The sequence below is a fragment of the Paenibacillus sp. GM1FR genome (assembly GCF_002803315.1).
Taxonomy (GTDB): Bacteria; Bacillota; Bacilli; order Paenibacillales; family Paenibacillaceae; genus Paenibacillus; species Paenibacillus amylolyticus.
Genome location: NZ_MKZL01000044.1, coordinates 57,672 through 173,014, shown reverse-complemented (window position 1 = coordinate 173,014; position 115,343 = coordinate 57,672). Strand labels below are relative to the sequence as shown.

Genomic DNA, 115,343 nt, shown 5'->3' with positions numbered 1-115,343 from the left:
CCATCATATCGTTTTTTGAATGCGCTTACAATGAACAAATTATACTTCTTCCCCCTCATATTTAACTATTTATGATCCTCGGCCCTGTTTGCACAACAAAAAACACCTCCACGTATGTCCGACTGCTCATCTAAACAGAACATTTCTCGGAAGGTGTTTTGTGATCGGGCTGTTCAATTAAATTCAACTCATATACAAAGAAGATATGAAGCCTTACAGCTTGTCCACCTGTAACAAGGTCACCTGTTTCACTGTGCATGCCGGGTTAATTTGTTCCTCGGACAGAATGTTCAGCTTGATGAGGCTTTTCAGCTTATGGCTGTCTACCTTGGATAACAATCGCCAGATGTCCGGGTCTGGAAGAGAAGCATACAGCTTCTGATCATCGTATTCCTTCCGGTTCTGAAGCACTGTTTTCACGGTGTAACCACCAACCTGCGTCTCATAGACCCCTTGTTCTGCACAATACGCGACAATCTCATCTCGTAGTACAGACAACTGCTGCTCAATATCTTTTTGCTGCTGTTTCAGTTCGAAGTAAGTTTGCACTTTCTGCTCCATATCAATCACGCTCCTCTACAATCATAGGTATGCGAGGATCGCTAGTTTAGGACTGGCTGTTTATTTTATTTAAAAAAAGTGGTCTTTCTATTACTTAGTCGTATACTGTCGTCATTTTATATCCTCGTATTACGATTACAGCAGATTCTCATGCAAATATGAATTATGGACAGCCATGTTGTGCACCCGTTGCATTACATTTGGCCCCATGGGTACATCCCCAACGCGCTTTAACAGAATCCAGCGAAGACAAGCTACAGCTTCAAAAACCTGCTCCTCTTCCAGCGTGTACGTATAACTTGCAGAACGTGCAAATTGAGCGTGATACATCTCACCATAACTTTCCCCATTATAGATCGTGATCAGAAACACAGACCATGCCATATCGTACCTTGGATCACCATATTGCCCATTAGTCCAATCGATGATGGTGTAATGGTCGTCCATCTCAAGAATGTTTCCCAGATTATAATCGCCATGAATCAAGCGATCCTGTCTGATCTGGACCTGCTGGATCAAGTTTGCCAGAAGATCATTTATATCGTCATGTAACTCAATTTGAGGAAAAAAGTATTGAACAAAATCGTACCTGAATATGTATTCTTCATCTTCTCCAGTACCCACTTCATTCACCGGATAACGATGGACCTCCATTAATCGCTCAGCCAAATGTGTCAGTTTGGTTTGTGTTAATTGGGTAATCCGCTCTCCATCATAGCTCGTTAACAGCACTTGATTCTCTTGCTCGTCTAATCCCCAACCGTAGGGTTTGGAAACACGAATTCCACTTTGATAAAGCTTGGACAATAGTCGATATTGTTTGGCGATATCCGGTTTAGAATCCTTGTCCCAGACTTTCAAGACGTACCGCTGATCTCCCATTTCGATTTTCATCACAGTTGCTTCTAGTCCAGGTGACAAGGGAATGATCTGATACTCCTGTTTAATCACCTGCTGAATACGTTCATCCAGTTCTACCCAATTCACCTGGCTATGTTGAATCATCACTTCTCCTCCGTTCATTCATGTCATGCCGCTCTCTCCCTGTTAGTCAGGTATAATCAGGCCTTTGCCAATGACATTGGCGGATACTGGCTGTTTGCCCAATTCTCTGGCCCATACCGACAGCTGTCCCATATGGTGAATCTCATGGGCGATCACATGTCGCATAACTTCTCCCCATGAATCTGTACTGGCCTTGCCAGCTGAGCGATGATCAATATAAGCTCTTTTTTCCATACTCGAATCCCATGCTGTAACCAATGCCTCCACATCAGGACGTAACTTGCGATCGAGTCGCCTTACCGCCTCAAGATTCTGGTAGTTTGCAAAATCTTCTGCATCATCCGGTTTGCCCTGTAGCAACTGAAGCCAGCTCCACTCTACATCAATGATATGAAATAATGTTTGTAATATGTTGCCTACTCCGCCCGTGCGAGGCCGAAGCAATTCTTCAAGCGGTACATCTTCACACCACACATACCATTGCTCACGCACCATCCAGTTATAACGAAAGAATGTTTCCATTGGTATATTCCCCTTTATCGATGTTTTTCATAGAGATTTGATCAATTCTGTATGGGCAAAGGTATCCTCCGAATGTTTACACTTACCACTCCGATGACAGAACAACCTTCCGATCGCTGTTATCCCCAGATTTTTTTGATTCATTTTATAATGGGAAACTCCGGGGATAAGCCTATGCTTCCGATGCAGCTTTCTTTCAGAAAGCTATTAGGCGAACACTTCGCTTCTTCAGGTTTTTTCTGTCCTCTCCGTTTCGTGTAAATATTCTGTTGAATTTATTTAGTTAATTTCTTTTTTATATACAAGATTACATGAATACCTGCATAAATAAACAGGACATTGAACAAATATAGAAGTACATTTAAATGGATACCAGATATAAACCAGATTGTTCCCTCAGAATTAGCATAATGATAATCCGTAAAAAATCGGAGCGGGAAACCATACTCTGTTCGGAGCGGTCCATCTTCAGTATGTAAAGTTCCAGGAATACATAGGATGGCTAATACAGCAAGCCAGGCTGATAGATTCATTATTCTTTTGTTAATCGTCAATACATCTCCCCCTTATTCAACACTAACGGTATCTTCACCAAAATACGTCCCTTCCAACTTTTGATCCAAAAAATTATCTTAAGTCCTTTTGATCAAGTATATATTTCGAATCTCTATTAAATCTGCTTTTTGTGGATACAATAATCTGTTTCCGATTGTATTGAATCGTAACTTTAGCGTTATGCTTTAATTTCAAAGCAATTCCCGCACTAATGCTTCCTGTGACATCATCTACTGGTATTTTGGCTGATTCCGGGGCTGCATTCAGCCAGCCGACTATACGGCTAATGTCTTCTTTACTTAACGTAACATTGTCAATGCTAACGTGTGCTCCACCGTCACCTGTCCTGGTGTACACGACTATGCTCATCTCTGTGCTTATCACTTGATTTCTTGAAATCGGCTTATTTGGATCAGGGTTACTCGTGATTAGAAAATACAAAAACATGATTGCCGCACCTATGAAAAACCAGAATCGCCTACGTTTTCCTAGCATTACAACGCATTCTCCATATCCACCACGTTGGCAAACAGTCTCAGTACCGTATTGTGATGTGCAATAATCTGCTCCGCTTGAAGCGTCTTTGAATTCCATGTGCTGTGCGCATCTTGAACCAGATTGACCGTGTATCCCAGACTGTACGCTCTGCGGCATGTCGTGTCTACACATACCTCGGTCTGCATTCCCGTAAGGACTAACTCCTTCACGCCATTATCTTGCAATTTCAGATGCAGATCGGTTTTGTGAAACGAATCCGGTGTCTCTTTTTCGATAACAAGGTCACCAGCTATAGGTGCAATGGACGGATGGATGTCCCACCCCGGTGTTCCTCGTTCCAGTGGACTGCCTGCCCCTTCGCTGTGCTGGATATATATGATGGAATGCCCTGCTTCACGGGCTCTGGCAATTAACACCTGGATCTTCTGAAGCAATCGTTCCCCCTGATAGACGGGATCTGCTTCATCAAACATCGCTACCTGTATGTCAATGATTAGAAGTGCACAATGTGTTGTCATTTTGCTTTCCTCCTGACAAATCAATTTAATTCAACTCTTTTTTCTTTGCTTTTTTAACAAAACTTCCAATCCCATATCAATCAGTACAAATAGAATAGCAGCAAGAATGCCAAATAAGGTCAGAACTAACGTCTCTTTGAAATCCAAGATTGCTTCTCCTGCGCCCATGACCAGATAATAGATGTACATGCCTAGAACTCCAGCACATGCATAGCCTAATATCCTCGTACTTAGGTACAACACATGATTAGGGAATTGTATGCGGCTGAGCAGATAGTCTAGCAATATCGATAAAGGTAGCCCGATCAACAGGATCACGGGAGTCACGTATATCAGATAAATAAGAATGTAAAAATCAAAACTGTAGGATTCATTCATCGATATGAGACTCGCAGCCAAAGTAAAACAAATGATGGTTAGAACGGTAGTTATCAGCTTTCTTCCCATGTTCATCTCATCACTCCAATACAGTTATCTCTATTCATTGGATGTGCTCATGCGTCAGATTTTGCCGGCTGCCATCCGATTTCTTGAGACCAACGATGTGCTCTCTGTAATATGCTCCACACCATTGGTCCTTTTCCTTCAACATATTTGGGACGCTGATCTTTATACAATGACATGAGTCTGTGCTTTTCTTCTGCATATTTCAAACAATCTTCTGGATGCTCCCTTAAATAGTCTCTGAACAGCAAGGTCATCTGCTCGGAGAAACTGCCTACCTGTCTAACGTGTATATGTATCCTTCTGCTTCCGGGTTCTTCACGAAAGTAACGTTTAGTTTTATCTGAATTTTCTGCTCTGAATACAAATCCGACTGTTTCGATCTCATGTTTGTAGTCCAACAGATTCTCATACTGGGAAACAGATATTTGTATATCTATGATGGGTTTGGCATCTATTCCCACAATTGAAGTGGACCCAACATGGTCAATCCGCACGGCCTTTTCTCCTAACGCTTCTCTTAATTTCGAACCCGTTTCGAGAAACAAATCACGCCATGCCGGGTCATATTTTGCGATTCTCCATTGATCCTCCATACAACTCCTCCTTGGTTATCCAATCAAACTATATAATTAAATAACACGTTCTTTTAACCTTTTGTTACATGTAGATTATTTAGTGATGCCATATAGATATCATGCAAAATCATCATTATTTATCCCTAGTTCTATTTGTTTTTGGGATTCGATCATATATTCGTACACATCATCAATTTCTGTTATACCTTTAATATTCTTTTTTAACAGTTCAATAATTAATTTATAATCACTCTCTCGCATCTTTATATCTTCCATATAGTTATCGTTATAGTCATTCATAAAATCTAATTTGTTCTTATAAAATCGAAATCTCTCCAAAACATATACTTCCTTAAGGTTAATAAATAATGCTACAAAATCCTTAAGGTTTCTGGCCACTAACGTTACTTGATTACCAAACGCAGTAGGTTGGATAAAGATAACCGGAGCTTCTTCCAAATCACTAATGGATTTGTTGAACGTAAAAAAAGCAAAATGGTCACCGTCTGCCCCTGTTCTTCCAAATATGATGGCATCATCTGGCGTACAATAGTATCTATCATCATCATTGTTAAAACTAATATAAAAACCCATATAATCGTCGATGGTTCCAACATGTTGTTCACGTAATTTCTTATCTATTCGAACGATGTCTACTAAGGATTCTGGCATTTTATAATGTACTTGCAAGTTTAAATCACTCTCTTCTATTGGCATTTATTAATATATCTATATTTTGACACAAATTTAAAAAAAGAGAAGGCCCCTTTGGGCCTCCCCTTAACTTCTCAGTGATAATCACACTTGAAATTTGTAAACTCAGCTAAAGTATCTTGCCCGCTCGCGTATAACCCAATAAGTACGCCTGTAAAACCTCCTGCCACCTCCGAGGATAGGTATCTCGTCTGTGCCGTGCCTAGCAGAATCTCTTCACCATCTGTTTGAAACAGGAAACTGTAGCGTTCTTGGTTTGAGCGGATCACCAGCGTTGCATGCTGTTTATTTCCCAGATCCACTTCATGTTCTCTCGATTTGATATCACCGATATTTAGACGCTCGACCACCTTATAACCGTCCTGCTGCCCACGAATAGCCACTTCATAATGATGATTCTCATCCATGTAGATCGTGATCCCGGCTTCTCCACTCGTCAGACTAACATCGACTGAAATTGTTGCATTAAAGTCTTTTTGACGTAACCCAATGAACGTTGGGGATGCCGGAACGTCAAGCGTTACATCGGTTCCTGTTAGCGTAAGCTTATCTGATTCAAGCTGATAATGCTCTGCATTTGGATGACGAAGATAACACCAGTCGAGGTTCCAGTCTGTATTTTCAAACGTGTAATTCTTCTTATCCTGCTGGATCACCGTATCCGGGATACGATTGGTCTCAAAACTCGTCAGTGTTGTTCCTTCATGCCCGGCTGTAAACCATCCGTCTTCATCAAACGTAATCGGAGTCAGAAATACTTCTCGGCCCAAATGATGGTACGTAGCCCATCTGCCGATCTGTCGAAATCCCAAGTGAAAGAGCCACCAGTTCCCCAGATCATCCTGAACTATATCACCATGCCCCACACCCTGGACCTCATACCCGCCCAGATTGCGATTGGTTAGAACTGGATTGTGCGCATAGGCTTCGAACGGTCCTGAAGAAGAAGTTCCCCGAGCATACGTAACCATGTGACCATACTCGGTGCCGCCTTCAGCTGCAAGCAGGTAATAATAACCGTTCATTTTATAAAGATGCGGACTTTCGAGATATCGTCCACCTGTTCCGTTCCATATTGAACGACTCGGGGTCAGTTTGCGGCCAGTTTCAATCTCAAGCTCACACTGGACAATTCCGCCAACGCCTTCATCATCCACGCCATTACTCATAAACAATGTTTTTCCATCTTCAAAATACAAATCGGGATCAATTCCGCCTTGATCCACATAGATAGGCTCAGACCATTCTCCGTAGATATTATCCGTCCAGACATAGAAATTCTGATGCGTCGTATCATTCGTTGTGACCATATAAAAACGCCCGTCATTATGCCTGATGGTTGGGGCAAATACACCCCCGGAGCTGTTCACCGTCTCGAGCTGAATCTGGCTTTTACGAGTCAGGCAGTGACCAATCTGCTTCCAATTCAGCAGATCCTTGCTTTCAAAGAGCGGTACGCACGGAAAATATTGAAATGAACTGCACACCATATAGTATGTATCGTGCACCTTAATCACACTAGGGTCTGGATAAAAACCTTTTACAACAGGGTTATTGTATTTCATTACTCCACTCCATCTCTTATCATAAAATTCACAAATATAAGAATTCAACTTCGTAACAACTACAAAAATTAAACACCATCGTGTGTAAACTTGCAATGAATCTGAATTGCATCTTGGAGTTAATTTTATTAAATTAATATATATGTGATTTTAGAAGATTGAGGGTAGGGAGTTGTAGAGATGATCAAAGCAAATGGGGAGCCCCAGTTCCTTCCTTTATATGAGGCGCTGGCAAGTGAAGTCAGATGGAGAATCATGGATATGATTGCAGATCGCGAAATGAATGTGAAGGATATTGCCGCAGTATTAGAGCTTAGCCCCTCCATTGTCACGATGCATATTCGCAAACTGGAGGATGCGGGTCTAATTGGCAGCAGACGAGTTCGGATCAACGGAGGGACGCACAAATTATGTTACCTCAAGCAAAATCAGATTGAGATCGAGCTGCCATCCCCAAGCCAAACTTCACGAACCAGAGAACAGACGATAGCCGTTGGACACTACACTGCTTTTGATATTCACCCTACCTGTGGGCTAGGAACACTTGAGAAAGAAATCGGCCTATGGGATGATCCCCGTTACTTCCTTGATCCCGAGCGGGTACACGCCGCTATCCTGTGGTTTGGGAAGGGCTATGTTGAATATAAAACACCTAACTTTGTCCTTCCTGACCAGACAACCGATGCTATTGAAATTTCAATGGAACTGGCGTCTGAAGCTCCGGGATTGCGAGATCATTGGCCTTCCGATATTCGTTTCACCTTCAACGGCGTTTCTCTCGGAACGTGGACAAGCCCTGCCGACTTTGGCAGAGCAGCACGCGGGAAATATACGCCGGAATGGTGGCATCGTAATGTAAATCAGTATGGATTGTTGAAGACTATTCGTATTGATGCCTACGGTACCTATATGGATGGTGAGCGGATGTCAGACGTTACTCTCAAAGATGTCAAACTAGGCGAACCGTTCTGGACGCTACGTTTCACGGTTGACGAGGATAGCCCCAACGTAGGTGGATTATCAATCTATGGTGCTGGTTTTGGTAACCATGATCAGGATATTGTTATTCGTGTATTGGGTTAAAGTGGCTAGCTGCGCTGCCCAAGAATCCTCCCTTTCCTGACCTACAGGAGAGGGAGTCATCCAAATGCTGCTCCTCAGCTAATTTTGAAACACAAGCCTAATCAATCTTTACCCTCGTTCTTTCAACAGGTCCTTAATTTCCCTTAACTCTGATAATATTTCTTTGGTGTGCTGGCTATTTTTGGAGTTATCTATTCCAACTTTCACAACATAAATACCGAGGAACAGATACACCACCAACATAATGATCATTCCCATGTATATCTCTCCTTTCGAAAGTAGCAGCACATTGCTACGAACGTTTACTATCCTCTCTCTCCAACTGATTGCCATGGAATGCCTTCAAAATAAATGGCAACCTTCATTGTGATTCCTCCTCAGGAATATACATCGTCTGAATCTCCTGCACACCCGGAATAAATCCCAGATTCAGATACACGGACTCCGCATCATTTCCTTGCATCACATACAATCGTAGAACGGGATACTTACCCTTAAGTTCATTTAATGCTCTCTGTAACATCAGTGTAGCAAGCCCTCTTCCTCTATATGCCGGCCGAACCCCTATGCTATATACAGCAGCCTGATTATCTTGCAAGCACAAGCGACAATTTGCAATAAGCTGTCCCGTTTCCTTGTCATATACAAGCGTGGACGCTTCGGTCAGAATTTCATTGGTATAATTAGGGTCATCACTTGGTATAAAATCTGCAAGCGTGGTATGTTTTCTTCGTGTAGCTTCAAGACTTCCTGCAAAACTCTCCATGTCACATTGAGCAATTTCATCTTCATTCACATATTTTTTGGTGCCGGTTTCACTTTCAATAGTCTCTGGACTCTTCACGGTTACCCTGCTGTCCCATTCGATTTCAAAATGATCTGTCGGCCGCTGCATCCAGCGACATCTGAACTCCACTGGCCAGAATCCAGCTCGTGCGTATAGATCAACTTGGTCTGGAAGAATCTCAAAGGTCAGAATACGTTTGGTGCGATCCGACCACTGTAATAATTTATGCTTCAGAAGCTTCAATACATCAAAGCACTGCTGGAATGGCGGGACAAAAAACAAATGATACATCCGGTTAGGCTCCATTCTCACGCCACCTATTTTGCTTTCCCCCTTGTAAATCCAGTACGCACTGATCTTGGAAGAACTAAACTCTTCTTCTCTGAAAAATCCGACATAACGCATATCATAATAAACCGTGCAATATAATCCCCATTCAGCAAAATCAGCTTTGCGAATCGAATATTCATCCGACAGATTATATTGAAGAATATCTGTAGACCACTCAGTTAAACCCATACGTAATTCCTCCTCAGTTTTAATTAAATGGCAAGCAATCAAATCATTTTTCTATACGCCACCCCGTGAACATCAAAATACCAATTTCCCGTTAATTCTTCTTCTCCGTGGATTACATCCGCATTGGTCAGCAAATGGTACGCACCTTCGAGAATTTCCGCCCGATCAGGCTGATCGGTTTCCAATATCAGTTGGTTGATCAATTGCCGCGCGATTCTTTGGTACATATCCATCACAGCCAATAATTCTTCCGTGATTTCCTGGGTTATCGCCTTCATACCTTCATATCCTTATCCGGGTATCCAATTTCTGCAATTTCACCTTCGATATCACTTAATTTCAGTTCATCATTTAATTGCTGTAGTAAGACCTCATCGATCAGCTTCATATCAAATACCTGTTCAACCAGTTTGATATCCAACGCTATCTCGTAGTAATCCTGTGCCCAAGCATGATAATATTTCGCGCCGCCTATCAAAATCTCTAACAGTTCGTATTCATGATCCCCAAGCTCCGTGCCCGCAGACCACCCTTCCTGATCCGCCACACTCCAGATACAGAACGTCGTCTGATCCATTACAAATGCCGGCTCTACCACAAAAGTATTAAATGCTTCTGGAACGCTTTTTACCACCTCACTCCTATCAACCTTATGCTGAAGTGTATACTCTTTATCAAAGCCTTTAATAATTAGCCCATTCGGACTGAATATTGCAAAATAATGATCTCCTTGCCCATTTCTCATGGATGCCATTTGCTCATTCGTGTCCCACTGGGAATTATACGAGTAATACCTGTACTCCCATTCCGGCATCAAAATGGCATCCAGCATAGCTGCTGCCTTTAGAATCTGTTTGCATTCACTAATGTGAGGAAGTTTATCAAAAAAATTAAGATTACCCATCGTGTGATATTGCCTCCTTCACCCTTTCAAATGGAATAATTAGTTGCCCGACCTTGCGGTTAGCAAGGATATAATAACGTATCCAAAAAGTTGAACCGCAAATACAATGACAACAAACTCAACCATTATGCTGTTCGCTGCATTAAAATCATTCACAAGATCCACGAAGATCTTCCCAGGTCGGGATAATATATCCCACGAATTCCACCGATTAAATCTACCAATGTAAACCCCTATACTGCTCAATAGCAAAATAACACCGACAACCATCATGCTAATGTACTTATTTATTAATTTGTTTAACATGCCATGGATTTGAATGATTGAACAAGTTGAGAGCAGCAATCCGATGATCGCTACGGCAAACGTCAGGGTGAGTCCATACCAAAATCAATATTAACCCAAAATCTAACCTCCCCTTGAGCATCAAAATATCTGAATGAATGCAGAATCTCCGTAAAAAGGTAGGCCGCATTGGGCAGAAAAAAGAGCCATACTCCACACATCAGCCCCATACATATCATGCTCGTTGTGGTTAATTTCTTATTGAATATGTATCTAATGCAGGATGAGATGATGAATGGTACCCATGCCAGGAACATATCCCAACTTAAAAATCGATACATATTCGTATCTGTTTGGGCACGTAAATACATCACAACACCTAGACAACATAAAGTAGCCACGAGCAAGGTAACGATGAGTCGGAGATCTTGAACCGGATGTTTGTTATCTTTCATTTCTTTGCTTCTACTTCCTTTTCCTTGATGAATGTTATAAGTTATAAATACTTTTTAAATGCCTTGCTGGATTCTCCGTTGTACCCCAATTTCGTATAAAAGTGATGTGCTTCGTTTCTGGATGATCCGCTCGTAAGAAACACCTTCACACAATTTTTCTGCACACATACATGCTCTATATGTTTCATCAATTCAGATCCATATCCCTTGCTCTGCACATGTTCCGTAATGATAACCCGCTCAACTACGCCGAACGGTCTATTTTCCACCAAAGCATCCAGACAAATATGTAAATGAGCCGTGCCAATCACCTGATCACCCAGTTCATACACCAACAAGAAACTGTTTGGGTTATTCCGAACTTCTTCAATGCGCTCTGCCAGTACTTTTGTGTTTAAGTTGTTCGGCAATAATTCTTTATACAGTCTTTCGATAACCGCTGCATCCCTGGCTTCTGCCTCTCTTATCATCAAGCTTACCCTCCCTATTACCTCACTTGAAAACTTAAAATGATATCACCGTTGTCTTCAAACTCTCCCGTGTCCTGAAATCCGCAACGTTTGTACAGCGCATTTGCCGCAATGTTATGTGGAACATGGGATACCCTGATTTGCTGGCAGTCACTTCTCTCTTGCAACATACGAACCACTTCTTGAATAGCAAGTTTGCCGTAACCCTTCCCCTGGTACTTCTCATCAATCATGAAGCGCAGAATCCAGTAATACCCGTCATTGTAGATCTCGTTATCAAATAAAATAAAACCAACCATCTGATCCTCTGCCAAAATGCCGTATGGTTTGGACGTAATCTCCTTCGTCGCATGAATCAATGAATCCGCATTGCTAGCTACCAAATCTAGCTGATCTTCCCGTGGTTTAAGGTGGATGCACTCAAGTTCATTTTCTTTGGTTATAGGTCGTAACGTCACTTGCTCCATACCCACAATCCTCTCTCCTTGCAGCTTATTTACTAGATTTTCTTGATCAATATAATCTCCAAAGGTTGTGTATCCAGCAACAGAGCCCCTGCATCAACATACCCCAGCTTTCGATAGAAATGTTGGGCATGTTCGTCTGATTGCGTTGAAGTCATCACCGTATCAAAGCCTTGTTGCTTCATTAAATTTTCCCAGTGATGTACCACTTTTTTGCCATATCCGCCGTTTCGATAGGGTTCATCAATCCAGATCATATTCATGAAGGGAAGGTTATCCCAAAAGTACCCGTACCTCATCCATCCAACTCTTGATCCCTCGTCCTCGTCCCATAGGATGAATATTTCTTTCTCACTAATCTTCGTTTTCACAAGTGGCTGATGGATATGCCGATCTCTTTCAATGATGTAGTCGTAGTCAGCTTCCCTTGCATACTCAATCTTCATTTGTAATACTCCCTTCATTAACTACGTCCATCATAACCCAAAATGTGGTATATGCGAACAGTTCTTTCCTCTTTTTCTCCCATGCCAAAAAACCACGGTTTCCCGTGGCTGCACCCGCTCTATTTTCCTCAATCCGCTGTTGATCCGCTGACCAATTGCCCCTTGTACCATACGGCCTGCCGCGCAGATCGCCGCGCAACAGCTTCCGCCGAACAACTCGCATGCACCAATACAAAACTCGCGGAGTCGCCTACCTTCGGCCAGACTTGTTCCCCTTGTGAATCCAGCGGTGTAATCCCGCCTGTTACCCATGCCAAAGATTGAGACAAGGACAGTTCGTCACTATATCCGTACAGTTCTGCAAATCGTCCCGCTTTCTCAAGCATATCCCCATTGCCAAAAGGAGACCAGTGATCCGTCAGGCTGTCTGTGGCCAGCTTTACGTTCACACCTATACGGTGGAGCATGGGAAGAGGCATCATCGTTCTGCCAATGGGCACCGTGGAAGCAATGCTCATCCCAAGCGAGGCCATTCGCTGCGCCATATCTTCTGCTTCCTGCTGCTCTGCGCGGGCGAACCAGAACGCATGACTTACCGTAACTTTACCCTGAAGCCCTGCTGCTTCGGTCAGATTTGCGAGTTCCAACAGCGTTTGTTGGCCAGCCTGCCCGCCATCATGCAGATGTATATCAATGCCCGCCTGGTGCTGAACAGCCAGTTCAACCATGGCGTTCAGTGATTTCTCGATCTGTTCGTCCACCGTATGAGGATCAAGTCCGCCCACATGCGTTGCACCTTCCTTCATCGCTTGGCCCATAAGCTCCACTGAATGGGAGCGAAGCAGTCCATGCTGCGGGAAAGCCACGATTTCCGAAGCGATTTTGCCCGAAAATGATTCCAGAGCCTGCCGCGTCGCTTCCAGTCTTTTCAAGCCACTGACGGGTTCAATATTGCAATGACTACGTACATGAGTGGAGCCGTACCCCTGAATCAAGGTCAGAATACTCTCCGCTTGACGCTGGGCATCTGGTAACAACTTGGGCAACAGAACCTTCTCTTCTTCAATACGTTCGAAAATACTGGAAATACGCTTAACGGCTGTCCATGGCCCATCGTAGTAGGTTTTATCCAGATGAATATGTGCCTCCTCGAACGAAGGCAACAGCAGAAGTCCCTTGCTATCTACTTGTGGTAGATCGCTAGACAGCGGGTTGTTTCCTTCCACAATCTCCGCGATCACTCCATCTTTAATCCGCAGATGAGCGGGGCTTGTCCGTGTCCCCGTCACCTGTTCCCCCTCCCGAACATACCCCCGCTCCACAATCACGTTTGTTAACCAATAAGCCTGTTTCATCATGTCATCCCTCTTTTCTTACCCGGCATTACGTCCCCCGGATACCGATTGATCTATGATCCATGGTACCATACGGTTTCACAGGGCAAAAATACGTAAAACGTTGGTGTTCCATATGCGGAACGTTTGCATTACGCTACATTAATACATGCAAAAAACAGGCACAATAAAGTGCCTGCCCTGTCCAATCACCTTAATTTTCTTGATTCCACTCTTCCATTAAAAATGAAACCGCGCATGCCCTCCATCGGTCACGCCTTCAATCTGTTCGATATCCAGCAGTCTGCGCTTCATCTCCAGGCCTCCACGGAACCCAGTCAGCTTGCGATTAGCCCCAATAATGCGGTGGCATGGTAGCAGAACCGGAATTGGATTGGCCCCATTTGCAGCACCAACTGCTCGCACAGCCGATGGTCTTCCAATCGCAGCGGCAATGTCACCATAGGTCCGAATTTCACCATAAGGCACACGCCCTAGCTCTCTCCATACCTCTTGTTGAAAGTTCGTTCCGATCAAGTCGAGTGGGATTGCATCTGTATAAGCCATGGGTTCCCCTGCAAAATAAGACTGCAGCCAGTCCATCATACCTGTTTGTTTGAGAGCATGCTCGTTCTCTTCCAGTTCCACGCCAGGTGCAACTTTCTGTATCCAGCCGTTCCAATCTTCCAGTGTTTCGTTGGGCATAACCACTCGGCACAATCCCTGTTCCGTAGCGAGCAGTACCCATGGACGACCGTCCAACTGCATCGTGGTGTACATCAACTTTTTTCTCATTCGTTTATCGCCCTCTCCCCGGTGGAATGCTTCATGTTAGGACTAGGAGGTAACCTGCTTCTTCACCTTACGTTTCATACTGCGGATCATCTGCTTGCTCTCTGGATCCACGCGATAAGATTCCGTGATTTTCTGAAGTGCCTTATTATACGTAAAATCGTCCAGGGTATTATGGTTCAAATAACGCATAGTCACCTCAGGTTGTTTCACATAAGCCATTGAGATGGCCCAAGCCACTGCCATTTTCACATAATACGCCTCGTGCCTAATCTGATCCAATGCGGATAAAACCTGATCGATATATCTCTCATTCAGATAAAAATTCAACAGCATTACCACACCAAACCGGATTTCATATTCCTGATCTGATCTCAGATACGGCTGCAAGAATTCCCACATGGGTTCCGGATGGACCTTCGTATATTTCAGTCCCGCACAGAAGCTGTCACACACTGACCAGTTGTCAATCTTCGGTACAAATGTTTCAATAGCCTTTAACAGCTCGTCCAGATCAGCCTGTACATGTCCAATGACCATTGCTTGCAACATCACTTCTTCAAAATATTCATCCTCTGCCGTTTCCAGATACGTGCGCCAGTCCCCGGCGGCAAGGTGCTTGGCAATTTTTCGTAAGGCTGGCAACCTTACACCAAGTACATTCGAGATGTTGGGAATAAGTGCAGCCGAGAATTTCTGATACTCCGGCTCAACCATGCTGAGCAATTGTGTTCTGATATCTACTTCCACTAGCGCATGTCCTCCTCGTCTGTTGCTGTACAACAAGTATATCCTTGCAGCGGCTGTTTGTAAGCCCATATCGAATAGGTGAGCAAGATTACAATATTATTTTTGGCGCTCCCTTTTTCCCTTCGTTGTTTGACTTTCAACCCATTCCGTTTAAAAATATGAAGTTGACCATTCAGAAAGGAGTGTCGATATGAACAGACCTCATACCAAGAAAGATTTCTCCGTGGAGGAGATCACCGAACAACTCGTGCAACATGTACAATCCCGGAACCTTCCCGATTTCTATAAATTGGTGAAAGAACTGCATCCCTACGACCTCTCACTTGTATATAAAAAGTTCCCTGAAGAAGAAACCAATCGGTTTCTTCTCCTGTTCAAACCCGATGCTCTGGCGGATCTCGCCGAGACCTTGAAGCTGCACGAACAGATTCAACTGTTTGAACGACTTGGGCCGGAACGAACACTTGAAGTCATGCAGCAGATGGACAAAAGTGATCTGATTCGGTTCATGCACGATTTGCCTGCCAAACGCAGAGAAGAATTGCTCTCCAATATGAATCTGGATCACTCTGCCATTATCCGATCCGTGCTTAATTACCCGCCGGAAACGGCAGGACGCATCATGACAGATCAATATCGGACCCTGCTCGCTCATGAGACAGCCAAGGAAGCCTTACGACAATCGCAAGGTACCATGCATATCTCAGCCTCCAGTTATCTCTATGTAACCGATAATGAAGGTAAACTGGTCGGTGTCGTGAGTTATCGATCCCTTGCCTTGGCTGACGATAAGACCCAGGTTGAAGAACTGATGACCCGGCGGGTGATCCATGCAACGGTAGATATGGACCAGGAAGAAGCAGCACAGCTTCTACAGCGTTATGAGTTCATTGCGCTTCCAGTGGTGGATGAAAATCACAGGTTATGCGGTATCATTCAGATGGATGATGTCATCGATATTATTATGGATGAAGCCAGTGAAGATTTGGCCAAAATGGGGGGTGGCAGCAAGGATATCGACTTTGATACCAAACCACTCGTGGCCGTCAGACGCAGGCTTCCCTGGCTCATCTTGCTTCTATTTATTGGATTAATCTCGGGAAGTATTGTGGATTTCTTCGAGGATACACTCAATCAGGTTGTGGCACTGGCATTTTTCATGCCGATGATCGCAGGTATGACCGGTAACACAGGAACGCAGTCTCTGGCTGTTGTGGTACGCGGACTGATCGGACGCAAGCTCGACAAAGCCACCGTACTCGCACTGATTGGTCGGGAGATCAAGGTAGGCACCATGATTGGCTTGGTATGTGGATTGCTGATCACTGTCATCGCTTATTTCTGGCAAGGGGACTGGCTGCTGGGCGCCATTATTGGGGTATCTCTGTTCCTCACTCTGGTCATTGGTACACTGACCGGTACATGCATCCCGCTTCTACTTAGTCGTTTCAAAGTCGACCCGGCTGTTGCCTCTGGCCCATTAATCACCACATTGAATGATATCTTGTCCCTATTTATCTATTTTGGCATCGCCACACGTTTCCTCGATGCCTTGATGTAACTAAGTTGTGCATACAGCAAAACAGACCTGATCCTAAGATCAAGGTCTGTTTTTTCATTTTATCAAGTGTTACGCTGATCTTTTATTTTTATTATAGATATCAAACGCTACAGCGAGCAGCAGTACCAATCCCTTAATCCCCTGTTGCCAGTCAATACCGAGACCAATCAGGGACATCCCGTTATTCAGCACACCCATAACCAAACCACCGATGATGGCACCAAATACCGTACCTATGCCCCCTGAAGCGGAAGCACCACCGATGAAGCAGGCCGCAATGGCATCCAGCTCGAAGTTGGTACCCGCTCTTGGCGTAGCCGCATTCAGACGTGCGGCGAAGATCAACCCGGATACCGCGGCAAGTGTACCCATGTTCACGAAAACCCAGAAGGTTACCTTTTTTGTTTTGACTCCAGACAGACCTGCGGCCTTCTCATTACCTCCAAGCGCATACACATGCCGTCCCATGACAGTACGATTCATAACGAAGGAGTACACAACGATCAGGACAAACAGCAGGACCAGGATATTCGGAATACCTGCATAACTTGCGAGTACAAACGTAAACAGATTTGTCACAACAGCCACCACAATCAACTTGAGCAAAAACAGTCCCTGTGACACGACCTCGAATCCATATTTTCGCTGGGAACGGCGTTCCCGCAGTTCATTGACAATATACCAGACGGTGAGCACAAGACCCACAATGATAGATACCAGACCAAAACCTGAGAATTGAATGTCCGCCAGAAAGCCAGAGCTTATTTTCTGGAAACCACCTGGAAAAGGAGAGATCGATTGCCCCTCCAGCACGATCATCGTCAAGCCGCGGAACAGCAACATCCCTGCAAGCGTCACGATAAATGCCGGAATTCGCACATAGGCGATCCAGAAGCCTTGCCATGCACCGATCAAAGCCCCAACCAACAAGGAAGCGATGACTGCAAGCCAAGCCGGAAGCTGCCAATCAACCATCATAATCGCGGCAACGGCACCAACAAAGGCAGCAATGGAACCAACAGACAGGTCAATATGCCCGGTAATGATGACCAGCACCATTCCAATCGCCAGCACCAGAATGTAACTGTTCTGCAAAATCAAATTTGTAATATTAATCGGCTTGAGCAACAGCCCGCCTGTAAGTACCTCGAACAAAAGCATAATCACTACCAGGGCAATAATCATGCCGTATTGACGGATATTATTTTTGAACAGTTTTGTTATCATTTCCATGCTTGCCGCCTCCAGACTTGGTCATATATCTCATCAACGTTTCCTGCGATGCTTGCTCCCGGCTGACTTCACCGGTGATTCGTCCGGCATTCATCACATAGATCCGGTCACACAGGCCAAGAACCTCCGGAAGCTCGGATGAGATTACCAGTACGCCCTTGCCTTCAGCAGCAAGCCGATGAATGATCGTATAGATTTCGAATTTCGCTCCCACATCAATACCTCGGGTAGGTTCATCCAGGATAAGAATATCTGGTCCGGCAAAAATCCATTTGCTGAGCACCACTTTTTGCTGGTTGCCTCCACTCAGATTACCGGTCTTCTGCAAAATACTTGGAGCTTTGATGTTCATGCTTTTCTTCATCTTTTCCGCCACCAGTACTTCTTCACGCTCGTTCACTACTGCGTTTCGCGTCAGCTTGCTCAGACCCGTTAAGGAAATATTGCGCTTGATGTCATCCATCAGAATGAGTCCGTATTCCTTGCGGTCTTCTGTCACATAAGCAAACCCATTCTGAATAGCCTCTGTGACGGTATTGTTGTGGATCGGTTTACCATTCTTAATGAGTTGACCCGAAATATTCCGGCCATAGGATTTGCCAAATATACTCATGGCAAGTTCGGTACGCCCAGCGCCCATCAGCCCGGCAATACCTACAATCTCACCACGTCTGATATTCATATGGATCTGATCCAGTACCTTCCGCTCGGCATGATGTTCGTGATATACCGTCCAGTCCTTTACCTCAAGGATAACTTCACCAATGGTCGCATGACGCTCCGGATAACGGCTAGTGAGATCACGTCCTACCATTCCGCTAATAATCCGGTCCTCCGTCACTTTTTCCTTCTTCATATCCAACGTCTCAATTGTCTTGCCATCCCGTAAAATAGTCACCGAATCGGATACCTTGGATACCTCATTCAGCTTGTGTGAGATCAGGATACAGGCGATGCCCTGTTTCTTGAATTCCAGCATCAACTGCAGCAGATTTTCACTGTCGTCCTCGTTCAGTGCAGCGGTTGGCTCATCCAGAATAAGCAGCCGCACCTTTTTGGAGAGCGCTTTCGCAATTTCGACCAGTTGCTGCTTGCCTACCCCGATGCTGGATACCAGCGTGTTTGGATTTTCGCTCAGTCCCACCTTCGAGAGCAGTTCTCGTGTACCTACAAAAGTTTCCTTCCAGTTGACAATTCCTCTGCTCGCACGCTCGTTGCCCAGATATATATTTTCCGCGATTGAAAGGTAGGGAATAAGGGCCAACTCCTGATGGATAATGACAATTCCCAGATCCTCGCTCTGCTTAATATCCTTGAACTCACAATTTTTGCCCTGAAATAAAATGTCGCCTTCATACGTGCCATGTGGATATACACCACTCAGTACCTTCATCAACGTAGATTTACCTGCGCCATTTTCACCACATATGGAATGAATTTCGCCTTCACGGACTTTCAGATTGACATTTTCCAGCGCTTTGACGCCAGGAAAGGTTTTGGTGATGTTTTTCATTTCCAGAATGATTCCGGCCATGGGATGTGCTCCTTTCATTTATTATTTCAGTCCGATTTCTTCCTTCGTGTAATACTGTGTACCAACGATATCCTGCTCCACATTTGTACGGTCCACCGAGATGGGATCCAAGAGATACGCCGGAACAACCTCAATTCCGTTGTTATATGATGTTTTGTCATTAACTTCCGCCTGTTTTCCTTGCAAAATACTATTGGCCATCTCTACCGTCTTCTCCGCTAGCTTCCGTGTATCCTTGAACACCGTCTGCGTCTGTTCCCCGGCCACAATCGACTTGATCGAGGCAAGTTCTGCATCCTGTCCTGTAATAACGGGCAGCGGTTTGTTCGAAGTACCATAACCAATCCCTTTCAAGGATGAGATGATACCAATACTGATTCCATCATAAGGAGATAATACTGCATCCAGATTATCACCCGAGTAATAAGCACTCAGCAGGTTATCCATCCGTGACTGGGCCAGTGCCCCGTCCCAGCGCAAGGTCGCAATCTGGGCCATCGTCATCTGCTTGCTGCGTACCACCAGTTTGCCGGAATCGATGTACGGCTTCAGCACAGACATCGCACCGTCGAAGAAGAAATAGGCGTTATTATCATCAGGAGAGCCACCAAACAGCTCAATGTTATAAGGTCCTTTTCCATCCTTGAGCCCAAGCTTTTGTTCGATGTAGGAGGCTTGAAGCACACCCACCTTAAAATTGTCGAACGTGGCGTAATAGGTTAGATATGGCGTATTTCGAATGAGCCGATCATACGAGATCACTTGTATCCCTTCGTCATGCGCTTTCTTGATTACATCCGTTAAAGTGTTGCCATCCACGGACGCGATGACCATCACATCCACACCTTTGGTGATCATGTTTTCAATCTGTGAAATTTGATTCTCGACCACATCCTCAGCATACTGAAGATCGGTTTTGTACCCCTGCTCCTGAAACAGACGGACCATGTTCTCCCCGTCTCCCACCCATCGTTCTGATGATTTGGTTGGCATCGATATACCGACATATCCCTTTTCTTTACTGCCTGGGCCACTCTCTGCCAGATTGCAGGCCGAGAGCATCATGGTCATCACCAGAAGCCAGATGAGCATTGCTCCTTTTTTCATATGAAGTTCCCCTTTCCTCACGTCATACGGTTCTGAATGAGTTATAAGATAACGCTTACAATACATGTAGTGCATCCTGTTGCTTGCTGTTCCTATCTGAAACCAATCGTAGCATTGGAGATGCCGCAAGGTCTTTGCACGTTTTGAACCTTTTTTATAAAAATTTAACTTTTGATGGAAACGCTTAAAGTACAAGTTTGATCCACGAGATACCATTCCAGAGTCAAAAAAAAGGACATGCTCCACTTCGCTTCACACGAAGTAGAACATATCCATCTCATTTATCACACGTCTGAATGAATAGCTGTAATACGATATTTAATTCACAGAAGGATGATAAGCCGTCCCCCCGTTCTTTCGATACTGCACTGGAGAAATGCCCATTGTTTTCTTAAATGCAGTGCTGAAATAATGTTGCGTGTCATAACCTACACGCTCAGCTATGGTGTGAATCGGCAGTGTTGTTGAATCTAATAACTGTATAGCCTTGCGAATGCGAGCATGCGTGACAAGTGTGACGAAGGAATCATTCAGCTCTTTCTTCAGCACACGACTAAGATATACGGCAGATACTTGTAGACGGGAAGCAAGCGATTCCAGGGTCAGTTCCCGTTCGGCATATTCTTCGTGAATAAGCTGTCTTGCCCGGCGAACCAGAGGCGACAACTGCACTTCCCCGAATACCCTTTCACGGCAATGACGGTACGTATCCGGCGTTTCTTCCAGTGTCCCTGCATGTGTCTCCACATGAGCATGAATGGCAATATTCAAGCAAGAACTAATCTGCTGTTCCAGAAGGGACTCTATTTCTTCAGGGGCTTCCTGCCACAGACACATGCCGATCAACCCACTTACGTCCCGAAACAGGACATGTGGCACGTCCCCCAGCAGTTCACTAATTATATTTTCCACTGCAAACAGAAACAACTGACGATCATTCTCTCTCAGTATCGTCTGACGAGCTTCAGCGGCAGGCCAGCGTACGACCCCGATCTGCACAGGTGGGACGGCGGGCAGCCGCAAAAACACAAGCTGCTCCGTCAGATCCCTCCCTTCAGCCTGCCCCTCCAGCCACTCCAGCATAAATCGCTGGCGAAGCAACGGGATATTACGTTCAATCTGATGAGCTGCCTGTTGTACATATGCCGTCCTCTGGTGCTCTTCAGTAAGTCGCTGATGTAATCGCTCAAGTGCAGCATATAATTGTTCTGCTTGCACAGGTTTTAAGATGTAATCCTCTACGCCAAGACGAACCGCCTCCTGCGCATATGCAAATTCATCATGTCCCGAGATGATCAGGTAACGACAGCCCGGGCACTTCTGCTGAAGGGCACGGATTAATTCGATTCCGTTCAGGAATGGCATATTCATATCAACGAGAACAATATCCACACTCAAGTCAGCCGCCCGTTCCAGCGCTTCCTCGCCATCTTCCGCTTCACCAACAACCTCCATCCCAAGCGTTGTCCAGTCAATGGCATCCCGAATCCCCTCACGAATGATCGGTTCATCATCAGCGATGAGCACGCGGTATTTCTTCGCAACATGGCTATCCGGCGTAATCTCCATTACTGTAGTCAATGTGGATGTCTCATCTGTTTCAGTGGAAGTTGTCACGGTCGATTTCATGAATTTCCCCATTCACTCTCCTGCCTCTCTTCGTTATTGATTTGCTTGGTTGGTGGGAGCTCTCGCATCAACGGATGAATGATGGTCACACTCGTTCCTTCCCCTTCCTGGCTCTCAAGCACAACACCGTATTCATCGCCAAAGGACAGCCGGAGACGGGCCTGCACATTCAACATTCCATAACTTTTGCCTGTTATCCCAGGCGAAGACGTTTCCAAACTGGCCAAAGGAGCTTCGAGCAGCTGCTGCATCTCGGCCAGCCGTTCGTTGGACATGCCTGCTCCATTATCCTGAACGGTCAGCAGCAGTCTGTTATGTTCCAATCTGGCCTCCACCCGAATGTGTCCCGGCCCACGCCTGCCCTTGATCCCATGATAGATTGCATTCTCTATTAGCGGCTGAAGCAGCAACTTTAACACCAAAAGGTCCCGCAGTTCCTCTGGAATATTCAATGTATACTGAAGACGATCGCGGTATCGTGTCTGCTGAATTTGCATATAGCTGGTCATATGCTCAATCTCCGAATGCAACGGAATGTAATCCTGTCCTTTACTAAGCCCTATGCGAAATAATCGAGATAACGCACCAACCATGCCGGATACATCTTCTGCCCCCTCTTTGCGTGCCATCCAATGAATCGTATCCAAGGTATTGTACAAAAAGTGTGGTTTGATATGCTCCTGCAAACTTCGCATTTCAGCGTCACGCTTCTGCCGCTCCCGCAATTCATTTAGTGATATCAGTTGTCGAATCTGTGCCAGCATTCGGTTATAACTGTTGCCAAGCATGCCAATCTCATCAGCGCGATCGCTCCAGCGGCCTGGTCTGAGATTGCCAGTCTCCGCCCTTCGCATGTAGGACATGAGTCGGAAAATGGGCTGAGCAATAGAACGGGAGAACCATAAAGAGGCGCTCAGGCCAAACAAACAAACCACAAATACAAAGCTAACCACGTAAAACTGGATTTGGCGTACTTCGGATATCGAGTCTCTTGTGGGAAATACCCCTACCGTTCTCCAACCCGTAAAGGTAGACGACTGATACATGAATAATAACGTTCCACCTTCTGTATCGGCGGTAAACGTTCCACTCTCACCGGAGGGGAACCAGTCTGTGGGAATGTGTTCTATTAGCGGATGCTCCGGCTTGTATACACTTTGACCTTCTGCATCCGTCACCATCACATAACCGGATTTCCCCAAGGTTACATTACGGGCAGCCTGAGAGACGGACCTAAGTTTAAGATCAATCATAATAACGCCCCGCACACGTCCTGACGCTTCATCCGTTATGGAACGCGCAACCGATACAATCTCATCATCCTTGTACCGTACATGTGTCGTGAGATTACGCTCTTTCGGCTGACCCAACACCATGAAGATGCCCGGATTGGCCGAAGCTTTTTGATACCAATTTTCCTGAATCAGGCTCTGTTCCGCTCGGGGATACATCTCGTTGCTAATATAGTCACCACTTGCATTGACGAGAACAATCCCGGCGATTTCAGGATACAATGTTGTGAATCCCTGCAAGGTTTGTTTGATGCCATATAACCGATTTTGCTCCGTTTCGGCATTGGTGTCCATGTTCATCGGTTCGATACCTGCTTCATCATTCAGTGGCATTTTGTCGTTCATAAAAGCATCAATATCCGGGTCAAATGCAATCAGATAGGTCATATTCTGCAAATTCTCCATTTTGCTGTTCAGAGCTTCATTCACTTTGCCAATCAGTTGCATGGTATGCCCTTCAACCTGTCGTTCAACAACCCGCTCCACCGTCCAGTTCACAAGCAACCCAAGCCCTACGGAAGGCACAATGGCGAATAACAGAAAAAGCAACATCAGCTGGTACCGAAGGGGCATATTACGCAAGCGTAAACGCCGAATCCCGTTCCTGAAAGTGGAGAGAATTGCTCTCCTACTCCAAGGCCTTGGACTCTTGAAATACTCCTTGTTATTTGGCATAGTAATCATCCACATCCGAGCGTGTCACCACAGAGATCCCTGTGTCCACCATCACGGGAAGCGGTGCATTTTCACCGGATGAGGATGGGGCAGGAACCGTTAACTGGTGATGCAGATGGAACAGATATTGGAGTGACCAATATCCCATATTCCAGGTTCCCTGTGCAATTGTAGCTGAGATCGTACCGTTCTTGATCATATCCAATGTAGTCTTATTTGTATCAAACGAAATAATCTGCAATGGATGTCTGTCCCCGAGAGTTTGAACAGCTTCCCCCGCTCCTGCCCCTCCGGTAGCTTCAGTCACAAAAATTCCCGCCAGCTCGGGATGTTCCTTCATCATTCTGATTGTTTCGTCTCTGGATACCATCGCATCACCGTGTCCGTCTGCAACTTCAACAATCTGCATGGAAGGGTATCTCTCCTTGATCGTATCGCGGAAACCCTTCGTGCGCTCTTCATGATTTTGTTGTCCGGGCAAGGTTAATACCGCGACCTCTCCCTCACGACCCAGCAGTTCAGCCATTTTATCGGCAGCCATTACACCCGACTTGTAATTATCTGTCCCAAGAAAAGAATAGGCCTGGCTATCGGGTGCATCCGCGTCAAATAATACAACAGGGATATCTGCGTCGATTGCCTTGTTAATCGCTGGAACTAACGATTGAGGATCGATTGCAGATATAGCAATGCCTGCGGGTTTACGAGCGATAGCCTGCTCGATCACCATGGTCTGCTCCTTCGCATCATACCGGGTAGCCCCGCGATATTCTACGGTCACGCCGAGTGCATCCGCGGCATCCTCGAAACCTTTGAGCGGGCTCTTCCAATACTCCAGCCCGGACTGGAATGTAATCATGATATACGTCTCTCCGATATCACCGCGCAGCCCCCGGTCCTCCCAAGAACTGTTTACCTGACTGGTGTATTCAAATCTCAACACATACAACGCAAATGCTGAGATAAGCAAAATGTAAACCAGCAGCATTTTTTTCATTCCGTTCACTTCCTCAAGTCGTCTGATCACCTTGTACATCGTCTAAATTGTAAACGCAATCATTCAAAAAGAAAACTCCCCCGTATCTTTTAAAAGGAAGCTCTTGTTGCTAACGATGCACCCGCTGCAATAATGTACTATATGGTTTCTCCCTCTGGACGTATGATCATGGAACTAAACTACAACCAGAGGAGAGCATCATCCTTATGAATCTTGCATCTTTTTTAATCTACTGCATCGTCGTAACATTTACCCCCGGCCCCAGCAATATCGTAATTCTTTCTTCCGTACAACACGTTGGGGCACGTCAAACGATGCACTATGTGTGGGGAGCTACGCTGGCATTTGGTCTGCTGCTTACCGCATCAGCTTTTCTTAATCAGCTTCTTGCGGGAGTGTTACCCGGAATTCTGAAGGTGATGCAGATTGTCGGCGGCCTGTACATGGTATATCTGGCGTACCAAATCTACAAGATGGGTACCACCGAGGATGCACCGAGACAAGTTACCGGATTTTGGAACGGTTTCATCATGCAATTTGTGAATCCAAAGGTCGTCTTGTTTACTTTCACTGTCATTCCAAGTTATGTATTGCCCTTTTATCAAAGTTCATTTTCTTCGTTCCTGTTCGTGCTGCTCATTACCTTCATTGGTTTTCTGGCCTATTCCAGTTGGGTTGTTTTTGGTACGGTTTTCAAAACGTTGCTGAATCGCCACCAAAAATTACTGAGTATTCTCATGGCTCTTTTTTTGTTATACTCAGCCATTATAGTATCCGGATTAATCTAAAGCTTGGGAGGTGTGCTGCATGGAACGGTTTAACTATAAAAAGTCGCAAGACGTGCTGGCACTATCCGCCAGCTTTACTGACTTTGCATACAAAAAACATTGCCACGAGGAGTATGCGGTTGGCGTAACCCTGCGTGGCATTCAACAATACAACCTGGACGGACAATATCAGGCGTCTCACCAAAATGGTGTCATGTTGTTCAACCGTGAACAGTCCCATGATGGAAGTTCCTATGATAAGGCTGGCATTGACTATGTGATGCTGTATTTGAAGCCGGAATTAGTAGAGGAGATTATAGGCAAAAAGGAATTGCGTTTTGGAAGTCCCATCGTCTATGATCCCGAGCTTGCACGTAAGATCCTGATGCTGAACGACGCCGTTCAACTCAGACAGGACGAAGCCGAGTGCAGCGAACGGGTCTTCGATCTGGTTCACCTTCTGGCTCAGAAGGAAATGGACACCAAGCTCTGGTTGCCTCAGGACAGTCTGGTTCGAAAAGCCAAGGAAATCATGTTTTGCAGCACCGAAGATGTGCTCAAGCTGGACAACCTAAGTTCCGAATTTGGCATGTCCAAGTTTCAATTTATCCGGGAATTCAAAGCACAAGCAGGCATCTCCCCCTACCAGTTTTTCTTAAACTGCAAAGTAGAGCGTGCCCGTCAATCCATCGAAATGCAGAAGGACGTCTATGCTGCTGTTGCCGATTGCGGATTCGTCGATCTGACCCATCTCAATCGACATTTCAAACGGGTATTTGGTGTCACTGCTTATGAATACATGTTGCAGCTGAACTAGTTCCATCGGATCGATAATCTCGACTCCAATTGGATACAATTTTGACGCCACTCCTGAAAATCCCCGTACAGAACGTCAATGTTTCTTAACGTTCTGTACGGAGATTAGCTTTTTTTTCCGTTGGGCAATCAGATTCTTTTCTTTCGTCTCCAGAGCCACAGTACTGCCAATGCTGCTAATAAAATGACTCCGCCATATAAGATGAGATAGAAAGGCCCAGTTCGCCCACCACCATCATTGGTTTCTCCAAAATCTTCTTTACTTACAACCTTTCCCGCACCCAGCAATTTCAGATCATCTCCGGCTTGTTCAATTGGAACATTGCGACTGCACAGATTCGTATGTAGCTTATGATCCACTTCATATTGATAAGCATAGATCAGGTAGGACTGATTCTTTTCAAATTGAATGCCACAGGATTCAGATCCACCGTCACTCGCGAGGATTTTCATCTTTTTGGCATTAACCCCCTTCCATGCAGTATCTACATCAAAGGTATACTCTCTTAATAAGCCATCATGCTTCGACTGTTGAGAACGTCCCTTCTCCAACACTTCTCCTGTAAATACAGTTGTGTTTGTCTTCAATCTCTCCTGAACATCACTCTCGACACAACTGCAAGCATACACTCTCTCTCCTGGAAATAGAGCTAACCCAGACGTAACCAACAGTAAGATCAACATGCACATCACCAAACGTCGTTTCATTTCGACCGCTCCCCTCCTACATTCTCTGCTTGAATAAGCGTTGTTAAGGTTACATATTTTTATTGCTGCTATATTTATTGTAAAATTATAGCACAATATAAATATCGTTATGTCCGACATACGCAAGGACACAACATACGAAATCAACCATCACGGAGGAACTCAACATTTGATACACAACTGGAAAAAGAATATCTCATTCCCGCTGCTCGTTGCAGCGTTATGCATGATCGCTTTTATAAGCATCGCCCTGTCCATCAGCGACAACCAGATTCATCGATTTGATGATACCTTAATCGGTTGGATTCAGGGGTTGGAATCCCCTGGTATGACACAATTCATGCACCTTTTTACTTGGATCGGCAGCGAAATGCCAGTGGTCTTCATTACCATCATCGCCATGATTGTGTTATACATTTTCCTGCGACACAAACGCGAACTGCTCTTCCTGGCTTGTGTGCTCGCAGGTTCAACCCTGTTAAATGCATTGCTCAAGCTGGTATTCCAGCGTGCCAGACCTACCATTAACCGGATTATCGAAGTGAGCGGCTATAGCTTCCCCAGTGGGCATTCTATGGCAGCATTTAGCCTGTACGGTGGACTGGCCTTTCTAATCTGGAAACATGTACCCACCGTCACCGGACGTGTGCTGATGATTGTTGCCAGCGCCGTATTTATACTTACCATTGGGATAAGTCGTATCTACTTGGGGGTGCATTATCCAAGTGATATCGTAGGCGGATACTTCTTGAGTGGTTGCTGGCTCTCCACATGTATATGGTTTTATCGACGGCATTTGGAGCGCATGTCCCAACTGCAAAGCAGAAGGCTAGCCTAGGCGGCCCGCTGTTGTACTACACAAAGAAATACCCGGCTTTCCTTAACGGAAGGATAGCCGGGTATTTTTATATTCATATATAGTAGTCCTGAACTCGTTCAGGATACATGAATCCGCTTGTCCCATTTAAGCGAACAGACGGATCTGGTTTTTTTCACACCAAATTATAACTCTTCACCATTGGATTCAATGACTTTTTTGTACCAGTGGAAACTCTTCTTCGGTGTTCTGCTCAAGTCTCCGTTACCGTCGTTGTCCTTGTTGACATGAATGAAGCCATAACGCTTCTTCATCTCTCCAGTGGATGCACTAACCAGGTCGATACATCCCCACATGGTGTAGGCAATCAGATCTACGCCGTCAGCTACCGCTTCTTTCATCTGTTCGATGTGACCTTTCAGATAATCAATGCGATAGTCATCCTGAATGGAGCCGTCTTCCTGGACCACATCGACAGCACCCAAGCCATTCTCAACCACCATCAGTGGAATCTGATAACGATCATACAGATGATTCAGTGTGTAACGCAATCCTTTGGGATCGATCTGCCAGCCCCAGTCAGAAGCTTCGAGATATGGATTTTTGATACCGCCCAGCAGATTACCTTCTGCTCTCTCGAGGGACTCATCCGCACTTTCAACCAAAGACATGTAATAACTGAAGGAATAGAAGTCTACGCAGCCTTCACGCAAAGTCTGCTCGTCTCCCGGTTGCATCTCGATCTGGATACCTTCTTCGGCGAAGAAACGTTTGGCGAATCCAGGATACGCTCCACGAACCTGTACATCACCGCAGATCATATTAGAGATTTGGTCTTTCTTCTGTGCAAGCAACATGTCGTCCGGGTTACATGTGTTTGGATAGGTTGTCATGAAAGCGACCATACAGCCGATCTGGAAATCAGGGTTAATCTCATGCCCCAGCTTCACTGCTTTTGCACTGGCAATGAATTGATGATGTAATGCCTGGAAACGAGTCTGTGGATCATCCACTCCGTCGACCAGTGTCTCTTTGCCTTCAAACAGAATACCTGCAGCCATATATGCACCCATCGGCATCGTCAGACAGTTAATTTCGTTGAACGTCAGCCAGTATTTGACCTGATCCTTGTAACGGTTGAAGAGGGTTGTACAATAACGGATATAACAATCGATAACTTCACGGGAAGCCCAGCCATTATACTTCTGTGTCAGACCAAATGGCGTTTCATAATGGGAGATCGTTACGAGCGGCTCAATATTGTATTTTTTCAACTCGGCAAAAACATTATCGTAGAACTGCAATCCCTCTTCGTTTGGCTCCAGATCATAACCGTTTGGATAGATCCGGGACCAGTTGATGGACATGCGGAACATTTTGAAACCCATCTCTGCCATCATGGCAATATCTTCTTTGTAATGTCCGTAAAAATCAACCGCTTCATGGCTCGGATAATACGTGCCCTCTTCCAATACAGGCGTAATCCGGCGTGGAATCGTGTGGGTTCCCCCTGTCATCATGTCAGACGTGCTTGGCCCCTTGCCACCCTGGTTCCATCCACCCTCGAATTGATTGGCAGCCGTTGCGCCACCCCAGTAAAATCCTTCTTTCATTGTCATGACCAGTTCCTCCTTCATATCTCAACAAGACTATGTAACCAGTGTACCACCCATACCCTGACACCTATTGTCATGGTATAATCAGAGCATGGAAAATAACCGACTATTTCGAATGTTGCTTTTGTTATTGGAGAAAAAGAAAGCCACTGCACCCGAACTCGCCCGTATGTTCGAGATTTCTGTACGCACGGTGTACCGTGATATCGATCGGTTGAGTGCTGCGGGCATTCCCGTCTATACAACGACCGGCAAGCATGGCGGTATCCATCTGATGGACAACTATGTCATGGACAAGTCCCTGTTGTCGGAAGAAGACCAGAATGAAATTTTGATGGGACTATATAGCATCAGTGCGATCCCACATCTTAACAGTGCCCATATGCTGCAACGGTTAACCGCCCTTTTTGATCACAAGCTGGATTGGATCGAATTCAATTTCTCACCATGGGGCAGCATCCCTCTGCAGGAGAGAGAACTGTTCAATCAGGTGAAGCAGGCTATATTAACGAATCAACTGATTACGTTTCATTATGTTAATTCGGATGGTGAGAAGAGCATTCCGACCGTGGAGCCACAGAAGCTTATTTTCAAAAACAGTACATGGTACTTCAAAGGATATATCCATGATGACCCTGATCGGAAAGAATTCGAGACATTTAAGATGAAACGGATCACCCAGTTGACTTTTCTGGCGAGAAAACACGATCACTCTGTTACTGCCGGATCAAACGACCCTGAATCAGAAGCGGCTCCTGTCCTGACTCCTCTTACACTCTCGTTCTCCAGCAATATTGCATACCGAGTGTATGATTTTTTCGAACCTTCCCTCATTAAAAAAGAGCCTGATGGCAGGCTCCGTGTGTCTCTCGAACTGAATGTAGGGGAATGGCTCTACTCCTTCCTGCTGTCGTTTGGTTCCGAGCTGACCGTAATTGAGCCTGTTCATGTTGGACAGGAATTGCTCAGACGTCATATCAAAGCCGTTGAACATTTGCAGAACGTCATGAACAAACTTCCCAACAATGAATGATATAATATAGGCCTATACAACTTTTGATCACAGCTGACTCTCCGTCATCCATCTGACCAAAGGAGGTTTATCCATGCAAGACATTAGACGCAACAATGTGGAACGTTTCAATGGTTTTGGTACGTTATACGATCAGAACCGACCAGCTGCTCCCACTGAAGTGGTGGATATTCTAACGACATATCTTGGCAGCACACCGCGTATGGTCGCAGATATTGGTTGTGGCACCGGCTTATCCTCCTGGATCTGGCTTAATGAAGCTGAACGTATCATCGGCTTTGAACCTAGCGATGACATGAGGTCTGTAGCAGAATCCAAGTGGGAATCTGCCGGGAAGCCGGATAACCTGCGGTTTGTGTCCGGCTTGTCTCACGACCTCGGACTACCAGATGGCAGTGTGGATGTGCTGACCTGCTCGCAATCGTTTCACTGGATGGAGCCGCAACCCACACTACGCGAGTTTGCACGTGTACTTCGTACAGGGGGCATATTTGCAGCCTACGATTGCGACTGGCCGCCAATGTTAGACTGGCAGTTAGAACAAGCCTATCTGCAGCTGAATAAGGAAGCAGATCAACGAGCAGCCAGTCTGGCTCCCCAGGATAGTCAGGCACACAAATGGAGCAAGGATGGGCATTTGCAGCAGATTCAGCAGTCCGGGCTGTTCCGATATGTTCGGGAAATCGTATTTCATCACCACGAGACATTCACAGCCGATCGATATGTCAATCTCGCCCTGAGCCAAGGCGGCCTGCAAACGGCGTTGAAGCTGGGAGCGGATGATCTATTAACAGCTGCTGACGAGTTCAGAGCGCTGGCTAATCGTGTATTTGATGGAGAATCCAGAAAAGTACTTTTTTCTTATCGCATGCGCCTTGGTATTGTTTGAAAACCGTCCGTTGCTTGTATCTCTCATACATACCAAAATGAAAAAGGAGGTCCTACACGTCATAAACATGATCTGTAGGACCTCCTTTTGTCTACATCCTCAGGAAGAGAATAAGTCACTTAATTGTCGCTCCTGTACATTCAATGCCAACACCAATTTTGTTGGGTCTTGTCTTGAATAGATGATATTAATGATATGACCTTGCTGCACCTGCGGCAGGGCAGATGACAAAATTTCTTTTTGCGTTGTCACATTGAAGGTTTCACCGTTCGTTTTCGTTATGCTGAGTTTGAGCTGAAGCTTGATCTTGTTATTGCCACCACTTCCAAGTGGAGTGACATCAAGGATCTTGGCCATTGCTTTTTCCCCTGTTCTTGCAATATCCATCATTTCAGGTGATACCCCTTGCTGTACCATCTTTTCATCCAGTAATTGCTGCATATCTTCCTGTGATAATTGCCCCTTCATATCAAGCCCTACCTTGCGCTCATCCTTTACGGAGACTACTAACGGAATGAAACTGCCCGGCTGAAACTGTGCCATGGAGGTCAGCGGAATGACGGCTTTCATCTCGGTATCGTATTTCTCGCGCCCCTTACGCGACACTGTCAGACCCAATCGAACCTCAGGCTGTTCATTAATATACGTCCCCGTCTGTTGTATAGTCTTAATGACCCCAACTGCTGGTAAACCTGTCTTCACTCGACCTACGCCAAAAATATTGCTCAAAATCACAGGAACAAAGATCAGTGCAAACCCGGCAAAAATCGCAGGAGTGTACCACCATGCCTGCATAATCATAAATGGATCATTCCACAGCTGCTGTGCCAGAAATGGGGAGAACCCCACCCCGAATACAGTTAATACGCCAATGAATCTCAGGAAACCTACCATATGATCCACCCTTTCTTAATCCTTCTCTTAATATCTCTATCAACACCTCGAATAATATATCTATTATTCGTTGTTATACGTATTATTCAAATAGAGTATCACTGAACTATAACCAAATACCTTCTAGATGGACATTAGCCCCATGTAGATCAGTTCGGAGGGATTCGCTGGATTCTGGCCCAGTCCCACTCGATCGCCTACTCGTGGAATCTGCATTTTGGACACCAGTGTCTCTAATGTTCGCTGATACTGGTTGCCATTCGTTTCTGTCACATCCAATACAAGCACAACAATCGGATCAAAGTTGATCAGTTTGCCTGTATCGGTGATTGTCACCACCGTAGCCGTAGCTGTTAAAGGCAGAGAACCACTTGCCGCCAACTGTGCCTGCTTTGCCGAATCCAGACTTTGGTTGATGGTCTCCCGATGTTCCTTTGATACAAAGCCTTTCATCATCATGCCAGTGAGTCCTTTATTCATCATTTTATCCGCTTTAGCAATCGCATCTTCCTGTTTGTTCTTTTTACCGAACCATCCCATATCCAGCACCTCATTTGTTTTATTTGTTTTTAGAAGTTGTTCAAAAAGTCCACTTTTGATTACGAATCATGCCTAGCGGCATCATCAGCATCGAATATGAAATTCAGCCGAAATGTCCGTTGCTCACGTAGGTCTCCTACGCTCCGCTACTCCATTTCTAGCTTCATTCCATCTTCTCGGTACTGAAAACCAGACTTTTTGAACACGTATTTATAATTAAATTATAAACACCGCGGCTTGTCCTTGAATACCCTTCTGGCGGCATACAAAAAAAACGAAAAATCCAGCAATTGAATTACGGGATAATCGTTTCTTGGGTAAGGAATGATGCTAATTTCGCAAAAAAAGATCTGCTAATCCAATCTTCATTTCACGATTGGCGGCCATATTTTGTGCCAAGTGCTCCTGCAATGCACAAAATCATGACATAATCAGGCTATTGCAAGCCGATTCTCACTCTATTTTTTGCGTAACAAATATACCAGCTTCCGATAATACATCGCTGCTTCTTTGTATTTCCGCTGATCCTCGGATACTACAGCCATCCCCTCATATAACGGTTCAAGCCGCATGACATGCTGCGCTGATTCAAAATAAGGCAGACACGCAAGTGCCCGCTCCATGAAAACTTCGCGATCTCCATGCGCAAGAGCCAGATGGCTCTGGTAGAAGGTTGCGCTCATCTGCTGGTCCTGTGTTGTTGCACATTTCAAAAGTTGATCTACACTCTGCGCGAGCACGCCCCAGTTCTTCCGTGCCAGAGCCACTTCGCATCGATACACACTGACGAGCGGCTGCATGGCCTGCTGTGTTTCTTCCGTTTCCTGCTGCAATAGCGATTCAAATCGTTCAATCTCTGTCTGTGCCTGATCCAGTTCACCTGTCATTGTTAACATGACAATCCGATTGTTGGCAATCGCCGTTACCAGATCTCCCTGGTTGCCAGCATACACGAGGTTTGCCTCCGCCATGGTTAATGCCGAGAGTGCCTCCTGAACCAGCCCCATCGCGAAGCAATAGCCACTATATGCCACATATAACCCGGACAACCGATGGAACATCCGCTGATCATAGACATGACGCATTGTAAGCTCGAATACCTGTTTTGCCTCTTCATACTGTTTGACCTGGATGTAGGCTTCCATCTTGATATTTTGCACAGACAACCAGAATTCACTGCCAGGAAGCGCTAGCTCACTGAGCCTGGTTGCATGAGTTAATACATCCACAAAAGCCATTTTGGAGCGATAATATTGTATTTTATAGAATAAAAGTGCCTTGACTAACGGACGCGGCAGATCAATATCGTCTGGACGACCGTATTTCTCCAGGTAAAAATTGAGGTAGGACGTATGTATATACTCATGAGCCGTTGCATCGTTTAATTGCTGATAATAGACCGCCTTCATTAAGGCCGTTGTCAACTCTACGGTCAGCGCGTCATCCCGATCTGCCAGTGCATGCACCGTATCTTCGGATATCGCCGACGCTGGAACAGACATTTGTTCGAAGATGGCCTCTGCCCGTTCAATTGTTTCCTCGTCCTGTGCCGCAGCTTTTAGAATATAGGAAGGGGATACCCCAAGACGCCCGGCGATGGCTTCTGCCAAGTCCTCAGGTAGCGGATAACGATCCGCCAGGATATTGGCAAAGTGGGCCTGCGTGACCAGACCTTCCACAAGGTCTTTACGGGAGATTTGTTTTCTTTTGCTTAGCAGTTCAATGCGTTCCTTCAGCATGGTATCCCTGTCCTTTCTATCCTAACAAGCGAGTACATTCTATTCACATCATCGCAAAATTAGAGATATAACGCCACCCTTCCGGCGAAATCAAACGAAACGGTTTCCGTTTCCGAGGTAATTGTTTTACAATAAGAAAGTATGTGTAAGAGCATTTTATCGAAATGCTGAAACATGAGCTGAATATGAAAGGATGCAAATAAATGATTATTAAACCAAGAACACGTGGTTTTATTTGTACCACTTCCCATCCTGTAGGTTGCGCTGCGCAAGTGCAGGAACAGATTGATTATGTGAAATCCCAGCCTGAGCTGAAAGGACCGCGTAATGTGCTCGTGATCGGTGCTTCCACTGGATACGGTCTGGCGTCACGCGTTGTTTCTGCCTTTGGAGCTGGAGCGAATACAGTCGGCATTTACCGTCCGAGCAGTTCCACAGAGAAACGTACGGCTTCTGCAGGCTGGTACAATTCCGCTGCATTCGAAAAAGCCGCGGAGGAAGCAGGCCTGAAATCGTACAGCGTTACAGGTGATGCATTTGCAAACGAAACACGAGACAAAGCCGTTGAACTGATTCGCAGTGAACTCGGTCAAGTCGATCTGGTTGTATACAGCGTAGCCTCGGCACGCCGTACCGATCCAAACACGGGTGAAGTATTTAACTCTGTGCTGAAGCCTATCGGACAATCCTACACGAACAAAACGGTGAACTTCCACACAGGCGAAATTAGCTCCGTTACCCTTGAACCGGCAAACGAAGAGGAAATTCGTCAGACGGTAACCGTTATGGGTGGAGATGATTGGGAACTATGGATGGATGCCCTGCAACAAGGCGGCGTGCTTGCTGATGATGCAACAACCATCGCTTTCTCTTATATCGGTCCTGAACTTACGCATGCCATTTATCGTGATGGTTCCATCGGTCAAGCCAAGAATCATCTGGAAGCGACTGCACACAAGCTGAATGATCGTCTGAGTGCAAAAGGTGGACGTGCGTACTTAACTGTAGCCAAGGCGCTGGTGACTCAATCCAGTTCTGCAATTCCAGTCGTGCCGCTGTACATCTCAGCATTGTACAAAGTCATGAAAGAAAAAGGCTTGCATGAAGGATGCATCGAGCAATTGCAACGTCTGTTCGCTGATCGCTTGTATGCGGGAGGAGAAGTTCCAACCGATGCCGAAGGCCGTATTCGCATTGACGATTGGGAGATGAGAGCTGACGTTCAGGAAGAAGTGGCGAAGCTCTGGAATGAGTTGACCACAGAGAACATCTACGATCTATCCGATCTGGAAGGTTACCGTCGCGAATTCTTCCAGCTGTTTGGTTTTGAAACCGATGGTGTGGATTATGAAGCAGATGTTGATCCCAACGTTGAAATGCCTCATCAAGTGAACTAAAGAAGTTTGGATATTAAAGAAGGAGGGGCCCTCTGGCTCCTCCTTTTTTGTCCTTTTTAATTCCGCTCAACAATTCCAATTTCCGTGTCCATACATTCTTTCATGTATCCCCTAATCAAATCGATTTAAGCAACTTTTTCAGCTCTTTTGGTACCGTCTTCTCGATAGTAATGGAACGTGCTCCATGCATGGACGCAAAGAATTGAAGCCCCTCCCGAAAATCCGTGATCCATTCCTCCACAGGTGGAGCAGTCTCTTCCATCGATAACAAACGAACGGTAAGTACTCCAGTTTTGCGATCAAGTCGTGGGTCCATACGTCCAATCAACCGATCACCGTGAAGAATAGGCATGGCATAATAACCGTAGGTTCTTTTCACCTCTGGTGTATAAATCTCCCATTTATAATGAAAATCAAATAAATCAACAATACGTTCTCTTCTCCATAACAGGTTGTCCAGCGGCGGCAGGAAACGGACCGGGCCAGACGGATCATAGTGTGGCTCTTCCCTTTCCATGTGCAGCAGCAAATCCTCATCTTCAGCACGAATATAATAAGGCGTGGCCACGTCCTCCACCTTAAGTGGGATCATTCGCCCATCTGACACACGGGCAGCAATATCGGCGCGTCGTTCAGCCGCTGTAGATTTCAGCCAACCCAGACGGGGATCACGGGCATCTACGACACGATACGCATGAATGTATTTATCCAGCAGAGCCTGTCTCTGGGCCAACACATCGATGTCTTCTTTTATCGGAAGTCCCTGTTGTTGCAACTCAGATTCGGTAATATGAAAATAACGTTCATTCCCCTGCCTCGCCACCACACGAATCACAGCGGAGTCTAACAGTAAATTCAGAGCAAGTGTTGTATCCTTTGTCTTTGGCACATCTGCACTGTCCCAATAACCACTTACCCGCTCAACAGCGCGAAAGGCTCTGGAAGGTAAAGGTCCTTCTTCCTTCAAACGTTGTAACACATGCTGCACAGTTTTCTCTAGACCTTGCAAAGACGGAGCCAGACGCTCCCTTAATCGGGCACGCACAGGTTCAAAGAGAGCATAGTCTTCCATTGGAATGACACAGGCAGCATTAGCAAAATATTCAAACACCTTGTGATCACTCAGCAGTGTATTTAAGCTGTCAGCAGTATAACCAGGGTCACGAGCCCCCAGCACCAAATGCTGGTTTCCAGTTACAGCAGCCACAGGATCGATCTGCACGCAACCAAGGGAGCGAATCAAAGTCAAAACTTGATCAGGTCCCGAAGGTAAGGAAACTGCGGGCCAACGTCCCAGTAAAGCTTGCGTTTGCAGCAAAAAACGCCGAACGATTTTTTTATTCATGTGCAGCGCTGTTGTCATATGTATTGGTTCTTCCCTTCATTTAGTGTACAAAATTCTATCGTCCTACTTATCCAGCAATCGGCGCCTCATAGAAAAAATAAAAAGAAGCACCACCATCCTGGATGATCTGCTTCTTGTGTTTGACCTTTTGCAATTTTTCCTGCTTCGTAGGCATGAGCCGTACATGCTGGGATAACGCACCATAATCTCCGTTAACTCTTCGGCTCTGTTCCGAGCACCATTGACCTGACCGCTCTGCTTTGCGTAATGCTTTTTGTGTTTGTGTACGTGCCATAATGGATCACACACTCCTTTGGTTGATATACACTCAATATATCATGTGCAGCTACGCAAGTGAAGGTGCTTCCTACTGGAATGAGATGTACATCATTAAAAAGGCTTCCACCCAAGTACTTAGCGGGATTGCCGCTTTCGCCGGGACTGCCACGTCTCGATTGGTTCATGATCATCTTCTTCGATCAGTTCCAATGCTTCTTCCACTCTTCTGGCTTTGAATAACAGAATTAATTCCATCAGGTCTTCCCTGTCCAGCAGCTTCACTCCATTAACCGCTGCAAGCGTCCGACAGGCTTCGGTGTAACGGGCGGACGTTAATACAATCGACCGGTCGGCTTCATAATAACGCATCGATGTATATATCTCCTGCACAGCACTCAACCCTACAGGATGGTTCGCACCATATCGCTTCGCTTGTATAACACTTCGTCTGCCGAGTCTATCAACAAACACCAGATCTGCCCCAAAATCCCGGCTGCTCGTTGTCTTATGCACCTCACCGTACCCTAGCTCTTCAAATAAATGATAGAGATATAATTCAAATTCTGAACCATCCTCCATCTTGTCGATGTCCTTTATTGTGATCTTACGAGGATTCGCTTCACTTCGGATCCGCTGCCCGCGCCCGATAACACGCCGAATAATCCAGGCCAGCAGCAACAATATAATGATACATCCAATGACCCATAGGGTCACATTTTCACTCCAGTTCATAGCTATTCTCCTTGTTTCATTTCCTATGTTCTATCCAACGTCTTACGCAGATATGGCTTATCACCGCACTAAATATATCAGACTTCCACTTTCATCGAAAGAAGATGAATTCCCTGTAACCGTTACACTTCTCCAAACAACGTTATTTAGACAAATCAAAGATAAAAGGTTACAGTGCGTTCGGTTGAATTCAGCTTGACTTTAATGGTAAAATTCAACAATCGGTTCTATTTTGAACCGAAGAAGAAAGGTGGTTTATCACTTGCATACATTGACCAAACACAAGTCCAAAACATGGGCTGCCCTCATTCTCAGCGGCATGCTCCTCTTCACCATGAATACAACAGGTTACGCCGCTGCTTCAACCGAATCCATGCCCAAACCGGCGTGGACGTCATCTTCCCTGATGTTATCAGAGGCTAATACAGAGAAAGATGTCCTGATCAAGGGAATTCATGCCGTGCCATCCAAAAATCTTGTATATGTACATGCCTCCCAGCCCGTGACCAAAACAAGCAGCAAAACAACACTCGACTGGCAACTGGACTCTCTCCAAGCATTCGATGTTACAACTGGACAATTGAAGTGGAATACGATATTCCATGAGAAAAGTGGTCCTTATACCACCTACTCTGATTCGGTATATGCCAGCAACGGTACGGCTTATGTGTATATGGAATATTCAGACAAAACCAAAAAATTGTACTCATTCAATACATCCGGTAAAACCAACTGGGTCAAAACGGTGAATTCACCTGCAAGCATATCCCTATTGGATAACGATACGCTGATGGTTGCTTCAAGTCAGGGCGTACAATCGAATGGTTCGGTTCGCTCAGCCATCTCGTTATATGACAAAAAGGGCAAGCTGATTACTGAAAAAAACATCAACGGTAACGTGCTTAAGGCTGACCATGGTCGAATTGTAGTGGATGCCAGCAAACAAACCAAGGTAGGCAACTTCTGGCAGCAAGCTGCGAATCCCAAAGTGGAGATCTATGATCGTACGTTGAATCGTCTGTCCTTCTACCAATTCCCTGCCAATGCAAATACATTAGGAGATGGCGGCGGTGAATCGCTGGCCATTCTGGACGATGGTTCCATCATTATGCGTGCGAATTTCGAAAACACCGGTAACCGACTGATGGGCTTTGGCACCGATGGTAAGCTTGCTTGGGGACGTGCCATTGCTGGTGATGCCTACATTCAGACAGCTGGCAATGGTTATACAGTCTTTACAGGGCAGAAGCTGGAACTGTACACGATGAAAGGCAAAGTGACTGAGCGTACATTCAAGGACGCACAGCCTGCATTGATGCGTGTCGACCAGACACAGGATGGTCAGTATCAGCTTGATTTTGCCAAAACAGGATACATTCTTGATCCACAGACGCTGGAAGACGTGCATATCTACACGACCAGTGCCTCAGTTCCTTCATTAGAAGGTGTTTCAACCTATGTCGATGATGTCATCTATTCCATGAACGATGAGACATTGTCCAAGTATGTATTAAAGGCTGCTGCAAAATAATGAACGGAGCGCTTCTGTATGACCGTCTAAACGGTTTACAGGGCGCTCTTTTATTTCACATTCGCCTGGCTCCCCTTATTTGTCATTTCTTCTCATCCTGTTATACTAGTAACGTTCTCTTGCTTCACCCTAATCTTGATAGGCAAAAGGGGCTTAACCTTCCTATGATTATTCAGTTCATTCGATACAGATAACTTGGGGCATAGCCATAAACCTCTTTTTTTGAATTTGGTGCAGAGGTTTATTTGTTATGCCCTTTTCTTCAGTTATCCAAATCTGAATGAATGGGGTGTTATTCCATGTCAGTCCATCGCAGAGAACGCAGCGCTGCGCTTATTAATCCATACATCCATATGTTGAACTGTCCCATCTGTCATAGCCCTATGACAACCATTAACTCAGGGAGCATTCAATGTGTGTCCAGGCATAGCTTTGATTTTGCAAAACAAGGCTATATCAATTTCATGACACGTTTTTTCAAGGGCAACTATGACAAACGTTTATTTACAGCCAAAAGGAATATCTTATCGGGAACCGGTATTTATGCTCCTTTGACCGAAGTACTACGCAGGTGGATCGCACGTTATTCCCTTGACATCAACTATCCCGTGCATATTCTGGATGCAGGCACAGGAGAGGGAACATTTCTGCAGCAGATTACGCAGAATACTCCAGCCGTTGGCTGGGGCATCGATATTGCCAAAGAAGGCATTGCCATGGCTTCCTCTGCCTACAACCAGCAAATCTGGTTTGTCGGCGATCTGGCATGCAGTCCGTTTGCAGAAGGTCAGCTGGACATCATCCTGAATATATTTTCTCCTTCCAACTATGAAGAGTTTGGACGAATTCTGAAGGATGGGGGATGGATCATCAAAGTCATCCCCCGTGAACGATATTTAATTGAACTGAGAGAAATGCTGTTCCTGAATCAATCTGATCGAGCAGACGGCCGGGAACTTACGCTGGACCGATTCCGCAAACATCATCATCTCATCGCCAGCATTCCGCTGACCTACACGATGCCCGTCACCGAAAACATGCTGGATTCACTCGTTCATATGACACCACTTTCCTGGCATCAGTCGGGATCATCCCTGGCGAGCATTCAAGCCTCCTTGTCGAAGATTACCATTGACGTAGAAATACTGGTGGGAACAATCAGATAACCATTATGGCTGATTTTAGCCGCCATACAGCCAAAAAGCCGGGCGAGTTCCAACTGGAACTTTCCCGGCTTTTCATGTGATCTGATGCATTATTTCCAGTTCTGCTCGATAAATTCGTCCCGTCCGGATAACGCACGGTCTTCCTTATAATGTTTTTCGTTTTTCTTGTGGTAATCCTGATGATAGTCTTCAGCCGGATAGAATATAGCTGCATCCCGAATTTCCGTAACAATGGGTTGAGTGAATCGTCCGCTGGCTGCCAGTTCCTGTTTCGAGTGTTCAGCAAGCTCACGTTGACGTTCATTATGCACAAAGATCGCCGTACGATACTGTGTCCCCCGATCCTGGAACTGACCTCCGTCATCCGTCGGATCAATCTGCGGCCAGTATAGCTCCAGCAGTCGTTCATAAGGGAATACATCTGGATCAAATGTAATTTCAACCACTTCGACATGACCGGTCTCCCCGGTTTTGACCTGCTCATATGTTGGATTCTCGACGTGACCGCCAGCATAACCTGATATAATGCCATGAATGCCCGGTTGTTCTTCAAACGGTGTAACCATACACCAGAAACATCCGCCGGCGAATGTAGCTTTTTCCATTCCGTTCATCCCCTCTTATCGAAACTATCTATAGAATACTGATGCTAAGTTACGCATACATTCTTATATTTTAAAACAACAAGAGGTTGATTGAAAGCCATGGTTATGGCTCTCAATCAACCTCTTCATTGGTAATGCATTTGGCTAACAACTAATTCAAGAAATTATCTTGATTAAGTTACCCTCGACTACGTCCCATCGAACGGAAGATCAAGCTTACGATGGCTACAAGAACGATCGCACCGATCAATGCAGGTACAATGTAGAATCCGCCCATCTCAGGACCCATATCGCCCAAGATTACTCCACCTAACCATCCACCGATAAAACCAGCAATGATGTTACCAATAACACCACCTGGAATGTCACGACCAACGATCAAACCTGCCAACCATCCAATGATACCACCGATAATTAATGACCATAACCAACCCATATCATTCACCTCTAATTAAAGTTTTTGTTGTTGTCTGTCTACTATTAACCGCTACAGAAGCATTTAAACAATTGGCATAAAAATTTTTGCATATTACCTTTTGTCCCCATGCATCTCTCTCTGCAAAACAAGCCTTAGTCAGGTATGGAAACAGATCGCGTTACTTTCCGGCATCTCACCAGCTCAGGGCTGCGTTATGTACCTCCCGAAAGTCATTGTATGTTAGAGCAGACAAGGTTAGTATCACCAAATGAGATAGGATTATTTATAAAATTGCGTCATATTATAGGATGGATGGGTTAGGTCTGATCAATAAAAGCCTGCACGGCCCTTACCTGGCTGCGCCAGCCAAGTATGTTTATGGCTCTTATCCAGCTCGCCACGCATCGACTGAATGACTTTCACAATGTCTGTCTGTCCATTCTGATGCCATTCCAGCGCAGCGCTCACATACAACTCACCTAGCTGTGCAAGAGAAAACGTGTCGGTCAGACGAGCTGCTTCTACTGTGCCTTCTTCACCCGCAAATACGGTGAAGCCTCGTTGGCGCAAGTATTGCAGACGCAGCGCTTCATCTGGCAGCGGAATTTCGTAAGCTCGGTCAAACCGCCCAGCACGGTTCATGAGGCCAGGATCTATTTTCTCCGGATAATTCGTTGTCCCGATCAGGAAAATGCCTTCTTTTGACGTAGCTCCATCCAATGTATTCAGGAAAAAGGAACGGACTTCATCCGGCATCGAATCGATGTCCTCAATGATCAGTACCATCGGTGCCAACCGCTTGGCAGCCTCGAACACTTCACGCACAGATTCACTGTTGGTATACTCCGTAATCTGCCAATACGCAGCCGGGCCCGGGATACTTCCCGCAATGGATTTTACCAACGTGGTCTTACCATTCCCCGGATGCCCATACAATAAAATGCCTCTTTTGTACGGGATATCGTAATCTCTGTAGAATGAACGATCCGCTTCGAAGAACTGATCCAGCGAGCGGAAAATATCCTGCTTGATCTGTGCCGATAGAACAACATCTTCTCGTCCCACGGAGCGAGTGATGGATTCCACATGACGATCGCTGCCATTGCGGGCATCGGTGTAGACCGTTACTTTTTTCATATTTTGTTGACGTTCCCGTTCCCGGACACTTCCCAGAAATTGCTTCATCTCCTCATCACCGATGGCAAAGACAAAGTCTTCACTGTAGATCCCGTTCTCTCGGAAAAATGGAACCCGAACAAGTGCTACGCCCCATTTCGGATAAGCAAATACGTTATTGCGAATGGAGTAATGCACACCATAAGTGGGTACATCTCCATCATCGTCGTAATGCAACGTCTGAAGTTCCAGATCCTCGAATATGCGGGCTACCAGTTCCACTTCGTCACTGCCATTTTGCAGATCTTCCCGGAGTAACTCCCAGTATTCATTGTTCGGGTCAGAACTGGCATAGAGCTTGTACTCAACCCCATAGCGCTGATGGAGCGCCTCACTGATTCCACGAATCAGCCTTGAATAGATGGCGTACCCCTCCACTCGAATTCGGGTATCATGTTGTTCGTCATAGGTATAGATCGCCTGGGTTGGATCTGTTTGTTTTTCGTTTATTGTCATTATTTCGCTCCCTTTACCGCTACAAGCGGTTTGCATTTGGCTACAACTTGAGCCAGGCCTGCGCCGGTAACACTGTCTATAATTTCATCTACATTTTTATAAGCCTGAGGTGATTCATCAATAATGGATTCAAGTGAGCGTTGATTTACCACGATCTCATCTTCTGTACCCACACCCAGTGCCGTAGCAAAATCCTCCACGTTAATCAATCGTTTTGTTGCCGTCCGTGAACGGATTCGACCCGCACCGTGACATATTGAATAATAATTATCAGCACCCTGCGGCTGACCTACCATGATATATGAAGCAGTTCCCATGGAACCCGGAATAAGTGCCGGATGTCCAGTTGCCAGATAAGGCTTTGGATTGTCCGGGTGACCTGCTGGCAACGCACGTGTCGCCCCTTTGCGATGCACAAAAACGGAACCTTGGTCTGCGTGAGATTCCTCCCAGGCATAGTTGTGCATCAGATCGTATAACGTACGAAATTCACATTTGGAGCCAAACACATCCCGGAATGCTTCGCGAATAGCATACGCAATCAGATGACGATTGACAACAGCGTAATTCAATGCAGAATACATCATGTTCACATAATGACGACCTTCCGCATGCTCAAGTGGAGCAAATACCAGTCTGGGATCGGATGTACCCAGGTTAAGCCGCTGCATGACTTTGGCAATCGCTGACGAACTCGTCTGGCTTACATACCCACCCCATGCACGAGAGCCGGAATGAATCATGACCACGACCTGTCCATCATACAATCCCCAAGCTTCGGCGATTTCACGATTCTCTTCAGCGATCTCAATCGCCTGGATCTCGGCAAAATGATTCCCCCCACCCAGTGTTCCGAGCTGACCATGCGAACGATGCCATGTCATATCAGGAACGTGGTTTAACACATCCTCATCGTAACTGAACTTGCTGCTTTCCACATGTGTCATCGCGGTTGATTTTTTCGGTGTATAGCTGTCTGGAATATACTTTTTGGGTAAACCATGCAGGCCTTTACGAACAATATGCTCCAGTCTGATATCCGAGTAATGACCTCGCTGGTTCGCCTCCATCGGCAATACTTTCTCAATGGCCTTGACGAGTTTGCGGCGAAGCTTGATGTCTTTCAATTCGTCCTTGTGCAAGTTTGTCATATGCACTCGCATGCCACAGCCGATGTCACTGCCCACGATGGAGGGAGAAACGTATCCGCTCTGCGCATCCCACACGGCTGTCGTTCCGATGCACGTACCTACACCGACGTGTACGTCTGGCGTGTAACTCATATAAGAAATTCCAGGAATCTGCAGATTATTGTTTGCCATCTCAAACACCTTGTAATCGAGCGAGGAGAAGAGTTGTTGCGCCGCATATACGGTTAGATCACCTGCAGGCAATTTTACTTCATGCCGGTAGGCACCTGTTAATTCGTTTGGATTGGTAAATAAATTAAATTCTGTATTCATAAAAGTGTATTATTCCTTCCTGTACGTTCAGCAAATTCGGTTTGCTGATTCATCTGTAAAATAAAACTAAAAAAAGCCATAGGCTAGTCGCCCATGACTTCTACTGAATGACAATAATGGAGAACAGAGCAGCATAAACATGCTGTGTGTCTGTCATCCATCGCTATAATATAAGCGAAGAACGCATATCGATTATAAAACCTGCTAAACGATATGCCTATCCCCTATGTCGACCGTATGAGGCCAATGAAACGATGAGCCGGATATGCTATTGTGTCTACGTTACGCCCTGTTTGAATCAAATCATAACCAAGCATCATGTCTCTCGGCCTCCCTTCGTTAATGTTAGTCTTATATTAAGGGGACTAGAATTCATGTGTCAACCCTTTTCTTGGAAATTGTCCATGGTGTAGATTGCATATGTAAACAAAAACAGGAGATTGTCCTAGGACAATCTCCTGTTTTCCAAATAATAATGATGTTGTTAGCGTAACATGATTATTACAGTCCTGCTTGTTTTTCCAACTCTTCAACCGGATTTTCGTCTTCTTTTTCAGGAACTTTGGAAGACAGGAACCAACCACATACCGCAATGGTGATCAGTACAATATAGAATCCGAATTTCCAAATTTTATTTTCCGGGAAATGCTCATCCAGAACACCCAATGAAGGGTGTGCGAGTGTAATAACGGCCAGCTTAACCCCTACCCAACCTACGATTACAAATGCCGCAACTTCAAGTCCTGGACGGGAATGAAGCAATTTCACAAAGTATGAGGCTGCAAAACGCATGATCACAAGCCCGATGAATCCACCGAGGAAGATAACGATAAACTGTCCACCGTCGAGTCCGCCAATTGGAGGCAATCCACTTGGTGGCAACGCCACGGCCAAAGCAACAGCAGCCAGAATGGAATCAACTGCAAATGCGATATCCGCTACTTCGACCTTGAAAACGGTCATCCAGAAACCGGATTGTTTTTTCGGTTTCTTAGGCGTTGAATCAGCTGCTTCATCTGTCTTATTGCGACTACCCAGTATCTTTTTAACGATATGGTTAATCGAAATGTACAGGAGATACAGGGCACCGATCGCTTGCACCTGCCATACATCGACGAGGAAAGAGATCAGGAACAATGAACCTAAACGGAAAACAAATGCACCCATCAGACCGTAGAACAACGCTTTTTTGCGCTTATCTTCAGGCAAGTGTTTAACCATGATTGCGAGTACCAATGCATTATCTGCTGCGAGTAATCCTTCAAGGACCACTAAGACAGCAAGCACCCACCCATATTCTAATAATAATGAAACATCCAAAATTGACTCCTCCTTAATATTCTTATGATGTACAAAAAAAAGGACCTTTACCATCACTGGTAAGGTCCTTTTATATCCACAAAAAGAGACCTTTACCGAGCATGAAAACTTGGTAAAGGTCTCGCTAACAACAAAATTGCTGCCAATAAAGCCGGGGATATGATCCCGAATTGACGACTTTACTGTAAAAGCTACTCCCCTTTAACAGGAATATGTAGTTTTAGTTGGAACGGGTTGTTTAACCTGTACTCATCATATTTCATAACGTTAAATAAAGTCAAGCTTTATTTAGTTGACGATACAGCTTACGGAATACGACAACATCGTAGATCATATTCCCCAGTGGAATGAAAGAAACAAAGAACAGAGCAATTGGACGGCGCAGACGCCATTTCTGTGAGGTGTACATAGTCACCATAAATAACAAATATATTAAAAACAAAAAACCATACAGATTCCCAAACCATGTGACAGCCTGTGGCATAACCCCGGCATCTCTCAACGGAAAAGCAACAAACAGTAACAACACGTACGAAATGCCCTGCAACCACAACATCAGCCGGAAGCGTCCCAGCGTAGAATGTAACATTATTTTCCTCCTGCTTTTATACATGTAACGAATTCAATTGTTCCCGTACAGTATATCACAAAAGCTGAATATCTCGCTTAATGCCATGTAGCAGATTATTCCTGCACGCTAATATGGTTGGCTCACCTACCATTTCGCAGGAGCCAAATGCTTCAACTTCTCATAAGATATATGACGAAGATTGTTACAGATGTCGGACAAGGAGGAGCCGGATCATGAAAATAGCTATGGTTGCACCCGAGAAATTGCCTTTGCCCGGTAATGGTTCCGTGGAAATCTGTATCCTGGGCATCGCTCGTGAACTAGCCCATCGCCATCAGGTAACCATTATAAGTCGTCAAATGCAAGGTCTCGCCACCACAGAACAGATCGATGGGATCACCATTCAACGTGTCCCTGCGTCGAGTCCTGTCATGTACACCAAAGCAGTCATACGTTTGTTATCCCAACAACCCTACGATGTAATTCAAGTGGATAACAGGCCACGAAGTATGGCTACCATCAAACGAGCTTTTCCACGCACTCCCGTTGTACTCTATCTTCACTCGTTAACGTTTGCTCAGCCCGGGCCTTCCAAACTCACATTAATGAAAAAAGCTGATTGGATTGCCGTCAACAGTCATTCCCTGCGACAAAGGTTAGGCCGCAGATTTCCGTTGGTAAAACACCGAATGAGTGTTGTTCCATTGGGTGCAGATCTAAGCCGCTTCAGGCCTGTTGAATCCAGTGAAGAACAGATTCATCTGCGTACACAATTTGGAGTAACTAAACCATTCTCTATTCTGTATGTCGGCAGGCTGATCCCTGGAAAAGGTGTAGACGTATTAATTCGTGCGACTGCCCTCCTTCAGCAACAGGTTCCTGTTCAACTGGTTGTTGCAGGCAAAGGACCTCCGTATTACATGCGTAAACTTCGCGAGCTTGCCCATAAACAAAAGGTCCATGTTTCCTTCCGTGGTCAGATAAACCATGAGCATATCGATCAGTTGTATCGGGCAGTGGATTGTCTGGTCTGTCCGTCTCAAGAACATGAAGCTTTTGGCCTGGTTAATGTTGAGGCGATGGCTTCAGGATTACCCGTTATTGCTTCGGATAACGGAGGTATCCGTGAGATTATTGAATCAGGAATCAATGGATACCTTGTCACCGCTTATAAGCGTCCTCAACGTTTCACCTCTTACCTGTACAAACTTGCAAGCAATCCCACTTTTGCCGAGAAGTTAGGAAAGGCTGGCCGAGACAGCGCAAGGGCATATTTCAGTTGGGCAAGAACAGCCATGCATCTGGAAGCGACCTATACCAGGCTCATCCGTAAATGAGCCTTCTTTTGTTACGATGATCAAGCTTTTTCACGAAATTGCCATCCCTTAATCAAAGAATCCATCTGCGGAACAGGAATGTGACTCATCTCAATTAACTCCATAATCACCATATCTCTCATCATGAATCGTACTTTGGCACACGTGAGTTGATGAAATACATCGTAGAATGCCGTCCCGGCCCAACATCCATGAGGTACGATCAGGGGATCATTAACGATATAACCTACGGCTCCAATCGGGGGAATAACAACCTTAATTGCTTGATGATCCAAACGATTATCTGGATCTTTGACGAGATACACGGTATCCCCCACATGTAGAGCCTGTACTCCATGGTAGTGATCCATCCCATACATAGCTGCGAATAATTTGGTGCTCATATTACCTGCTCCTTTTCCTGTATTTTTCCATGATTAAAATTTTTACAATGATACATCGGTTTCATAATGTTCCAACCACTCGACAAGTTGCCTGCGTATCTCTCTACGAAACTCACGAGGTTCAAGTACCTCTGCCTCGGGCCCAAATTGATACAACCATTTCAAAAATTCTCTGCTGCTATTCAGTGTCACTTCAAATAACAATCCCCCATCCGACATATTCGTCATTCGCGGGCGAACAAACATTTCTTCTTCTTTTATGTAGGGGGCCACTTTCTCAGAGAATCTTACCTTGAAATGGATATTTTCGTCGCCACGGTCAATAGACCATGTGTTCTTCATGTACTGTGTTATGTTGAAATCACCCTTGTCGAAACCGGCATTTGTTCGTGTCACATCCAAAAAACGGCTGATCCGAAACAATCGAACTTTTTGCAGCAAATGGCAGTATCCAATCAAATAAAAACGTTGATCACGTGGAATGAGATAATAGGGATCGATATCCCGGACTGTGATCTCATTTCTTGTCAGCGTATGATATTGAGTACGAATGGTTTGCTGGCTTAGAATCGCTTCGATGATGGGAATCAGCAAATTAGGGTCTTTTCCTTCCTCACGATAAGCTGGCGTGCCCATCCGAATAATTCCCGCAATATTCTCTACAATGTCACTGTTTCTTGATTTTAATTTGGTATGAGCCGACATAACCTTGTCAAACGCTGAATCAAACTCAGCAGGTAACTTGGAGGTATCAACTACGGACGGGAGCAAGGAGAAAACCATTGCTTCCTGTTCAGTAAAATCTAATGGATACATCGCAAACTCACCAATAAATCGGTAACCTTTGCCGTATCCTTCATTCATAATTGGGGCGACCCTATCCAAAATCCGGAGATCACGATAAATCGTGCGTACAGTCGTACCGCATTTCAGCGCCAATTCCTTGGCCGAAATTCCAGGATTTGCTTGTATAGCCTGAAGTATACGCAGCAGACGAATTAATTTCTCTGTCATGTAGTTTCTCCCCTTCGATATTTTATCGGCAAGGAAAACTAGTTCCTTTAGTACAGAACTAAATCTTTAGTCCCAATATTATTTTCGCAATTTCACCATTTTTGTATAGTCCAATTGCACTCTTACCCCCTTTTAATATACATTCTCTTACTCGCTTGCGTAAAACATTAACCTAAAAGACCTTAAACCTAAGCCTGAAAGCCTATACAATTTTCTAAAAATAATACAAAAAAGCCCTGATCTCCACAAAGAGACAAGGCTTTTCTCGGAAATACTAATTATTCAACTGTAATAATTGATTCATCACATTTGCCATATGCTCACAGAGTTCAGCAATGTCCCCCATCTGGTCTTCATTCACACTGCGGTCAAAACAAACGTGAGCCATGACGTTATAAATGATTGGCTGTTCATCAAAGATATACTGGATAGTCTGGCATATCCTCTGCTCAGGCCAGCTCTTCTGTAATATCGAACGAATGGCTGGGCACTGCTTCTCAGGCTCTTTCACAACCATACTAAACCGTAGTTCCAAGCGGCAACCCGGATTCGCACCAGGCGTCTCCAGGATCTCCGCTGCAAGCTCCTCGAGGGAACTGCTTAATACAACTTCCCCTGTTACTTCCGGGCGATCCCTGAGACAGAATTGTAATGTGAACTCTCTGGACATCACTGCCATCTCCAGCCGATCTTTACGCCCCGTAATCTGAATACGTTCGTCCAGGTTATCCATATCATAGAGATAATTCTCAAACCCGACTTTCAGATTGTCATACACCGTTGGATCAAACATTGAATTAAACCTACTTTCTAACCCTTTAACATGTATTGTAGTACATTCTCATTTTTCATGCGAACGATGTGTCTATTGAACTCTCTTGCTCGGAAAATAAAAAAAGCCCAGTCACTAGGACTGGGCTCTGGTTAAGCATGAGATCTGGCAAGATCCCGTAGCTTGGTTTATTCTTCTGTAGCTTTTTCTTCAGCTGCCGGCTCAGCTTCCTCAGCAGAGGCCGTTGGCTCTTCCTCAGCGGCTTGTGGCGGCATGACGGAAGCGATGATGGATTCAGGTGATGTTACGAGTGTCAAACCTTTATCGAGTTTGATATCCGCAGCAGTCAAACGATCACCAATGTCCAATCCGCTCACATCAACTTCAATGGACGTTGGCAGATCCGCAGGCAATCCTTCTACTTCCAGCTGTGTCTCCTGTGTCTGGAATACACCGCCAGCTTTCGAACCGGCCGCTGTACCCTGGAAGTCGATCGATACACTTACGCTGATCGGCTTGTTCTTGGAAATTTGCAAAAAGTCTACGTGCAGCAAACGTCCGTTACGCTCTTGCTGATCCTTGATCAGCACCGGGAGCGTTTTACCGCCCTCAACATTCAGATTGAACATTTCGGAGCGGCCTGTGCGTGCCACTTTCAGCATTTCTTTTTCATCTACATGTATTGAAGCACCTTCAAGTCCCGGGCCGTAAACGACTGCGGGAACTCGTCCGCCTTGTCTTAACAGGCGCAGTGCTGCACCTTTCTTTTCCGTTCTTGGCGTTGCTGTAAGTTGAGCCATTTTTCCGTTGGATTTCATGATTGAACATCCTCCTTCAAGGGATCACTACATTATATTTGTTGGAAAGCGCTGAGGCTTATCTCATAGACCATGATGGTCTTTGTTCCTTTGGCCGAATCGTGGGCCATATCTATATTTACCCCAATGATAGAGGATCTCAAACACGAAACAGGAGAATTAATTATTTTTCGGCAAGTTATGCGGCTTATAATCAGACCAAAAAAAGCAGTCGGAATCTCTTCCAACTGCTGATTTATCAAGGTTTTGACGAACTACATTCAAAGTTATACATAAAGAAACTATGCGCTATTACGATCCTCTGTTTTTTCGCTTTCACGAATGACCTGCATCTCGTCTGATCCGCTACGGACAATAATGTGTACATCCCCGTCTTCAGGTACAATGTCCACGTAACGGTCTCCGCACGTATCTTTAGCTTCCCATTCGTTCAATCGAATGATCAATCCCAGGTGATGCAGACCCGGAGCAACGCGGAAGCGGGCTTCGGCGGCATTACCGACTTGTTCCAGCCGTACTGCTCCGTCCTCCATACCTGTGCCCCATACCCAGACATCCCAACCTTCATAATGCTGGTCTTCCCGTTCGTATCGAAGCGTGACGGTTCGCGAAATCTGTTTATGAATCGTTACGCCAAGCGTTGCCCGGATTCCTCCAGCCTCAGCACTAATATGGGTTACTCCAGGTGTCATCGCACGTACGATCCCTGCTGCACTCACCGCTGCAAGTTCTGGATGAGAAGAGCTCCAGCGTATATTCGAATCCTGAAGCGGCTGACCAAATTGATCCAGAACCAAGGCACGGAAGCGACTGATTCGAGTCATGTACATGACAGGTTCGCCCACAATTTCGATTCGTTCAGCATGACGATAATCCACTTGTAACATACAGCTTGCCGTTATGTCCCCACAGTGGACTGTAATCGAAGCTTCCCCTCGTTCCAGAGCATGGATTGTTCCATCAGGCTGGATCTGAATAATATCCGGATCAGAAGAAGTCCAGGTAACTGGAGCTTTTTCCACCACATTGCCAATACTGTCCCGTACGATCGCTCGTAGTTGAGTGGTCTCCTTCGGACTATATACCTGGCGAGGAAAACTAATCTCCACTGTTGATGGTTCAGCGCCTCCAGCATGCTCTGTGTCATACAGTACCATTAAGGACCATCGTTCTACCTGAACAGTACCACGAACAGTCTCAATCAGGTCTGTGCCTGCCTGATGATCATTGACTACAACATGCCAGTCCCCTTCCCCCAGGTCAACATGCTGCTCATGTTCCGTTCCGTTATAGATGACCATAATCTGATTCCAGGTGTCCTGATTCGCACCATTCTGAAGTATAAAGGCAACTACATTGCCATCCGCACGAATAACACGAAGGTGATTTCGTACCTGTTCAGCATCGATCATCCGAAAAGCGGGATGTGTTCTCCGCAAATGAATAAGACCACGATAGTAATCAAACACCGGTCTGAAGCGTGATTTGTTGGCCCATGTGATGGCGTTCACTGCATCCCCGCTCCGATAACTGTTATGATCACCGGCTTTGGATCTGAGCATCTCATCCCCTGAATGCAGAAACGGAATTCCCTGAGAAGTAAGCAGAATGCCGGAAGACAGTAAAGAGCGACGAACCATCTCATGATTCAAAACATCATCTGCATCCACATACCGATAAGGATCTGCTGCTTTTACCGCGGACTCAGCACTCCCACCACCCACGGGCAGTCCGTCCTTCCATACGGGAAATCCTAATTCATGTCTAAGGTTCATTGTTGTCGCAATTTTATCCCACAGATTGAGATTATCATGAGCAGTTACATAATTGACAACTTCCACAGGTGAAGATGTGAAATCATCCAGTGCTCCCGCTAATCCCCTAATAAGCTCATATTCCTGCCCTCCGGCACCCGTGACAAACCCTCTGCCACTGCCATCACTATCACCCTTGATTGCACTGCGAAAATGATCATTAAATACTGCAAACCCCTGACCTCGCTGGGTTCCTTTTAATGTTTTGCGGTCCAAAGGTGAATCTCCACCCATCCAGGGTTCCCCATAGATCAGAAACGCCGGATCGATCTGTTCCTTCAATTCGCGTGTCAATTCATTCATCGTTTCCGTATCAATCAGGGCCATGAGGTCAAATCGAAATCCGTCCACATGATATTCTTCTGCCCAATATCGGAGAGAATCCAAAATATATTTTCGCACCATTGGACGTTCTGTCGCCAATTCATTGCCTACACCAGAACCATTACTGAGGGTGCCATCCTCCCGATAACGGTAATAATAACCTGGTACAATCCGTTCAAAAGGTCCCTCTTCGACGCTATATGTGTGATTATAGACAACATCAAGTACAACGCGAATGCCTTGTCTGTGCAGCGATTGAACGAGTGATTTGAGCTCCCGAATTCGAACTGCAGGATCACGAGGATCTGTCGCATACGAACCTTCGGGAACGTTATAATGCTGGGGATCATACCCCCAGTTGTATGGTGCTCTGACATTTGAACCCACTTCTGCCGTAGCAAGTTCATTCACCGTCTGATAATCAGCCACAGGCAGAAGATGTACATGAGTGACTCCCAGTTCGGCAAGATGGTCTACGCCAATACTATTGCCTGCTCTATCCGTCAGACCGGATGCCGTGAATGCCAGATATTTTCCCTTATACGGAATGTCTGCATGTGGGTCTGAGGAGAAATCACGGACATGTAACTCATATAACACGGCATCGACAGGACGCAGAAAAGCAGGTTTGACATCCAGGTCCCAATCGACCGGATTGGTGGTCTCCGGATCTATAATAGCCGTTCGTTGCCCATTAGCCGTTACCGCTCTGGCATAAGGATCAACAACTACTTCAATCCGCTGATCATCATGGATAATTCGGTACATATAATAATGTCCTGCCCAATCGCCGCTGAGATTCAGACTCCATATTCCGTCCGCATCACGTGTCAAGAAATGTTCCTGCCCATTTTCATGATCTTGTACTTTACCACTATCGTTGTAATGCCCTTCATCGTCAAAAATCAATATATAAACCTGTTGTGCCGTAGGTGCCCACAATTTAAAAGTACTTGCTGCACGAGTATATGTTAAGCCAAGATCGTTGCCTTCGTAACAAAAAAAAGTCCATTCCGGCATCGTTCCCACCGCCTTTATATCCATTGATTTCGTGTTGTCCCGATGTTACGGAGTGGGACGTTGTTTGTCAACCCGGGGTTGTCTGTACTCATCATATCGGTCCAATTTGCGTATTCAATTAGCAATCGCTTTCAAAATATAGGATATGAAAACAAGCGCCATAGATTGACAGCATTTGTACCTGTCCCGACAAAAAAAGTTTGGAATATACGAGAATAAATTGCAGGATGTCATTTGGTTGAGATTAAAATGCACCAACAGGTGCACAGTATAAAAAAGCTCCAGACATGACGATGTATAGCCCTGCGACCAAGGCATTGGTTTCTGACGCATCAACAAATCCCCCTTTCTTACGGGAAAGGGGGATTTGTTTTATCTCAATTTATTTGATTAGATTTGATTGGATATCTAGAACGTGGCCTTGTTAGCGATTTTACTAATGGTTTGTTGATACCCTTCAATTCTTGGCAAGCATTCCGTTAATTAGGAATTCGAATACATCACCGTTAGGGATATCGCATTCACATTTACCTTTCCGTCCTGTATGGTGCGTATCGTATCAACGCCTGCTTGTCCTTTTTCTACTATCACATTCCATGTCCCTGTGGGGACAGAGATGTCACGGTTTTCTTTTGCCGCGTTATAGATGACAACAATACGTTCCCAAGGATCGCTGGCTGCTGTACCGTTCAGTTCATAGGCTAGCAGCCCATTGCCTTTTTCTATTAGACGAACATGCTTCTCGATCTCTTCCCGTGTACGAAGCCGAAAGGCTGGATGTTCTCGCCGAAGACGGATCAGCCCACGATAATAGTCAAACACCGGCTTGAACAGCTGCTTTTGCTCCCAATGTATGGCATTGACTACGTCTCCACTCTGGTGGCTGTTGGCGTCCCCATATTTGCTGCGAAGTAGCTCATCTCCAGCAGCGATCAAGGGAATACCCTGGGAGGTTAAAACGATACCATTGGCAAGCAGACAACGCCTAACGGTCTCATTCTCCAGAATGTGTTCTGGATCGATCTGCAGGTAAGGCTTAGCCTTCTCTACGGCCTCTTCCACACTCTGGCATCCACGAATACTTCCATCCTCGTCATAGGTGAGGAAATTCAAGGTATCGTGGATTCCTTGTGTACGTGCAACTTTGTCCCACAGGTTGAGATTATCATGCACGGTTACATAGTTAATCGTCTCGGATGGACCATCCGTAAAATCCTGAATGGCTCCCCGGACCCCAGTCCACAATTCGTCTTCTTTCCCGTCCGCGCCCGTCGCAAATCCCGTACCCATGCCATCGCTGTCTCCCTTGATCACTCCTCGAAAATTATCGTTAAACATAGCAAAACCAGCTCCGCGCTGCGTTCCTTTTAGGGTCATATCATCTCCAAGAGGCGAATCCAGTGCGCCCCATGGTTCACCATATAACAATATGGATGGGGATACTTCGGCGTGCAACTCCGCTGCAAGCTGTTTCATCGTAGTTGTGTCGATCAGACCCATCAGGTCAAATCGAAAACCGTCCACATGGTACTCCTCTGCCCAGTAACGGACCGAGTCGATGATAAACTTGCGAACCATGGTGCGTTCAGTAGCCACCTCATTGCCCGTACCTGAACCATTGCTGTAGGTCCCATCGGCGTTTTGACGATAGTAGTACCCTGGTACAAGTTTTTCAAAAGAGCTGCCTGCCGTATCAAACGTATGATTATATACCACATCCATAATGACACCTATTCCCTTGTTATGAAGGGCAAGCACCATGGATTTGAACTCACGAATTCGTGTCTCCGGATCATCTGCACGTGATGCATAGGAACCTTCCGGTACATTGTAATGGAGCGGATCATATCCCCAGTTATAGTTGGAGGCATCAGACGTATCACCATCCACCCTGGATTCATCCACCGTCGCAAAATCAAATACTGGGAGCAGATGCACATGGGTAATCCCGAGTTCAACCAAATGATCGATCCCCAGTGTGTTGCCCTCCGAATCATGCAGGCCCGTCTCGGTGAAAGCCATGTATTTGCCTTTATTCGTTATACCAGATGATGGGTGAATGGAAAAATCACGTACATGCAGTTCGTACAGGACTGCATCTACAGAACTGGTCAATTCCGGGCGAATATCCTCACTCCATCCCTTCGGATGTGTCTGCTCCAGTCTCACAATTACACCCATTTCTCCATTCATGGTCACTGCTCGGGCGTAGGGATCTACAGCATGGGTTGAATGTCCATCTTCAAAAGTAGGCTTGTACATGTAACGGTAGCTGTTTAAATCACCCTCCAGTTCCAGAATCCAGATGCCTTGTTCTTTCTTTTGCATAGGTAACGCCTGCTGTTTCCGTTGATTGGGCTCTTCCTCCGGGCTCCCCCCTGTCAAAGGTGGGTACAGAAGTAGTTCCATCTGAACGGCGAACGGTGACCAGACTTTGAAGCGACAGGACTGTGCTTCTAATGTGACACCTAAATCTCTTCCTTTGTATGTATCTTCTGAAATCAATAGTTCCTGCTTATCCTCTTCAATCATATGTGTTGTTCCCCTCTCGTTGAGAAAATTGATGAACATGGATGGTACGAGTGCTCCTTACCCTTTATACCCGTTCTGCTGCCCAACCATAATCCGAATTACACAAAAGAAGACAAACGTCATGTAGATTCACATGACGCCTGCCTTCTTTATGGGTAAAACGATATCTCCCTAATGCGGTACCTGGGATTGGAAATCATTCCGGCTGGACTGATCGGCGTGGTACAAAACCACGTCCCCATCTTGCATCGGCCAGCTTTTCCCCTGACCATCTACCGGGCTGTTATCAAAACCTTCCATTTGCCATTGATTCATCAACGGTGCATGAATATATTGCAGATGCGGTGCACTCGTATTGCCACTGCGCAATGTTTCGATATTGAAGTTAACCACAATGTAACCGTCCCTCAGAAATACCATTGCCTTCTCATCCAACTGGTTTTGTCTGGAAAGCGACTCGAGATCGGTTCCTTTGGGTACAGCATATACATCTGCTGGCAAGCTATATTCCCCATACCAGCGCTGAATCGCTGCATTCGCCCGATCCACATTAACAATGGAGGGAATATCTGCTTTTGGGCCAATGAGTGTACGGATCTGTGAAGGAAGAATCATCCAGTCATAACGACCTACCCACGTTTTATGATGAGAGGTCTGATCCACGAAACGAACCATATGTTCCGCCATTGTACCCTGATTGCGTTCCTCCGCCGACAGTTCATAGGTATACTGATAACGCGCTGTATCACCTAACTCCGTACCGGGGACATTCCGCAACCGTGAGTTCAGGACAACAAAGCGTTTTTCTAAATCTTGTGCCGATCCGATACGAATGAGTCGTTCCTGTCCTCGATGGTAGTATAAATCCACTTCTTGCCGGGTGGTGCCATCTTTACTCACAAAAGAGAACGTCGGCGTAATTCGGATACCATCCTGTTTCCCAAACATATTACCCTTGGTTTTCAGATCAAACTTGAAATGGTAACCCGTCTTCACTGCAGCATTTCGGAACCCATGTACCGGATGACTGCCAGGACGAATAGGCAGGACATAGGGAGCCAAATTACCTCGGGGATCTCCGTCTATACTGTTTCCTCCGGTCCAGTAGCTTACACCCGTTGGTTCGGGGCTGCCTATCCGCTTACGGAACACATTCTCCCAGTTGTAGTCTGAAATATCGGTGATGTGAAAATCATACAATCGTCCGATAACCTCTACAGCAACGGTATCTGCTGCGACATGATGAGTCAGATTCGTATTGGCATCCTGTTGTTCTGTGAAGTTTGCAGGTGCATTTTCGGCGATATTTCGAAACTCGATCTGGTAATTCCCTTCATCTACCCATACAGGAAGATAAAAAGGAGTGTCCAACTGATTTACCGGAATATCCACCCATGTCATGGGCGGAATAAACTGACTTCTGGCACCGTTATAGACATCAAATGGGAAACGAACCTGTTTGATCCGGAAATATTTCGCATAATCCCGGTTTCCATACCCAGGGTAACTCGCTACATCCAGATGCTGCCCTGAAGTTGGGATACGTACAATAAACGGACGCTCTAAAATAAGTGCAGCTCTTGTCGGATCAGGCGTGGTCTTCTGGTTATGCGGCTGATCATCTGACACCCAGGCATAGTTCACAACTGGAGTATGTACTGTCACCGAGTTAATGCCCAGAATGGGGAACTTCTGATCCTGCCCTCCGTTAACATTGCCAGGGAGCAGTCCATACGTAATCTCGCCCGTGGTTGGCTGGTTAGCTTTGTTCATCAACGTGTTCTTGATCGTAAGCCGGTTCTGGTACAGAACATCGTCTCCGATCATGCCAGGTTGGGGGATCGTGCTAGGTCTTGGAGTTGTTTTCTCCACCGGGGCAGGATCCATAATTGTCTCTCCATTAAAGGTTACCTTGTCGTTATTAACGGTGTTCTCTCTAACCTCCGCTTCAGCTTTGGATTGAAACAATGATGTCTCATCTGGCGTAGGCGGTTCATCCGAACCACCAGGAACCCCTTTGATGCCAAGATCAATTTCTCGACATGGCGCAGGTTTCACATGATTGGTAACCGCAGTATCCATAGCCGATTGCAAAGTCGGTGGTGTATATGCATTGGGCATAAGGGTCACGGTGTCACCATAACCGCCTAGCGCATAGTTAGATACCTTTGCCTCATTTAACTTATATACCTCCAGGTTATCGATCTGCCAATAGCTATATGTCCGTGTTACTTGCATATTTTTATCCCCAGGCACATCAAGTTCTTTGGGCTCAGGAGGTGTTCCTGGATCCCCCTCACCACTAGACGCTCTTCCCGGGATCGTCCAGGTTTTATGATAAACCCTTTTCACCTTAACGGTGTAAGTCACCGTTCCTGTCATGTTAACCCAACGGTGCTGAAACAGATATTCCTTGGCTAAAACATTGGCATAGAGATCTTCCGAAGTTGGAATACCACGGGTAACATCGAACTTCTCAGATCCACGCTCGTCTGCCTTCAACACACCTCGAACAGACGGGTCTATAACCGATGCTTCAATAACCGTGCCTCTACTCGGTGGGCTGATGGTCACAGGGCAAGTGTTCGCAGGGTCACCCCCCGGATCGCCATCATTACCACCCTCTCCATTATCCGTGCAGTCCTTCACCTCAAGCACCTGAGTCCCTTGTTCATCCAGTTGCTGAGCAGAATCAAGAAAATGAGCTTTGATGGTAGTGCTACCCACGATCCCTTTTGTCGTGATTTTGCCATCAGCACCGATCGTTGCCACAGCCGGATTCGAGCTCTGCCACGTCAATTTAGGATGAGCTGTCAGTTTATGAACAGAGCGATCCGGTTTGGTTAGAACTGCTTCTGCCTGTAGTGGTGTTGTATTGGCTTTACAAGCGTTCGGCAAATTCACCACGAGTCCTGGCTCAGACGTAACGGTTATGGTGGCTGTATCCGAGATGAGATATGTACCATTGTTCCAGATTGCACGCACAGTGACCGTGCCCGGACTCTCAGCTGTTAACATCCCTGTTTTCAACTCTATACTCGCAATTGTCTCGTCAGAAGAAAACCATTTGATCTCTGCTTCCCTGCGGGATACGTCAATGCCCTCATTAAAATCTGTTTCACCATAACCTTTCGTCTTAACCTTGGCTTCCATCTGCTGGGTTTGACCTAGGGTAAGGGTTTTATTTGGAGTTACATCGATTTCTTTTTCTTCCTCCAAATCACCTTCCCAAATGATGTCCATGGGCGTAAAATAAGAAACATTATGCTTAGGACATCCTGCCGTTGTTCTTCCCCCATTTTCAAATGGATCATTCTGAGTCCATTCGTGATTTCCACCAGTTAAGGTCTTAATAGCAACAACTGTACTTGGAGGTGTGATCACTGTCCTTCCCACACCTGTATATGTTGCCTGTTCAAATTGAGTTTTATATTCCACACTTTTGATGTTTACTTCCTTAAAACTAGAGGATGTTAGCGTATTTCCGTTATATTGAGGCCAAGAAACCGCAGGCCATCGTGAAAAGTCAACACTATCCGGTACCTCTTTCAAAGCAGGATAAGGGGTTGTACAACTTCCTGCATTGTTTGAATACGTTGGACCACCACTGTGATCTGCTCTAAATCTCCCATCATCAGTTTGATACCAGTAAACTCCAGGTGTACCAACTGTCTTTTCAGCTTGAATAGATTTTAGAATAGGACTTTTCATAGATTTTGGACCGTACGGATCGTTAGCAGCAGCGTAAACAAAATCATTTATAGATAGCCCAATCACGTAAGAACTTATAATGAATAATACAAGCAATGTTCTGGACCAAATGAATACGGACAGCCGCATTCGTTTTCTCATAGACTTGCTATCACCTCACTACTGGTACATATTTTGTATTTTCATTTCTCCTACATCTTCAGCTTTAACATGATACGATCCATTTTTGAAATCTAGAGTTGACCTTGTCCAAAATCTAACCTTTTTCCCTTTTATGATGAGTTCTTTAGGGCTATTAGGAATGGTTTTGAATCCGTTCTTATCAGCAAATTCTAAATCTAGACGTCTAAAACTTAGTAATCCGTTATTTAAACCACCACTGTAGGTAATCAAATCTGACTTATCTGTATTTGATATAAAAGATAAATCAGCAAATGTTAGATAATAATCGCCACTCGAAATATTGGGTTCTACAAAAAGTTTGCTATATACTCCTTGAGGTTTACCATTCTGAACCTTCACCACAATAAACCTATGAAGTGTAAGCACTCCTGATTTGTTAGAAAGTTTTATATCTCCTTTCGATATATCACTTACTTTGACTGAGTTCTTAGTATAAAAATAATTACTAATAGTCGTTAAATTCGTACCCGTCGTGCCGACCTCTCTCATCTCATTCAGGTCACTATACTTCCCGGCATCCGTGCCCTCTACATCCATATAACGCAGTAAAATGGCCGATACTTCTGCACGAGTGGTGGAATCCGCGGGTTTTAATGTGCCATCCTGGAATCCACCGACAATGCCTGTCCCACGAACGAGAGCAAGATAGGGAATCTGCTCAGCACGAATGGTGCCACGGTTCACTTCCGGTGTGGGAAGCAGCGTGTTTTTTGTATCGTTAAAAGCATCCTGGAAGCTGCTCCCGGACTTGATCAGTCCATTGGCAATCCATTTCATCATCTCGTAACGTGTCAGCTCCGCATTTGGATTGAACCCTTTGGCATAATCATCAGTGTTAATGAATCCTTGTCCGACAAGTTGGCTAACCGCCGCTTCAGACCAATGTCCCTTGAGATCAGCAAAGGGATTCTGTCTCTCTACCTTCTCCAGTCCAGTCGCACGGGCAAGTATGGTCGCATATTCCCCACGCGTGATTTTGCCATTAGGACGAAACGTTCCGTCCTGGTAACCTGAGATCAGATTTTTTTCATAAGCTTTGGCAATTGTCGCTTGAGCCCAGTGGCCCTTGATATCTTTGAACTTGCTAAGAGCAGTATCACTTGTTCCCGATGCGGCATTCGCTTTTGACGTCAAATGTACGGGTCCAACGGGCAATAGTGTTCCTGCCAATACAGCTGTCGCTAACAACCCGACAATCCAACCGTTCCGTTTTTTCTTCTTCTCGTGTCCATTAATCTGCTTCTTCAATCTACTCACGCTCCTATGTACCTTAGTATGAGGATGCTTTACTTAGTCAACCTAGTCACTTCTCTTCACAACCAAAACCTAAATTTGCCATAATAATCAATATTCTACCATGTCGACCTAGGCTATTGGTATTATTTTTCGTCCATCCCCATCACGTTAAGGCGTGCGCCCCTCCTTCCAGAGACCCACTTCATTCGCCTAAAACACAAAAAAAGGCCATGAATCCGCAGATTCATAGCCTTATGCTTTAAGGGTGTGGTCTTTCTTATGATATTGGAAAAATGAACTCACTCATAGAATAAACCATATCATTCCATTTGATCAACCTTTTTTTATTTCAGCCAGCTTTATTTCCCGTTCAATTCCTTGTAGGATGCTTCCAATTCCGTGATCAATTGATCACCACCAGCTTTTCTCCAGCTTGCGATTTCCTGCTCCCAACCTGCATCATCGATTTTACCCATAATGTACTTGGTCTGCGCATCCCAGATCATCTGATCCAGCTCCTGACCACGCTCGGTATAGATCGCCGAAGACAAGGTGAGTGCCGGATTGGCAATGGCATACTGCTCATTCTCACGCGCCATCTTTGTACCTTTCATACCAATTGGGACATCAACCAGTTCAGGTACGTTATAACCTTCAATGCTTAACAGATTATCTCGATATGGCTTCACTTCACGCTGATAAGCGTCAAAATCTTTGAGTTCGGTTTTCCCATCAGCAGTCTTGCTGTAGTGCACATCGAGCAATCCACGGAGCTGCAACGCACTTAATTCCTCATCCATCAACTGATCCAGGAACGTGAGAACCTGCTTCAATTGCTCCTCATCCGTAACGGATGCCTTCGGGATGACCAGCATTCCGTAGTTCCCTGGTTCTCCGGCGATGCGAATACCATCGGTTCCCTGGAACGGAGCCACATCAATTTCTCCATCCGGAGCGTTAGGTGTAAGCCGCTGCTGAGAGGACTTTCCGTTCTGGGCCACACCATTTAGCTTCATGCCAACCAGGCCCGAATCCATTTTTTTGTCCGCATCAGAAGGGTCCAGAGCAGGGAAATCACTATTAATCAGTCCCTCGCTGAACAGTCGCTTGAAGAGCTTCATTGTATCCACATATTCGGTGGTCAAGAACTCCGGGGTCAATTTCCCGGCATCATCCACACCCCATTTGTTGACGCCCCCAATACTTACAGCAATCCGCGTCAGTGGGGACGAGACACCCTCATTATACTTTTTGAAAAGCAGTGCACCGTACGTATCTTCCTTACCATTCCCGTCAGGGTCATCCTTACGAATAGAGCGCATCACTTCATACCAGTCATCCAGCGTTTTGGGTATATCCAGCTTCAACGTATCAAACCAGTCCTTGCGATATACGATCGCAGTCCGTCCAATATCCCGAAAGTTCGGAATACCGTAGACCTTGCCTTCAATTTTGATATTGTTAAAATAAGCTTCGGATTGGGCAGACAGGTTCTTATAATCCTTCAAGTAAGGCCCCAGTTCCCAGAACAGTCCCGTTTTGGCGGCATTAAATGTGGTCGGTACATAATTCACACGCATAATGGTCGGCATCTCGCCTGAAGCAACCATAACATTCACCTTATCATCAAAAGCAGACTGCGGAATCCACTGTACATTGACATCCGTATTTGTATATTCCTCAATCTTCTTTTCAATCCCGTTCTCCTTGGCCGGTATATCTCCTACCTGCATTAAAGAGATGGAAATGGGAAGTTTACCTTCCCCTGTAGCAGGTGTTTTTTCTCCCCCGCAACCTGCAAGCAATCCAGCGGACATTGCACCAATTACAACGATTCCGCCTAAACGGGACATTGGACCTTTTGGACTCATGAACCATCTCTCCTTTTGGATAAGGTTATGTACACAGACCACTCCGATGACAGAACAACCTTCAGATCGCTGTTATCCCCAGATTTTTTGATTCCCTTTTAAAAAGGGGAAAATCCGGGGATAGCCTATGCTTCCGATGTAGCTTTCTTTCAGAAAGCTTTTAGGCGAACGCTTCGCTTCCTCAGATTATTTCTGCCCTCTCCGTTCTCATGTACATGTTAGTTGGACTTGTAGAGTTCAATCTCCACTCCCGCCAAAATGAACGGAGCGACCGACTTCGGATCATTGATCCGAATGGACTCGGTCACATAATACTCATAGGACCCGTCACGATACGGGCTTCCTCCAAGACCGGCTCCGCCATTACACTGCGTCAAGGACAGCACACCTTCACGATCCGTTTGCAGCAGATGCTGTAGCAGACCCTGATACCCTTTTTCCGCAACCGCTTTGAACTTGCCACTCAGATATCCTTTACGCACACCTTTGGCCAAAGCATAGACAAACATTGAGGTCCCGGAAGCCTCCAGATAGTTCCGCTCACGTCCCGGTTGATCCAACAAATGTGGCCATAGTCCGGTCTGCTGATCCTGCACATGCACTAGTGCGTTGGCTACCCGTTCGAAGATACCCACAATCTGCCCGCGCTGCGGATGATCTACCGGCAGATAATCCAAGGTATCCACAACCGCCATCACATACCAGCCCATCGCCCGACTCCAGACATGTGGTGAACATCCCGTCTCACCCGAACTCCAGCGCTGCTCTTTGCTCTCATCCCAGGCATGGTACAAGAGACCACTACGCGGATCACGTGTACGTTGCTCCACCAGCAGGAGCTGCAGAGCCGCCTTGTCAAACCACTTCTCTTCACCCGTCACTGCGCCATACTGGGTCAGATACGGAGTAGCCATATACAATCCATCCAGCCACATCTGGAATGGATAAATCTTTTTGTGCCAGAACCCGCCTTCACTCGTATGTGGCTGTCCCTTAAGCTGGGTCATAAGCAACTCCGCAGCTTTGCGGTACTTTTCTTCTCCCGTTTTCTCGAGCAACAGGAACAGTGATTTCCCCTGATTGATCTGATCCAGATTATATTCCTCGATCGTATAGGAGCGAATGGAGCCATCTTCCTGAACGAAATGATCCATGAGCTCACGGATGTAGTCAAAATACTTTTGCTCCCCCGTGTACGTATACAGCTCCTCCAGCGCTTTCAGTAAGCAGCCGTTCTCATAATGCCAAGTGGCGTACAGCTCATGGTTGCGATAACTTTCCATGAACTGCTGTGCCATGCGCACGGATGTGAATTGCATTGTTTCCTTCATGATCAAGCCTCCGCTTCCGGCTCTTTATTGAGCCTGTTTTTTATAATCTTCGGCATATTCCTCACGAATCTTGTTTCCACCCGCATTGCCCCAATTCTCGATTTCCTTTTCCCAGCCACTTTGATCGATCTTGCCCATAATGTATTTGGTTTGCGCATCGGCAATCACCTGATCCAGATCCGCCCCACGGTCACCATACGTTGGAGAATATAACGTCAGCGCAGGGTTTGGCACAGCGTGCTCCGCCAGTTCCTTGGCAAGTGCCGTACCTTTTTCACCCAGTTCGGTATCCTTCAATTTCGGTACGTTATACCCTTCGACATAAGGAAGATTATCACGGTAAGGCTTCACTTCACGCTGGAATGCATCGAAGTCACTCATCTCCACCTGATCTTCGCCCACTTTGGTGTAATGTTTGTCTTCCATACCACGCATCAACAGGGTCGCCATCTCAGGGTCCATCAGTTTATCTAGGAAGGAGAGCAGGTTTTTGAGTTCTTCTTCCGATTTCACCGTTGATTTAGGGAATGCCAGAATCCCCGAGTTACCCGTCTGTCCTGCAACACGATCTCCGTTCGCTCCAAGCAAACCAGCGATGTCTACCACACCATCCGGATTGTTTTTGGACAAACGCTCTTGCTGACTTTTTCCGTTCTGCGCAACACCAACACGGATACCAACAACACCGGAATCATACTTTTTCTCCGCTTCCGTAGAGTCGAATACGGCAAAATCTTGATTTAGCAGTTTCTCATCGTACAAACGTTTCAGCAGATCCAGCACCTGCATATACTCCGGTGTCATGAATTCCGGCGTGAAGCTGCCATCATCCTCGACTTTCCACTTGTTAGGTGCACCAAAACTTACGCCAAGGCGCGTCGTGAAGGAATATTGATCCTCATTATATTTTTTAAATAGCATTAGTCCAAACGTATTATCCTGACCATCTCCATCCGGATCGGAGGTTGCCAGTGTCTTGATCGTTTCATACCATTCATCCGGTGTGGCTGGCACCTTGAGATTCAACTTCTCGAACCAATCCTTGCGATAGATTACCGTAGCCCGCGCAATATCAGAGAATACAGGAACCCCGTAGATTTTGCCCTCTACCTTGATGTTGTCAAAAAAACGCTCGTTCTGTGCCGACAGATTTTTGTAATCTTTCAGCAATGGGCCAACTTCCCAGAACACGTCATTACGCATCGCGCTGGTCACCGTTGGATTATATTGCACTTTCACAATTTTTGGCATATCGCTTGAAGCGATCATCACGTTAATTTTGTCATTGTAGGCCGAAGCCGGAATCCACTGGATATCCAGTTTGGTATTGGTATACGCTTCAATCTTTTGCTGAACTTCATTGCCTTTGCTTGGCACATCACCAACCTGTGCAATGGCTATGGACACATTTTGTACGCCGCCCTCGGCAGCCTGACCCTCGTCTGATCCGCATCCTGCCAGCAAACCTGTCACCAGTGCCAGTGTGCTCAAGACAGCTACGGCTTTCTTTTTTGTTGCTTTCATAACATGAAAACCTCCCTTTTTTTATGCAGTCATACTGAACTGACTTTGAACCATGTTCCGACTCAACCTTTCACCGAACCCAGCATCACGCCTTTTGCAAAGTGCTTTTGCAGGAATGGATATACCAGCATAATCGGGATCGTGGAGAACACGATAACGGCCATGCGAATGGTAAGCGGCTGGATCTCGGTCTCTTCGATACTTGTGTCTCCGATTCGGCTCTGTGCCAGAATGACAATCTCACGTAGCCAGACTTGGACAGGCCACTTCTCACTATCATTGATATAGATAACAGCGCTGAAGAAACTGTTCCAGTGGGCCACCGCGTAAAAGAGTGAAAATGTCGCCATGGCTGGCATGGACAATGGCAGTACAATCCGGAACAATACGCTGACATCGTTACATCCATCAATTTTGGCTGCATCCTCCAGCTCGTCGGGAATGGCCTGGAAAAAGTTTTTGAGTACGATCAAGTTAAATGCACTAATAGCGGTAGGCAGCATCAGCGACCATAACGTATCCGTCAGATGCAAAGATTTCACGACAAAGTATGTTGGAATCATTCCGCCACTGAAGAGCATTGTGAACAATACACCCAGCAAAATGGGCTGGCGTCCACGCAAATATCTTCTGGAGAGCGGATACGCCATAAGTGACGTAAACAGCAGGTTAATAAAGGTACCTATCACCGTAATATAGACCGATACACCCAGACTGCGAATCAAGGTATCTGTAGAGAAAATGTAACGGTACGCAGCCAGAGAGAACTCTTTTGGAAAAAGAATGAATCCTCCCTTAGCCACTTCATGCGGACTGGTAAACGAGACGGCCAAAATATACATGAACGGGATGACCGTCACGATTCCAATCAACAGCAGCAAGCCGTGATTGAGAAAATCAAAGATCCGGTTGCCCCATGTTTTATCCTGTTGCATCTTAATGTTCACTCCTGTCTGGTGAAGAACGTCTGCTCCCGAGGGTTAGTAGACGCCTTCCTCCCCGAATTTTTTGGCCAACGTATTGGCACCCAGAACAAGCGCCAGCCCGACAACCGATTTGAACAACCCGACAGCAGCACTATAACTGTACTGTGCCTGGGTAAGACCCTTCGTGTACACATAGGTATCGAATACCTCGCCCACATCCCGGTTTGTCGGAGTCAGCATCAGGAAGATCTGTTCAAAGCCTGTATCCAGGAAATTGCCCAGACGCAAAATGAGCAAAATGACGATGGTACTGCGAATGGCCGGCAATGTAATATGCCAGGTTTGGCGCCAACGATTGGCACCATCAATCCGTGCAGCTTCATAGAGCTGTGTATCCACACCGGAAAGCGCAGCCAGGAAGATAATTGTGCCCCAACCAACTTCTTTCCAGATGGATTGTCCGACAATCATCGTTCGGAACCATCCAGGTTCAAGCAGGAACGCCACTTTTTGTCCTGTCAGGTTATAGAGCAATTCATTAATCGCACCACCCTCAGTTGTGAACAGCATGTAGAACACACCGACAACAACAACCCAGGAAACAAAGTGTGGAACATACACGAGAGTTTGTACAAATCGTTTGAACCGTTCACGACGAACTTCATTCATCATGAGTGCCAGTACAATCGGCAGTGGGAAAAAGAATACAATGTTATAAATGGCCAGCAAAAACGTATTCCGAAATAATGTCCAGAACTGCGGTTCTCCGAAGAAACGCTGGAAATGTTTGAACCCTACCCAGTCACTTCCCAAGATGCCCTTGTAAGGCGTGTAATCCTGAAAAGCCATCGTGATTCCATACATGGGTATGTATTTGAAAATTACAAAGTAAAGCACACCCGGTATCAACATGATATACAGCCACCGGTTTTTGATAATGTCTCTCCACAGCAGGTTTTTGTCACTGCGGGTAGCGGGCCGTGTTCGAGCCGCCGTTTCGGCTTTCATATTGTCTTCCTCCCCACATTGGAAACGATTACAAAATATCACTTCCTGAATTCATGTCTTCATTGTGGAGGATAAACGAATGACTGGCTATCGTCTCGTTTTAGCCTTTTGTTTTTCCTTATGTAGCAAGGGTTTAGCTCATTTCCCTCACAGAATTTAAAGGCGCAATGAACTGCTTTCAACCTCCATATTCCTGTCTTAACTTCATGACAGAAGCGGCCTGCTTCCTTCATCCAGACATGAAAAAGCCTGCCTGCCATGGCGGGCAGAGCAGGTTTGTTTTATCGCTGCTGCTCCCGGTACTTGCCGGGGGTGGTTCCTGTAATTTTGCGAAACGTACGGATAAATGCAGTTGGGTTGGTATAGTTTAATTTCTCAGCAATCTCCGATATTTTAAGATTTGTTGTTTGCAGCCAGGTCTTCGCTTTTTCCATACGGTACTCTGCGAGATATTCCGTAAAATTGACTCCAGCTTCCTTCTTGAATACCCGACTTAGGTAGACAGGGTGAAAATTAAGCTCAGCGGCACAGGCTTCCAGCGACAATTCACGATCATAACGTTCCTCGATCAAACGAATCATACGTCTCGCAATATTCATGTATTGGGATTCTTCCTGTTCTCGCCAGAAACGAATGACGGGCAGGAACAGCCGCTTGCGGAACCAATTGGTCATTTCGTCCAATGTGGACAACTTCAGCAAATGTGACATGGATGCTTTTTCACCCAGTACTTCGGCTACATCTCCGCCTTGCTCCTGCACAAGCTGATATACACGAGACAATAACTGAACCATAATGACGGGGTATTCACTGAAATGAAGCTTTTTGTCTGCAAGCAGTCCCAAATATTGCTTAAAGTAGGCGTCCGTTTTCTCTTCATCTCCTTGCTTGAGCGCAGACGCGAGCTGATCCTCGATCATACGTAACTGGGTATACAACGCGGCCTCCATCTGACCACGTGGCTGAATATCCTCGTAATGCAAAATAATACGGCTGCCCAGACTTACCCTGCCTTGCAGAGCCTCTCGGCTCTCTTGAACCGCTCTTGGCGTATCTCCGATACAAGCGTAAGAACGACTGATGCCAATACTTACGGGCAGATTCAGGTAGGTCACGACACGTTCGCGAATCCAGTCTGCCTGGGTATGCATCCATTCCTTCAGCTGCACCTCATCCGTGAGTTCGGAGGCAAGAACGGTGACCTGAGCATCATCCAGCATGACCGGGGTGAACCGAACTGCCGAAGGGAGGAGCTCACCTACCATATTGTTGACAGCAAACAGCAGCAGATCGCGATCCTGTTCCTCATATCGGGTCCCTTCCAAGGTATCGATCTGGAGCATGAGTACACCAAGACTCGCCCAGCCTGTCGGGAAATCGTACAATTCTCCCTGATATCTGAAATCTTCTTCCGAGATTTTACCTGTCAGCAGTTTGGTCATAAAAAACTCCTGGAGGTGCACATGCTGCCCCTTCATCTGCTCACGCATCGTTTTCTCCGAACTGAACAAGGTTGACAATTGCTCCTCAATATAGATAAATTCATCTTGACGGCGTCCTGACGGAGCAACTGGGGAATCCAAACCCTTCGTAAATTGCAGCAGTCTGGAGATTGGTGAGTACATCCGCCGACTGCCGTATATGGCGAACAATCCCGTTACACATAACATGACCAGTGTAGCGATACCAGTAACCAATGCAATTTTCTGTGACTGGGCCGTGATCTGTCCAAGAGATACAACGGACACGTATAACCAGCCATTGAGCGGAGATTGCCTATAACTAACTGCCACTTGATTACCTTCCACCTCCGCACTGAAGAAACCCTCTGGCTGGCCCGTCGTTTGCACCATTTCCTGAATTTCCTTATTCAGCGCGTCATATTTCCCGCCTTGCTGCATATCGTTCAGAAAATACTTCTGCTCCCGATCCAGAACGTACATATCTCCAGAATTCGTATTCCGGCTCAAGTAGGTACTCAGTTCCGTATCGGCGATATCAATCACAAGAAATCCCTTTGGTTTCACATTGGTTGGTATCATCGGGATTTTGAATACCATACTGACCACATTATCCGATGATATAAGAGCAGGTGCCTGTTCGGTTGTTAGTTCACCCATACCTGCTGACACAGGTACACTTTCTTTGGCTGAACTAGCATTCTGAGTGACCCAGAACAGGCTGTTGGTATAACTTAGGTAGGAGCCAATTCGGTCTCGAATGCTGAAATCATCCAATTTGCCAAAAGAACGCATTGAAACGACCCAATCTTCATCCAGATTAACCAGATAGGCTTGGTCAATGTTCGTAACCGCTTGCAAGTTGTTAAAACCGGAGGTCAGATCACGAATCTCCTGAAACTCGCTGCTGTCTAGTGGTTTCTTCATCGCTTGTAGTACCAAGGGCGAATTAACATACTGGATGGAGGATAATTGCAGGCTGCGCAGAACTTGTTCTACCCTCATTTGGGTCTGATGTAATATCTGAAGATTGCTCTCACGCACTTTCTGTTCAATGTCACGTGATGCAATCGTATACGAGACCGAACCAATAACAATGACCGGAAGGGCTCCAAGGATCAGGGTAAAACAGAGCAAACGCAGTAAATACTTCGGCAAGAAGAGCATCCTCCTTTATACGTATGTTTATTAAAATAAATCGCTTTCATTGGATTAATTTACTATTGTTATTTTAAAACCCATTCTTATTCAAGTCCACTCATTTATTCTAAAGGTTGACTTCAAACCAATTTCCAGTTTATATTGGTTGCATATTCCTCAATCAAAGGAGAGATTTTTAATGTCGGTGAATGTTCTTAACTAACCAAGTTTCATATTCAGGAGTTTGGCCTTTCATTGCGCTTGTGCCCATATGGCATACGTGTATTTCTTGATGCGCCAGATCCCTGTACTTAGTTAAGAACAGCGGATATCATAAATCGCCTCCGGGATTGTAATTGTCCGGGTCTATTTCCGCGCTGAGTTCAGCGCGGATTTTTTAATATAGACCTGTAGTGGACTTTGCTTTCCCATACGTTTAGGGCGGAGAATGACGTTTGTTCATTCTCCGCCCTTTTTGCGTTTTCCAGGAATATGTTTCAGCGCGTCAACTGAAATCCCAATTCAAATTCAAGGAGAGATTACGCATGAATGAGAACACATTAAACAGTTTGGGCTATCCACAAATTCAAAAAAATGTTGCAGACTGCGCCCTGTCTTATCTGGGCAAACGTTATGCGAGAGAACTAAAACCGATGGTAGATGCTCACCTGATCGAGATTCGCCTGGAAGAAACAGCAGAAGCTGCTGCATTGATTCGCTTCGGGGCCAGTATCCCCCTCCCTTCACTCGACGGAATGGAAACCATTATGGATCTGCTTGGCACCGGTTATCTATTCAGTGAACGCGACTTCAGTCATCTCGCTCAGTTCCTGCGGAGCTGTGCACAACTTATGAAATACATGGAGGGCAAATCCGGGGCCGCTCCCACTGTCAGTCGTTATGCAGCATCCATGATTCTAATCGAACCTTTGCTGAGTGAGATCGAGCGTTGCATCCATAGTGGAAGCATTCAGGATCAGGCGAGCAAGGAACTGATTCGTATTCGTAAAAAAATAACGGTGAATGCGGAACGCATGAAACGAAAACTTGATTCTCTGGTGAGTAAACATCGCTCCATTATGCAGGAACATGTCATCAGCCAACGGGGAGGAAGAATGGTGCTGCCCATTAAGAAAGAGTTTCGCAAACAGGTGAAAGGCAGTGTGCTGGATGAATCGGGGAGCGGGCAAACCGTGTATATTGAACCCGTTGAATTAGTAAGTCTGCAGATGGAATTGGCTGCTCTACAAGCCGAGGAGTCCCGAGAGGAGATGAGAATTCTCGGTGATTTAACCTCCCTGGCCGAATCGTATAACCGTGAAATCGCCCTCAACACCGAAACGGTAGGTGTATTGGACTTCCTGTTTGCCAAAGCCAAATATGCGGCCACCATGGATGGGCGTACCGTTCGAGTCAATACTCAGGGCCAAATCAGCCTTCAACGTGCACGTCATCCATTCATGGGTTCTTCCATGGTTCCACTTGATTTTGCAATCGGCAGAACGTATTCGTCGCTCATTATTACTGGCCCGAATACCGGGGGTAAAACGGTCGCACTCAAAACGCTAGGTTTGCTAACCCTGATGATGCAATCCGGTTTGCTTATTCCGGTGGAAGAAGGTGGCGAGATGGCCGTTTATAACGAGGTAGCGGTTGATATTGGTGACGGACAGAGTATGGAACAAGCGCTCAGTACATTCTCTGCACATATTCGCAATATGATTGGCATACTGGAACAGGCCAATACGTCAACTCTGGTGCTCATTGATGAGATGGCTTCCGGCACAGATCCCGGTGAAGGTGTTGGACTGTCCATCGCCATGCTGGAGGAACTTCACAGCCGCGGAGCAACCGTTGTGGCGACAACACATTTTGGTGAAATCAAACATTTTGCAGCTGCCACACCAGGATTCGAAAATGCCCGTATGGAATTTGATACCGTATCTCTCCAGCCACTTTATCGATTGCGTATCGGAGAAGCTGGTGAAAGTTACGCCTATTCCATCGCATTAAAGCTGGGCATGCCACAGCGAATTATCGAGCGATCCAAGTCCCTGTCAGATCAAAGTATTTCAAGAGATCGTACATTAGGATTCACGTCACCTCCTTCGGAAACTAAGGCCCTGACGCCTGCTCGTTCTGGTACAGAATCAGTCAGCCCAGCAGAGTTATCCAAGTGGAATCAGTCAAAGCAGTCGAAACAGTCAAAGGATTCAATCGGTCTCCACAAAAAAACAACACCCAGAGAGTCAGATACCCCTGCTCCTGCCAAAAATTTTCGCAAAGGGGATCGGGTGTATGCGGCCTATCTCAATCAGTCGGGCATCGTCTGTGATGTGGAGGATAGCCGTGGAAATATCGGGGTCATGCTGCGAGGACGCAAAGTCAAAATCCATAAGAAACGCCTGACTCTGCATATATCTGCCAATGAGCTTTATCCAGGTGACGATTATGATTTGGACATTGTGCTGGAAACAAAGGAAAATCGTAAGAACCGTAAATTGATGGGACGCAAACATGTGGAAGGCCTAAAGATCGAATTACCGCCTGAAGAATAGCCGATGGGAGAAACAGATGTGGTGAACTGGAAGTCATATATACAGAGTAAATCCATAATCACCGGCACATTTCTGTTATACTGGGACCAGTATGTTTAACTTCAGCTCGTAGCTATTGCACAGGGAGGGAAGAACTGAATGTCTGCAGAACAAGACGATCAAGAGCACATCCATATCGATGTTCTTGTCTGCCCATTATGCGGGGAAGCTAATCGATGTTCCTATGCCGCAGGACATCCCCATTTGGAATGCTGGTGTAACCGGGCTACTTTCCCCGAAGGTGTATTTGACCGCATTCCGGCAGAGCAGCGCCGAAAATCGTGCATATGTCAACGCTGTTTGGATGACTATGCCGATAAACACCAACCAAAAGAAGAGCCACACAGTTAACGACTGTATGGCTCTTCTTCATTATGCATCATCTATACTATTAGCTGGCTAACACTACTCTTACATTTGGTTATACTGGGCAACAGCCTGTTCAAGCACCGGATGTTGCTCATCCATGGACGTATAATGGTGGAGGGCAGCTGTAATCCCCTTCTCGCGGATCATGTCCTGTAGTTCAACTGCTTCCGGATCATCGGAGACATCGAACTTGCAGGCTGCTGCCATGCCCATAGCCAGATAAGTTGTTTCGCTTCCATCCGCATAGGCCTGAAGGGCCGGACGAACCAGACGATCATTTGGAGACAACTTGCGCAGCGGGGAACGACCAACACGAGTAACCTCATCGGTAAGGTACGGGTTGACAAACCGCCCCAATATTTTGAAAATATACTGCTCATGTTCTTCCGGGTTGAATGCAAAACGCTTCACTAGAACTTTTCCAGTTTCCTGCAAAGCACCGTATACAATCGATTTCACCTTCTCGTCGGCAACAGCCTTCTGAATCGTGTCATACCCGTGCACATTACCGATATATGCTGCAACGCAGTGTCCTGTATTAACAGTGAACAGCTTCCGTTCGATATACGGCTCCAGATCATCGACATATACGATGCCTTCAACCGGTTTGAATGCAGGAGCCATCTGGGAACGATCCACCACCCACTCGTAAAAAGGCTCCACCTGTACATGTAGAGGATCTTCATGATGCTGAATAGGCACAATCCGGTCTACGGCCGAGTCTGGAAAATAGACAAACTGATCTGCAAGGGAACGTACGTCTTCATTGAGCAAAGCATATACATGTTCTTTCAATTGCGTACTGGCTCCAATTGCGTTCTCACAAGCAATAATGTGAAGCGGGTTTTGAGCAGGACCTAAATTCAGTCTTTTCTCAAGTCCTTTCGCAATGCCTGGTGCAATATGCTTTAGTACTCCTACACCCACTGCGGTTGTAATCAGATCCGCTTCCACCACGGTTTGGGCAACCGTCTCCAGCTGGGTTCCATCGATTGCATTTACACCTGTGACAGTCTCCTGATCCTTGCTCTCGTTAGCCAGTTCTACCGTATACTGCCCCTGTTGCTGGAGAGCTGTTACCAAGGTTTGATTCACGTCAGAGAAAATCACCTCATACCCTGCACGGGAGAGAATCAATCCGATAAACCCGCGTCCAATGTTACCTGCGCCAAAGTGTAAGGCCTTCATAGCTCCATTTCACTTTCCAGAATAGCAATAACTTCTTCGGCTGTTTTCGCCAGACGCAGGGCCTCCATATTCTCATCCTCAGCACAGATCACCGCGATGCTAGTCAAGATCTCCATATGTTCCCCGCCTTGAGCCGCGATACCAATGACCATATAAGCTTTTTCTTCGCCAAAATCAACACCCTGTGGATACTGAATGACAGAGATACCTGTGGATAAAATGAAAGCTTTGGACTCCTTTGTACCATGCGGAATAGCCAGACCGTTCCCTACATAGGTCGAGACAATCTCTTCACGTTCAATCATCTTCTCAATGTAATCAGCGGTAATATGTCCCGCATCCTTCAAAATCTGCCCTGCCATGCGAATCGCTTCGTATTTGTCCTGAGCCGTCGCATTCATGATGACTTTATCTGTTGTTAACATACTCATAATGGTTGACCTCCAATTTCGGTTTTACTGCGATAAAATCCTACCAGTTCCTGGGACAGGTAATGAATGAGTTCATCCCTGATTCCCTTTTCCAGCAATGTAATCATTTCTTCCTGTAATAACAGGGCGCTGATCTCACTGAGAACCTCCAGGCTTTCCTTGGATAATTCTCGGGGACCAAGCATCAAGAGGACATGGGTAACTCCTGCGGGATCATCCGGCGTACAGAGGAGTGGCTCAGTGAGCTGAAACAAGCTAATGGACGGCCTGTAGATTCCCTCACTGCGTGTATGAAACAGCGCAAGTCTTGTACCGGGAATCTTCTGACTCCCCACTGCTTCACGTGCCTCCAACCGTTTTGCGATCTCCCCCGGTTCCTTCAGCACACCAGATCCATGGAGTACGTTGCACATCGCATATACGGTTTTATAGAAACCGATATCTTGGTTATCCAGCGGATACACCTGAAACTTGCCAATAATTCGGACGATTTCAACTAAAATAGCTTCCAGTCCATCCGGGTCGGAGTAACGACTTGTCGTCTGAACCTCTGCTTCACGGGGTTTATTATGCTGTCGTTGTAATGTTGTTGTTCGGATAAAATGACGCAGACGTTCGCTCTCTTCTGCCGTAAGCAGTGGACTCACTTTGTAATACTGATGCTCATCCATCGGCAGATCAACAGTGGATAACACCAGATCATATTGATCTGTAGGCATCCGGGCAGCTTCATACCAGGACACGCTGTCCATGATCCGAATCTCGGGAATCTCCTTGGACAGTCGGCTGGAGAGCATACGTGATGATCCAATTCCGCTTGTACACACGATGATCGCCCTGATCTCCCGTTTCAATGCACGTAACCTCTCGATGGAAGCCCCAAAATGCATGACCAAGAAACCAATTTCCTCATCCGGAACGTCTGTGCCTGGCCAAGCTTGCCCTACAGATTTTTTGACATCTTCAAAAAGTGAATCATAATCCTTACGAATCTGCTGCAGTAGCGGATTACGAATCATCTGTTGTCCTTCAATTCGCTCCATGACAGGTTGCATATGACCAAGCAGACCTTCACGAAGCAAACGATCCTCATGAAAGGCGTAATGCGTTCTCGCCTGCATCTGATCAATCAGTGAATGTACCCTGTCCAGTAAAATCAAATCGTCTATTGGCAACAGCCGCGAAGAATGAATCCGCTGCTCTGTCTCAACTAATAGTCTGTGAAAATAAGCTTGCTCATCTTGGGAGAATGTCAGCCCCAGCTGGGTCGATAACACACCACACAAGCGGGAAGCCATATAAGGTGGAACCTTCATCTCATCCTGCTCTGCGACTTCATCTCCCTTGTTCTCCAGGGGAGGTATACGGCCAATGCCAAAGCCTTTACGAATACGTACAACCGCTACGGATAATTGAATCAGCAACTTCATGTATTGGCGTTCCGGGATGTTCTCCAGCCATTCGATATCTGGTTGCCATAACGCATTTTCGACCGTAAGTACATCACCATGTCCAATCATATCCAACAATTTTTGGTTTACGATGGAGCCCCCTTGTTCAGGTTGTCTTCCGAACAGGTCGGATTCATCCAAAAATTCGAGAGCAAGTGCAGCTATGGCTGTGCGATGAATCGTCTCACTTCCTTTAATCTTGACGCCATATCCACGTCTGCGAACCAGCTTTAGTCCCGCCTGACGAATCCGTGACTCCAGATCGTCCAGATCAGTGGTTACGGTTGATACGGTCACTTTCAGATCCGAAGCCAAGGCGAGTAACTTTACAGGCTCCGGTTCATCCAGCAGGATGCAAAGCATGAAGAGCTTACGCTCTTCTGGCGTAAACTCTACATATTCTTTACCCTCTAGTTGCTGGCGCAATACAGCCAGATCATCGGAACTGGCATCGATTCGGATACCGGTTCCTGATTTTTTTTCCAGCTTCATGCCCAAAGGTTCAAGCCATTGTTCAATCATTTGCAGCTCCCGGTGAACCGTTCGGGTACTGACCTTTACTTCAACGGCGATTTCGCCGGCAGTGACTTCATGTGGATGCTCCAGCAGGAACTCCACGATTTCACGTTGTCTTTTGGTAATACTCATATCTCAGCCTCCGGCTCAGGGAAAACAAATGCGTGCAATTACTTCAGACGTTCAACGAGCGCATCGTATTCCGGGCTTTTTAGGAAGTTGTCGATGGATATATGTTCTGCGTTCGGCGCAACGGAGCGGGCACGATCGGTCAATACTTGTTGTGTGATCACCACGTCTGCATCCGGCGGGATATCACTGATAGCCGTATTGGTCACCGTAACGTCAATCCCCTCTGCCTTCATCTTCTTGCGTAGAATGGAAGCACCCATGGCACTTGACCCCATGCCTGCATCACAGGAGAAGACAATTTTCTTCACGTCTGTTTTGACGGTAGAAGAAGCCATATCTGCGGCTCTGTCTGCTTCACGTTGATTAGCCGTAATACCAGCGTTTGGCACGGTTCCTTGACTCTTCATGTCTTTCATCCGACTGGATGCGGACTCTAGATCTTCGTCCTTTTGTTTACCCGTTTTCAGCAAAACTGCTGCAACCAGGAAAGAAACGACGGCTGCTACAAGCACCCCTGCGAACATCGGCAGGTATCCACCTTTTGGTGTTAAGAAGAAATACGCGATAATACTACCCGGTGATGGTGCTGAAACAAGTCCTGCTCCGGTGAGCATGAATGTTAATGTACCTGCGACGCCACCCGCAATTGCAGCAAGAATCAGAATCGGTCTCATCAGAATGTAAGGGAAGTAGATCTCATGAATTCCCCCGAAGAAATGAATGATTACGGCACCCGGTGCAGAAGATTTGGCCATTCCGCGTCCGAAGAAACAGTAAGCAAGTAAGATACCAAGTCCCGGACCCGGGTTTGATTCAAGCATGTATAATACGGATTTCCCTAATTCTCTCGCTTGATCTGTTGCAATTGGTGTAAGAATCCCGTGGTTGATTGCATTGTTCAGGAACAATACTTTACCTGGTTCAATGATTAGGTTGACCAGCGGCAGCAAACCAAGATTCATTAAGCCCTGTACACCGGCAGATAATACTTTGCTAATCGCTTCTACAGCAGGCCCGATGCCCAGTAGCGCAAAAATCCCCAAGATCCCGCCAATAATACCAGCTGAGAAGTTGTTAACCAGCATTTCAAATCCGGCTCTAATTTTACCTTCAATGGATTTATCGAACTTTTTGATAATCCATGCTGCCAGTGGTCCGGCAATCATGGCACCGAGGAACATCGGAATATCACTACCCACGATGACCCCGATGGTCATAATGGCACCCACGACACCACCACGCTGACCATGCACCATCGTACCCCCGGTGTAACCAATTAACAGTGGCAGCAAATATTTGATCATCGGATCAACTAGCTGTGCAAGTGTCTCGTTAGGGAACCAGCCTGTTGGAATGAACAGAGCCGTAATTAATCCCCAGGCGATGAACGCTCCCATATTTGGCATGACCATACCACTCAGGAATCGGCCAAAACGCTGAACACCAACCCGTAGCCCACCTTTGGAATTGGACGATTGGTCCAAATTACTCATTGTATTATCCTCCTTGGATCAAGTGATTATGATTTATGAAAGGGGTATCATTTCTCCCCTGCTGTAATCCTAAGCGAGAATGCTCTCCTGTTCAATGAAATGAAAGCGTACTTTCGTCATGAACAATGATGACAACATTAGGTTATGTAATCGTTTTACTTGATGCATAATGGCTGAACCCATTGGTACACAAGGATTTTCTTGCCTATGACTTTTGTCATTTCCAGAATCATTTTCTAAACTATAGCTTGGTCCAATCAGGTGATTTACATCCACAATCTGCTTCAATCCACATTCAAAACCATTCTTGGAAAGCACAAAAAACCTGTGCAAGCATCCGGCTCACACAGGTCGAAACAATATGAAGCTCATATCATTTAATTATAAAATATATGTTAATAAGTACAAGTTCGTTGATACTATTCTTCCGTATGTTTCCGATACGCGTCTGCATTCATCAATGTAGACAATGCTGCTGTCAGATCTCCCTCAACACGGATCTCAATCATCCAGCCTTCCTCGTAAGGAGAGCTGTTCACAAGTTCAGGGGAGTCCTGCAACGAATCATTGACTGCAGTAATTGAACCTGTGACGGGAGAGAACAAGTCCGAAACCGTTTTGACCGATTCGATCGTTCCAATGATGTCCTCTGCTTTTACATTGGTTTCAAGGTCAGGCAATTCCACAAACACAATGTCACCCAGCTGATGCTGCGCGAACTCGGTAATGCCAATACGTACAGTATCCTCCCCTACGGTTTGCACCCATTCGTGCTCTTCACTGTACAGGAAATCACTTTTCAATTCGCTCATCGATATCCGCCTCGCTTTTCATTAATGAGTACATGCGTTCTTTGACCTTAACCTTTTTCCCAGAACATAGCGTATGACATTTTTGAATCAAATGTCAAGATACCTCACAATTTATTTGCTGAACACCTCTAAATCCTGTAACCGGATTACACTCTTTCTTCATATACTGGTGAATATTAGAATAGTAAGCGTAGTCTTTTTAAATACACGAACAATAAAATAAAAACTAAATTAAATATTCGGTTTTAAATAATTATCTATGATATCGTTCTTGACATCAGTAGTGGATTCACGTTTTAATGAGAGGAGTAAATGTGTTTATTGGACTATGTTATACCCGCGGATGAATGTAAAGGGAGAGATTACCCGTGACACCCGATTCGGGATGTACATGAGGTAACGCCGAAGGAGTAAACCACCGATAAGCGGGGGTGAATCTCTCAGGCAAAAGGACTTTTACGGGACGCAACTCTGGAGAGCATCTATTCGCCCTGTGCGGGCGTTATGATCACCCAAGGGGAAACCTGCTGCGCAACGCAGCGGGGTAACTCTCAGGTACAAGGGACAGAGCCTTAGAATACAGCGTGCTACTTGGCATGCCGATTCTTTGGCCTGTCCTTTTCCTTTTTCCCAAAAAACGAAAAACAGGATGTAGAACGGCGCTGCCATAGCTGCCCTTACCATACTTATGTGATGAAAATATCTAGCTGAAAATTTAAAAACACCCTGGTTCATTGATCCACGATTGTATATCCGGCCGGCTGACGGCCCATGACGAGGTGATTTGATGTCCGATTTGCTTAGAACACCACTCTTCCCACTGTATCAGCAATACGAAGGCGTACGGTGCATTGATTTTGGAGGCTGGGAGCTTCCGGTACAATTTAGCGGAATCCAGAAAGAACATGAAGCAGTACGCGAGCGCGCGGGACTGTTCGATGTATCCCATATGGGCGAATTCACAGTACAGGGTGAGCAGGCTGAAGTTTTTTTGCAACAAATGATGACCAATGATGTGACCACGCTGGTTCCCGGTCAAGCCCAGTACACCCTGATGTGTTATCCAAATGGCGGTGTGGTGGATGATCTGCTCGTGTATAAGCTGGAAGATCAGCATTATATGCTTGTGGTTAACGCCTCCAACATCGACAAGGATTGGGCGTGGCTGCAAGAGCACTTGATCCCCGGCGTAAGTATGACCAACGATTCGGAGCAAACGGCGCTGCTCGCCTTGCAAGGTCCACTGGCTGTAGACATTATCGGGAAAGTTACAGATACGGATGTAAGCTCGATTGAACCGTTTCGTTTTGTGCAGGATGCTGAAGTATGTGGAGTAAAATTACTGTTGTCCCGTACCGGATATACCGGTGAAGATGGCTTTGAACTATATGTTCCTGCGGACCAGGCTGCTGTGGTCTGGAATGGATTAATGCAAGCCGGTGAAGGTCACGGACTTGTACCGACAGGCCTCGGTGCTCGGGATACACTGCGCTTTGAAGCAAAGCTCCCTCTGTATGGACAGGAATTGTCGGCAACTATCTCTCCACTCGAAGCTGGCGTTGGCATGTTTGTGAAGCTGAATGCCGGACCTTTTATAGGACACGAAGCCTTGTTACAGCAAAAAACTAACGGGCCCGCCCGCAAACTGGTCGGCATCGAAGTGTTGGAGCGCGGTATTCCCCGCCCCCACTATCCGATTTACGCCGAAGGCGTACAGATTGGTGAAGTGACAACAGGCACGCAATCACCTACATTGAAGCGTAATCTGGGGCTTGCCCTCATCGACAGCAAATACGCTGCGCTGGGAACCCCGCTTGAGATTGAGATCCGCGGCAAGAAACTAAAAGCCGAGGTCGCGAAGACCCCTTTTCATAAACGGACACGTACGTCGAAGACACCTACTCAAGGAGCTGATCAAGCATGAGCAAGCACCGTTATATTCCCATGACTGAGCAAGATCAGAGCGCCATGCTCGCAACCATCGGTGTGGATACGCTGGAGGATCTGTTTCAGGACATTCCGCAGGAGATCCGTTATCAGGGCGAGCTGCCCGTATCCTCCAAACTTGATGAATATGCGCTGACACGTCACATGTCCAAACAAGCCGGCGCCAACGCCAATTTTGAAACACACGCCAGCTTCCTCGGCGCAGGCATATATGATCATCATGTTCCTTCCGTCATCAATCATGTCATTTCCCGTTCCGAGTTTTACACTGCCTACACACCTTATCAGCCTGAGATCAGCCAAGGTGAACTACAGGCCATTTTCGAATTTCAATCCTACATCTGTGAATTAACCGGTATGGCTGTAGCCAATGCCAGCATGTATGACGGCGCAACAGCTTTTGCGGAAGCCGGTAATCTCGCCGCAGCAGCAACACGTCGCAAACAGCTTATCGTATCCCGTACCGTTCATCCGGAAGCCCGTCAGGTATTGCAGGCATATGCGCACGGACTCCGTCTGGAGATTGTCGAGATTGGTTATAAGGATGGCGTCACTGATTGGGATGCCCTGCAAGCAGCCATATCCGACGATACCGCTGCTGTCATGATCCAGAGTCCGAACTTCTTTGGTGCCGTGGAAAATGTGAAGCAGGCTGCCGACCTCGTGCATGCGCACAAGGGCCTGCTCGTTGTAAGTGCCAACCCGCTATCGCTGGGTCTGCTGGAAGCCCCAGGCAAGCTGGGTGCCGACATCGTTGTAGGTGATGCGCAGCCCCTCGGCATCGCCGCTTCACTCGGCGGTCCAACATGCGGATATTTCGCTGTATCCCAGCCTCATATGCGCCGAATTCCTGGCCGAATCGTAGGCCAGACCACGGATCGCAACGGCAAGCGTGGTTTTGTACTCACACTGCAAGCACGTGAACAGCATATCCGCCGCGAAAAGGCGACATCCAACATCTGTTCCAACCAAGCTTTGCTTGCACTCAGCGCATCTGTGTATATGTCCATCATGGGTAAACTGGGTATGATCGATGTCGCGGATCTGAATTTGCAAAAGAGTCATTACACCCTGAATACATTAACTGCAATTCCTGGAGTTAGCCTTACTTTTAATGCACCAACATTTAATGAATTCGTGATTAAACTTCCTGAAGGAACAGACGTGAATGCTCTTCAGTTGAAACTGCTGGATGCGGGCTTTATTGGTGGCTACGAACTTGGACGTGATTATCCGGAGCTTGCCGGACATATGCTGATTGCTGTTACAGAACGGCGCACTAAGGAAGAGATTGACGAATTCGCACGAGCATTGGAGGGATCGCTGTGACTCAGGAAACGACGACAACGACAACATCGGTACAAGGACAATCGGAAGCGAGTACAGCTGTCTCCACTTCGGCTCAATCTGTGTTAGAAAAATTCAACGCACAGACCTTATCTCCTGCTTCGGAACAATCATTGATTTTTGAACTCAGCAGCCCTGGACGTGTCGCTTATTCCTTGCCAGAATGTGACGTTCCTCGCCAGTCTGCCGATACGTTGATTCCCCGGGAAATGCTCCGTTCGGAAGCAGCGGCACTGCCGGAAGTGTTTGAGGTAGATGTTATTCGACACTATACCGCTCTGTCCCGCCGCAACTTCGGCGTAGATAACGGATTCTATCCACTGGGCTCTTGTACGATGAAATACAATCCAAAGATTAATGAGGATGTTGCCCGTTATAACGGTTTTGCCAAAATCCATCCGTACCAGCACGAATCCAGCATTCAAGGTGCACTAGAACTGTTATATACGTTGCAAAACGACCTTGCAGGTCTGACAGGTATGGACGCTGTGACCTTGCAACCAGCCGCTGGTGCCCATGGAGAATGGACTGGACTTATGATGATTCGTGCCTACCACGAAGGTCGTGGCGAACAACGTACCAAAGTCATCGTGCCTGATTCCTCTCATGGTACCAACCCGGCAAGTGCAACCGTTGCAGGATTTGAGACTGTGACAATTCCGTCCCGTGCAGACGGACTGGTCGATCTGGACGCGCTCCGTGCGGCCGTTGGTTCCGATACGGCAGCATTGATGCTGACCAACCCGAATACACTTGGTTTGTTCGAGAAAGACATTCAGGAGATTGCATCCATCGTACACCAGGCTGGTGGCTTGTTGTATTACGACGGAGCCAACTCCAATGCCATTATGGGCATTACACGTCCGGGTGATATGGGCTTTGACGTGGTGCATCTGAACTTGCACAAAACGATGAGTACACCTCATGGCGGTGGTGGACCAGGTGCCGGACCAGTTGGTGTGAAGAATCGCCTGATTCCATTCCTGCCTAAACCAATGGTGATCAAGAATGATGATGGTATGTATGCATTCGATCGTGAAGGCGATCAATCCATTGGCCGGGTGAAAGCCTACTACGGTAACTTCGGTATATTGGTACGTGCCTATGCCTACATTCGTACCTATGGACCGGAAGGATTGCGCCGTGTATCTGAATGTGCGGTACTCAATGCTAACTATATGATGGCCCGTCTCGCACCTTACTACGAGATTCCGTATCCGGGTGTATGCAAACATGAATTTGTCATGTCTGGTCGGGGGTTGAAGCAATATGGTGTACGCACACTTGACGTTGCCAAACGATTGCTTGATTTTGGATATCACCCACCTACGGTGTACTTCCCGCTCAACGTGGAGGAATGCATCATGATCGAGCCGACAGAAACCGAAAGTAAAGAAACGTTGGATGGATTCATTGATACGATGATACGGATTGCCAAAGAAGCGGAAGAGACACCTGAATTGGTCCTGAACGCACCTTACGGAACACCGGTTACTCGTCTTGATGAGACAACCGCGGCACGCAAACCTGTACTGAATTGTGCTTGCAGTTAAGCACTAAGTGTATTACTAATCATGCTCTTGCTGATGTTAACTACACCAGTAAGAGCATTTTTTTGGCTAGACATTACAGGACCTTTCTCCTCGTACTCCCCTTCTAATTCCTATACGTTCGAGCAACAAAAAAAGCCAGTACCCGCTGTAACAGCGGATACCGGCAAAATCGCTGCATCAATGCAGCTCATTATCGGAAAAAGAAAAACCTCAAATCCGGAGGAAACCCCGGCAAAATTACGCTTGAATGCTTTGAACCAATTCAACAACTTGTTCAGCCGTTTGCATATCCAGAGCTTTAGCAGCCAGTTCCTGCATATCCGCACGGGACAGCTTGGTGATCTGACTACGAGCTGGCAGAATGGAGGTTGCGCTCATGCTGAACTCATCCAATCCAAGACCAAGCAGCAATGGAATTGCTGTTTCGTCTCCTGCCATCTCACCACACATGCCAACCCATTTGCCTTCACGATGCGCTGCATCGATAACCATTTTAACCAAACGCAAAATGGCTGGGTTGTAAGGCTGGTACAGATAAGCCACTCGTTCGTTCATGCGGTCAGCAGCCATCGTGTATTGAATCAGATCGTTCGTTCCGATACTGAAGAAATCCACTTCTTTGGCAAATTGATCCGCCAGAACTGCAGTCGAAGGAATTTCGACCATGATTCCGAGTTGAATGCTGTCAGAAACAGCAATACCTTCAGCAACCAGCTTCTCTTTCTCTTCGAGCAAGACAGCTTTTGCTTCACGGAATTCACCGAGTGTTGCGATCATCGGGAACATGACACGCAGGTTTCCATGTACGCTTGCACGCAGCAATGCACGCAATTGTGTACGGAAGATATCCAGACGGTCCAGACACAGACGAACTGCGCGGAAGCCGAGGAATGGATTCATTTCTTTTGGCAGATCCAGGTATGGAAGCTCTTTGTCTCCACCGATGTCGAGTGTACGAACAACAACAGGTTTACCTTCCATTTTTTCCAGTACCGCTTTGTAAGCATTATACTGAATGTCTTCGGAAGGAAGCTTGTCTCTGCCCATGTACAAGAACTCGGTACGGTACAGGCCTACAGCCTCGCCGCCGTTTTCCAGAACACCCGTTACATCATTTGGTGTACCGATATTGGCTGCAAGTTCAACATGAACGTTGTCCACTGTTACCGTTGGCTCATCACGAAGTTTTCTCCACTCTGCACGTTGTGCATCATACTGTTCCTGTTTGGCACGGTATTCAGCAATAACTTCATCAGTAGGGTTAACCAGTACGTGACCATCCAGACCGTCAACAATAATCATATCGCCTTGTTTCGCTTGAGCCAAGATGTCCTTGGTTCCAACAACAGCCGGAATCTCAAGAGAGCGAGCCATAATTGCCGAGTGAGAAGTACGTCCACCAATGTTAGTTGCAAAACCTTTAACAAATTGGCGATTCAATTGAGCCGTGTCGGAAGGTGTTAGATCCTCCGCAAGCACAATCACTTCTTCATTGATCTCAGCCGGACTCATGAAGTCGATACCAAGCAAGTGATTTAGCACACGTTTGGTAACGTCACGCATATCTGCTGCACGTTCCTGCAGGTATGCACTCTTCATGTTCTCAAACATGGAGATAAATTGCGATGCCGTTTCGTTCAAAGCAAATTCTGCATTGATCATGTCATCCGCAATTCTAGCTTTAACCGGATCAATCAGTTCCGGGTCATTCAAAATGAGCAAATGCGAAGCAAAAATCTCTGCTTTTTTCTCGCCAAGCTCTTGTAAAGTACGCTCTTTGATCGCCTCAAGCTCAGCCTGGGATTTACCCAGAGCTGAGTCGAGTTTCGCGATCTCTGCGTCAACGTCGTTAATTTGGCGTTTTTCTACAGAGTAATCAGGATGCTCCAAGATAAACGCCTTGGCGATAGCAATACCCGCCGAAGCCGCGATCCCGGAGACATTAAGCATTAATTTCGCCCAACCCTTCGTTAACCATAACGTCAGTCAAAGCTTGAAGAGCTTCAGCTTCGCCTTCGCCTTCAACGATGATGCTGATGGTGTCGCCTTGTTCCAATCCGAGGGAAAGAACACCCAGAATAGATTTCAAAGTTACTTTTTTACCGTTAGCTTCTGCAAAGGATTCTGCACCTTTGAATTTGTTTGCTGTATTAACCAGGGCTGTCGCCGGACGTGCGTGGATACCATCTTCGTCTGTAATTCTGAATGTTTGTTGCATTACAATCATCTCACTTTCAGTAGTTTGGTTTAGGCATTGCATATATTTACACTTGCTTGCCATCGTCGTAACACTTCTTATTTTATCTCAATGATTGGCTGTTCGCCAACTTTCAGCACTCCACTCTTCTTCAGAGTTACTGTGGAGCCCTCTGGCAGGTTAGTGAAAATAACTGGTGAAATGATCGAAGGAGCATTTGCTTTGACATACTCCAGATCCACTTCCATAATCGGCTGACCTGCCGATACCAGATCACCTTCCTGTACCAGTACGTTAAAGCCTTGACCTTTCAGCTTCACCGTATTAACACCTATATGAACAAGCACTTCCTTACCACCATCGGACATGATGCCCACGGCATGTTTGCTTGGAAATACATTAAACACTTTACCATACACAGGAGAAGTTATCGTACCATCATGTGGCAAAATTGCGAATCCATCACCTGTCATTTTCTCAGCAAAGACCGGATCAGGTACGTTTGTAATGTCCAGCAATTCACCATTGACTGGCATGACGATATCCTCAGCAACGATGCGCTCGCCCTGCTCACCTTGTGCCTTCTCCTCTTCAGGAGTTGGTTTGGCAGCTGCTGGCGTTGGTGCTGGAGTTCGTCCTGCAATAATATCCTGCATCTGAGATTTGATCGTGTCGGAACGTGTTCCGAAGATGGCTTGAACATTATTACCCACTTCAAGTACACCAGATGCACCCAATTGTTTCAAACGATCTTTTTTCACATTGGATTTCTCATTAACTTCAATCCGCAAACGAGTAATACAAGCGTCCAGATGTTTGATATTCTCTTTGCCACCAAAAGCTTCGAGAATGTTATGTGGCAGGTCATCCGTTGAACCAGAGCCTCCGCCAGATTCGGTTTCAGGCGTTGCATCTTCACGTCCTGGTGTTTTGAGATTGAATTTGCGAATGATAAACCGGAAACCGAAGTAATAGATCACCGCAAGAACCAATCCGACAATAATAACGTCCCACCAAGGTGTACGGTTCGGAATAATCCCGAAGATCAGGAAGTCAATGAACCCACCGGAGAAGGTCATACCGATCTTGACACCCAGAATTTGCATGGTCATGAAAGACAAACCTGCAAAGATACAGTGTACTGCAAACAGGATTGGTGCTACAAACAGGAACGAGAACTCAAGTGGCTCTGTAATCCCTGTCAGGAACGAGGTCAGCGCAGCTGAACCCATGATCCCTGCAACATACTTTTTGTGCTCCGGTCTTGCTTCATGGTACATCGCAAGTGCCGCTGCTGGCAAACCGAACATCATGAACGGGAATTTACCAACTTGGAATGTTCCTGCTGTGAGAGCAACGCCATCACGTAACTGGCTGAAGAAAATCTTCTGATCCCCACGAATAACATCTCCGGCTTTATTTACATACTCACCAAACTCAAACCAGAATGGGGAGTAGAAAATGTGATGCAAACCGAACGGAATCAATGACCGTTCCACAACTCCGAAGATGAATGCCGACAAGGTCGGACTTGTATCTACCATGAAGTGAGATACAGCATTCAGTCCATTTTGAATCGGAGGCCAGATAATCACAAGAAGCAACCCGATTACAAGGGATACTACCGATGTGATAATCGGAACGAAACGTTTACCTGCAAAGAAACCGAGGTAAGACGGCAGTTCGATTTTGAAAAATCGATTGTAACACAGCGCGGCGGCAATACCTATGATAATACCTCCGAACACGCCTGTACTTAATGTTGGGATACCCAAGATGCTGGCATAACCCGGTACTTCACCGATCATGGCCGGAGTAACACCTACCGCAGATCCTAATGTAACATTCATGACCAGGTAACCGATGATCGCTGCAAGACCTGCAACGCCTTCGCCACCGGCCAATCCGACGGCTACACCGACGGCGAACAGCAATGCCAGATTATCAAATACGATCTGACCTGCGTTCATCATAATTGTTGCGATCGAGTTCACCCAAGGGGTGTCGAGCGCCGTTACATATTGCAAGAAATCTGGATTAACCAGCATGTTACCAATTCCGAGCAGCAAACCTGCCGCAGGTAGAATGGCTACAGGCAGCATGAGAGCTTTACCTACTCTTTGCAATACACCAAAAAGCTTTTTGAACATCGCGTCGTTTCTCCCTTTCGTCTAATTTATATGTTGTGATGCAAGCAAGGGAACACAAAAAAGGCATGAATTAATAAAGTAAACTGTGCCAACCTTGGGGTATAGCATACCCTGTACAAGGAAAGAACAATCACACTTTAATTAACTCATGCCTGATCGAGTCAGTAACACGTCGCTTATGTTTATTCAGTTGCTTGATTACGGAAACCATTGTAGCACCAGTTTTAATCTATTGCAAGCCTTTACACCAAAAAAATAAATTCCGCATTCCATCACTGGAATGATCTCACTTATTCTCTTCTTCCTTCCGCTGATTCAGCCTTTGCAGATGAATGGTCAGATAACCTACCTCTGCAGGATAAACCGGCAGTTTCAGTCTTTTCTCCATTACTTTGGTCAGTTTCCATGCAAGCGAGTACATTTCGGGATACTCCAACTTAAGCAGGGAATCCAACTTATGAAGCTCTTCCACTTTGTCTCCACGGCGAACACGCTCAAGGGCGAACCGAAGATGAGTCAGCAAACGAGAGTAATCAAGCGATTCCGTTTCAAACGAATAATCGAGTTGATCAGACACCAGGTTCACCAAATCAGTGATCAATTGCGAATGTTCACGTACCTGGGATATATTTTGATTGGTCATTGCGCTATAGATATGGAGGGCAACAAAACCAATTTCATCCATCCCCAGATCTACACCCATTTTCTCTTTGATCAGACGAACAGCGTATTCTCCCATTCGATATTCTTCAGGATAAATCTCACGGGTTTCATATAAAAATGGATTTTGTATGATAATGCCCTGCTCCTTGCGTTTTAACGCGAAAGAAATGTGATCGGTTAATGCAATATGGATATGTTCATTCAGAGGAACGTCCGTACGCTCTGCAATATACGTAATAACTTCGTTAATAATCTCGATCAGTGCTTCATCCACCTGTGGAAGAAGCTGTTTGTACTGCTCTTGCTCCTGCTGGTTTTTCAAAATAAACATTTTCTCCACAGCCATCAATGGAATGTGATCACTCGGTTTTCGGTTAAAGCCAATGCCTTTACCAATAACAACGACTTCCCCGTGTTCTGGATGCTGTGCAATGATTACATTATTATTTAGCGCTTTATCTACATGCAAGTTGCTCATTGTTTGCACCTCTTTTTCACACCATCTTAGGTGTGATTAAGTCACACCCTGTTACGAACGAAAAGACACCCGGAGCGGGCAAACCGCGCCGGACGTCTCGCTTAAAAAGTAACAAAAATTCGCCTTAAGGTCAATAGAGCAACCATGCAAGATTCGAAGTGCTTCTTACTCGTCAACTCCAGCTCTTTCCACAATCTTGTCGATTATAGAAGGAGTTGTAACAGCCTCGCTCTGTTGAATGGCAACTGGCGCAGGTGTTTTAGACTTCGTAAGGCCCTTAATCAGCTGCTCAACATCGATGCCGGATACACTTTTGAGCATCTCTGGAGCGGTCGCCATAAGTTCGGTAACATAGTTACTCACTCGTGCTGCACCTTCACCTTTACCTGTATCTACCACCGTCAGTTTATCAATGGATGCAATTGGCTCTGCAATTTTGCCAGCCAGTTCAGGCAGCATTTTGACAATGATATCGAGTACAGCTGCTTCGCCAAACTTCTGGAACGCTTCGGCCAGTTTTTCTTTTGCTTCTGCTTCTGCAAGACCACGCAAACGAATAACTTCTGCATCTGCTGTACCTTTGGCAAGTTCCGCATCCGCCATGGCCTGACCTTCAAGTCGCTTCTGCTCAGCTGTTGCTTTGGCATGTGTTTCGATGGAATACTGTACTGCATCGGCTTCACGCATTCTTTTGGCTTTATCCGCTTCGGCAGCCTGCTCTACCGCATAACGATCCGCTTCTGCCTTTTTCTTCACTTCAGCATCGTATTGTTTCTCACGTACGACGATTTCTTTTTCTTGGAGATCGATCTCACGTTCTTTACGAACGAGTTCAACCTTCATTTCTTCTTCCACCACGGTCTGTCTCGCACGAGCTTCATGGATATGGTACGCCTGGTCGGCTTCCGCTTTGGCTGTATCCTGATCCCGCTTAAACGTGGCTACTTTCAGTTCTTTCTCTTTGGCTGCCTCAGCGATATTGGTATCACGCAGCAACTCTGCTTTTTGACCCTGCTCTTCCGCATTGGCCTTCTGAATACGTGCATCACGCATCGCTTCCGCTTCAGCTATCTCGGCATCACGCTTCACAGCAGCAATTCTCGGTTTACCGAGAGCATCCAAGTAGCCCTGTTTATCACGAACATCCTTGATGGTAAATGAAACAATTTGCAGTCCCATTTTCTTCAGATCTCTAGCTGCTACACCTTGAACCTCTTGCGCAAACCGATCCCGGTTCCGATATACTTCTTCCACCGTCATTGTACCGAGGATGGCCCGCAAATGCCCCTCCAGTACCTCCTGTGCTTCGCTTCTCAGCGCTTCTACAGGTTTACCGATGAATTGCTCAGCTGCCGTAGCAACGTCTTCTACAGCGCCTCCAACCTTGATAATAGCTACACCGTCAGCAATAACCGGAACCCCTTGCTCCGTGTACACTTCAGGTGTGGAGACATCCAGCTTGTGGGACAATAAGGAGATAAACTCGGATTGCTGGAATATCGGCAGGATAAATGCACCGCCACCACGAACAATCTTAATTTTCCGTCCAGAATCATCATCGGAGATATTTTTGCTACCCAGGAATGATCCCGTAACGATCATCGCCTCATCCGGTCCGACCGTTTTGTATCTCGCCCAGAAAGCCAAACCTAAAATTAGAATGACACCGACTACAACTATAGGAATCAACAAAACATCCCAATTCAAATTTTCCATTCCACATCTCTCCCCTTATTCATTCATGATGAGTGCTTAATCTACTTAGTTGATAAGAATACTTTATAAATCTTTAAGTACATTTTCATCCCATTCCGACACACGCAGTACACCATCTACAACATCCACCACAACAACACGGGCTCCCGCCGCAATGGGGAGGTGTTCAAAACTGGATGCCGTTTGAATCGTACTACCGGATGCAAAACGAATCATTACTTCGCCAAAACCTTTTTCCGGCACCGGAATGGTAATTTCCCCAATTTTCCCAGATAACTCTTTCATTGAAAATGCAATCGAGACATCGCTGTTACGCATCGGTTTGATATATGCGAAGAATACCAGCATGGCTGCAGCAATACCTATAAGCAGGGATAATATTAGACCCGACATCGCACTTAATGAACTATAACGTGTCAGCAAAATACCTGCCCCACCGAAGGTTGTAATGGAACCAGCTAACACAACGGGTTTGAAAAAATCAAGACCTGGCATTTCGAAGGCTCCGTCCAGCAAGCCATCAATCAAGTCACCCAGCACAAGGCTGACAACCGCAAATATCGCCCCTCCGATTAGACACCCCCAATAAATTGTTTCCATCCCCTGTTCCTCCTCTCTCTGCCGCAAATTCATCCTAACTGAGCATTCCACATGTAAATAAATACGTAGCAAGGGGGGAAATGTTTCAAAATCTTTCCTCAATTGTATTCTGAACCCGATAATGGGTATTATCACGACATTCTGTTCGCCTTGCTTCAAGTTCCTCCATTATTCACGTGTACAGCCGAATACACGAAAAAACCGCAAGCCCCCATGAAGGAGACTTGCGGTTATTGGACAACAGAATGTGTCCTTTCACTTTGCAGTGATTATAGAATTACAGAGAAGCCTTGTAGATGGATACAACATCTTCCCGTTGCAGTTTCTTGAAATTACCGAATGGGCCAAACAGCATCGCTTTGTCAGCCATTACGTCGATCTGGCTGTCATCGATATCGTAATCTGCCAAACGGTTAGGTGCACCAATGGATGTCCAGAATTTGCTGAGCGCATCGATACCTTCTTCAGCAATCTGTCTGTCCGACTTGCCTTCAGGGTTCACTTCGAATACATTAATTGCCAGACGTTTGAATCGATCCACATTCACGTCCAGGTTATGTTTCATCCAGTGTGGGAACAAGATTGCAAGTCCACCGCCGTGTGGGATATCATACACTGCGGAAACCGCATGTTCAATATTATGTGTTGCCCAATCTCCTGCGAGACCCATATTCAGTACGCCATTCAGTGCCATTGTTCCGCAATACAGAATTGTTTCGCGCAGTTCATAGTTCTCCAGGTCTTCAACCAGACGTGGCGCTGCTTCCATGACAGTACGCAGAATCGTCTCACAGAAGCCGAGTTGAACCGGTGTATTGGCATCCAGATGGAAGTAATGCTCCAATACGTGGGACATCATATCCACCATGCCGTATACCGTTTGGTCCAGCGGAACAGTGTATGTATTCACCGGATCCAGGATAGAGAATGCAGGGAATGAGTATGCGCTACCCCAGCCCAATTTTTCTTGTGTATCCTGATTCGTAATAACCGAACCGGAGTTCATCTCCGAACCAGTTGCCGCCATGGTCAATACGGTACCGAGTGGAAGAGCGTCCTGTGCAACGGCTTTGCGCTGAGCAAAATCCCACATATCGCCATCATATTTGGCACCTACAGCGATAGCTTTGGAACAGTCCAGTACACTGCCGCCACCTACAGCGAGAATCAGGTCGATGTTATTTGTTTTACAGAGGTCTACCCCTTTATGCACCGTAGAAAGACGTGGGTTAGGTTCCACACCTGCCAGTTCAGTCACTTCTGCTCCAGCTTCCGTAAGCAAACCGATCACTTGATCGTACAGACCACTGCGTTTGATACTGCCGCCACCATATACAAGCAGAACCCGTTTACCGTATTTCGGCACTTCTGTCTTTAATGCTTCCAGTTGTCCTTTGCCGAAAATCAGCCGGGTTGGATTATAGAATTGGAAAGATCTCATATCTATTGTCGCCTCCAATGGAGTTTAGAATTTTTGTGCAACTCCAATTATAGTACCCTGTTTATAGAAAAACAAATCGATAGTCACTCACTTTATAACAACCCGTTAATCTCCAAATGAGCTCGAAACATCTCGCTTGATGAAGGCAAATTCTCAGCATCTACCCATGTTTCTGAGGCCCATAATCCAGCCTGTTTAAATGCCCGCGGACAATGGATAAAACACTCTTCCACATCTACAATGACAGCCGCACCTATGGTTTTACCACTCCAGCCCATACTGGCGATGAATTCCTCATCCTTAGTAATGGATGCTGTGCCATTAATACGCAGCACTTCATTCATACCCGGAATCAAAAAGAGCATACCAATACCAGGGTTCGACAACATGTTCAACAACGAGTCTATCCGCCGATTGCCTGGGCGTTCGGGATAAACGAGCCGATATGTATCATAGACTTTCACAAATCCTGCTCCATCACCCCGAGGTGACACATCACTTTTTCCATCACGATCGGAGGTGGAGAGGAAAAATAATGGTGACATGGATATAAAGTTCTGAACATGTGAATCCACAAATGAGATTGCCTTGTTACGCACATGTTCATGCGGTTCCCCCACCATGCCTTGCAGTTCCTCTGCATCTGTAATCAATGGAATATTCAATGCCTTCTTTTCCAAATCATTAACCCCATTTCCTCAATTCATCATGGTACTCTAGGACTTCACTCCATTATAACTGGCCCAGAAGCCCATTCCAATGCGCACAAATGACAAAGAACACCCGCTCCTAGTTGGGCGAGTGCTCTTGGTTGTTGATTACTATTCAGTGTATCCCATGCTGCTTACAAAACGACGGAAAGCCTGGCGTCCTGCTTCATCATATTTGTAGACCCCTGCATGTTCCAGAATCTCGGCAAATTTCAAGCCAACTTCCTGCTGTACAATAGCAACGGCTTGTTCTTTGTCCAGTTTAGGACCAAACCGTTTAATCAATTCTTCCGCCCAGCCCAGATGTTTGTTCAACACATGATCAGAAGCTTTGGCAGATTCAGCAAGTTTAGCATCTCCAGCGAGGATATCCGCGATACTGTCCAGTTCTTCTTTCAAACGACCTGGCAGGATGGCGAGCCCCATCACTTCGATCAGACCAATGTTTTCTTTCTTCAGATGGTGCATTTCACGGTGCGGATGGAAAATGCCTTCTGGATGCACATCATTTGTGCGGTTGTTACGCAAGACGAGATCCATCTCATACCCACCGTCTGCACTACGACGAACGATTGGTGTTACCGTATTGTGTGGTACTTGTTCCCCGTCTACTTCACTGAATGCTTCGATATCCACAGTTGAATCACTGTAGATCTTCCACGCTTCATATACGGCGTTACCCGCTTCAAGCAACTCTGCAGGATCGTGTGAAGCCAGACGCATTACGGACATTGGCCATTTCACGAGACTCAATGTAAGTCCAGGTGCATCCGCATGGCGGAAGACTGCCTCTGGCTGTGCATTTTGAATGGCGAACGTATGACGTCCACCCTGGAAATGGTCATGTGTCAGGATAGAACCGCCCACGATCGGCAAATCCGCGTTAGATCCGATAAAGTAATGCGGATACTCCCCGACAAACGCAAGCAGTCTGCGCAACGTATCCTTCGTCAACTTCATCGGCACATGATCATGATGGAAAATGATGCAGTGCTCGTTGTAGTACACATATGGCGAGTATTGGAACAACCAAGGCTCGCTGTTAAGCTCCAACGGAATAACTCTCAGATTCTGGCGAGCCGGGTGATTCACCCGACCAGCATAACCTACATTTTCACGACACAGCTGGCATTTTGGATATACCGGTGGCGGAAGCAATTTCGCCATGGCAATTTCCTTTGGACTTTTCTCCGGTTTCGACAAGTTGATGGTAATCTCCATGTCTCCATAAGCCGTATCCTGTGTCCAGTAAACGTTCTTGGAGATCCGATCCATACGGATATAGTTGGAGTTAATTGACAAGTCATAGAATTGAGATGTGGCCGCCTCAATGCCTTCCGTCTGCTCCGTGTGTCGGAATGCGCGTACCACCTCGGATGGGCGTGCCATCAAATTACCCATGATTTTGGCATCCAGCAAATCACGGAACGTATCGCTATTTTCAGGAATGAGTCCAATGGAAAATCCATAATCAATCAACGTATCCAGCATAGCCTGTGGGCCATCGGGCACATTCGTGTCCAACTCGCCGGCATAAGGCTCTGAGAATCCGAATTGTTCCAGCAAGAGGTTGCGGCTGTAATCCCAATCCGCTTCCTCGATTAATTGTTTCTGCAAGGCAAATGCAACCAGACGTTCAATGGCATGCAGTGCTTCCTGCTGCTCCGGTGTCCGCTCTGTGGCACCTGCTGCAATATGAGTCTGTGACATAAGGTATTCGCCTCCTAGTTTTTTCCGTAGCCGTCAGGACGTGATTGGTGCCAGCTCCAAGCGCTTTGAATAACATCTTCCAGATTGGTCCATTTTGGATTCCAGCCCAGGACAGATCTCGCTTTTGCAGATGAAGCTACCAGCACAGCCGGGTCACCTGCACGACGTGGCTCCTGTACAACCGGGATATCGAGGCCAGTCACTTTTTTAGCTGTTTCGATCACTTGTTTCACCGAGAATCCTGTACCATTACCCAGGTTGAACACATTACTGTTCTCACCTTTGCGAAGATAATCTACTGCACGCAGATGTGCATCAGCCAAGTCGCTCACGTGGATATAGTCACGGATACATGTCCCATCTTCTGTTGCATAGTCGTCACCAAACACGGCGATGTGCGGGCGTTGTTTCAATGCTGTTTGCAGTACAAGTGGAATCAAGTGACTCTCTGGTTGGTGATCTTCACCAATTTTACCGCTGTCATGAGCACCGGCTGCATTGAAGTAACGTAGGGAAACGTATTTGATATCCTGAACTTTATCGAACCATGACATCATGCGCTCCATCATCAGCTTTGTTTCGCCGTATACGTTGGTTGGTTCTGTACGATCGCTCTCTTCGATTGGCACTTTCTCAGGCTCACCGTAGGTAGCTGCTGTAGAGGAGAAGACGATGCGGCGTACGTTCGCTGCATTCATCGCTTCCAACAGACAAAGTGTACCAAACACGTTGTTGTCATAATATTTAACCGGGTCTTTCATACTCTCGCCTACGAGTGAGTTGGCTGCAAAGTGAATGACTGCATCGATTGAATTCTCAGCGAACAGCTTCGCCAGAATTTCTTTGTCACGAAGATCCCCTTCATACAACTTACCGCCGAGCAACGCTTCACGATGCCCTGTCTGCAAGTTATCCAGTACAACAACCTCTTCCCCACGTTCCAACAATGCTGCTACCGTATGAGATCCAATATACCCTGCTCCACCTGTCACCAAAATTGCCATTTTACTTCGCCTCCTTCAATTCTTTAACACCATCACCTACACCGCATACATAGAAATCACCTTTGAGACGGGTACGCGCTTCATATGCAGCGCCCACTTCACTTACAAAACGCTCGACATCATTCTCATGCACAAGTGATACGGTACAACCGCCAAATCCTGCGCCAGTCATCCGAGCACCAAGCGTGCCTGGAATCCGCTGAGCTTCTTCAACCATAACGTCCAGCTCATCACAGCTTACTTCGTACAAGTCACGAAGCGATTCATGAGAAGCGTTCATCAGCTTGCCGAAGGTTTCCAGATCGTTACCCTGCAATGCTTCGACTGATGCGAGCACACGAGCGTTCTCTTCCACAACATGTTGTGCACGCTGTCTTACTTTCTCATCCTTGATCTGATCCTGTAGTGTTACGAACTGCTCTGGCGTCAATTGAGCCAGGTAATTCAGTGCAGGCAGCTGTTCCTTTAAGATGGCAAGTGCCTGCTCGCATTGGGAGCGACGTTCATTGTAGGCCGAATCCACCAGACCGCGGCGTTTGTTTGTGTTACCGATGACCAATTTGTAGGAGCCTGTACGGAAAGGAACCTTTTCGTATTCCAGTGTGTCACACATCAGCAGGATCGCATGATCCTGAGCACCGTTTGCGACAGCGAACTGATCCATGATTCCACAGTTGACGCCTACGAACTCATTTTCCGCTTTCTGGGACAAAAGCGCCAGTTGAACCGTATCAATATCCGATACACCCTCCAGAGACTGAATCGCAAATCCGGTGAGTACTTCCAGAGATGCAGATGATGAAAGTCCTGCCCCGTTCGGAATCTCCCCGTGGTACAGGAAGTCATACCCTTTTGTTACATTCACGCCCTTGCCTTGCAGTTCAACCATGACACCAACAGGATAGTCGGTCCATTCTCCGGATTTTTCCTTACCGATGGAGGAAGTGTCTAGTCCCCCTTCATAAGACATGTTCGTGGAAGCCAGTTGCAACTTGTTGTCCTCGCGCTCACGAATGATCAATGTTGTTCCGAATTCAAGTGCTGCCGGAAGCACGTATCCACCGTTATAGTCAATGTGCTCACCGATCAGATTCACACGCCCAGGGGCATGAAATACACGGATGTCCGCTCCACTCTCTCCGTACTTCTCAATAAACTTTTGTTTCAATTCAGTTACGTTCACTGCTGGTGCACCTCGCCTCGTTGTTGTGGTTTTCTTAATGTTATTATATAAGAAAGCGGTGCCTCTTGTAATGCAACCATGTGTGTTTCATATGGATAAATGTGACCTTAAGGCGTATAATGATCGGAGCATCCCGGAAAGAAGGAAACGACCATGTCAGATCAATCCAACCCCAAGAAAGAATCCCTTGCATCTTCTAACGAAAAAATACAGGAATCACCTTCCGGTAAAAGCGGAGCACTCAGTTATTCGGTTGCCTCCAATCCGGTCTATTATGAACAAGGCGCACTGCATGTCCTGTTTGCCGGAGCAAGCCAGACCCTTCCGGGTCACGCCCTCGGTCCTAAATTGTTTGATTATTATCTGCTGCATTATGTAGAAAAAGGGGCGGGTACGTTCCGTACCGAACTGCACACCTACGAGTTATCCGCAGGTGATTGTTTCCTCATTCATCCCGGGCAACTGGTGAGCTACCAATCCCATGCCCGCAACCCATGGCAATATCGCTGGATTGCCTTCACAGGCAGCCAGGCTGGCCAACATACCGAGGAAGCCGGGTTCCGCCCGGAGAAGTCCGTTTTTCATGCTGGACCATCCTGTGGGATATCCGATTGGCTATCCGTGATGCAGGATGCTTTTGCCGAGCGCAAAGAAAGCTCCCATTTCACATCACTGGGTACGTTATATATGATTCTAGCCGAAGCACAGAATCACCTTTCGCAGGGCCAAACCTTAATTCCAGGTGAATCCTCCATCCGACGTACGGTGAAACAGATGATTCAATATATGTCTACCCAATATGCCTACCCTGTCTCCATTGAACAAATGTCTGCGAGTCTTGGATACAACCGCGCGTATTTATCCCGTATTTTCAAACAGGAAACCGGTCTTTCACCAGTCACCTATCTGCTAAAACTACGGATCGACAAGTCGCGCCAACTCCTGAGAGAACGCCCGGATCTGTCCATCGAACAGGTATCTGCATCGGTTGGACTGCCAGACGCACTATATTTCTCCAAACAGTTCAAACGATTTCACGGTGAAGCGCCTAGCTTGTATCGAGAGAAAATACTGTCCCGTCCACTACATCAGGGGTTACAGCAGAATGCTCAACAAATCAAACGGTGAGCAACACAACGGACGGAACACGTACGACAAAAAAAGGTGCATTCCGCCATTATGGCTAAGATGCACCTTTTATACTTTATTTATTTGTCATCAGGCTCCGGAGACAGGATGGATTCAATCCGTTCCAATTCCTCTGTAGAGAAATCCAGCTGACTGAGCGCAGCCACATTCTCTTCAATCTGGGAAGGACGACTTGCGCCAATCAGCGCGGAAGTTACCCTGCCATTACGCAGCACCCATGAGAGTGAAAATTGGGCCAAACTCTGACCACGGGCTGCTGCAATCTGGTTCAGCGCACGCACTTTGCGGAGCGTCTCTGGAGAGATGTTGTTTTCATTCAGGAATACCGACGGTCCTTTGGCACGTGAGTCTTCCGGGATACCATTCAAGTATTTGTTCGTGAGCACACCTTGTGCCAATGGACAGAATGCAATACTGCCTGTTCCATACTCATCCAGCACGTCCTGCAAACCATCTTCAATCCAGCGGTCCAGCAGCGAGTATTTCGGTTGATGGATTAACAGGGGCGTACCCAGACCTTTCAGAATTTCGGCAGCCTGTCTCGTCTGCTCTGCGGGATAGTTGGAGATCCCTACATAAAGGGCTTTGCCCGAGCGAACAATATGATCCAGTGCCATCATCGTTTCTTCCAAAGGTGTTTCGGGATCATAACGATGTGAATAGAAAATATCCACATAATCCAGGCCCATACGCTTCAAGCTCTGATTCAGACTGGATACCAGATTTTTGCGTGAACCCCACTCGCCATACGGTCCGGGCCACATATAATACCCCGCTTTGGTGGAGATCACCAGTTCATCACGATAAGGTTTCAGATCCTGGGCCAGTACCTGTCCAAATAACTGCTCTGCCGAACCTGCCGGTGGGCCATAGTTGTTGGCAAGATCAAAATGTGTAATACCCAGATCAAATGATCGGGTAATCATATTACGACCATTCTCAGCGTTATTGATACCGCCAAAATTATGCCACAGCCCCAGTGAAATCGCTGGCAGTTTCAAACCTGAACGTCCAACGCGGTTATATTTCATCGTTTCATAGCGAGTATCGCTTGCTACGTAGACCATTATGAATCCCTTCTTTCCCCAGGTTCCGCCTCTTGTATCCGGTCTATACCGGAGAATGCGGTTATTCAGTACATACGTTCAACCAAGAAGCTGGTCCACAATATTCATTACCTCGCCAATCGGCTCTGTAATCAGCAAATCAGCCCTGCGGTCGTAAGCGGTAGGTGTAGCGTTGAGCAGAACGGTATGTTTTCCCTGAAAATACGTAATTAACTGGGCCGCCGGATATACCGTCAGTGACGTGCCTCCCACGAGTAACAGATCTGCAGAAGACAGTGCATCAATGGAACGATACAATGTCGTCTGATCCAGCTCCTCTTCGTACAGCACCACATCCGGTTTGATCACACCACCACATGTGGTACAGCGAGGCACGGTATCTTTGGACTGTATAATATCATTTAGCGTATAAAACTGCTTGCAATCCATGCAGGCATTACGATGAATTGAACCGTGAAGTTCAAAAACATTGCTGCTGCCTGCCTTCTGATGTAGTCCGTCGATATTTTGCGTGATCACTGCCTGAAGTTTTTCCGCCTGCTCCAGACGGGCCAATAGTCGATGACACCCATTCGGTTCCGCATCTGGATGAAGCATTTTGCCACGATAAAAATCATAAAAAATATCGGCATGTTGATCAAAAAAATGTCGGCTTAACAACTCTTCCGGTGGATAAGGCGAATGCTGCTCCGTCTGATACAGACCCGCAGCGGAGCGGAAGTCGGGAATCCCGCTTTCCGTTGAAGTCCCGGCCCCTCCGAAAAAAACAATCCGGGAGCTCTCCTGAATCCAGGCAGCCAGTTGTTCTGTTGCGTTCATCCTCTCTCCTCCTTTTATTTACTATATAAATTGAACTAAAGAATATTTACACTGACCACTCCGAGGACAGAACAACCTTCCGATCGCTGTTATCCACAGATTTTTTTTGATTCCTTTCCTAAGGGGAAAATCCGAGGATAAAGGCGAACACTCCGTTTCTTCAGGTTATTTCTGTCCTCTCCATTTCGTGTAAATGTTAGTTCAATTTATATAGTCCAATCAGGTCAGGGTGACTTATAAAATCACGCTTATCTCATTATAATGACGAATAATGGCATGGGCATCAACCAGGTGAGATCCTTGATCTAACTGCGGACAGTAACCGAGGGTATAGGATACCTCTGCGTGACGCCCCATCTGCATATCCCCATTGCTGTCTCCAATTACAACGGCCTCCGCAGGATCGATATGTAATTCACGGCAAGCCAAGAGTGCTGCTTCTCTATCCGGTTTGCCCTGGGTCACCTGATCACAGCCCACAATGGATGTGAAAAAGGAACGAATCCCCATCCAATCCAGATGTGTTTCTGCTGCCGCTGTACTATCTGAAGTGACGACCGCCAGTGGTATGTCTGCTGCCCTGCATTTCTGCAAGAAATCCAGCAATCCTGACATTGGTTCAGCGGATTTGCGCTCTCTTACCGATCTCATGGCTACACTTGAAAATTGGCGTATCGTTGTGATCGCTTCATTCCATGGTATGCCTGCTGCATATAGTTGCCCGGCAAGCAATCCCGTGCACTCATCCACAGTCGCAATGGCCAGCGGGCCTTGAGGATCATAGCCGACAATGTGACCTTCTGCATTATGAATGGTGCCTAAGACGTGCTCCCGTTCAACCGTAAATGAAGCTCCGAGTTCATTCATACGTGATTGCAACTGATCCAGTAATGCCTCTGCCCACGGCCCCCATAGCTGGAGGAATTCCAGCAGTGTTCCATCTTTATCGAACAGGATACCTTTACATGGGATCTGCGCTCCATTCACTTGAAGCATGGTCATCCATATCACCTCCATTAAGTTATGCTATAAATGCATTCAACCCTTAATGCAGAATAATCAAAACCTACTTCATGGTACTTAACCAAGCGAGTACAGTCTTGACCGTCTGATTCAGCTGTTCTTCTCCACTCACTTCCGGCTCGCCATCTCCTTTTTGATGACCATAATCACCGAACTGGGCGTGGTTTCCACCTTCAATCGTGTAGTATACCGTCTCCACGGGCAAATACATACGTCCACTCTGATACTTGGTCATATTCACAACCTCATCTTTAGTACCCAAAATGGATAATGCAGGTATTCCCAGTGTCATTACACTCCCTTTTTCATCCGGGTAAGATGCCAAGAAGAAGATCCCGTGAAGTGCATCAGGATGTGCGGCTACATAACGTGCAGCCATCGACCCGCCGAGAGAGTGTCCACCCATAACAAATTGTTCGTCCGGATATGCGGCCAAAATCTCATCTGCCAAGTTTGGCTTAAGCACTGCCAGATTAACTGGCATCTTGGCAATAATCGTGTGATGACCGGCAGCAGCCAGCTCATGGGCAAGTGGTGCATAACTTTCCGGTTTTACCAGTCCACCAGGGTAGAACAGAACGCTCTTACCAGTCGGTTTATCTGGCACAAAATCAATCCAGTTCTCTTGTTCGCTCACGGTCACCTTATTGGCTGTTTCCATGGCCGCTTGGGCTGTTTCCTGTGGACCGTATGGTGTGAATAATTTCCACGCAACAAATCCACATCCAATGACAATGAGCGCCAGAAGTACGAGCAGGAATTTCCCAATGCCCCTCTTCTTGCGCCCTGTATTATACCGATTTCTCAACGTTAATCACCTTTCTTCACTTCCGCAGGTGCCGCGGCTACAGAATTGGGAGCCTTTGTCCATCAGGCTCCCCTTCTACGAATTGAAAAATATTATTCAGCCTTGGCCTTGCGGTAAGCATCCATATATTGTTCCGCTTTGCGACGGACATGACTCAGGTCACCCGTCTTCACAGCTTCCGATGTCAAGTCGGAGCCGATCCCTACAGCCACTGCTCCACCCTTGATCCAATCCCCCAGATTAGACAAGGATACCCCGCCAGTTGGCATAAAATTCGCCTGTGGCATAGGGCCCTTCATCGTTTTGATAATCGAAGGATCATATAGATTACCCGGGAACAACTTCACAATGTCCACGCCAAGTTCCAATGCGCGTTGAACATCAGCAATCGTCATCACACCCGGCAGAATCGGAATTCGATACAGGTTGCAGATCTGAACCGTATCCGGGTTCAGGGAAGGTCCAACTACAAACTCGGCACCCGACATGATAGCCGCTCTCGCCGTTTGCGGTTCGAGCACCGTTCCCGCACCAATAATCGCGAATTTCTCTGGATCTTGTGTGTTCCAATGGTATACACGGCTTAATTTTTCAATGGCTTTGAGTGCACTGGGTACTGTCATCGTAATCTCGATAACTTTAATGCCACCCGCAATCGCTTGCTCGGCCATGGCAATGACTTGATCCGCAGAATCTGCACGCAGAACTGCCACAACCCCATTGTCCGTAATCTTTTGCAACAGCTGAAGCTTCTTCATTTCATTCTCTCCCTTGTCAATGTGGTGGTTGTGTATACAAGCCTTACATTTAAGAACGAAGATGAGCCATATATGATTTCAGCAGCGACTAACGCTCAACATGGGCAACGTTGTTCAGCTTGGCCTCGACCTGCCCCCACGTCGGGAGCGCCTCCCAATCGCCAACAGCCTGTATAACCATGGAACCGGTCAAATTGCCGAGACGGGTTGCTTCCTGCGGGGAGTATCCTTTTAATAAACCCGATAAAAATCCCGCACAGAATCCGTCTCCTGCTCCTACCGTATCCAGAACATTATCCGCCTTAAAGTACGGAACTTCAGTTAGGGTACCATTCGCCAATACGTAGGTCAAATCAGGGCCACCCTTCACGATGCACACAGCATTCATGGCAGATAAACGCTCAAGTACTTTTTGATCATTTTCTTCGTTATATAGAAGTTTCATCTCGTCCAGACCCGGTAAAAAGTAGTCCGCCAGTTCAGCTAAACGCAGTATAACCGGACGGGCCTCATCCGCAGACCATAGTTTGAGACGCAGATTTGGATCAAAGCTTACTTTCACCCCTGCCTGTTTGGCAATATGTATGGCAGCCTCTACCGTAGCAAGTCCTGACGGGCTTATCGCTGCCGTTATACCCGTAACGTGCAATATCTTCGCCCCGGCAATATAATCAGGATCCAGATCATCAGGTGTGATCGCACTTGCAGCAGATAGCTTCCTATAATAATGCACCGAGGCTTTCCCGGAAGCGTTGTCACGAATCATCAAACCAGTTGGCTCGTGATCACTCAACCTTACCCGGGATACATCTACGCCTTCACCGCGAATGGCTTTCAGAATCATACTGCCGATCGGATCATTGCCCAAGCGTCCAAACCAACCACTGGTATGCCCCAGGCGGGATACGCCAATAGCCAGATTGCTCTCAGCACCCCCGAAAGACTTGTCCAGTGTGGCTGCATATTCCAGCCCTCTTGTATCCTTGGCAGTCAGCAAACCCATACTCTCCCCAAACGTAATAATTTCCGGGCTTGGATAGGGACTCGTTGACATGATTTCTTCCCTCCTTATAGTTACATTCCCTCATCTTCTTTTTCTATTGTCATCCTCTATGCAACCGTTGTCAATCCCGTTGCGTTCATTTTGTTGTCACAGCTTTGATAAAAGATAACGCTTACTATTGTGAATTAAATCACAATAGATAATGAACATCCATATTACCCTTATTACAGATGCAAATGACCTGGCAACCAGGGTCTATAAGGGGGCTACACCATGAAAAATCAGACACTGATCCGGGATGATCAGGAATCTTTCTTTTACAATCTGCGCTTTATGCTTATCGTCTGTGTCCTTGCTGGTAATGCACTTGAACCACTCATTACACGTTTTGCAGGAGCGGAAGCTCTGTTCCTGTGGATATATACGTTTCACATGCCACTCTTTGTATGGGTAACCGGGTATTTTGCGACACACTCACTCCAGGGTGAATCTGGGCGAAACGTCCTGAAGCAGATTGCACTACAGTATGTACTGTTTCAGTCCTTATACGCATTGATGGACTTCACCGTATTCCACACACCCCATATGCGGCTATCCTTCTTTGCACCTTACTTGCTGTTATGGTTTCTCGCGAGTCATTTCTGTTGGCGACTGTTGCTTCGTCTGACGATTTCCTGGAAACCGATATATCGGCTGATTGGATCCGTTGCGCTCGGTATAATTGCCGGGTATTTGCCCATCGACGGGTTCTGGCTCAGCTTCAGCCGTACGTTTGTTTTTCTGCCGTTTTTTGTCATCGGTTATGACTATGGAGCAACCATCCGTTCACGTTTATTATCCGGTTGGGGGCGAAAAACCGCAGCCATCCTCTCTGCTGCACTGTTGGTATGGATCGGGTATGGGGGTTTGAATATTTCAAGCGGATGGTTACTCGGCAGCATGACGTACGCCGAACTGGGTCACCACGAATGGTATGCCGGTATCTTCCGGGTGGGTGTCTACTTGCTGGAAATCGCATCTGCAGCACTGTTCTTGGCTTGGGTACCTTCCTTGACTTCCAGACTGACGGACCTTGGACGACGCACACTCTATGTATTTCTGCTGCATGGGTTTCTCGTTCGTCTCGCAATCTGGTCCGGAGTCTACAGTTATATGGGAAGCTCGGCGTATATTCCAGTCATACTTGTCATTGCCATACTCTTCGCAGTCACACTGGCTCTGCCGGCTGTACGTCACACGTTCAAACCCGTAATTGAACCAGATATATCCCGATTTTCTTTCAATCGACATGAGGTGTTTAAACGGTCGGCCTAATTCTCTGACGGATCTCTTCACCATCGATTCTATCCTAGTGAATTGTTTCAGGCTGGAAATAAGGTGGTAAATTAGGGATACGCGCTACAAAAAACAACTTATCGTTGTAAGGAGTGATTTGTAATGGCACGTCAACAGACGTCAGAACACAAGATGAGCCGTGAGGAAGCTGGCAGATTAGGTGGCAAAGCGACTTCCAAGAACCATGACCGAAGCTTCTACCAGATGATTGGAAAAAAAGGTGGAGAAGCGACTTCAGATGCCCATGACACTGACTTTTACAAGCAGATTGGTCGCAAGGGCGGCGAAGCAACCTCCGAAACTCATAATAAGGAATTCTATCGTGAGATTGGACGCAAAGGCGGAAGCAACTAATGAATTCCGCTCGCCACATCGAAACATGATCATAGCTTTCCCGTAAATCAAGAAGTCTAATTCCATGAAAATGGTTTGAGGCTTCTTTCTATTGATTGTAGAAATATGACGACGGTTGTGATAGACTCAATAGAAAAACCGGGTGTTCACGGGTTTAAAGCAGCAAAGAATTTCACAAACTACGGGGAGCTCGACACCGGCATGCCGGTCCTTTTTTTTAGAGTACGGATGAAATTAAACGACAGATGCACTGCCATTTACTTTTCCATTCATGTTGCTCAATATTATATATTTGGGGGGAATACACCATGTCAGCCAAGAAGATGCGTTCCGATATGATCAAAAAAGGTTTTGACCGTGCACCACACCGGAGTTTGCTCCGCGCAGCGGGCGTTAAAGAAGAGGATTTCGGCAAGCCGTTTATTGCCGTATGTAACTCATACATCGATATCGTGCCCGGCCACGTCCACCTTCAGGAATTCGGTAAAATTGTAAAGGATGCTATTCGTGAAGCCGGTGGCGTTCCATTCGAATTCAACACCATCGGAGTAGATGATGGTATTGCCATGGGACACATTGGTATGCGTTACTCGCTGCCAAGCCGTGACATTATCGCGGATTCCGTGGAAACCGTTGTATCTGCACACTGGTTCGACGGCATGGTATGTATCCCGAACTGTGACAAAATCACACCAGGCATGATGATGGGTGCGCTTCGCGTAAACATCCCTACCCTGTTCGTAAGTGGTGGACCAATGAAAGCTGGTCGTGACAGCAATGGTAAAGCTCTTTCCCTGACTTCCGTATTTGAAGGTGTAGGTGCTTACCAAGCAGGTAAAATCGATGATAAGAGCTTGCTTGAACTTGAACAGTTCGGCTGTCCAACATGTGGATCATGTTCCGGTATGTTTACTGCAAACTCCATGAACTGTCTGGCAGAAGCGATGGGACTGGCTATGCCAGGTAACGGAACCATCCTTGCCGTTGCTCCTGAGCGTCGTGAGTTTGTTAAACAATCCGCTACTCAATTGATGGAACTCATCAAAATGGACTTGAAACCACGTGATATCGTAACTGTAGAAGCGATCGATAATGCGTTTGCACTGGATATGGCGATGGGCGGATCTACGAATACAGTACTGCACACGCTGGCACTGGCTCATGAAGCAGGTATCGAGTATCCAATCGAACGTATTAATGAAGTAGCTAACCGCGTTCCACATCTGGCGAAACTTGCACCTGCTTCCGATCTCCACATCGAAGACGTTCACAATGCAGGCGGCGTAAGCGCAGTGCTGAACGAATTGCTCAAGAAACCAGGCGCAATTCATGGAGACTGCATTACGGTAACAGGTAAAACAATCCGTGAGAACGTTGAAGGAAAAGAAATTCAGGATACAAATGTCATTCATCACCTAGATAACCCGCATTCCGAAAAAGGCGGCCTGGCTGTATTGTTTGGTAACCTTGCACCACAAGGCGCTATCATCAAAGTTGGTGCAGTTGATGCTTCGGTTGGCGGATACCATAAAGGTCCTGCCATCTGCTTTGACTCCCAGGAGCAAGCGCTCGAAGGTATTGCTAACGGCAAAGTAAAAGAAGGACATGTTGTTGTTATCCGTTATGAAGGACCAAAAGGCGGACCAGGTATGCCTGAGATGCTGGCTCCTACTTCCCAGATCGTAGGTATGGGATTGGGTGCCAAAGTTGGTCTGATCACCGATGGACGCTTCTCTGGAGCATCCCGCGGAATCAGTATCGGACATATCTCTCCGGAAGCAGCTGAGGGTGGTCCAATCGCCTTTGTTGAAGAAGGAGACATCATCGAGCTGGATCTGAACAACCGTATCATCGAATTGCACATCAGTGACGAAGAGTTTGAACGTCGTCGCGCAGGTTGGAAAGGCTTTGAACCGAAAGTAAAAACCGGTTACTTGGCTCGTTATTCCAAACTGGTTACCAATGCAAGCAACGGTGGCGTACTGAGTATCTAATTCACTAATAAATAAAGGGTTGCTCTTCTGCCAAATCTGGCGAAGGGCAACCCTTTTCTTTTGCTGGTAAGTGTGATCAGTCCGTTTAGTTCCGCTCTGGCAGTATCTCTTGTTCAATTAACAACGATTCATCTCTGGATTCTTCTACCGTTGCTGCCACCTGCATCGTATGTTGACCGTAACGTTCCAATAATAGATCCAGCGGCATGGCAATCATCTTGGGTACCAGTTGTTCAGTACGCTGTTTCAAACGTTTGGTTCCTGCCGGGTGGATTACACTTAACAGCAGCTTCAAGTATACTTTGGATGCAGCACTGAACGGTCCAGGAGGCAATTCTTGTATGGTAAATCCGAATTTTTCTGGGCCTCTGTTAATCATACTCACACCGTATATCGCCTTGGCAGAGCGTAACTCAGGTTCGAGTGCCACCATGCGTGCCAAATCCGGCAATTGCTGTTCCATCGTCCGAATCATGCGAATAGCCAAATGCATACTGGAACGTGACGTCACTCCAAGTTCAAACAATTTCTGATTGTCAAAATGTAGTTCTATTACCGGATCTCCATTTTGAATGACATGGCCATCATTCATCTCCACCCGTGCTCCGTGATATACACGTGATCTGAAGTGTAGCATTGGGTCCTCTGGCGAAGCCGTCCGTAGATGATATACCCAGTGGAACAACTTCTCCCAGCCCAGCCATAAGGCAACAACGATTCGTTTCCATAGCTTCAGTGGTGTCTGTAATTGCGTTTTGTTCTGAGATTCGCTCACTATGATACCTCCCATCAACGTATCAACGCGTACGCTTTGCAGGCCTAGCCGTTCAGCTTCCTGTAATACGACTTCCAGCGCCTGAAGCATCTGCTCCGGCGCGTGTGCATCAGCACCAAGGGTCGTTCCTCGATCATGCAGCAGCATGACCTCTCCGCCTCTCAGTTCCTTCAGCATCCGTTCAGTCAATCTCTGGGCACCTACTCGGCTTCTCCAATCTTCAAACATGGAAGACCACAGTACAATCTTTCGTTCTTTCTTGCTGAAAAAATCAAACAAATTCATAATCCCCCACGGTGGACGATAATAACAAGTCTTCACGCCGGTTACTTCATGAATAATCTGACCTGTTCGCTGAATCTGATCGCGAACGGTACGTGGCCGCATGAGCCAGTTCGTCTTGTGAATATAATTATGAATGCCAATAAGATGACCTTCCTCATGTATGCGCTGTATGAGTTCAGGATGACTCGCTGCATGTTCTCCAACGACAAAAAATGTGGCTTTTGCTTGATGCTGACGAAGCAGATCGAGCAGTCTTGGCGTATAATGTGGATCTGGTCCATCGTCAAACGTTAATGCAAATTGTGTATCACTTCTTCCCCGTCGAAATACACGAAAACCAAAAAGCCTACTGATCAAACTTGGAATAAAGGCGTAAAAAGATGAAAGATACAATAACCACAGTAAAATACTATGAAGTATCGTTGTCATGTTGCAAGCTCCCCACTTCTCCTGCTGAATTACGGTGCACTATGGCACTATCTAAAATAAACCGCCTTTAATTTTATCATAGTTCAGACTTTTCTTGAATCCTGTTTTCCCAAAAAGATAGCTATCGTGTACAATAAATACAATCTAATTATTGCCATCAAAGGAGCCATGTCCATGCTACCGCTTTACAAAAAATACGGGCGAACTGTCTTTGACATCGCATTGCTCGTATTAACCGTGTATGTGATCATGTACGGTTTCAGTCAATTGTACCATGTGGCTGCACCGGTCTTTCTATCATTCATTGTGTATTGGATGATTGAACCGCTGGCCAAATTTTTACATCGCAAAGGATTGCCCAAGACACTTGGAGCCGCCATCTCCGTCTTGTTGTTTCTTGCATTAATTGTCGCTGCCTTTTTTGGGGTAGGCTTGATTATCATTTCACAGATTTCCAATCTTCAAGATAATTTTCCCGTATACATTGAAATGATACAGCGTGAATTCACCAATCTGGTGTTATTCATTCAGGACAAGTCAGACGCTCTCCCTGATGGAGTTATGGAAAAAGCGAATGATTATTTTGCAACACTGACCGGGTTCCTGTCCAAATGGGTAACTAGCGGAGCGCAATTCGTCGTAGGTTTCCTCAGTTCATTCTCTTCGTTTATTACGAACTTCGGAATTGCGATTATTCTGGCATTTTTCCTCAGTATCGAGATTGAGTCCTGGCGCAAGTTCGCCCGTGCGAAAACGCCCAAAACATTAAAGTTAGCTATTGAATTCATGCGTAATCACGTGTTCAAAACAATCCGCTCGTATCTGAAGGCACAGATGATCATGATGCTCATTACGTTTGTATTGATTTATGCAGGTTTGTTGATTTTGGGAACCTCTAACGCCTTTACCATTGCAGCAGTCTGTGCGGTTTTTGATCTGGTACCCTTGCTTGGCGTTCCTGTTGTGTTTATTCCATGGATCGTCTACTTATTCATTATTGGCAATAGTAGCCTTGCGATTGGCCTGATTGTGATTCTGGCAGTAACGATGCTGACACGGCAGTTGCTGGAACCGAAAATATCGGGTAACTCGATTGGTGTATCCTCGGCGTACTTGATGCTTTCGTTTATGCTGATCTCTCTTTCGATCTTTGGCCTGGCTGGCGTAGTGTTATCTCCAGTGCTTCTGATCCTTCTGAAAGAACTGTTACAACAAGGATACTTGCAAAAGTGGATTCACCTGCCAAAAGATGAATTTGAGTCCTCTCCATTAGTCATGGACCCACCCGTTAATAAGGCCTCAGCGAATTCTGCCGAGTCTACTGTACACCGTCCCGTTCCTGCGAAGGATCATGAGGACTCCGCCAAATAATCCATCACCTTCCTGAAGAGAGCCGTCGCCTGATGTTGGCTGTCAGGAGAGACATTTTGAACAAGAACAGCTACAGCATATTTGGGTTGTTCTACCGGTCCATAACCAATGAACCATTGATTGTTTCGCTTCTCCCCATGTTTCTGTACTTGAGCTGTACCTGATTTCCCTGCAACATGCCACCGTGCACGCTGCAGGGATTTTCCTGTTCCCTCACGGACTACCTTATTCATCCAGGATAACAGTTTATGCGCTGTTGCGGGAGCAATCTGTCCTGATGCTGAAGGTGAATCATGCAAGGGCATCTCCAGCATGGTGCCACCATCCGCATATCGAATCCGCTTAACGAGACGCGGGGCACTAACCTTTCCATCATGTAACAGTGTAACGATCAGATTGGCAGCTTGCAGCGGTGTGACCAAGACATCGCGCTGGCCAATTGCTGTCTGTATTTTTGCACCTTCATCAGCAGAAGAAACAGCCTCTGTTCTCACACGCCCGTGATCCTCATGATCAAAGTGTCGTAACACAGGCATTCCTGCCATCTGCTTCCCCTCCCAGCCAATCGGACGCGCGAGTCCCAGACGATCAGCCGTATTCTCCAGTTGTCCCATACTAAGCCTGCGTGCCGTTTCCGCAAATACGATGTTACAAGACTCAGCGAATGCTTGCTCCAGATTCAGGTCTCCATGCCCATGCTCCTTCCAGCAAGACAACCCATATCTTCCATACTCACCACCGCAATGGAATTCTTCTCCGTTAGAAACCGCATGATACTCCAATGCGGCAGCCGCAGTGACAATTTTGAAAATAGAACCCGGTACGGCTCCCTGTACTGCACGATTCCCCCAGGCCGATTGCTTGGGGTCCACATGTTGTGGCTGATAGAAAGGACGGGAGATCATGGCGCGAACATCTGCGTTAGCGGCATCTAACACAACAATGGCCCCTTCTTGTAATTTAGATTCTTGCGTCAACTCCTCCAACCCTCGCTGTAACTCAGCATCCACAGTGGTTTCTACACGTAAAGGATAATGGCTATTGGCCGGTGCAATGACGTGCGGCTGAATATCAGGGATAATCTCCCCACCACCCGAGACCATGCGTGATACAAGCGTAGGGCCAATTCCCCTTAACAGCGGTTCAAGTGTCCTCTCCAGTCCCGCTGCCCCTGATTTCATGGCAAATGGCTGTTTTACTTCATCCTGATGCCCTGTTAGAACTTTGGAGGACTCAGGCTGTTCAGCCAGATAACCCATCCACTGCATTCCTGTATGCCCCTGAAGGTATCTTGTCATCATCGGATAGATGCCAGCTCCTTGCAGGTGCAAACTGCGTAGACGCTCCACCTGAGCAGCGTTCAAATGAACAGGCTGATGTGTACCTGCTGTCCAGAAATGAGGTATACTTTCCTGATTCCATTCCTTCTTCAATTGATCCGGATCGGTATGTAATATAGCTGCCAACTGTATCATCTCGGAGCCTTCTAATGCCCCATCCTTGCGTAATTTCTCTAATGGACTTGCCTTTGGAAAAAGAACCAGTCCCCATTGCAGCTTACCGGTCAACGCCTCACCCTTGTAATCCGTAAATTGTCCCCGCCCCGGGTCAAGTATCACCCCGCGTTCACGCTGCAATACAGACATTTCACGTACCGTTCGGTGAAATCCAGGCATCGTCTGATTCACCTGAACGATCTGAACCCATCCCAATCGTAATATAAGCAATCCAAAGACAAGAGTTAGAAGAATACAAGTTATATAGATTCGCCGTTTCGCAAGGAGATGCATCCCAATCTCACCTTTTGTCGTTTTGACATATTATTGCTGATATGGCTTGGAATTATCCGGTAAACAAAAAGAAAACCTGTCCCATGTGCGGGACAGGTTCTCCTCATTTCAACCTTGGCTTGTTACACCGTAAAGCGTGACAAAGTTTCTTTCAGTTCAGTAGAAACATTCTCCAGTTTGCCAGACAGATTGACCAGCTGGTTACTGATATTTTGCTGTTCACTGCTCAAGGAAGCTACTTCTTGGGACGTTGCAGAAGATTCTTCAGCTACAGCGCTGACATTGCTCATGGCTTCAGACAACGTACCTTGAGATTTGTTCAAATCTCCAATAGAACCTGTCACCATGCCCAGACGTTCCACAAAGGCACCCATCTGTTCCTGTACGGAAGCAAAGATGACGTTGGTGTCTTTAACCGCATCCATCTGTTCTTTGAATAACGGATAGGCTGCCGACAAAGCATCCACGGTCTCATTCATTTCAGTCATGATTTTGTCTGTAATCTCTCCAACCATCTCAATGGATTGTCTGGATTGAGCCGCGAGCTGACGAACCTCATCAGCAACCACCATGAATCCGCGTCCGGCTGCACCGGCACGTGCTGCTTCAATGGTTGCATTCAAGGAAAGGATATTTGTCTGTTTCGTTATGTTTTGCAGCACTTCAAGCACTTTCAGAACAGAGGAAGTGCTCTCTTTCAGCGAATCAACCTTATTCACCAGTGCACCAATCATTT

Annotated in this window: 100 protein-coding genes, 2 pseudogenes and 2 riboswitches (1 of these 104 only partly in view); of the genes and pseudogenes, 21 read left to right on the top strand and 81 right to left on the bottom strand. The window is 46.3% G+C overall.

The window, feature by feature from the left end; translation table 11 throughout:
* Positions 1 to 213 precede the first annotated feature (213 nt).
* The 10 genes from PAEAM_RS23275 to PAEAM_RS23230 form a co-directional block, all read right to left on the bottom strand.
* Positions 214 to 561 carry a hypothetical protein gene (locus PAEAM_RS23275; protein WP_081746078.1) on the bottom strand — a complete coding sequence of 116 codons (348 nt, stop codon included), beginning with the start codon at positions 559 to 561 and terminating at the stop codon, positions 214 to 216.
* A gap of 135 nt (positions 562 to 696) precedes the next feature.
* Positions 697 to 1,566, bottom strand: a complete 870-nt coding sequence (locus PAEAM_RS23270; protein ID WP_165790029.1) for an aminoglycoside phosphotransferase family protein — start codon at positions 1,564 to 1,566, stop codon at positions 697 to 699.
* A gap of 42 nt (positions 1,567 to 1,608) precedes the next feature.
* Entirely contained in the window at positions 1,609 to 2,088 is a 480-nt protein-coding gene (locus PAEAM_RS23265) for a DinB family protein (RefSeq protein WP_100529138.1), read from the bottom strand.
* A 275-nt stretch (positions 2,089 to 2,363) separates the two neighbouring features.
* Positions 2,364 to 2,642 carry a hypothetical protein gene (locus PAEAM_RS23260; RefSeq protein ID WP_100529137.1) on the bottom strand — a complete coding sequence of 93 codons (279 nt, stop codon included), beginning with the start codon at positions 2,640 to 2,642 and terminating at the stop codon, positions 2,364 to 2,366.
* A 73-nt stretch (positions 2,643 to 2,715) separates the two neighbouring features.
* On the bottom strand, positions 2,716 to 3,012 hold the full coding sequence (locus PAEAM_RS23255; protein WP_165790028.1) for a hypothetical protein: 297 nt from the start codon (positions 3,010 to 3,012) through the stop codon (positions 2,716 to 2,718).
* A gap of 125 nt (positions 3,013 to 3,137) precedes the next feature.
* Positions 3,138 to 3,659 (bottom strand): cysteine hydrolase family protein, encoded by a 522-nt coding sequence (locus tag PAEAM_RS23250; RefSeq protein ID WP_100529135.1) that lies wholly within the window; start codon positions 3,657 to 3,659, stop codon positions 3,138 to 3,140.
* Positions 3,660 to 3,689: 30 nt separating this feature from the next.
* Positions 3,690 to 4,106, bottom strand: coding sequence for a hypothetical protein (locus tag PAEAM_RS23245; RefSeq protein ID WP_165790027.1), 417 nt, complete (start codon positions 4,104 to 4,106; stop codon positions 3,690 to 3,692).
* A gap of 47 nt (positions 4,107 to 4,153) precedes the next feature.
* Positions 4,154 to 4,699, bottom strand: a complete 546-nt coding sequence (locus tag PAEAM_RS23240) for a GrpB family protein (protein ID WP_100529133.1) — start codon at positions 4,697 to 4,699, stop codon at positions 4,154 to 4,156.
* Between the two features lie 99 nt (positions 4,700 to 4,798).
* The gene (locus tag PAEAM_RS23235; RefSeq protein ID WP_133120477.1) at positions 4,799 to 5,398 is read right to left on the bottom strand and encodes a hypothetical protein; all 600 of its coding nucleotides are present in this window, start codon (positions 5,396 to 5,398) and stop codon (positions 4,799 to 4,801) included.
* Positions 5,399 to 5,469: 71 nt separating this feature from the next.
* A complete protein-coding gene (locus PAEAM_RS23230) occupies positions 5,470 to 6,960 on the bottom strand; it encodes a glycoside hydrolase family 43 protein (protein ID WP_100529131.1) in 1,491 nt (496 codons plus the stop codon).
* Between the two features lie 180 nt (positions 6,961 to 7,140).
* On the opposite strand from PAEAM_RS23230, the gene PAEAM_RS23225 reads away from it, so the two are divergent.
* Positions 7,141 to 8,043 carry an ArsR/SmtB family transcription factor gene (locus PAEAM_RS23225; protein WP_100529130.1) on the top strand — a complete coding sequence of 301 codons (903 nt, stop codon included), beginning with the start codon at positions 7,141 to 7,143 and terminating at the stop codon, positions 8,041 to 8,043.
* A gap of 108 nt (positions 8,044 to 8,151) precedes the next feature.
* Here PAEAM_RS23225 and PAEAM_RS31950 read toward each other — a convergent pair whose 3' ends face one another.
* The 12 genes and pseudogenes from PAEAM_RS31950 to PAEAM_RS23170 all read right to left on the bottom strand — a co-directional run bounded on the left by PAEAM_RS31950 (position 8,152) and on the right by PAEAM_RS23170 (position 15,249).
* A complete protein-coding gene (locus tag PAEAM_RS31950; protein WP_165790026.1) occupies positions 8,152 to 8,301 on the bottom strand; it encodes a hypothetical protein in 150 nt (49 codons plus the stop codon).
* Positions 8,302 to 8,404: 103 nt separating this feature from the next.
* A complete protein-coding gene (locus tag PAEAM_RS23220) occupies positions 8,405 to 9,349 on the bottom strand; it encodes a GNAT family N-acetyltransferase (protein WP_100529129.1) in 945 nt (314 codons plus the stop codon).
* A gap of 38 nt (positions 9,350 to 9,387) precedes the next feature.
* On the bottom strand, positions 9,388 to 9,627 hold the full coding sequence (locus PAEAM_RS23215; protein WP_100529128.1) for a hypothetical protein: 240 nt from the start codon (positions 9,625 to 9,627) through the stop codon (positions 9,388 to 9,390).
* Positions 9,624 to 10,253 (bottom strand): hypothetical protein, encoded by a 630-nt coding sequence (locus PAEAM_RS23210; protein ID WP_100529127.1) that lies wholly within the window; start codon positions 10,251 to 10,253, stop codon positions 9,624 to 9,626. Before PAEAM_RS23210 ends, PAEAM_RS23215 begins: the two co-directional genes overlap by 4 nt.
* 39 nt (positions 10,254 to 10,292) lie before the next feature.
* Positions 10,293 to 10,628: pseudogene (locus PAEAM_RS32775) on the bottom strand (DUF1361 domain-containing protein); the annotation flags it as partial.
* Positions 10,622 to 10,855, bottom strand: a complete 234-nt coding sequence (locus PAEAM_RS32770; RefSeq protein WP_481856135.1) for a DUF1361 domain-containing protein — start codon at positions 10,853 to 10,855, stop codon at positions 10,622 to 10,624. The pseudogene PAEAM_RS32775 and the gene PAEAM_RS32770, both read right to left, overlap by 7 nt.
* A 179-nt stretch (positions 10,856 to 11,034) precedes the next feature.
* Entirely contained in the window at positions 11,035 to 11,463 is a 429-nt protein-coding gene (locus tag PAEAM_RS23195; protein WP_207765597.1) for a GNAT family N-acetyltransferase, read from the bottom strand.
* 17 nt (positions 11,464 to 11,480) lie between these two features.
* On the bottom strand, positions 11,481 to 11,930 hold the full coding sequence (locus PAEAM_RS23190) for a GNAT family N-acetyltransferase (RefSeq protein WP_243391457.1): 450 nt from the start codon (positions 11,928 to 11,930) through the stop codon (positions 11,481 to 11,483).
* Between the two features lie 32 nt (positions 11,931 to 11,962).
* A complete protein-coding gene (locus tag PAEAM_RS23185; protein WP_100529122.1) occupies positions 11,963 to 12,373 on the bottom strand; it encodes a GNAT family N-acetyltransferase in 411 nt (136 codons plus the stop codon).
* Positions 12,374 to 12,501: 128 nt separating this feature from the next.
* Positions 12,502 to 13,728, bottom strand: coding sequence for an amidohydrolase (locus PAEAM_RS23180; protein WP_100529121.1), 1,227 nt, complete (start codon positions 13,726 to 13,728; stop codon positions 12,502 to 12,504).
* 219 nt (positions 13,729 to 13,947) lie between these two features.
* Positions 13,948 to 14,502, bottom strand: a complete 555-nt coding sequence (locus PAEAM_RS23175; RefSeq protein ID WP_091020321.1) for a methylated-DNA--[protein]-cysteine S-methyltransferase — start codon at positions 14,500 to 14,502, stop codon at positions 13,948 to 13,950.
* Positions 14,503 to 14,544: 42 nt separating this feature from the next.
* Complete coding sequence (locus PAEAM_RS23170; RefSeq protein ID WP_100529120.1) at positions 14,545 to 15,249, bottom strand: DNA alkylation repair protein; 705 nt, start codon at positions 15,247 to 15,249, stop codon at positions 14,545 to 14,547.
* 190 nt (positions 15,250 to 15,439) lie between these two features.
* Between PAEAM_RS23170 and mgtE the strand changes: the two genes are divergently transcribed.
* Positions 15,440 to 16,810, top strand: a complete 1,371-nt coding sequence (gene mgtE / locus PAEAM_RS23165) for a magnesium transporter (protein WP_100529119.1) — start codon at positions 15,440 to 15,442, stop codon at positions 16,808 to 16,810.
* 69 nt (positions 16,811 to 16,879) lie between these two features.
* Here the strand turns inward: mgtE and mmsB are convergent, their stop codons facing one another.
* The 6 genes from mmsB to PAEAM_RS23135 all read right to left on the bottom strand — a co-directional run bounded on the left by mmsB (position 16,880) and on the right by PAEAM_RS23135 (position 25,277).
* The gene (gene mmsB / locus PAEAM_RS23160; protein ID WP_036674453.1) at positions 16,880 to 18,043 is read right to left on the bottom strand and encodes a multiple monosaccharide ABC transporter permease; all 1,164 of its coding nucleotides are present in this window, start codon (positions 18,041 to 18,043) and stop codon (positions 16,880 to 16,882) included.
* Positions 18,012 to 19,577, bottom strand: coding sequence for a multiple monosaccharide ABC transporter ATP-binding protein (gene mmsA, locus PAEAM_RS23155; protein ID WP_047844003.1), 1,566 nt, complete (start codon positions 19,575 to 19,577; stop codon positions 18,012 to 18,014). The genes mmsB and mmsA overlap by 32 nt, the downstream gene beginning before the upstream one ends.
* Before the next feature lie 21 nt (positions 19,578 to 19,598).
* Entirely contained in the window at positions 19,599 to 20,684 is a 1,086-nt protein-coding gene (gene chvE, locus PAEAM_RS23150) for a multiple monosaccharide ABC transporter substrate-binding protein (protein WP_100529118.1), read from the bottom strand.
* Between the two features lie 318 nt (positions 20,685 to 21,002).
* Positions 21,003 to 22,301 (bottom strand): response regulator, encoded by a 1,299-nt coding sequence (locus PAEAM_RS23145; RefSeq protein ID WP_481856134.1) that lies wholly within the window; start codon positions 22,299 to 22,301, stop codon positions 21,003 to 21,005.
* Positions 22,302 to 22,309: 8 nt separating this feature from the next.
* Positions 22,310 to 24,157 carry a cache domain-containing sensor histidine kinase gene (locus tag PAEAM_RS23140; RefSeq protein ID WP_481856133.1) on the bottom strand — a complete coding sequence of 616 codons (1,848 nt, stop codon included), beginning with the start codon at positions 24,155 to 24,157 and terminating at the stop codon, positions 22,310 to 22,312.
* A gap of 112 nt (positions 24,158 to 24,269) precedes the next feature.
* Positions 24,270 to 25,277: a substrate-binding domain-containing protein gene (locus tag PAEAM_RS23135; protein ID WP_100529115.1), complete on the bottom strand. Its 1,008-nt coding sequence runs from the start codon at positions 25,275 to 25,277 to the stop codon at positions 24,270 to 24,272.
* A 206-nt stretch (positions 25,278 to 25,483) separates the two neighbouring features.
* On the opposite strand from PAEAM_RS23135, the gene PAEAM_RS23130 reads away from it, so the two are divergent.
* Positions 25,484 to 26,065, top strand: coding sequence for a LysE family translocator (locus PAEAM_RS23130; protein ID WP_100529114.1), 582 nt, complete (start codon positions 25,484 to 25,486; stop codon positions 26,063 to 26,065).
* Positions 26,066 to 26,084: 19 nt separating this feature from the next.
* The gene (locus tag PAEAM_RS23125; protein WP_100529113.1) at positions 26,085 to 26,861 is read left to right on the top strand and encodes an AraC family transcriptional regulator; all 777 of its coding nucleotides are present in this window, start codon (positions 26,085 to 26,087) and stop codon (positions 26,859 to 26,861) included.
* Between the two features lie 128 nt (positions 26,862 to 26,989).
* Here the strand turns inward: PAEAM_RS23125 and PAEAM_RS23120 are convergent, their stop codons facing one another.
* The gene (locus PAEAM_RS23120; protein WP_165790025.1) at positions 26,990 to 27,568 is read right to left on the bottom strand and encodes a hypothetical protein; all 579 of its coding nucleotides are present in this window, start codon (positions 27,566 to 27,568) and stop codon (positions 26,990 to 26,992) included.
* A gap of 169 nt (positions 27,569 to 27,737) precedes the next feature.
* Here PAEAM_RS23120 and PAEAM_RS23115 point away from each other — a divergent pair, with 169 nt between their 5' ends.
* Positions 27,738 to 28,406 carry a phosphatase PAP2 family protein gene (locus tag PAEAM_RS23115; protein WP_243391443.1) on the top strand — a complete coding sequence of 223 codons (669 nt, stop codon included), beginning with the start codon at positions 27,738 to 27,740 and terminating at the stop codon, positions 28,404 to 28,406.
* A gap of 164 nt (positions 28,407 to 28,570) precedes the next feature.
* On the opposite strand, the gene PAEAM_RS23110 is transcribed toward PAEAM_RS23115, so the two are convergent.
* Positions 28,571 to 30,004 carry a glycoside hydrolase family 1 protein gene (locus tag PAEAM_RS23110; RefSeq protein WP_100529111.1) on the bottom strand — a complete coding sequence of 478 codons (1,434 nt, stop codon included), beginning with the start codon at positions 30,002 to 30,004 and terminating at the stop codon, positions 28,571 to 28,573.
* Between the two features lie 88 nt (positions 30,005 to 30,092).
* On the opposite strand from PAEAM_RS23110, the gene PAEAM_RS23105 reads away from it, so the two are divergent.
* Both PAEAM_RS23105 and PAEAM_RS23100 read left to right on the top strand, forming a co-directional pair.
* Positions 30,093 to 31,034: a helix-turn-helix transcriptional regulator gene (locus PAEAM_RS23105; protein WP_036674480.1), complete on the top strand. Its 942-nt coding sequence runs from the start codon at positions 30,093 to 30,095 to the stop codon at positions 31,032 to 31,034.
* 73 nt (positions 31,035 to 31,107) lie between these two features.
* Complete coding sequence (locus PAEAM_RS23100) at positions 31,108 to 31,923, top strand: class I SAM-dependent methyltransferase (RefSeq protein WP_100529110.1); 816 nt, start codon at positions 31,108 to 31,110, stop codon at positions 31,921 to 31,923.
* A 99-nt stretch (positions 31,924 to 32,022) separates the two neighbouring features.
* Here PAEAM_RS23100 and PAEAM_RS23095 read toward each other — a convergent pair whose 3' ends face one another.
* The 3 genes from PAEAM_RS23095 to PAEAM_RS23085 form a co-directional block, all read right to left on the bottom strand.
* Positions 32,023 to 32,817 (bottom strand): hypothetical protein, encoded by a 795-nt coding sequence (locus tag PAEAM_RS23095; RefSeq protein WP_100529109.1) that lies wholly within the window; start codon positions 32,815 to 32,817, stop codon positions 32,023 to 32,025.
* Positions 32,818 to 32,940: 123 nt separating this feature from the next.
* Positions 32,941 to 33,357 (bottom strand): hypothetical protein, encoded by a 417-nt coding sequence (locus PAEAM_RS23090; RefSeq protein ID WP_100529108.1) that lies wholly within the window; start codon positions 33,355 to 33,357, stop codon positions 32,941 to 32,943.
* Positions 33,358 to 33,815: 458 nt separating this feature from the next.
* Positions 33,816 to 35,096, bottom strand: coding sequence for a transcriptional regulator (locus tag PAEAM_RS23085; RefSeq protein ID WP_100529107.1), 1,281 nt, complete (start codon positions 35,094 to 35,096; stop codon positions 33,816 to 33,818).
* Between the two features lie 203 nt (positions 35,097 to 35,299).
* Here PAEAM_RS23085 and fabV point away from each other — a divergent pair, with 203 nt between their 5' ends.
* Positions 35,300 to 36,493 (top strand): enoyl-ACP reductase FabV, encoded by a 1,194-nt coding sequence (fabV, locus tag PAEAM_RS23080; RefSeq protein WP_100529106.1) that lies wholly within the window; start codon positions 35,300 to 35,302, stop codon positions 36,491 to 36,493.
* Positions 36,494 to 36,608: 115 nt separating this feature from the next.
* Here the strand turns inward: fabV and PAEAM_RS23075 are convergent, their stop codons facing one another.
* The 3 genes from PAEAM_RS23075 to PAEAM_RS23065 all read right to left on the bottom strand — a co-directional run bounded on the left by PAEAM_RS23075 (position 36,609) and on the right by PAEAM_RS23065 (position 38,849).
* On the bottom strand, positions 36,609 to 37,838 hold the full coding sequence (locus tag PAEAM_RS23075) for a DNA glycosylase AlkZ-like family protein (RefSeq protein ID WP_100529260.1): 1,230 nt from the start codon (positions 37,836 to 37,838) through the stop codon (positions 36,609 to 36,611).
* Positions 37,839 to 37,905: 67 nt separating this feature from the next.
* The gene (locus PAEAM_RS23070; RefSeq protein WP_100529105.1) at positions 37,906 to 38,133 is read right to left on the bottom strand and encodes a hypothetical protein; all 228 of its coding nucleotides are present in this window, start codon (positions 38,131 to 38,133) and stop codon (positions 37,906 to 37,908) included.
* Between the two features lie 119 nt (positions 38,134 to 38,252).
* Positions 38,253 to 38,849 carry a restriction endonuclease gene (locus tag PAEAM_RS23065; RefSeq protein WP_100529104.1) on the bottom strand — a complete coding sequence of 199 codons (597 nt, stop codon included), beginning with the start codon at positions 38,847 to 38,849 and terminating at the stop codon, positions 38,253 to 38,255.
* Positions 38,850 to 39,111: 262 nt separating this feature from the next.
* Between PAEAM_RS23065 and PAEAM_RS23060 the strand changes: the two genes are divergently transcribed.
* Complete coding sequence (locus PAEAM_RS23060) at positions 39,112 to 40,380, top strand: PQQ-binding-like beta-propeller repeat protein (RefSeq protein WP_100529103.1); 1,269 nt, start codon at positions 39,112 to 39,114, stop codon at positions 40,378 to 40,380.
* 284 nt (positions 40,381 to 40,664) lie between these two features.
* Positions 40,665 to 41,546: a putative RNA methyltransferase gene (locus tag PAEAM_RS23055; protein WP_100529102.1), complete on the top strand. Its 882-nt coding sequence runs from the start codon at positions 40,665 to 40,667 to the stop codon at positions 41,544 to 41,546.
* An 89-nt stretch (positions 41,547 to 41,635) separates the two neighbouring features.
* Here PAEAM_RS23055 and msrA read toward each other — a convergent pair whose 3' ends face one another.
* From msrA to PAEAM_RS23025, 6 genes are all read right to left on the bottom strand, one after another.
* Positions 41,636 to 42,151 (bottom strand): peptide-methionine (S)-S-oxide reductase MsrA, encoded by a 516-nt coding sequence (msrA, locus tag PAEAM_RS23050; protein WP_100529101.1) that lies wholly within the window; start codon positions 42,149 to 42,151, stop codon positions 41,636 to 41,638.
* A 178-nt stretch (positions 42,152 to 42,329) separates the two neighbouring features.
* Positions 42,330 to 42,587, bottom strand: a complete 258-nt coding sequence (locus tag PAEAM_RS23045) for a GlsB/YeaQ/YmgE family stress response membrane protein (protein WP_017686880.1) — start codon at positions 42,585 to 42,587, stop codon at positions 42,330 to 42,332.
* A 309-nt stretch (positions 42,588 to 42,896) separates the two neighbouring features.
* On the bottom strand, positions 42,897 to 44,201 hold the full coding sequence (locus PAEAM_RS23040; protein WP_036617070.1) for an AAA family ATPase: 1,305 nt from the start codon (positions 44,199 to 44,201) through the stop codon (positions 42,897 to 42,899).
* Entirely contained in the window at positions 44,201 to 45,664 is a 1,464-nt protein-coding gene (locus PAEAM_RS23035; RefSeq protein WP_207765595.1) for an RtcB family protein, read from the bottom strand. The genes PAEAM_RS23040 and PAEAM_RS23035 overlap by 1 nt, the downstream gene beginning before the upstream one ends.
* Before the next feature lie 501 nt (positions 45,665 to 46,165).
* Positions 46,166 to 46,984 (bottom strand): TerC family protein, encoded by an 819-nt coding sequence (locus PAEAM_RS23030; protein WP_036617064.1) that lies wholly within the window; start codon positions 46,982 to 46,984, stop codon positions 46,166 to 46,168.
* A gap of 277 nt (positions 46,985 to 47,261) precedes the next feature.
* Entirely contained in the window at positions 47,262 to 47,573 is a 312-nt protein-coding gene (locus PAEAM_RS23025; RefSeq protein WP_165790023.1) for a DUF3817 domain-containing protein, read from the bottom strand.
* 215 nt (positions 47,574 to 47,788) lie between these two features.
* Here PAEAM_RS23025 and PAEAM_RS23020 point away from each other — a divergent pair, with 215 nt between their 5' ends.
* Positions 47,789 to 48,892, top strand: a complete 1,104-nt coding sequence (locus tag PAEAM_RS23020; protein WP_100529099.1) for a glycosyltransferase family 4 protein — start codon at positions 47,789 to 47,791, stop codon at positions 48,890 to 48,892.
* A 20-nt stretch (positions 48,893 to 48,912) separates the two neighbouring features.
* Here PAEAM_RS23020 and PAEAM_RS23015 read toward each other — a convergent pair whose 3' ends face one another.
* The 14 genes from PAEAM_RS23015 to PAEAM_RS22950 all read right to left on the bottom strand — a co-directional run bounded on the left by PAEAM_RS23015 (position 48,913) and on the right by PAEAM_RS22950 (position 71,977).
* On the bottom strand, positions 48,913 to 49,275 hold the full coding sequence (locus tag PAEAM_RS23015; protein WP_047844030.1) for an HIRAN domain-containing protein: 363 nt from the start codon (positions 49,273 to 49,275) through the stop codon (positions 48,913 to 48,915).
* Between the two features lie 42 nt (positions 49,276 to 49,317).
* Positions 49,318 to 50,289: a helix-turn-helix transcriptional regulator gene (locus PAEAM_RS23010; RefSeq protein ID WP_036617058.1), complete on the bottom strand. Its 972-nt coding sequence runs from the start codon at positions 50,287 to 50,289 to the stop codon at positions 49,318 to 49,320.
* A gap of 274 nt (positions 50,290 to 50,563) precedes the next feature.
* A complete protein-coding gene (locus tag PAEAM_RS23005; protein WP_100529098.1) occupies positions 50,564 to 51,082 on the bottom strand; it encodes a hypothetical protein in 519 nt (172 codons plus the stop codon).
* A 167-nt stretch (positions 51,083 to 51,249) separates the two neighbouring features.
* Positions 51,250 to 51,879 (bottom strand): 50S ribosomal protein L25, encoded by a 630-nt coding sequence (locus PAEAM_RS23000; RefSeq protein ID WP_036674494.1) that lies wholly within the window; start codon positions 51,877 to 51,879, stop codon positions 51,250 to 51,252.
* Positions 51,880 to 52,160: 281 nt separating this feature from the next.
* The gene (gene pulA / locus PAEAM_RS22995; RefSeq protein ID WP_100529097.1) at positions 52,161 to 55,037 is read right to left on the bottom strand and encodes a type I pullulanase; all 2,877 of its coding nucleotides are present in this window, start codon (positions 55,035 to 55,037) and stop codon (positions 52,161 to 52,163) included.
* Positions 55,038 to 55,520: 483 nt separating this feature from the next.
* Positions 55,521 to 57,569: a type I pullulanase gene (gene pulA / locus PAEAM_RS22990; RefSeq protein ID WP_100529096.1), complete on the bottom strand. Its 2,049-nt coding sequence runs from the start codon at positions 57,567 to 57,569 to the stop codon at positions 55,521 to 55,523.
* Positions 57,570 to 57,740: 171 nt separating this feature from the next.
* Positions 57,741 to 61,421 (bottom strand): DUF5704 domain-containing protein, encoded by a 3,681-nt coding sequence (locus PAEAM_RS22985; RefSeq protein WP_100529095.1) that lies wholly within the window; start codon positions 61,419 to 61,421, stop codon positions 57,741 to 57,743.
* An 18-nt stretch (positions 61,422 to 61,439) separates the two neighbouring features.
* On the bottom strand, positions 61,440 to 62,720 hold the full coding sequence (locus PAEAM_RS22980; protein ID WP_243391441.1) for an S-layer homology domain-containing protein: 1,281 nt from the start codon (positions 62,718 to 62,720) through the stop codon (positions 61,440 to 61,442).
* A gap of 338 nt (positions 62,721 to 63,058) precedes the next feature.
* Positions 63,059 to 64,570 (bottom strand): extracellular solute-binding protein, encoded by a 1,512-nt coding sequence (locus PAEAM_RS22975; protein WP_100529093.1) that lies wholly within the window; start codon positions 64,568 to 64,570, stop codon positions 63,059 to 63,061.
* 218 nt (positions 64,571 to 64,788) lie between these two features.
* The gene (locus PAEAM_RS22970; RefSeq protein ID WP_100529092.1) at positions 64,789 to 65,901 is read right to left on the bottom strand and encodes a glycoside hydrolase family 88/105 protein; all 1,113 of its coding nucleotides are present in this window, start codon (positions 65,899 to 65,901) and stop codon (positions 64,789 to 64,791) included.
* Between the two features lie 24 nt (positions 65,902 to 65,925).
* The gene (locus tag PAEAM_RS22965; protein ID WP_036674498.1) at positions 65,926 to 67,425 is read right to left on the bottom strand and encodes an extracellular solute-binding protein; all 1,500 of its coding nucleotides are present in this window, start codon (positions 67,423 to 67,425) and stop codon (positions 65,926 to 65,928) included.
* A 62-nt stretch (positions 67,426 to 67,487) separates the two neighbouring features.
* Positions 67,488 to 68,360 (bottom strand): carbohydrate ABC transporter permease, encoded by an 873-nt coding sequence (locus PAEAM_RS22960; protein ID WP_017686862.1) that lies wholly within the window; start codon positions 68,358 to 68,360, stop codon positions 67,488 to 67,490.
* Between the two features lie 45 nt (positions 68,361 to 68,405).
* A complete protein-coding gene (locus PAEAM_RS22955) occupies positions 68,406 to 69,359 on the bottom strand; it encodes an ABC transporter permease (protein ID WP_017686861.1) in 954 nt (317 codons plus the stop codon).
* A 281-nt stretch (positions 69,360 to 69,640) separates the two neighbouring features.
* Positions 69,641 to 71,977 (bottom strand): AraC family transcriptional regulator, encoded by a 2,337-nt coding sequence (locus tag PAEAM_RS22950; RefSeq protein ID WP_165790022.1) that lies wholly within the window; start codon positions 71,975 to 71,977, stop codon positions 69,641 to 69,643.
* Between the two features lie 527 nt (positions 71,978 to 72,504).
* On the opposite strand from PAEAM_RS22950, the gene PAEAM_RS22945 reads away from it, so the two are divergent.
* On the top strand, positions 72,505 to 74,517 hold the full coding sequence (locus PAEAM_RS22945; protein WP_100529090.1) for an endonuclease MutS2: 2,013 nt from the start codon (positions 72,505 to 72,507) through the stop codon (positions 74,515 to 74,517).
* 138 nt (positions 74,518 to 74,655) lie between these two features.
* On the top strand, positions 74,656 to 74,907 hold the full coding sequence (locus tag PAEAM_RS22940; protein WP_100529089.1) for a cysteine-rich CWC family protein: 252 nt from the start codon (positions 74,656 to 74,658) through the stop codon (positions 74,905 to 74,907).
* Between the two features lie 60 nt (positions 74,908 to 74,967).
* Here PAEAM_RS22940 and PAEAM_RS22935 read toward each other — a convergent pair whose 3' ends face one another.
* The 5 genes from PAEAM_RS22935 to gcvH form a co-directional block, all read right to left on the bottom strand.
* Positions 74,968 to 76,113: a mannitol-1-phosphate 5-dehydrogenase gene (locus PAEAM_RS22935; protein ID WP_100529088.1), complete on the bottom strand. Its 1,146-nt coding sequence runs from the start codon at positions 76,111 to 76,113 to the stop codon at positions 74,968 to 74,970.
* Positions 76,110 to 76,544 carry a PTS mannitol transporter subunit IIA gene (locus PAEAM_RS22930; RefSeq protein ID WP_017686856.1) on the bottom strand — a complete coding sequence of 145 codons (435 nt, stop codon included), beginning with the start codon at positions 76,542 to 76,544 and terminating at the stop codon, positions 76,110 to 76,112. The genes PAEAM_RS22935 and PAEAM_RS22930 overlap by 4 nt, the downstream gene beginning before the upstream one ends.
* Entirely contained in the window at positions 76,541 to 78,643 is a 2,103-nt protein-coding gene (locus PAEAM_RS22925) for a BglG family transcription antiterminator (RefSeq protein ID WP_100529087.1), read from the bottom strand. The genes PAEAM_RS22930 and PAEAM_RS22925 overlap by 4 nt, the downstream gene beginning before the upstream one ends.
* Before the next feature lie 38 nt (positions 78,644 to 78,681).
* Positions 78,682 to 80,136, bottom strand: coding sequence for a PTS mannitol transporter subunit IIBC (locus PAEAM_RS22920; protein ID WP_100529086.1), 1,455 nt, complete (start codon positions 80,134 to 80,136; stop codon positions 78,682 to 78,684).
* A 419-nt stretch (positions 80,137 to 80,555) separates the two neighbouring features.
* Positions 80,556 to 80,948, bottom strand: coding sequence for a glycine cleavage system protein GcvH (gene gcvH / locus PAEAM_RS22915; RefSeq protein WP_100529085.1), 393 nt, complete (start codon positions 80,946 to 80,948; stop codon positions 80,556 to 80,558).
* Between the two features lie 343 nt (positions 80,949 to 81,291).
* A riboswitch (glycine riboswitch) is annotated at positions 81,292 to 81,414 on the top strand.
* A 3-nt stretch (positions 81,415 to 81,417) separates the two neighbouring features.
* A riboswitch (glycine riboswitch) is annotated at positions 81,418 to 81,518 on the top strand.
* A gap of 217 nt (positions 81,519 to 81,735) precedes the next feature.
* Here gcvH and gcvT point away from each other — a divergent pair.
* The 3 genes from gcvT (at position 81,736) to gcvPB (ending at position 85,795) form a co-directional block, all read left to right on the top strand.
* Positions 81,736 to 82,872 (top strand): glycine cleavage system aminomethyltransferase GcvT, encoded by a 1,137-nt coding sequence (gcvT, locus tag PAEAM_RS22910; protein WP_100529084.1) that lies wholly within the window; start codon positions 81,736 to 81,738, stop codon positions 82,870 to 82,872.
* Positions 82,869 to 84,224: an aminomethyl-transferring glycine dehydrogenase subunit GcvPA gene (gcvPA, locus tag PAEAM_RS22905; RefSeq protein ID WP_100529083.1), complete on the top strand. Its 1,356-nt coding sequence runs from the start codon at positions 82,869 to 82,871 to the stop codon at positions 84,222 to 84,224. Before gcvT ends, gcvPA begins: the two co-directional genes overlap by 4 nt.
* A gap of 80 nt (positions 84,225 to 84,304) precedes the next feature.
* Positions 84,305 to 85,795 (top strand): aminomethyl-transferring glycine dehydrogenase subunit GcvPB, encoded by a 1,491-nt coding sequence (gene gcvPB / locus PAEAM_RS22900; RefSeq protein ID WP_100529258.1) that lies wholly within the window; start codon positions 84,305 to 84,307, stop codon positions 85,793 to 85,795.
* A gap of 237 nt (positions 85,796 to 86,032) precedes the next feature.
* Here the strand turns inward: gcvPB and ptsP are convergent, their stop codons facing one another.
* The 11 genes from ptsP to PAEAM_RS22845 all read right to left on the bottom strand — a co-directional run bounded on the left by ptsP (position 86,033) and on the right by PAEAM_RS22845 (position 99,647).
* Positions 86,033 to 87,745 (bottom strand): phosphoenolpyruvate--protein phosphotransferase, encoded by a 1,713-nt coding sequence (ptsP, locus tag PAEAM_RS22895; RefSeq protein ID WP_047844045.1) that lies wholly within the window; start codon positions 87,743 to 87,745, stop codon positions 86,033 to 86,035.
* Complete coding sequence (locus PAEAM_RS22890; RefSeq protein ID WP_036617010.1) at positions 87,738 to 88,013, bottom strand: HPr family phosphocarrier protein; 276 nt, start codon at positions 88,011 to 88,013, stop codon at positions 87,738 to 87,740. Before PAEAM_RS22890 ends, ptsP begins: the two co-directional genes overlap by 8 nt.
* 77 nt (positions 88,014 to 88,090) lie before the next feature.
* Positions 88,091 to 90,142 (bottom strand): glucose-specific PTS transporter subunit IIBC, encoded by a 2,052-nt coding sequence (ptsG, locus tag PAEAM_RS22885; protein ID WP_036617007.1) that lies wholly within the window; start codon positions 90,140 to 90,142, stop codon positions 88,091 to 88,093.
* A 286-nt stretch (positions 90,143 to 90,428) separates the two neighbouring features.
* The gene (glcT, locus tag PAEAM_RS22880; RefSeq protein ID WP_036617005.1) at positions 90,429 to 91,283 is read right to left on the bottom strand and encodes a glucose PTS transporter transcription antiterminator GlcT; all 855 of its coding nucleotides are present in this window, start codon (positions 91,281 to 91,283) and stop codon (positions 90,429 to 90,431) included.
* A 165-nt stretch (positions 91,284 to 91,448) separates the two neighbouring features.
* Positions 91,449 to 92,999, bottom strand: a complete 1,551-nt coding sequence (locus PAEAM_RS22875; protein ID WP_100529082.1) for a flotillin family protein — start codon at positions 92,997 to 92,999, stop codon at positions 91,449 to 91,451.
* Between the two features lie 63 nt (positions 93,000 to 93,062).
* Entirely contained in the window at positions 93,063 to 93,599 is a 537-nt protein-coding gene (locus tag PAEAM_RS22870; protein WP_047844048.1) for an NfeD family membrane protein, read from the bottom strand.
* Positions 93,600 to 93,876: 277 nt separating this feature from the next.
* Entirely contained in the window at positions 93,877 to 95,040 is a 1,164-nt protein-coding gene (locus tag PAEAM_RS22865; RefSeq protein ID WP_100529081.1) for an iron-containing alcohol dehydrogenase, read from the bottom strand.
* Between the two features lie 92 nt (positions 95,041 to 95,132).
* Complete coding sequence (locus PAEAM_RS22860; RefSeq protein WP_279303105.1) at positions 95,133 to 95,705, bottom strand: MSMEG_1061 family FMN-dependent PPOX-type flavoprotein; 573 nt, start codon at positions 95,703 to 95,705, stop codon at positions 95,133 to 95,135.
* Between the two features lie 156 nt (positions 95,706 to 95,861).
* Complete coding sequence (locus PAEAM_RS22855) at positions 95,862 to 97,460, bottom strand: UDP-glucose--hexose-1-phosphate uridylyltransferase (RefSeq protein WP_100529080.1); 1,599 nt, start codon at positions 97,458 to 97,460, stop codon at positions 95,862 to 95,864.
* A gap of 14 nt (positions 97,461 to 97,474) precedes the next feature.
* Positions 97,475 to 98,464, bottom strand: a complete 990-nt coding sequence (gene galE, locus PAEAM_RS22850; protein ID WP_017686840.1) for a UDP-glucose 4-epimerase GalE — start codon at positions 98,462 to 98,464, stop codon at positions 97,475 to 97,477.
* A 1-nt stretch (position 98,465) separates the two neighbouring features.
* Entirely contained in the window at positions 98,466 to 99,647 is a 1,182-nt protein-coding gene (locus PAEAM_RS22845) for a galactokinase (RefSeq protein WP_036674508.1), read from the bottom strand.
* 153 nt (positions 99,648 to 99,800) lie between these two features.
* Between PAEAM_RS22845 and PAEAM_RS22840 the strand changes: the two genes are divergently transcribed.
* A complete protein-coding gene (locus PAEAM_RS22840; RefSeq protein ID WP_243391440.1) occupies positions 99,801 to 100,775 on the top strand; it encodes an AraC family transcriptional regulator in 975 nt (324 codons plus the stop codon).
* A gap of 80 nt (positions 100,776 to 100,855) precedes the next feature.
* Here the strand turns inward: PAEAM_RS22840 and mgrA are convergent, their stop codons facing one another.
* The 6 genes from mgrA to PAEAM_RS22810 form a co-directional block, all read right to left on the bottom strand.
* Positions 100,856 to 101,863: an L-glyceraldehyde 3-phosphate reductase gene (mgrA, locus tag PAEAM_RS22835; protein WP_036616991.1), complete on the bottom strand. Its 1,008-nt coding sequence runs from the start codon at positions 101,861 to 101,863 to the stop codon at positions 100,856 to 100,858.
* A gap of 78 nt (positions 101,864 to 101,941) precedes the next feature.
* Complete coding sequence (locus PAEAM_RS22830; RefSeq protein ID WP_100529079.1) at positions 101,942 to 102,682, bottom strand: NAD-dependent protein deacylase; 741 nt, start codon at positions 102,680 to 102,682, stop codon at positions 101,942 to 101,944.
* Positions 102,683 to 102,916: 234 nt separating this feature from the next.
* Positions 102,917 to 103,684, bottom strand: a complete 768-nt coding sequence (locus PAEAM_RS22825; protein WP_100529078.1) for an HAD family hydrolase — start codon at positions 103,682 to 103,684, stop codon at positions 102,917 to 102,919.
* Between the two features lie 64 nt (positions 103,685 to 103,748).
* On the bottom strand, positions 103,749 to 104,513 hold the full coding sequence (locus PAEAM_RS22820) for an alpha/beta fold hydrolase (protein WP_100529077.1): 765 nt from the start codon (positions 104,511 to 104,513) through the stop codon (positions 103,749 to 103,751).
* 92 nt (positions 104,514 to 104,605) lie between these two features.
* Positions 104,606 to 105,271, bottom strand: a complete 666-nt coding sequence (locus tag PAEAM_RS22815) for a bifunctional 2-keto-4-hydroxyglutarate aldolase/2-keto-3-deoxy-6-phosphogluconate aldolase (RefSeq protein ID WP_017686833.1) — start codon at positions 105,269 to 105,271, stop codon at positions 104,606 to 104,608.
* An 88-nt stretch (positions 105,272 to 105,359) separates the two neighbouring features.
* Positions 105,360 to 106,325, bottom strand: a complete 966-nt coding sequence (locus PAEAM_RS22810) for a sugar kinase (protein ID WP_100529076.1) — start codon at positions 106,323 to 106,325, stop codon at positions 105,360 to 105,362.
* Between the two features lie 222 nt (positions 106,326 to 106,547).
* Here PAEAM_RS22810 and PAEAM_RS22805 point away from each other — a divergent pair, with 222 nt between their 5' ends.
* The 3 genes and pseudogenes from PAEAM_RS22805 to ilvD all read left to right on the top strand — a co-directional run bounded on the left by PAEAM_RS22805 (position 106,548) and on the right by ilvD (position 109,957).
* Entirely contained in the window at positions 106,548 to 107,588 is a 1,041-nt protein-coding gene (locus tag PAEAM_RS22805; protein ID WP_100529075.1) for an acyltransferase family protein, read from the top strand.
* 123 nt (positions 107,589 to 107,711) lie between these two features.
* Positions 107,712 to 107,954: pseudogene (locus tag PAEAM_RS22800) on the top strand (KGG domain-containing protein); the annotation flags it as partial.
* 317 nt (positions 107,955 to 108,271) lie between these two features.
* Entirely contained in the window at positions 108,272 to 109,957 is a 1,686-nt protein-coding gene (ilvD, locus tag PAEAM_RS22795; protein WP_036616973.1) for a dihydroxy-acid dehydratase, read from the top strand.
* A gap of 85 nt (positions 109,958 to 110,042) precedes the next feature.
* Here the strand turns inward: ilvD and PAEAM_RS22790 are convergent, their stop codons facing one another.
* Positions 110,043 to 111,446 carry a polysaccharide deacetylase family protein gene (locus PAEAM_RS22790; RefSeq protein WP_076329169.1) on the bottom strand — a complete coding sequence of 468 codons (1,404 nt, stop codon included), beginning with the start codon at positions 111,444 to 111,446 and terminating at the stop codon, positions 110,043 to 110,045.
* A gap of 174 nt (positions 111,447 to 111,620) precedes the next feature.
* Between PAEAM_RS22790 and PAEAM_RS22785 the strand changes: the two genes are divergently transcribed.
* A complete protein-coding gene (locus PAEAM_RS22785; protein ID WP_100529074.1) occupies positions 111,621 to 112,817 on the top strand; it encodes an AI-2E family transporter in 1,197 nt (398 codons plus the stop codon).
* Here PAEAM_RS22785 and PAEAM_RS22780 read toward each other — a convergent pair.
* Both PAEAM_RS22780 and PAEAM_RS22775 read right to left on the bottom strand, forming a co-directional pair.
* Positions 112,796 to 114,544 (bottom strand): peptidoglycan D,D-transpeptidase FtsI family protein, encoded by a 1,749-nt coding sequence (locus PAEAM_RS22780; protein ID WP_347707903.1) that lies wholly within the window; start codon positions 114,542 to 114,544, stop codon positions 112,796 to 112,798. The genes PAEAM_RS22785 and PAEAM_RS22780 overlap by 22 nt on opposite strands.
* A gap of 185 nt (positions 114,545 to 114,729) precedes the next feature.
* Positions 114,730 to 115,343, bottom strand: partial view of a methyl-accepting chemotaxis protein gene (locus tag PAEAM_RS22775; protein WP_481856128.1) — the end only. The gene runs 1,675 nt beyond the window's last position; 614 of the gene's 2,289 nt are visible here — the last part of the coding sequence; its start codon lies off the right edge, out of view — the gene reads right to left on this strand; its stop codon occupies positions 114,730 to 114,732.

Bases quoted from the DNA above. Each gene is read 5' to 3' on its own strand.
- PAEAM_RS22920 (WP_100529086.1), bottom strand. From the start codon at position 80,136: ATGAGTAATTTGGACCAATCGTCCAATTCCAAAGGTGGGCTACGGGTT.
- PAEAM_RS22865 (WP_100529081.1), bottom strand. From the start codon at position 95,040: ATGAGATCTTTCCAATTCTATAATCCAACCCGGCTGATTTTCGGCAAA.
- PAEAM_RS23055 (WP_100529102.1), top strand. From the start codon at position 40,665: ATGGGGTGTTATTCCATGTCAGTCCATCGCAGAGAACGCAGCGCTGCG.
- PAEAM_RS22945 (WP_100529090.1), top strand. From the start codon at position 72,505: ATGAATGAGAACACATTAAACAGTTTGGGCTATCCACAAATTCAAAAA.
- PAEAM_RS23045 (WP_017686880.1), bottom strand. From the start codon at position 42,587: ATGGGTTGGTTATGGTCATTAATTATCGGTGGTATCATTGGATGGTTG.
- pulA (WP_100529096.1), bottom strand. From the start codon at position 57,569: ATGATTGAAGAGGATAAGCAGGAACTATTGATTTCAGAAGATACATAC.
- PAEAM_RS23005 (WP_100529098.1), bottom strand. From the start codon at position 51,082: ATGTTTGATCCAACGGTGTATGACAATCTGAAAGTCGGGTTTGAGAAT.
- PAEAM_RS23220 (WP_100529129.1), bottom strand. From the start codon at position 9,349: ATGGGTTTAACTGAGTGGTCTACAGATATTCTTCAATATAATCTGTCG.
- PAEAM_RS23235 (WP_133120477.1), bottom strand. From the start codon at position 5,398: ATGCCAATAGAAGAGAGTGATTTAAACTTGCAAGTACATTATAAAATG.
- PAEAM_RS23085 (WP_100529107.1), bottom strand. From the start codon at position 35,096: ATGCTGAAGGAACGCATTGAACTGCTAAGCAAAAGAAAACAAATCTCC.
- PAEAM_RS22825 (WP_100529078.1), bottom strand. From the start codon at position 103,684: ATGACCATGCTTCAAGTGAATGGAGCGCAGATCCCATGTAAAGGTATC.
- PAEAM_RS23090 (WP_100529108.1), bottom strand. From the start codon at position 33,357: ATGGGATGGTTCGGTAAAAAGAACAAACAGGAAGATGCGATTGCTAAA.
- PAEAM_RS23245 (WP_165790027.1), bottom strand. From the start codon at position 4,106: ATGGGAAGAAAGCTGATAACTACCGTTCTAACCATCATTTGTTTTACT.
- PAEAM_RS22815 (WP_017686833.1), bottom strand. From the start codon at position 105,271: ATGAAGAAGCTTCAGCTGTTGCAAAAGATTACGGACAATGGGGTTGTG.
- PAEAM_RS23100 (WP_100529110.1), top strand. From the start codon at position 31,108: ATGCAAGACATTAGACGCAACAATGTGGAACGTTTCAATGGTTTTGGT.
- PAEAM_RS22930 (WP_017686856.1), bottom strand. From the start codon at position 76,544: ATGAGTATGTTAACAACAGATAAAGTCATCATGAATGCGACGGCTCAG.
- PAEAM_RS32770 (WP_481856135.1), bottom strand. From the start codon at position 10,855: ATGTTCCTGGCATGGGTACCATTCATCATCTCATCCTGCATTAGATAC.
- fabV (WP_100529106.1), top strand. From the start codon at position 35,300: ATGATTATTAAACCAAGAACACGTGGTTTTATTTGTACCACTTCCCAT.
- PAEAM_RS22940 (WP_100529089.1), top strand. From the start codon at position 74,656: ATGTCTGCAGAACAAGACGATCAAGAGCACATCCATATCGATGTTCTT.
- PAEAM_RS22985 (WP_100529095.1), bottom strand. From the start codon at position 61,421: ATGAGAAAACGAATGCGGCTGTCCGTATTCATTTGGTCCAGAACATTG.
- mmsA (WP_047844003.1), bottom strand. From the start codon at position 19,577: ATGGCCGGAATCATTCTGGAAATGAAAAACATCACCAAAACCTTTCCT.
- glcT (WP_036617005.1), bottom strand. From the start codon at position 91,283: ATGAGCAACTTGCATGTAGATAAAGCGCTAAATAATAATGTAATCATT.
- PAEAM_RS23010 (WP_036617058.1), bottom strand. From the start codon at position 50,289: ATGACAGAGAAATTAATTCGTCTGCTGCGTATACTTCAGGCTATACAA.
- PAEAM_RS23275 (WP_081746078.1), bottom strand. From the start codon at position 561: ATGGAGCAGAAAGTGCAAACTTACTTCGAACTGAAACAGCAGCAAAAA.
- PAEAM_RS23210 (WP_100529127.1), bottom strand. From the start codon at position 10,253: ATGGGTAATCTTAATTTTTTTGATAAACTTCCTCACATTAGTGAATGC.
- PAEAM_RS23185 (WP_100529122.1), bottom strand. From the start codon at position 12,373: ATGAAGATTGAGTATGCAAGGGAAGCTGACTACGACTACATCATTGAA.
- PAEAM_RS23230 (WP_100529131.1), bottom strand. From the start codon at position 6,960: ATGAAATACAATAACCCTGTTGTAAAAGGTTTTTATCCAGACCCTAGT.
- PAEAM_RS23140 (WP_481856133.1), bottom strand. From the start codon at position 24,157: ATGTTGCTTTTTCTGTTATTCGCCATTGTGCCTTCCGTAGGGCTTGGG.
- PAEAM_RS23265 (WP_100529138.1), bottom strand. From the start codon at position 2,088: ATGGAAACATTCTTTCGTTATAACTGGATGGTGCGTGAGCAATGGTAT.
- msrA (WP_100529101.1), bottom strand. From the start codon at position 42,151: ATGGAAAAAGCTACATTCGCCGGCGGATGTTTCTGGTGTATGGTTACA.
- mgrA (WP_036616991.1), bottom strand. From the start codon at position 101,863: ATGGTCTACGTAGCAAGCGATACTCGCTATGAAACGATGAAATATAAC.
- PAEAM_RS22970 (WP_100529092.1), bottom strand. From the start codon at position 65,901: ATGAAGGAAACAATGCAATTCACATCCGTGCGCATGGCACAGCAGTTC.
- PAEAM_RS23125 (WP_100529113.1), top strand. From the start codon at position 26,085: ATGGAACGGTTTAACTATAAAAAGTCGCAAGACGTGCTGGCACTATCC.
- PAEAM_RS22785 (WP_100529074.1), top strand. From the start codon at position 111,621: ATGCTACCGCTTTACAAAAAATACGGGCGAACTGTCTTTGACATCGCA.
- PAEAM_RS22790 (WP_076329169.1), bottom strand. From the start codon at position 111,446: ATGACAACGATACTTCATAGTATTTTACTGTGGTTATTGTATCTTTCA.
- PAEAM_RS22890 (WP_036617010.1), bottom strand. From the start codon at position 88,013: ATGCAACAAACATTCAGAATTACAGACGAAGATGGTATCCACGCACGT.
- chvE (WP_100529118.1), bottom strand. From the start codon at position 20,684: ATGAAAAAAGGAGCAATGCTCATCTGGCTTCTGGTGATGACCATGATG.
- PAEAM_RS22870 (WP_047844048.1), bottom strand. From the start codon at position 93,599: ATGGAAACAATTTATTGGGGGTGTCTAATCGGAGGGGCGATATTTGCG.
- PAEAM_RS22805 (WP_100529075.1), top strand. From the start codon at position 106,548: ATGAAAAATCAGACACTGATCCGGGATGATCAGGAATCTTTCTTTTAC.
- PAEAM_RS22975 (WP_100529093.1), bottom strand. From the start codon at position 64,570: ATGAGTCCAAAAGGTCCAATGTCCCGTTTAGGCGGAATCGTTGTAATT.
- PAEAM_RS23065 (WP_100529104.1), bottom strand. From the start codon at position 38,849: ATGAACTGGAGTGAAAATGTGACCCTATGGGTCATTGGATGTATCATT.
- PAEAM_RS22855 (WP_100529080.1), bottom strand. From the start codon at position 97,460: ATGTCACAGACTCATATTGCAGCAGGTGCCACAGAGCGGACACCGGAG.
- PAEAM_RS23270 (WP_165790029.1), bottom strand. From the start codon at position 1,566: ATGATTCAACATAGCCAGGTGAATTGGGTAGAACTGGATGAACGTATT.
- PAEAM_RS23225 (WP_100529130.1), top strand. From the start codon at position 7,141: ATGATCAAAGCAAATGGGGAGCCCCAGTTCCTTCCTTTATATGAGGCG.
- ptsG (WP_036617007.1), bottom strand. From the start codon at position 90,142: ATGTTCAAAAAGCTTTTTGGTGTATTGCAAAGAGTAGGTAAAGCTCTC.
- PAEAM_RS22830 (WP_100529079.1), bottom strand. From the start codon at position 102,682: ATGAACGCAACAGAACAACTGGCTGCCTGGATTCAGGAGAGCTCCCGG.
- PAEAM_RS23175 (WP_091020321.1), bottom strand. From the start codon at position 14,502: ATGAGAAAAAAGTTGATGTACACCACGATGCAGTTGGACGGTCGTCCA.
- PAEAM_RS23190 (WP_243391457.1), bottom strand. From the start codon at position 11,930: ATGGAGCAAGTGACGTTACGACCTATAACCAAAGAAAATGAACTTGAG.
- PAEAM_RS23040 (WP_036617070.1), bottom strand. From the start codon at position 44,201: ATGACAATAAACGAAAAACAAACAGATCCAACCCAGGCGATCTATACC.
- galE (WP_017686840.1), bottom strand. From the start codon at position 98,464: ATGGCAATTTTGGTGACAGGTGGAGCAGGGTATATTGGATCTCATACG.
- PAEAM_RS23035 (WP_207765595.1), bottom strand. From the start codon at position 45,664: ATGAATACAGAATTTAATTTATTTACCAATCCAAACGAATTAACAGGT.
- PAEAM_RS23215 (WP_100529128.1), bottom strand. From the start codon at position 9,627: ATGAAGGCGATAACCCAGGAAATCACGGAAGAATTATTGGCTGTGATG.
- gcvPA (WP_100529083.1), top strand. From the start codon at position 82,869: ATGAGCAAGCACCGTTATATTCCCATGACTGAGCAAGATCAGAGCGCC.
- PAEAM_RS23120 (WP_165790025.1), bottom strand. From the start codon at position 27,568: ATGAAACGACGTTTGGTGATGTGCATGTTGATCTTACTGTTGGTTACG.
- PAEAM_RS31950 (WP_165790026.1), bottom strand. From the start codon at position 8,301: ATGGGAATGATCATTATGTTGGTGGTGTATCTGTTCCTCGGTATTTAT.
- PAEAM_RS23130 (WP_100529114.1), top strand. From the start codon at position 25,484: ATGAATCTTGCATCTTTTTTAATCTACTGCATCGTCGTAACATTTACC.
- PAEAM_RS23070 (WP_100529105.1), bottom strand. From the start codon at position 38,133: ATGGCACGTACACAAACACAAAAAGCATTACGCAAAGCAGAGCGGTCA.
- PAEAM_RS22965 (WP_036674498.1), bottom strand. From the start codon at position 67,425: ATGAAAGCAACAAAAAAGAAAGCCGTAGCTGTCTTGAGCACACTGGCA.
- PAEAM_RS22810 (WP_100529076.1), bottom strand. From the start codon at position 106,325: ATGTCAACGAGTCCCTATCCAAGCCCGGAAATTATTACGTTTGGGGAG.
- PAEAM_RS23075 (WP_100529260.1), bottom strand. From the start codon at position 37,838: ATGAATAAAAAAATCGTTCGGCGTTTTTTGCTGCAAACGCAAGCTTTA.
- mmsB (WP_036674453.1), bottom strand. From the start codon at position 18,043: ATGGAAATGATAACAAAACTGTTCAAAAATAATATCCGTCAATACGGC.
- PAEAM_RS22875 (WP_100529082.1), bottom strand. From the start codon at position 92,999: ATGGAAAATTTGAATTGGGATGTTTTGTTGATTCCTATAGTTGTAGTC.
- PAEAM_RS22960 (WP_017686862.1), bottom strand. From the start codon at position 68,360: ATGCAACAGGATAAAACATGGGGCAACCGGATCTTTGATTTTCTCAAT.
- PAEAM_RS23025 (WP_165790023.1), bottom strand. From the start codon at position 47,573: ATGTTACATTCTACGCTGGGACGCTTCCGGCTGATGTTGTGGTTGCAG.
- PAEAM_RS23015 (WP_047844030.1), bottom strand. From the start codon at position 49,275: ATGAGCACCAAATTATTCGCAGCTATGTATGGGATGGATCACTACCAT.
- PAEAM_RS22935 (WP_100529088.1), bottom strand. From the start codon at position 76,113: ATGAAGGCCTTACACTTTGGCGCAGGTAACATTGGACGCGGGTTTATC.
- gcvH (WP_100529085.1), bottom strand. From the start codon at position 80,948: ATGAGCGAATTGAAAAGTGATTTCCTGTACAGTGAAGAGCACGAATGG.
- PAEAM_RS22840 (WP_243391440.1), top strand. From the start codon at position 99,801: ATGTCAGATCAATCCAACCCCAAGAAAGAATCCCTTGCATCTTCTAAC.
- PAEAM_RS23020 (WP_100529099.1), top strand. From the start codon at position 47,789: ATGAAAATAGCTATGGTTGCACCCGAGAAATTGCCTTTGCCCGGTAAT.
- ilvD (WP_036616973.1), top strand. From the start codon at position 108,272: ATGTCAGCCAAGAAGATGCGTTCCGATATGATCAAAAAAGGTTTTGAC.
- ptsP (WP_047844045.1), bottom strand. From the start codon at position 87,745: ATGCTTAATGTCTCCGGGATCGCGGCTTCGGCGGGTATTGCTATCGCC.
- PAEAM_RS23180 (WP_100529121.1), bottom strand. From the start codon at position 13,728: ATGAAACAGGCTTATTGGTTAACAAACGTGATTGTGGAGCGGGGGTAT.
- PAEAM_RS23105 (WP_036674480.1), top strand. From the start codon at position 30,093: ATGGAAAATAACCGACTATTTCGAATGTTGCTTTTGTTATTGGAGAAA.
- PAEAM_RS23195 (WP_207765597.1), bottom strand. From the start codon at position 11,463: ATGATAAGAGAGGCAGAAGCCAGGGATGCAGCGGTTATCGAAAGACTG.
- PAEAM_RS23255 (WP_165790028.1), bottom strand. From the start codon at position 3,012: ATGAGCATAGTCGTGTACACCAGGACAGGTGACGGTGGAGCACACGTT.
- pulA (WP_100529097.1), bottom strand. From the start codon at position 55,037: ATGCCGGAATGGACTTTTTTTTGTTACGAAGGCAACGATCTTGGCTTA.
- PAEAM_RS22925 (WP_100529087.1), bottom strand. From the start codon at position 78,643: ATGAGTATTACCAAAAGACAACGTGAAATCGTGGAGTTCCTGCTGGAG.
- PAEAM_RS23250 (WP_100529135.1), bottom strand. From the start codon at position 3,659: ATGACAACACATTGTGCACTTCTAATCATTGACATACAGGTAGCGATG.
- PAEAM_RS23110 (WP_100529111.1), bottom strand. From the start codon at position 30,004: ATGACAATGAAAGAAGGATTTTACTGGGGTGGCGCAACGGCTGCCAAT.
- PAEAM_RS23135 (WP_100529115.1), bottom strand. From the start codon at position 25,277: ATGAAAAAAATGCTGCTGGTTTACATTTTGCTTATCTCAGCATTTGCG.
- PAEAM_RS22955 (WP_017686861.1), bottom strand. From the start codon at position 69,359: ATGAAAGCCGAAACGGCGGCTCGAACACGGCCCGCTACCCGCAGTGAC.
- mgtE (WP_100529119.1), top strand. From the start codon at position 15,440: ATGAACAGACCTCATACCAAGAAAGATTTCTCCGTGGAGGAGATCACC.
- PAEAM_RS23095 (WP_100529109.1), bottom strand. From the start codon at position 32,817: ATGGTAGGTTTCCTGAGATTCATTGGCGTATTAACTGTATTCGGGGTG.
- PAEAM_RS23000 (WP_036674494.1), bottom strand. From the start codon at position 51,879: ATGAAATCCAACGGAAAAATGGCTCAACTTACAGCAACGCCAAGAACG.
- PAEAM_RS23240 (WP_100529133.1), bottom strand. From the start codon at position 4,699: ATGGAGGATCAATGGAGAATCGCAAAATATGACCCGGCATGGCGTGAT.
- gcvT (WP_100529084.1), top strand. From the start codon at position 81,736: ATGTCCGATTTGCTTAGAACACCACTCTTCCCACTGTATCAGCAATAC.